97 protein-coding genes, 1 tRNA gene and 1 pseudogene (2 of these 99 cut by a window edge) are annotated in these 115,343 nt (G+C 43.1%); 46 read left to right on the plus strand and 53 right to left on the minus strand.

The window, feature by feature from the left end; all coding sequences use genetic code 11:
- Nucleotides 1-275 carry the 3' end of a hypothetical protein gene (locus tag CXF60_RS02390; protein WP_102090626.1) on the plus strand. 277 nt of this gene lie to the left of the window's left edge, so only the last 275 of its 552 coding nucleotides appear in the window; its start codon lies beyond the left edge, outside the window; its stop codon occupies nt 273-275.
- On the opposite strand, the gene CXF60_RS02395 is transcribed toward CXF60_RS02390, so the two are convergent.
- The 10 genes from CXF60_RS02395 to CXF60_RS02435 all read right to left on the minus strand — a co-directional run bounded on the left by CXF60_RS02395 (nt 272) and on the right by CXF60_RS02435 (nt 12,313).
- Nucleotides 272-928 (minus strand): IS1595 family transposase, encoded by a 657-nt coding sequence (locus CXF60_RS02395; protein ID WP_045455674.1) that lies wholly within the window; start codon nt 926-928, stop codon nt 272-274. The two genes, CXF60_RS02390 and CXF60_RS02395, sit on opposite strands and share 4 nt — an antisense overlap.
- Before the next feature lie 393 nt (nt 929-1,321).
- The gene (locus CXF60_RS02400) at nt 1,322-2,317 is read right to left on the minus strand and encodes a glycosyltransferase family 2 protein (RefSeq protein ID WP_102090627.1); all 996 of its coding nucleotides are present in this window, start codon (nt 2,315-2,317) and stop codon (nt 1,322-1,324) included.
- 61 nt (nt 2,318-2,378) lie between these two features.
- Nucleotides 2,379-3,695, minus strand: coding sequence for a hypothetical protein (locus tag CXF60_RS02405; RefSeq protein ID WP_145990194.1), 1,317 nt, complete (start codon nt 3,693-3,695; stop codon nt 2,379-2,381).
- Nucleotides 3,695-5,008: a glycosyltransferase gene (locus CXF60_RS02410; RefSeq protein WP_102090629.1), complete on the minus strand. Its 1,314-nt coding sequence runs from the start codon at nt 5,006-5,008 to the stop codon at nt 3,695-3,697. Before CXF60_RS02410 ends, CXF60_RS02405 begins: the two co-directional genes overlap by 1 nt.
- 190 nt (nt 5,009-5,198) lie before the next feature.
- On the minus strand, nt 5,199-6,575 hold the full coding sequence (locus tag CXF60_RS02415) for a glycosyltransferase family 2 protein (RefSeq protein ID WP_102090630.1): 1,377 nt from the start codon (nt 6,573-6,575) through the stop codon (nt 5,199-5,201).
- Complete coding sequence (locus tag CXF60_RS14385; RefSeq protein ID WP_180958070.1) at nt 6,562-6,717, minus strand: hypothetical protein; 156 nt, start codon at nt 6,715-6,717, stop codon at nt 6,562-6,564. The genes CXF60_RS02415 and CXF60_RS14385 overlap by 14 nt, the downstream gene beginning before the upstream one ends.
- 972 nt (nt 6,718-7,689) lie before the next feature.
- Complete coding sequence (locus CXF60_RS02420; RefSeq protein WP_102090631.1) at nt 7,690-9,024, minus strand: basic amino acid/polyamine antiporter; 1,335 nt, start codon at nt 9,022-9,024, stop codon at nt 7,690-7,692.
- 10 nt (nt 9,025-9,034) lie between these two features.
- Nucleotides 9,035-9,976 carry a homocysteine S-methyltransferase family protein gene (locus CXF60_RS02425; protein ID WP_228707027.1) on the minus strand — a complete coding sequence of 314 codons (942 nt, stop codon included), beginning with the start codon at nt 9,974-9,976 and terminating at the stop codon, nt 9,035-9,037.
- A gap of 247 nt (nt 9,977-10,223) precedes the next feature.
- Nucleotides 10,224-11,507, minus strand: a complete 1,284-nt coding sequence (locus CXF60_RS02430) for a zinc-binding dehydrogenase (protein WP_228707013.1) — start codon at nt 11,505-11,507, stop codon at nt 10,224-10,226.
- A 128-nt stretch (nt 11,508-11,635) separates the two neighbouring features.
- Nucleotides 11,636-12,313: a glutathione S-transferase family protein gene (locus tag CXF60_RS02435; RefSeq protein WP_102090632.1), complete on the minus strand. Its 678-nt coding sequence runs from the start codon at nt 12,311-12,313 to the stop codon at nt 11,636-11,638.
- Between the two features lie 367 nt (nt 12,314-12,680).
- Between CXF60_RS02435 and CXF60_RS02440 the strand changes: the two genes are divergently transcribed.
- Nucleotides 12,681-13,592 (plus strand): LysR family transcriptional regulator, encoded by a 912-nt coding sequence (locus tag CXF60_RS02440; protein ID WP_102090633.1) that lies wholly within the window; start codon nt 12,681-12,683, stop codon nt 13,590-13,592.
- A gap of 97 nt (nt 13,593-13,689) precedes the next feature.
- Here the strand turns inward: CXF60_RS02440 and CXF60_RS02445 are convergent, their stop codons facing one another.
- Complete coding sequence (locus CXF60_RS02445; RefSeq protein WP_102090634.1) at nt 13,690-14,463, minus strand: IclR family transcriptional regulator; 774 nt, start codon at nt 14,461-14,463, stop codon at nt 13,690-13,692.
- 223 nt (nt 14,464-14,686) lie between these two features.
- Between CXF60_RS02445 and CXF60_RS02450 the strand changes: the two genes are divergently transcribed.
- The 8 genes from CXF60_RS02450 to CXF60_RS02485 all read left to right on the plus strand — a co-directional run bounded on the left by CXF60_RS02450 (nt 14,687) and on the right by CXF60_RS02485 (nt 21,724).
- On the plus strand, nt 14,687-15,478 hold the full coding sequence (locus CXF60_RS02450) for a putative hydro-lyase (RefSeq protein WP_102090635.1): 792 nt from the start codon (nt 14,687-14,689) through the stop codon (nt 15,476-15,478).
- Between the two features lie 181 nt (nt 15,479-15,659).
- Nucleotides 15,660-16,172, plus strand: a complete 513-nt coding sequence (gene accB / locus CXF60_RS02455; RefSeq protein ID WP_102090636.1) for an acetyl-CoA carboxylase biotin carboxyl carrier protein — start codon at nt 15,660-15,662, stop codon at nt 16,170-16,172.
- Between the two features lie 79 nt (nt 16,173-16,251).
- Nucleotides 16,252-17,598, plus strand: a complete 1,347-nt coding sequence (gene accC, locus CXF60_RS02460; protein WP_102090637.1) for an acetyl-CoA carboxylase biotin carboxylase subunit — start codon at nt 16,252-16,254, stop codon at nt 17,596-17,598.
- 81 nt (nt 17,599-17,679) lie between these two features.
- On the plus strand, nt 17,680-18,333 hold the full coding sequence (gene pxpB / locus CXF60_RS02465) for a 5-oxoprolinase subunit PxpB (protein WP_102090638.1): 654 nt from the start codon (nt 17,680-17,682) through the stop codon (nt 18,331-18,333).
- A gap of 52 nt (nt 18,334-18,385) precedes the next feature.
- Nucleotides 18,386-19,309, plus strand: a complete 924-nt coding sequence (locus tag CXF60_RS02470; RefSeq protein ID WP_102090639.1) for a 5-oxoprolinase subunit C family protein — start codon at nt 18,386-18,388, stop codon at nt 19,307-19,309.
- Nucleotides 19,299-20,036 (plus strand): 5-oxoprolinase subunit PxpA, encoded by a 738-nt coding sequence (gene pxpA, locus CXF60_RS02475; protein ID WP_102090640.1) that lies wholly within the window; start codon nt 19,299-19,301, stop codon nt 20,034-20,036. Before CXF60_RS02470 ends, pxpA begins: the two co-directional genes overlap by 11 nt.
- 54 nt (nt 20,037-20,090) lie before the next feature.
- Nucleotides 20,091-21,278: an NRAMP family divalent metal transporter gene (locus CXF60_RS02480; RefSeq protein WP_102090641.1), complete on the plus strand. Its 1,188-nt coding sequence runs from the start codon at nt 20,091-20,093 to the stop codon at nt 21,276-21,278.
- Between the two features lie 23 nt (nt 21,279-21,301).
- Entirely contained in the window at nt 21,302-21,724 is a 423-nt protein-coding gene (locus CXF60_RS02485) for an acetyl-CoA carboxylase biotin carboxyl carrier protein (RefSeq protein ID WP_102090642.1), read from the plus strand.
- 128 nt (nt 21,725-21,852) lie between these two features.
- Here the strand turns inward: CXF60_RS02485 and cueR are convergent, their stop codons facing one another.
- On the minus strand, nt 21,853-22,245 hold the full coding sequence (cueR, locus tag CXF60_RS02490; protein WP_102090643.1) for a Cu(I)-responsive transcriptional regulator: 393 nt from the start codon (nt 22,243-22,245) through the stop codon (nt 21,853-21,855).
- Between the two features lie 127 nt (nt 22,246-22,372).
- Entirely contained in the window at nt 22,373-24,835 is a 2,463-nt protein-coding gene (locus tag CXF60_RS02495) for a heavy metal translocating P-type ATPase (protein WP_102090644.1), read from the minus strand.
- Nucleotides 24,836-25,257: 422 nt separating this feature from the next.
- Between CXF60_RS02495 and CXF60_RS02500 the strand changes: the two genes are divergently transcribed.
- Nucleotides 25,258-25,971, plus strand: coding sequence for a DarT1-associated NADAR antitoxin family protein (locus CXF60_RS02500; RefSeq protein WP_102090645.1), 714 nt, complete (start codon nt 25,258-25,260; stop codon nt 25,969-25,971).
- Nucleotides 25,972-26,060: 89 nt separating this feature from the next.
- Here CXF60_RS02500 and CXF60_RS14705 read toward each other — a convergent pair.
- A pseudogene (locus CXF60_RS14705) lies at nt 26,061-27,103 on the minus strand (LysR substrate-binding domain-containing protein).
- Nucleotides 27,104-27,123: 20 nt separating this feature from the next.
- Here CXF60_RS14705 and CXF60_RS02510 point away from each other — a divergent pair.
- On the plus strand, nt 27,124-27,570 hold the full coding sequence (locus CXF60_RS02510; protein ID WP_102090646.1) for a DoxX family protein: 447 nt from the start codon (nt 27,124-27,126) through the stop codon (nt 27,568-27,570).
- 89 nt (nt 27,571-27,659) lie between these two features.
- Nucleotides 27,660-28,487 carry a DODA-type extradiol aromatic ring-opening family dioxygenase gene (locus tag CXF60_RS02515; protein ID WP_102090647.1) on the plus strand — a complete coding sequence of 276 codons (828 nt, stop codon included), beginning with the start codon at nt 27,660-27,662 and terminating at the stop codon, nt 28,485-28,487.
- Between the two features lie 136 nt (nt 28,488-28,623).
- Here the strand turns inward: CXF60_RS02515 and nirD are convergent, their stop codons facing one another.
- Both nirD and nirB read right to left on the minus strand, forming a co-directional pair.
- Complete coding sequence (nirD, locus tag CXF60_RS02520; RefSeq protein WP_102090648.1) at nt 28,624-28,977, minus strand: nitrite reductase small subunit NirD; 354 nt, start codon at nt 28,975-28,977, stop codon at nt 28,624-28,626.
- 179 nt (nt 28,978-29,156) lie between these two features.
- Nucleotides 29,157-31,757 (minus strand): nitrite reductase large subunit NirB, encoded by a 2,601-nt coding sequence (gene nirB / locus CXF60_RS02525; protein ID WP_102090649.1) that lies wholly within the window; start codon nt 31,755-31,757, stop codon nt 29,157-29,159.
- Between the two features lie 641 nt (nt 31,758-32,398).
- Here nirB and CXF60_RS02530 point away from each other — a divergent pair.
- The 5 genes from CXF60_RS02530 to cobA all read left to right on the plus strand — a co-directional run bounded on the left by CXF60_RS02530 (nt 32,399) and on the right by cobA (nt 42,165).
- Nucleotides 32,399-33,907: a NarK family nitrate/nitrite MFS transporter gene (locus tag CXF60_RS02530; RefSeq protein ID WP_102090650.1), complete on the plus strand. Its 1,509-nt coding sequence runs from the start codon at nt 32,399-32,401 to the stop codon at nt 33,905-33,907.
- A 16-nt stretch (nt 33,908-33,923) separates the two neighbouring features.
- Nucleotides 33,924-36,110 (plus strand): bifunctional protein-serine/threonine kinase/phosphatase, encoded by a 2,187-nt coding sequence (locus CXF60_RS02535; RefSeq protein WP_323807173.1) that lies wholly within the window; start codon nt 33,924-33,926, stop codon nt 36,108-36,110.
- Between the two features lie 52 nt (nt 36,111-36,162).
- Entirely contained in the window at nt 36,163-37,641 is a 1,479-nt protein-coding gene (locus CXF60_RS02540) for an NAD(P)/FAD-dependent oxidoreductase (protein WP_102090651.1), read from the plus strand.
- On the plus strand, nt 37,638-41,096 hold the full coding sequence (locus CXF60_RS02545) for a nitrate reductase (RefSeq protein ID WP_102090652.1): 3,459 nt from the start codon (nt 37,638-37,640) through the stop codon (nt 41,094-41,096). Before CXF60_RS02540 ends, CXF60_RS02545 begins: the two co-directional genes overlap by 4 nt.
- Nucleotides 41,097-41,253: 157 nt before the next feature.
- Nucleotides 41,254-42,165 (plus strand): uroporphyrinogen-III C-methyltransferase, encoded by a 912-nt coding sequence (cobA, locus tag CXF60_RS02550; RefSeq protein WP_102090653.1) that lies wholly within the window; start codon nt 41,254-41,256, stop codon nt 42,163-42,165.
- A 148-nt stretch (nt 42,166-42,313) separates the two neighbouring features.
- Here cobA and CXF60_RS02555 read toward each other — a convergent pair whose 3' ends face one another.
- Nucleotides 42,314-43,198: a LysR family transcriptional regulator gene (locus CXF60_RS02555; RefSeq protein ID WP_102090654.1), complete on the minus strand. Its 885-nt coding sequence runs from the start codon at nt 43,196-43,198 to the stop codon at nt 42,314-42,316.
- A gap of 186 nt (nt 43,199-43,384) precedes the next feature.
- On the opposite strand from CXF60_RS02555, the gene CXF60_RS02560 reads away from it, so the two are divergent.
- Nucleotides 43,385-44,512, plus strand: a complete 1,128-nt coding sequence (locus CXF60_RS02560) for an alkene reductase (RefSeq protein WP_228707029.1) — start codon at nt 43,385-43,387, stop codon at nt 44,510-44,512.
- Between the two features lie 171 nt (nt 44,513-44,683).
- The gene (locus CXF60_RS02565; RefSeq protein WP_057760053.1) at nt 44,684-44,905 is read left to right on the plus strand and encodes a putative antibiotic biosynthesis monooxygenase; all 222 of its coding nucleotides are present in this window, start codon (nt 44,684-44,686) and stop codon (nt 44,903-44,905) included.
- A 35-nt stretch (nt 44,906-44,940) separates the two neighbouring features.
- Here CXF60_RS02565 and CXF60_RS02570 read toward each other — a convergent pair whose 3' ends face one another.
- The 6 genes from CXF60_RS02570 to CXF60_RS02595 form a co-directional block, all read right to left on the minus strand.
- Nucleotides 44,941-45,408, minus strand: coding sequence for a DUF305 domain-containing protein (locus tag CXF60_RS02570; RefSeq protein ID WP_102090656.1), 468 nt, complete (start codon nt 45,406-45,408; stop codon nt 44,941-44,943).
- Nucleotides 45,409-45,451: 43 nt separating this feature from the next.
- On the minus strand, nt 45,452-46,381 hold the full coding sequence (locus CXF60_RS02575) for a copper resistance protein B (RefSeq protein ID WP_102090657.1): 930 nt from the start codon (nt 46,379-46,381) through the stop codon (nt 45,452-45,454).
- Nucleotides 46,382-46,406: 25 nt separating this feature from the next.
- A complete protein-coding gene (locus tag CXF60_RS02580) occupies nt 46,407-48,107 on the minus strand; it encodes a copper resistance system multicopper oxidase (protein WP_102090658.1) in 1,701 nt (566 codons plus the stop codon).
- A gap of 119 nt (nt 48,108-48,226) precedes the next feature.
- Nucleotides 48,227-48,862, minus strand: a complete 636-nt coding sequence (locus CXF60_RS02585; RefSeq protein ID WP_102090659.1) for a DUF411 domain-containing protein — start codon at nt 48,860-48,862, stop codon at nt 48,227-48,229.
- A gap of 140 nt (nt 48,863-49,002) precedes the next feature.
- The gene (locus CXF60_RS02590; protein WP_102090660.1) at nt 49,003-49,620 is read right to left on the minus strand and encodes a c-type cytochrome; all 618 of its coding nucleotides are present in this window, start codon (nt 49,618-49,620) and stop codon (nt 49,003-49,005) included.
- A 194-nt stretch (nt 49,621-49,814) separates the two neighbouring features.
- Nucleotides 49,815-50,111 (minus strand): hypothetical protein, encoded by a 297-nt coding sequence (locus tag CXF60_RS02595; protein WP_228707015.1) that lies wholly within the window; start codon nt 50,109-50,111, stop codon nt 49,815-49,817.
- Nucleotides 50,112-50,306: 195 nt separating this feature from the next.
- On the opposite strand from CXF60_RS02595, the gene CXF60_RS02600 reads away from it, so the two are divergent.
- The 3 genes from CXF60_RS02600 (at nt 50,307) to CXF60_RS02610 (ending at nt 53,914) form a co-directional block, all read left to right on the plus strand.
- Nucleotides 50,307-51,029 (plus strand): heavy metal response regulator transcription factor, encoded by a 723-nt coding sequence (locus CXF60_RS02600; protein ID WP_102090661.1) that lies wholly within the window; start codon nt 50,307-50,309, stop codon nt 51,027-51,029.
- A 1-nt stretch (nt 51,030) separates the two neighbouring features.
- Entirely contained in the window at nt 51,031-52,578 is a 1,548-nt protein-coding gene (locus CXF60_RS02605) for an ATP-binding protein (protein WP_102090755.1), read from the plus strand.
- A gap of 208 nt (nt 52,579-52,786) precedes the next feature.
- Nucleotides 52,787-53,914 (plus strand): M14 family metallopeptidase, encoded by a 1,128-nt coding sequence (locus tag CXF60_RS02610; RefSeq protein WP_102090662.1) that lies wholly within the window; start codon nt 52,787-52,789, stop codon nt 53,912-53,914.
- A 66-nt stretch (nt 53,915-53,980) separates the two neighbouring features.
- Here the strand turns inward: CXF60_RS02610 and CXF60_RS02615 are convergent, their stop codons facing one another.
- Entirely contained in the window at nt 53,981-54,952 is a 972-nt protein-coding gene (locus tag CXF60_RS02615; protein WP_102090663.1) for an EamA family transporter, read from the minus strand.
- Nucleotides 54,953-55,206: 254 nt separating this feature from the next.
- Nucleotides 55,207-56,586 (minus strand): aminotransferase-like domain-containing protein, encoded by a 1,380-nt coding sequence (locus CXF60_RS02620; protein ID WP_102090664.1) that lies wholly within the window; start codon nt 56,584-56,586, stop codon nt 55,207-55,209.
- 265 nt (nt 56,587-56,851) lie between these two features.
- On the opposite strand from CXF60_RS02620, the gene CXF60_RS02625 reads away from it, so the two are divergent.
- Nucleotides 56,852-58,033 carry an MFS transporter gene (locus CXF60_RS02625; protein ID WP_102090665.1) on the plus strand — a complete coding sequence of 394 codons (1,182 nt, stop codon included), beginning with the start codon at nt 56,852-56,854 and terminating at the stop codon, nt 58,031-58,033.
- 132 nt (nt 58,034-58,165) lie between these two features.
- Here CXF60_RS02625 and CXF60_RS02630 read toward each other — a convergent pair whose 3' ends face one another.
- On the minus strand, nt 58,166-58,438 hold the full coding sequence (locus CXF60_RS02630; protein ID WP_102090666.1) for a type II toxin-antitoxin system HicB family antitoxin: 273 nt from the start codon (nt 58,436-58,438) through the stop codon (nt 58,166-58,168).
- A 226-nt stretch (nt 58,439-58,664) separates the two neighbouring features.
- Between CXF60_RS02630 and CXF60_RS02635 the strand changes: the two genes are divergently transcribed.
- The 3 genes from CXF60_RS02635 to CXF60_RS02645 all read left to right on the plus strand — a co-directional run bounded on the left by CXF60_RS02635 (nt 58,665) and on the right by CXF60_RS02645 (nt 61,109).
- Nucleotides 58,665-59,528 (plus strand): SDR family NAD(P)-dependent oxidoreductase, encoded by an 864-nt coding sequence (locus CXF60_RS02635; RefSeq protein ID WP_102090667.1) that lies wholly within the window; start codon nt 58,665-58,667, stop codon nt 59,526-59,528.
- 126 nt (nt 59,529-59,654) lie between these two features.
- A complete protein-coding gene (locus CXF60_RS02640; RefSeq protein WP_102090756.1) occupies nt 59,655-60,704 on the plus strand; it encodes a zinc-binding alcohol dehydrogenase family protein in 1,050 nt (349 codons plus the stop codon).
- Nucleotides 60,705-60,803: 99 nt separating this feature from the next.
- Nucleotides 60,804-61,109, plus strand: coding sequence for a putative quinol monooxygenase (locus CXF60_RS02645; protein ID WP_102090668.1), 306 nt, complete (start codon nt 60,804-60,806; stop codon nt 61,107-61,109).
- A 166-nt stretch (nt 61,110-61,275) separates the two neighbouring features.
- Here the strand turns inward: CXF60_RS02645 and CXF60_RS02650 are convergent, their stop codons facing one another.
- Both CXF60_RS02650 and CXF60_RS02655 read right to left on the minus strand, forming a co-directional pair.
- Nucleotides 61,276-61,443, minus strand: coding sequence for a zinc-binding dehydrogenase (locus CXF60_RS02650; protein WP_201572306.1), 168 nt, complete (start codon nt 61,441-61,443; stop codon nt 61,276-61,278).
- Between the two features lie 79 nt (nt 61,444-61,522).
- Nucleotides 61,523-61,996 (minus strand): winged helix-turn-helix transcriptional regulator, encoded by a 474-nt coding sequence (locus CXF60_RS02655; RefSeq protein ID WP_102090669.1) that lies wholly within the window; start codon nt 61,994-61,996, stop codon nt 61,523-61,525.
- A 102-nt stretch (nt 61,997-62,098) separates the two neighbouring features.
- Between CXF60_RS02655 and CXF60_RS02660 the strand changes: the two genes are divergently transcribed.
- Nucleotides 62,099-62,827 carry an SDR family oxidoreductase gene (locus tag CXF60_RS02660; RefSeq protein ID WP_102090670.1) on the plus strand — a complete coding sequence of 243 codons (729 nt, stop codon included), beginning with the start codon at nt 62,099-62,101 and terminating at the stop codon, nt 62,825-62,827.
- 65 nt (nt 62,828-62,892) lie between these two features.
- Nucleotides 62,893-63,480: a 2-hydroxychromene-2-carboxylate isomerase gene (locus CXF60_RS02665; protein ID WP_102090671.1), complete on the plus strand. Its 588-nt coding sequence runs from the start codon at nt 62,893-62,895 to the stop codon at nt 63,478-63,480.
- 171 nt (nt 63,481-63,651) lie between these two features.
- On the opposite strand, the gene CXF60_RS02675 is transcribed toward CXF60_RS02665, so the two are convergent.
- Complete coding sequence (locus tag CXF60_RS02675; RefSeq protein WP_102090672.1) at nt 63,652-64,398, minus strand: carbon-nitrogen hydrolase family protein; 747 nt, start codon at nt 64,396-64,398, stop codon at nt 63,652-63,654.
- Between the two features lie 122 nt (nt 64,399-64,520).
- The gene (locus tag CXF60_RS02680) at nt 64,521-65,411 is read right to left on the minus strand and encodes a LysR substrate-binding domain-containing protein (protein WP_102090673.1); all 891 of its coding nucleotides are present in this window, start codon (nt 65,409-65,411) and stop codon (nt 64,521-64,523) included.
- 131 nt (nt 65,412-65,542) lie between these two features.
- Between CXF60_RS02680 and CXF60_RS02685 the strand changes: the two genes are divergently transcribed.
- Nucleotides 65,543-66,412 carry a DMT family transporter gene (locus CXF60_RS02685; protein WP_228707019.1) on the plus strand — a complete coding sequence of 290 codons (870 nt, stop codon included), beginning with the start codon at nt 65,543-65,545 and terminating at the stop codon, nt 66,410-66,412.
- Between the two features lie 195 nt (nt 66,413-66,607).
- Nucleotides 66,608-67,960, plus strand: a complete 1,353-nt coding sequence (gene dddP / locus CXF60_RS02690) for a dimethylsulfonioproprionate lyase DddP (RefSeq protein ID WP_102090674.1) — start codon at nt 66,608-66,610, stop codon at nt 67,958-67,960.
- A gap of 88 nt (nt 67,961-68,048) precedes the next feature.
- On the opposite strand, the gene CXF60_RS02695 is transcribed toward dddP, so the two are convergent.
- The gene (locus tag CXF60_RS02695) at nt 68,049-68,663 is read right to left on the minus strand and encodes a GNAT family N-acetyltransferase (protein ID WP_102090675.1); all 615 of its coding nucleotides are present in this window, start codon (nt 68,661-68,663) and stop codon (nt 68,049-68,051) included.
- A 132-nt stretch (nt 68,664-68,795) separates the two neighbouring features.
- A complete protein-coding gene (locus tag CXF60_RS02700; RefSeq protein WP_102090676.1) occupies nt 68,796-69,671 on the minus strand; it encodes an MBL fold metallo-hydrolase in 876 nt (291 codons plus the stop codon).
- A 147-nt stretch (nt 69,672-69,818) separates the two neighbouring features.
- On the opposite strand from CXF60_RS02700, the gene CXF60_RS02705 reads away from it, so the two are divergent.
- Nucleotides 69,819-70,712 carry a LysR family transcriptional regulator gene (locus tag CXF60_RS02705; protein ID WP_102090677.1) on the plus strand — a complete coding sequence of 298 codons (894 nt, stop codon included), beginning with the start codon at nt 69,819-69,821 and terminating at the stop codon, nt 70,710-70,712.
- Between the two features lie 181 nt (nt 70,713-70,893).
- On the opposite strand, the gene CXF60_RS02710 is transcribed toward CXF60_RS02705, so the two are convergent.
- From CXF60_RS02710 to CXF60_RS02720, 3 genes are all read right to left on the minus strand, one after another.
- Complete coding sequence (locus CXF60_RS02710) at nt 70,894-71,283, minus strand: nuclear transport factor 2 family protein (RefSeq protein WP_102090678.1); 390 nt, start codon at nt 71,281-71,283, stop codon at nt 70,894-70,896.
- A gap of 171 nt (nt 71,284-71,454) precedes the next feature.
- Nucleotides 71,455-72,111: an oxygen-insensitive NAD(P)H nitroreductase gene (gene nfsB / locus CXF60_RS02715; RefSeq protein ID WP_102090679.1), complete on the minus strand. Its 657-nt coding sequence runs from the start codon at nt 72,109-72,111 to the stop codon at nt 71,455-71,457.
- 304 nt (nt 72,112-72,415) lie between these two features.
- A complete protein-coding gene (locus CXF60_RS02720; protein WP_219621816.1) occupies nt 72,416-73,390 on the minus strand; it encodes a 2OG-Fe(II) oxygenase family protein in 975 nt (324 codons plus the stop codon).
- Between the two features lie 175 nt (nt 73,391-73,565).
- On the opposite strand from CXF60_RS02720, the gene CXF60_RS02725 reads away from it, so the two are divergent.
- Entirely contained in the window at nt 73,566-74,480 is a 915-nt protein-coding gene (locus tag CXF60_RS02725; RefSeq protein ID WP_102090680.1) for a LysR family transcriptional regulator, read from the plus strand.
- 82 nt (nt 74,481-74,562) lie between these two features.
- Here CXF60_RS02725 and CXF60_RS02730 read toward each other — a convergent pair whose 3' ends face one another.
- The 6 genes from CXF60_RS02730 to pqqA all read right to left on the minus strand — a co-directional run bounded on the left by CXF60_RS02730 (nt 74,563) and on the right by pqqA (nt 78,935).
- Nucleotides 74,563-75,618, minus strand: a complete 1,056-nt coding sequence (locus CXF60_RS02730) for a dipeptidase (RefSeq protein WP_180958072.1) — start codon at nt 75,616-75,618, stop codon at nt 74,563-74,565.
- A gap of 2 nt (nt 75,619-75,620) precedes the next feature.
- Entirely contained in the window at nt 75,621-76,787 is a 1,167-nt protein-coding gene (gene pqqE / locus CXF60_RS02735; RefSeq protein ID WP_102090681.1) for a pyrroloquinoline quinone biosynthesis protein PqqE, read from the minus strand.
- Complete coding sequence (gene pqqD, locus CXF60_RS02740; protein ID WP_102090682.1) at nt 76,784-77,080, minus strand: pyrroloquinoline quinone biosynthesis peptide chaperone PqqD; 297 nt, start codon at nt 77,078-77,080, stop codon at nt 76,784-76,786. The genes pqqE and pqqD overlap by 4 nt, the downstream gene beginning before the upstream one ends.
- Entirely contained in the window at nt 77,077-77,835 is a 759-nt protein-coding gene (gene pqqC / locus CXF60_RS02745) for a pyrroloquinoline-quinone synthase PqqC (RefSeq protein ID WP_102090683.1), read from the minus strand. The genes pqqD and pqqC overlap by 4 nt, the downstream gene beginning before the upstream one ends.
- Nucleotides 77,836-77,877: 42 nt before the next feature.
- On the minus strand, nt 77,878-78,789 hold the full coding sequence (gene pqqB, locus CXF60_RS02750) for a pyrroloquinoline quinone biosynthesis protein PqqB (protein ID WP_102090684.1): 912 nt from the start codon (nt 78,787-78,789) through the stop codon (nt 77,878-77,880).
- Nucleotides 78,790-78,860: 71 nt separating this feature from the next.
- Nucleotides 78,861-78,935 (minus strand): pyrroloquinoline quinone precursor peptide PqqA, encoded by a 75-nt coding sequence (gene pqqA / locus CXF60_RS02755; RefSeq protein WP_082894360.1) that lies wholly within the window; start codon nt 78,933-78,935, stop codon nt 78,861-78,863.
- Between the two features lie 364 nt (nt 78,936-79,299).
- Between pqqA and CXF60_RS02760 the strand changes: the two genes are divergently transcribed.
- Nucleotides 79,300-79,551: a hypothetical protein gene (locus tag CXF60_RS02760; protein ID WP_102090685.1), complete on the plus strand. Its 252-nt coding sequence runs from the start codon at nt 79,300-79,302 to the stop codon at nt 79,549-79,551.
- A gap of 255 nt (nt 79,552-79,806) precedes the next feature.
- Nucleotides 79,807-80,052, plus strand: a complete 246-nt coding sequence (locus CXF60_RS02765) for a hypothetical protein (RefSeq protein WP_102090686.1) — start codon at nt 79,807-79,809, stop codon at nt 80,050-80,052.
- A 165-nt stretch (nt 80,053-80,217) separates the two neighbouring features.
- Here CXF60_RS02765 and CXF60_RS02770 read toward each other — a convergent pair whose 3' ends face one another.
- Together CXF60_RS02770 and CXF60_RS02775 are read right to left on the minus strand one after the other, a co-directional pair.
- Nucleotides 80,218-81,114, minus strand: coding sequence for a 3-hydroxyacyl-CoA dehydrogenase (locus CXF60_RS02770; protein ID WP_102090687.1), 897 nt, complete (start codon nt 81,112-81,114; stop codon nt 80,218-80,220).
- 544 nt (nt 81,115-81,658) lie between these two features.
- Nucleotides 81,659-82,564 carry a LysR family transcriptional regulator gene (locus CXF60_RS02775; RefSeq protein ID WP_102078243.1) on the minus strand — a complete coding sequence of 302 codons (906 nt, stop codon included), beginning with the start codon at nt 82,562-82,564 and terminating at the stop codon, nt 81,659-81,661.
- Between the two features lie 266 nt (nt 82,565-82,830).
- Between CXF60_RS02775 and CXF60_RS02780 the strand changes: the two genes are divergently transcribed.
- The 3 genes from CXF60_RS02780 (at nt 82,831) to CXF60_RS02790 (ending at nt 88,319) form a co-directional block, all read left to right on the plus strand.
- Nucleotides 82,831-84,537, plus strand: coding sequence for an L-lactate permease (locus tag CXF60_RS02780; RefSeq protein ID WP_102090760.1), 1,707 nt, complete (start codon nt 82,831-82,833; stop codon nt 84,535-84,537).
- 33 nt (nt 84,538-84,570) lie between these two features.
- Nucleotides 84,571-86,322: a D-lactate dehydrogenase gene (dld, locus tag CXF60_RS02785; RefSeq protein ID WP_102090688.1), complete on the plus strand. Its 1,752-nt coding sequence runs from the start codon at nt 84,571-84,573 to the stop codon at nt 86,320-86,322.
- Nucleotides 86,323-86,636: 314 nt separating this feature from the next.
- Nucleotides 86,637-88,319, plus strand: a complete 1,683-nt coding sequence (locus CXF60_RS02790) for an NAD-dependent malic enzyme (protein ID WP_101205849.1) — start codon at nt 86,637-86,639, stop codon at nt 88,317-88,319.
- A gap of 322 nt (nt 88,320-88,641) precedes the next feature.
- Here the strand turns inward: CXF60_RS02790 and CXF60_RS02795 are convergent.
- The 3 genes from CXF60_RS02795 to CXF60_RS02805 form a co-directional block, all read right to left on the minus strand.
- Nucleotides 88,642-88,717, minus strand: a tRNA-Arg gene (locus CXF60_RS02795).
- A gap of 73 nt (nt 88,718-88,790) precedes the next feature.
- Nucleotides 88,791-89,597 (minus strand): hypothetical protein, encoded by an 807-nt coding sequence (locus CXF60_RS02800; protein ID WP_102090689.1) that lies wholly within the window; start codon nt 89,595-89,597, stop codon nt 88,791-88,793.
- Between the two features lie 66 nt (nt 89,598-89,663).
- A complete protein-coding gene (locus tag CXF60_RS02805) occupies nt 89,664-90,191 on the minus strand; it encodes a hypothetical protein (protein WP_102090690.1) in 528 nt (175 codons plus the stop codon).
- Between the two features lie 493 nt (nt 90,192-90,684).
- Here CXF60_RS02805 and CXF60_RS02810 point away from each other — a divergent pair, with 493 nt between their 5' ends.
- The 3 genes from CXF60_RS02810 to recD all read left to right on the plus strand — a co-directional run bounded on the left by CXF60_RS02810 (nt 90,685) and on the right by recD (nt 102,090).
- Nucleotides 90,685-95,187, plus strand: coding sequence for an exodeoxyribonuclease V subunit gamma (locus CXF60_RS02810; RefSeq protein WP_102090691.1), 4,503 nt, complete (start codon nt 90,685-90,687; stop codon nt 95,185-95,187).
- A gap of 76 nt (nt 95,188-95,263) precedes the next feature.
- Complete coding sequence (locus CXF60_RS02815; protein WP_102090692.1) at nt 95,264-99,805, plus strand: UvrD-helicase domain-containing protein; 4,542 nt, start codon at nt 95,264-95,266, stop codon at nt 99,803-99,805.
- A 74-nt stretch (nt 99,806-99,879) separates the two neighbouring features.
- Complete coding sequence (recD, locus tag CXF60_RS02820; RefSeq protein ID WP_102090693.1) at nt 99,880-102,090, plus strand: exodeoxyribonuclease V subunit alpha; 2,211 nt, start codon at nt 99,880-99,882, stop codon at nt 102,088-102,090.
- A 105-nt stretch (nt 102,091-102,195) separates the two neighbouring features.
- Here the strand turns inward: recD and CXF60_RS02825 are convergent, their stop codons facing one another.
- The gene (locus tag CXF60_RS02825) at nt 102,196-102,759 is read right to left on the minus strand and encodes a hypoxanthine-guanine phosphoribosyltransferase (protein ID WP_057760160.1); all 564 of its coding nucleotides are present in this window, start codon (nt 102,757-102,759) and stop codon (nt 102,196-102,198) included.
- A gap of 102 nt (nt 102,760-102,861) precedes the next feature.
- Complete coding sequence (locus CXF60_RS02830; RefSeq protein WP_102090694.1) at nt 102,862-103,530, minus strand: hypothetical protein; 669 nt, start codon at nt 103,528-103,530, stop codon at nt 102,862-102,864.
- A gap of 302 nt (nt 103,531-103,832) precedes the next feature.
- Between CXF60_RS02830 and CXF60_RS02835 the strand changes: the two genes are divergently transcribed.
- From CXF60_RS02835 to CXF60_RS02850, 4 genes are all read left to right on the plus strand, one after another.
- Entirely contained in the window at nt 103,833-105,515 is a 1,683-nt protein-coding gene (locus tag CXF60_RS02835; RefSeq protein ID WP_102090695.1) for a carbon starvation CstA family protein, read from the plus strand.
- 115 nt (nt 105,516-105,630) lie between these two features.
- Nucleotides 105,631-105,942 carry a cory-CC-star protein gene (locus tag CXF60_RS02840; protein ID WP_102090696.1) on the plus strand — a complete coding sequence of 104 codons (312 nt, stop codon included), beginning with the start codon at nt 105,631-105,633 and terminating at the stop codon, nt 105,940-105,942.
- Between the two features lie 73 nt (nt 105,943-106,015).
- Complete coding sequence (locus CXF60_RS02845; RefSeq protein ID WP_102090697.1) at nt 106,016-107,029, plus strand: ArsA family ATPase; 1,014 nt, start codon at nt 106,016-106,018, stop codon at nt 107,027-107,029.
- 105 nt (nt 107,030-107,134) lie between these two features.
- Complete coding sequence (locus CXF60_RS02850) at nt 107,135-108,046, plus strand: DMT family transporter (RefSeq protein ID WP_102090698.1); 912 nt, start codon at nt 107,135-107,137, stop codon at nt 108,044-108,046.
- Between the two features lie 24 nt (nt 108,047-108,070).
- Here CXF60_RS02850 and CXF60_RS02855 read toward each other — a convergent pair whose 3' ends face one another.
- From CXF60_RS02855 to CXF60_RS02865, 3 genes are all read right to left on the minus strand, one after another.
- Nucleotides 108,071-109,564 carry a DUF3482 domain-containing protein gene (locus CXF60_RS02855; protein ID WP_228707030.1) on the minus strand — a complete coding sequence of 498 codons (1,494 nt, stop codon included), beginning with the start codon at nt 109,562-109,564 and terminating at the stop codon, nt 108,071-108,073.
- 419 nt (nt 109,565-109,983) lie between these two features.
- On the minus strand, nt 109,984-110,967 hold the full coding sequence (locus CXF60_RS02860; protein ID WP_102090700.1) for a sterol desaturase family protein: 984 nt from the start codon (nt 110,965-110,967) through the stop codon (nt 109,984-109,986).
- Between the two features lie 214 nt (nt 110,968-111,181).
- Complete coding sequence (locus CXF60_RS02865; RefSeq protein WP_102090701.1) at nt 111,182-112,582, minus strand: DUF2868 domain-containing protein; 1,401 nt, start codon at nt 112,580-112,582, stop codon at nt 111,182-111,184.
- A 219-nt stretch (nt 112,583-112,801) separates the two neighbouring features.
- On the opposite strand from CXF60_RS02865, the gene CXF60_RS02870 reads away from it, so the two are divergent.
- Nucleotides 112,802-113,593 carry an SDR family oxidoreductase gene (locus CXF60_RS02870; RefSeq protein ID WP_228707020.1) on the plus strand — a complete coding sequence of 264 codons (792 nt, stop codon included), beginning with the start codon at nt 112,802-112,804 and terminating at the stop codon, nt 113,591-113,593.
- Between the two features lie 38 nt (nt 113,594-113,631).
- Here CXF60_RS02870 and CXF60_RS02875 read toward each other — a convergent pair whose 3' ends face one another.
- Both CXF60_RS02875 and CXF60_RS02880 read right to left on the minus strand, forming a co-directional pair.
- On the minus strand, nt 113,632-115,185 hold the full coding sequence (locus tag CXF60_RS02875; RefSeq protein ID WP_102090702.1) for a bifunctional 2-methylcitrate dehydratase/aconitate hydratase: 1,554 nt from the start codon (nt 115,183-115,185) through the stop codon (nt 113,632-113,634).
- Nucleotides 115,186-115,328: 143 nt separating this feature from the next.
- A protein-coding gene (locus CXF60_RS02880) for a GNAT family N-acetyltransferase (protein ID WP_057760177.1) crosses the window boundary here: on the minus strand, nt 115,329-115,343 show its end. The gene runs 612 nt beyond the window's last position; only the last 15 of its 627 coding nucleotides appear in the window; its start codon lies beyond the right edge, outside the window; the stop codon is at nt 115,329-115,331.

Raw genomic sequence — 115,343 nt, forward strand, 5'->3', positions numbered from 1 at the left:
ATGAGTTAGCTAGTTCGCTACCTAAGTTGCTGTTTTTTCGGCAGATTGGTGACAGTAAGCTGCATTTTGGCCTACCGCCTAGAAGCAATCATATATCAGTGGTGGAGCAAATGGCAGAGACCGCCCCGCTAGGGATATTGACGAGTAACCAGCCTTATCAGTTTCCAACATTAGCTGATGACCCAAGTCCTAATGATGATCCTATCACTGCTCATCGCATCTTAGATATTCCTTCGAACATGAAAAAACTAGGGGCTGTAGTAGATAAGGATTAAATATCACACCATTTTCTCAAGGTTTTCAGCTGATTAGATGGTGAGCCATAGTTGAATCTAAACTCGCACTCTTTTAAAAACAAATGGAAGTTCTTCTTATTAATCCCATTATACTTTCTGAGTGTTCGTTTGGACTGATTCCAGAAGTTCTCAATGCCATTGATGTGATTGTTCTTACCGCAAATGAACTCTATAGAGTGATTGACTCTGAAATGTTTAAACTCACTCACATCTAATGCATTGTAACTTCGATAGCTATCCGTATAAACAAAGCTGTCAGGCTTGATTTTACGCTTAATAACAGGCATTAGGGTAGTCTGTTTGGTGTCTGCTACGACAATGGTATAAACCTTACCGTTTCGTTTTAGAATACCAAATACAGCGGTTTTACCAGCAGCCCCGCGACCTCTTTTGCCTTTGCGTACACCGCCAAAGTAACTTTCATCTAATTCGACCTCACCATCAAAAAGCTCATCAGCTTCTAATGAGAGATGGTAATCTATCACAAGTCTTATTTTATGATAAAAAAGTGCAGCAGTATTAGGCTGAATATCAAGCAAATCTGCGGCTGTTCTAGCAGTCACTTCAGCCGTAAAAAACTCTAACAGCCTTCGCTGTGCTTTTTTACTTAGTTTACAACGGGTTATCTTCATAAAAGTAGTCTAGCATAGTGCTTATCTACTACAGCCCCAAAAACTATTATCAAGCACCATTCATCACAGTGTACTGTCAGAGCATCACAAAGTCGTTACTGACTATCCATACTTTACCGATATTCATTCGTCAGCACCCTCATCAGGTTTTCTATTGTATCGGCTGATGCTGGCAGCTCGAGCATACTTACATAATACTGGAGAAACGAAACTACCGTTAGAAATAGTAATGATCGGTTTCAATGACAATGATAAAACTGCTCACTTTTGGCATGGTCATAACTGGGATTTTGAACGTCAGGAAATGAATCGACCACCTATAGGAGTGACTATTCATCGGTACTAGAATATTGATTAACTAAGTTTTCGTTAGCTAGAGATTGCTAGAAGTAGTTAAACATAAGGAGCATCGGGACAATGAGAAAGCTCCACCTCTTTGTCATTAGGCTCTCGTTGTATGGCTATCGGTAACGACTGTTCCTCTGTCCAATCAATCAGTTCCATATCGGAAAATTGGGACAACCATCCTGCCATGGGCCAACAGTGCCATTTTTTATAGAAGCGATTGGCATTGACAATGATACTGTCCAGATGATTGAGGGGTGGCCGGTAGACACTGTGCTGCTGATGATAAGCGATATCAGCAGTAAGGTAAAAATCGATATCTAATCGGCGTGCTGTAAAAGCAAAATCGGTATCCTCTGCACCATAACCTGTATATTGGGTGTCGAAACCGCCAATTTCATCAAAAGTCTGTCGCTTGATAGCGAAGCATAGGCTCCAAAATGCACCGTAATCATCAGTTTGTTTGATAGCGGTTTGCTCTGTTTCAGTAGGATATGAGTCAGATTCATCAAAATTATAACGATAAGGGTTATAGACAGACAGCCCGTCTAAAACAGAGAAAGGCAGCTGATTGATTTTTAATTGTGCATTTTCTTCTACTGATAAAGGTCGCGTTAGATAGCGTGGTTGACCCATCAAAAGCGCATTAGGATATTGCAGAAGCTTCTTATACATTTGCTCAATAAACGTAGGCGCTACGATACAATCAACATCCAAAAAAATCAGCATATCGTGAGTTGCCTGCAGTGCTCCAAAATTGCGATTGTGTCCGATATCAAACTCTGTAGTTTTAATATCATCACCGTCATTCACAGCTGATTTAACCGTAGTTGGTAATTTCATGATATTTAGTGAAAATTCAGCTAACCGATTGGGATCGGCATCGTCGTTGACGATAATGACTTCGGCTGGCTTTACACTACTATTTTCTAGACCACTAAGTAGGTTGTAGAGATGACGATTACGACCATAGCAAGTCGTAATGATGGTCATCGGTACAGTATTAGAAGTCGTGCTCGCGTTACTCGTTGGCTGAATGGTCATCGCTTGTCTTTACCTCGCTATCAGGTTGCCTGTAATTTTTAATAAGTCAGTATTTAATAAGTCAGTATTTAATTGTTGATTCAGGTGTTAAGTTGAGTCGAAGAAGTAACCAGTTTTCAAACCAAAGCTTAGTAGTAGGATAATCAGTGATGCTATGCATAAACACCTGACCAGCTGTTGGCGTAACTGCGTTGGTTTCCTCACCGCTATCTTCCTCAAAGTTATTTTCTTCACTGTTATTTTTTTCAATGCTATCAACCGAGGTAGTGGGGTGTTGTTTGCTTCGGTAATGAATTGTTTGGGCAATAGATTCAGATTGACCATCATTGACGCTCATTAAGGTTTTAAACTGCTGCCAATTTAGCGCTTTGTTTTGAGCGACTAACGCTTCAGCCATGACAGCTTGTTCATTATGTGGTCTATCATCAGGCACTACTATGAGCGGCGTATCGTAATTATATGCTTGCGCGACAGCGTTTAGACCGCAAGCCATCATCAGATAGTCGCTATGACAAATAAATGGTGTGACGTCATCTACCTCAGCTGAGATATCGACATAACATCGTTTGTCATCGTCTATAGGCCCGAGAGAGACAATTAATGCATTGGGTAGCAGTGAGCGCAACTCCGGTAGTTTTTCGTCAATCGCCTTGTGTCCACCGTAGCCTTTGATAACGGTAACAATAGGTATTGTAGCTTCGGATTTGTCTATTAATTGAGCTTCGATAGATGGTAGGCTTGTAGATTTAGGCGCAGAAATTTCGCCACCTACGCTTAATTTTTCCAAAATATCTATAAAACTCTCATAAGTGTATGACTCAGCTTGTTGAGAGTAGATAAAGTCAAGATAGAGCGTCTTATCACAGACCCACTCAGATGTCTGGGCAGACTCTAACGCTTTAGGATAAGGTGCTAGTAAGGCAAGCGCGCCAACGAAAGCACCAAAATGTGGCGCATCGTCGCGAATGCCCGGAAGCCTAACGTAAAGGTAAGGAATACTTGCCGCACGGCAGAGCATCGCCACCTCAACGCTGACATCGATAATCATCAGATCAATCTTACAGTGAAAAATAGTGTCTAGTATTTGGTGACTGCGTTCTTGAATGTCACCATTGCCTACGGGCGAGTAGTGTAAGCTGGCTGGTTGCCAATATTCTCCTGCACGACCTGCTAAGATATCATCGGGGCGTTCATCTTCCGCATTCAAACGTATGATTTGTTGTTCATCAATAGCGGTAAAACGATAGCTATCTATATCTAAACTCGTAAATACCGTTAATTGCGCTCTTGCATCATTAGGCAGCAATGCAGCCAGTTTATCTGCCTGTCGGCAATGTCCTGAGCCATGATGATGAGCATAATATCCGATACGCATCATTATGATCCCTCAGAAAAGCTAACAAGACTGCTATCAGTTTCAACTGGCGCTTGAATGGCTTGATTGAAAAATTGCAGGGAGTCTTTTGTTAAATCAGACAGCTCATAGCTGTTGATACTGTTAATACTGCTTATGTAGCTTTCTGAACTGTCTTCTATTAACGCAGTTCTATTTTTTAACGCTGCTCGGTACAGTTCCAGATAGCCGTCTACCATGGCTGACACTGAACAAAACTGTAAAGCACGGTCACGGCAAGCTTGGCGTGATATATTTTTAATCGTAGAAAAACCATTGATAAAGGCGGCTTTGTCTTTTTTAGGTACGATGACTCCTGTCTCTGGAGTAATAATTTCGGCACTGGCTCCTGCATCGAAACCAATGACTGGTGTGCCACATGCCAGACTCTCAGCCAAGGTCAATCCGTATGGCTCGTCCCAAGTGCTAGTAAATAGCATGGCAGTTGCTTGGCATAAGTAATTATTAATCTCGTCCTTGGTGACATGACCTACGTAACTGAATAGTTTGTCATCGCCACTCTTACTGTCTTTAAATAACAAAGGAGCTACTTTTTGATTAAAGTAGTCTTCATTGCTTTTAGGTCCTGCTATGATAAGTTTCTTCCCAGCTTCCATACAGTAACGCATGGCTAAATGAGTGCCTTTCTCAGGGCAGATACGCCCATACCAAAAATATACCTCGTCATCGCTACCATCAGTACTGCCAATCGACTCTGTATTGGCAGTAAAGGATTCAACATCGATGCCGTTATACACCACTTGTGAAGGGACAAACTCAGCGAATAACTGCTGTTGGTGCTTACTAATCGCTGTAAATTTAGTGGTTGTACCAGCGCGCAGTGTTAAAAGCGCCAAACGTAACTGTGGAAAAATAGGCGTATGAAAAGTGGTAAAAAACCTTTCGCCAAATGCTTGGCCTGTCATCATCGGAATGTGGTGCAAACTGTGGTTATGTACGATATCAATCTCACCGCGCTCATCACGTTCGATAATATCTCGTAGGGCTATCTGATAGGTGAGATATTGATACATCTCTTCACGGCCCATGGCGACTGTTTCATGCTCATTATCATAGACCATCTTGTTAAACTCATGACGAGTCAATAACGGCACCAACGTTGCTTTCGTCTCGCTATCTTTATGAGCGTAAAGCAATACCTCATGACCTTGCGCCACCAACTCATCACAAATCAATTGGGTAATCATTTCTAGACCACCCGCGTAAGGCTGGGCAATGGGATACAGTGAATGCGCAATAATGGCAATACGTAGCGGTGAATTCGAAGACCTAATCATGTTTTTAAGACCTTTATAGTTATAAGCGTTATGGCTATAAGCGTTTTGGTTAGTAGAGTGATGTATAGGGAACCTAGTATAGAAACGATAAAAGACAATAGAATGACCTTGGTTCAAAATTGGCTTATATAAATCGCAAGTTTTTGAGAATCACTATCTTTATAAGCACTAGTTTTATAAGTACTGATTTTTATGAATCGATGGTTTTTTTATCTTTAAATAAAGACGTCGCATAAGATGTCGTGATAGTCGTCTTCTTTTGATGGGCTACTTTTAAAGTCTGTCTCAGAACCTTACTCATACTTGGTATGTCTGCTCGAGCATCAGAGAAATTATCCATTGCTACCTTGGCTGCGCTTAGTTTAAGAATACAAACTGCCGCTGCACATATAAACATTACTGGTGAGTAGAGCGGTGAAAATGGCGCTACAACTAGGACTGTAATGATATTTAGCACCAATAGCAGTTTTGGTAACGCCGCTATATTCTTAATAAATAATGACTGACGATTTTGGATATAGTTTTGTTTTGGCGTACAGACAAAAGGTTTCTCTCGTCCCCACAGCACCGGAAGCCATGACAAGGCACCAATCTCCCAAAAGTTTAAGTGCATTAACCATGCACGTATTTTTCTACCAAAACGTGGTTGATGGTTGTCATCTACTTGTTTATTAAGAGGCGATTGATCACGGCAATAAGCCCACAACCGTCTAAGGATAAAAAATGAATAGCCTGCATAAACCAGATATAAAGGGGTAAGCATCGACACGTTAGCGTTATTTACCAAAAGCATATCAACCATCACCAATAATGAGCAGATATGCAAAAGGATAAAGAACCCTGTGAAATTTACCCAAGCACTCAGCTGAGACAGATGAGCGCGTATATAGGCTAGACGTTCTCTCATGCTTTTGGATTGCGAGATATGTTGAACTGGAGAGTTGTACAGGACTGACAGGTAATCCGTGAGCACTTGCATATTGCCGTAGATCCAACGTCGACGTTGACATATTAGGTCATCTAGCGTGTTAGGCAGTAAACCTGTGGCAATAACTTCTGGCACAAACTGACTGCGAAAACCTTGTCGATGCATAAGCACGCCCATTTGAGCATCTTCAGTGATAGAAGCACCTGACCAGCCTCCTATGCTCAAAAGATCTGAGCGTCGAATGGCTGCGTAAGTACCCGTTGATAAGGCGCGATTGCGATTAAAAGGACGATACAGATGATGATTAAAATAGTGATTCAACTCGTTATGAGCATCCAGCTGTCCTTCATTACGATAAAACTGCGGAAACTGCAGTAAGGTATGCTCAGGATATTGAGCGATAGCCTGCATCATAGAGGCTCTCGCATGTGGTAATGCTTGGTAATCACTATCGACCACCACAATGTGACTACAGTTTGGACTCATTAACCCAAGTGCCAAGTTCAAAGCACCCGCTTTGAATCCTTCGACACGATCGATGTGATAAAAATGGACATTCAAATCAACGTTTAAGCTCTGGCAAAATGCTGCCAACGGCTCATATAACGACGTCTCTTTATTATTATTATCGATAATCAATAATCAATATTTCATCGCGCGCTTCTTTTACTGCTAATAACGACTTTATCGTGGCAATAACCAACTCTGGAGGCTCAGCTCGCGTCATCAATTGAAAACTGAGTGCTGCGCTAGTTAAAGCTTCTTGTGTGTTAGCAGTCATGTTTGGTCCTTAACCATGTACAACAAATTAAATTTATATAAAAAGAATGGGCCTATAGACAATGTAAGTACTTGTATCCTCAGTCATTTAATGAATACCAATGCATACTAATACAAAATTAAGTAATGATTTAGCCGATAATTGTTTGTGATAAATTAACTGTGTAAGTTGTACGTAATGTGACATAAAAACTTAGTATTTTAATCACGTAAAAATAGGGCGTTTTTTGATTGAGAAGGGGGTAGGTAACTGTTTTTTATTTTTGAGTTAGGGTAGTTAGTAAAAGGATAAAACGAGGAAAGAAGACGAGGATAAAAAAGCAGGAAGGTCTGCATCATTATGCTGAAGCACGACTGTAGTAGGATAGAAAAACACGACTGAAATCGTAGTTAGTTTCAGAAGCTAACTACGTTAATAAGTTTGAGATTAGGTTATTTATGTTGATGCTTAGCTAGCCCTGACTAAATCAAGTCAGTGTTAAGCCAGTGCTAAATGAGTGACACACCAGCTCCAGACATCGTCGACAGTCGGTGTTGATAACGAATTCTTCTTGCGAACGAGATAATAGTCTGGAGCAAACGTTAGCGTTGATTCGCATAATAAATCAACTTTATCTATTCGGTCGCGGTCAAAGTCTGCAATAGATTAGATGGTTACCAGTACGCCAATGATTACCCTGAGATGATCGAATTAGAGTCTCGGCAATAAGATATATCTTTTTATAGGATTTTGAAGCGTTATTGACTAAGTTTTAGCTATGGCATAAAGACGACTATGTAGTGGCTTTCCCTACTCAATACTCAGTGCTTGAGATTTATGCAACTACCTGAATGATAACTCCTGATATGCCTTACAACTGAATAAACAAGTCCAAAAAGCCGTTGTTTTTTGGACTTGTTTTTATGTATCACAGTTATTTTAAAAATATACTAAAAACTATATCCGCTCCTTTGCTCAACGTAAAAACAATAATTAATATGTCTGTTTCGGCAGTGCTCTTGACTGATAGCGGCTGTAATAAAAAATCGCTAAGCCAGGTATATACAGCAGCAAGGACAACAGCAAGTTATCCACGCCAGCAGCATAAATTAGCCAGATACCATAGACACTCGCGCCCAGACCGATGGCTTTGATGCTCCAGCGTTCTGATTGTGCAAATGATACTTTGACCAGATACGCCCCGACTAAAAAGTAAGGAATCAAAATCATCGAGGTGGAGATAATCACCAAGGTGTTATAGCCTTTACCGGTCAAAAAGATCATCAGTAAGCACAACTGCACGGTCAAACTGGTTAGTAGTAATGATGCCGTTGGCGTGCCTTGTGCGTTTTGCTTGGTAAATATACGTGGAAACGCATTGTACTTCGCCGCGGTAAACGGCACTTCAGCCGAGTAGAGAATCCAGCTCAGGTAAGATGCTAATACCGAGATGATAAGACCAATACTGATAACCCATTTACCCACATCGCCCGTCATTTGCGCCATAATGCCAGCCATTGATGGGTTGCTAAGCGCTGCCACATCCACACGGCTCATGACCCCGAGAGAGAGCAGGGTAATGGCAACATATAGTACCAACGCAAACAATACACCGATGTAAGTGGCTCGGCCGATATCAGCGCGCCTCTTCGCACGTTGCGATAAGACAATCGCGCCCTCGATACCCGTAAATACCCATAGGGTGATCAGCATCGTTCCTTTGACCTGCTCCATAAATGGCACGTCTAACGTCGTACCTGCGCGGTCAGCATTAAAGGTCTGCATATCAAAGGCATAATAGGCAAACACGATAAAAGCAATGAGCGGTAAACTTTTTGCCAAGGTCGCCAGCAAGTTGATAAAGGCCGCTTGCTTAACGCCGCGCAGTACCAAATAATGCACCAGCCATAAAATGATAGACTCACCGACTAGCGCCCACAGCGTGTTGCCTTCACCAAAAACAATACTTGTTGGTGTATCAATAAAGCTACCCAGCGCGGCAAACGCCACGACCAAGTAGCCAACCACACCAATCGTCGCACATAGCCAGTAACCCCATGCTGAAAAGAAGCCTGCCAAATCGCCAAACCCTGTTTTGGCATAGGTATAAATGCCGCCATCCAGCTCAGGCTTTAAGCGTGACAAATGCAAAAAGCAGCCCGCGAGGAACAAAATACCCACGCCGGTGATGATCCATGCGGTAATGATGGCATTCACGCCTGCCACTTCGGCCATGTTTTGCGGTAGGCTAAAAATACCCGCACCGACCATCGAGCTAAACACGATGGCAGTGAGCATGGTTAGCCCAATTTTTTGTCCATTTTGCATCGTGCGATCTCTATTTTGTTGAGGTGCCTGTCGTCAAAGTATCTGTTGTTAAAGTACCTGTGAAATGCTGGCTCAATGCCTGAATGTGTTTAGGGCCAATACCGCAGCAACCGCCAATCAGTGATGCGCCTTGGATTTGCCATTTTTTTGCCCAGACCAGATAGGCAGGTGGCGTTAGGTCATCGCGCACTTCATCGAGGCCATCATTAGCGGTGGCGTCTTTTGGCTGTGGTGGAAAAGCGTTGGCATACGCGCCAAGTTTGATGTGCGTGGCATTCTTGTCTTGCAACACGCTTTGCGCTACATCAAGCGCTTGATCAATCACTTCTGGCTGACAGCAGTTAAATAAGATTGCTTCTACATTGATATCTGCCATTTTGGTAACGGCTTCTTTTACCGTCTCACCTGAGCGCAAACGCGGTACATCGAGATGCTCGCTGTCTTCTAGGGTGAATGAAACCCATAGCGGTTTATTGTCTGTATCTAGCGTATTAAGTAGCTCACGAACAGCGATAGACTCGGCGATTAGACTCTGAGTCTCAGCGAGCCAAAAATCGACATACGGATTTAGACCTTTGATCAGTGGGGTAGCGATATCCTCTACGTGGTCAGCATCAAACAAGTCTGCACGGTAGGAGCCAAACAGTGGCGGTATAGATCCAGCTACTTTGGTTGCTGCGCCTTCTAGTGTCACTGCTGCACGTGCCATTTCACCTGACGCTGCTGCCAAAACTTGTGCTTGCGCCGCAAAACGTTCCTCGCCGATATGAAAAGGTACTAGCGCATAGCTGTTAGTGGTAATGACCGCTGCGCCGCTTTGGATAAAGGCGCGATGCACGTCACGGACGATCTCAGGCGCTTCTATCATTGCCAACGCCGACCACTCAGGCTGACGAAATGGTGCGCCACGTTTGGCTAGCTCTCGACCCAAGCCGCCGTCAATAATTGTGATTGCGTCAATTGACATAATAAGTCCCTCTTTATAGTGAATAGGTACATCTATTAAGACTCTATAGTCAATTCTCTATAGAAGAGTGACAGCATTAACCTCACTTGAAGTATGACAGTTACATCTGCGCTCGGTTGCCTTGTCTCTCTTTCAAACTGAATCAGCTATATTTTGAGAAATAGAGTTATTTGAAGGGACGAAATACTAGGCGTAATAAGGAGTAGATGCAACCAAAAGTTTAGTAATAATGTTAATTGATTACTTTTGGCATCTGGTTGCCTTGTTCGAGTATAGGTATTGCATGGTTTTTCTGATGAAGTTTATGCAAATTGTGAGTAAATACGAAGTGACGATGACTTTTAGTCAGACATAAAAAAGCAGACATCATAGATATCTGCTTTTCTATTATTACAAGGCTGCTTCTAGATGATGCTTCAAAAGTCGCCTGTTTGCCATAAGCGGCGATTGATTTTAACTGTAGCGCTTCCTCTAGGGTCACTTCATGCGTATAGCTACTTGCAAACGTGGTAGTGATTTCTTCTGCCACACGTTGACGCATTTTCACGACGGTTTTAGTGCCCAGTTTGCCTAGCGCATTGAACAATAGGAAACCATTTACGCCCCAAGAAAAACCAAAGTTACGGTTTAAGGTGATCGGACCACGGTCTAAGGCGCCATAAATATAAGCTTGTTTAAAGGTATTTGAGCCATAGACGCTGTATTCTTCTACGTCACGAGTAATAGCTGCCTCCATACAGTTAAGAATATCGCTGCTCAATTGACCGCCACCGATAGGGTCAAACGAAATCGTGGCACCTGTTTCAGCAATCGCAGCGGTCAAATCAGCAAGGAATGTCTCACTGCTTGAGTTGACCACATATTTTGCGCCCATATCGCGCAATAGCTTTTCTTGCGAGTCTTTACGTACGATATTCACCAAATCAACACCGTCTGCCATACAGATACGGTTTAGCATTTGACCCAAGCTAGATGCTGCTGCGGCATGTACGATGGCTTTGTGGCCTTCAGCGCGCATGGTTTCGACCATTGCCAGTGAGGTGAGCGGGTTTACAAAAGACGATGCGGCCTCGGTAGCTGTCGTGCCGTCTTTCATTTCTATGCAGCTCCTTACATTGACACAGTGGTATTGACGATATGTACCGCCACCAATCACCGCAACCATTTTGCCCATGAGTGCTTGAGCGGCTTCTGATGAGCCTGCTGCGACGACTGTACCAGCGCCTTCGTTACCGACTGGCGTATCTTTATTTACCCGCGTTTTGAGTGATGGCATGAATTTCGCAGGCACATCAGCGGTAATGATCGGGCTGTCATCAGTGCCTGATTGTACAGCGGTTGACATATCAGCGGCGCTGAACATCACACCAAAATCAGAAGGGTTCAATGGCATGGCTTCCATGCGAACGACAACTTCGTCAGCACCGGGTTGCGGCATCTCGATGTCTTTTAAAGACAGGGTTAATTTGTTGTCATCACTGATGGTTGAAACCAGTTGTTTGTTTTTATCGGTCATAAGATTTGCTCCTGCAAATAGTTAGATTTTTTAGACCAATCCCTTTACGGTATTGGCCGTTCTTTAGGTTATTGAGCTTTAGTAATTTTCTTAATGTGGCTCATTTTTAGTAGCCACACTGTCATATGTTATTTAGCGTTTGCGGCTTGGATTAGAGCTTTAACGTGTTGCATAAACTCAGGCATGTTTGCTTGACTGTCTGCCTGAACACTTTTTGCAATCTCGGTTTCACTCATGGCTTTGTTCCATTCTTTCATGCCGTCCACTTCTGCCAGTACATCCCACTCAAGCTGAGTCGCGCCAAAAGCGTTGACAATAGTGTTGACGTGATGCACATAGATGTCAGCCATGGTGAATTGCTCGCCTGCAATCCAAGGCGAAAATTGACATAAGCGATTCATAGCAATAATACCGCGGCCCAATACTTGACGAACTTCCTCTTTGACTGCGTTAGGTGCTTGCACGCCAGAAAACACATATGGAATCAGACGACGACTTGGTAGCTCAAAATACAGCTCTGCTATTTTCATAATCTGACGTACAGTCGCGCGTTCTGCTGCATCGGCAGGATATAGTGGATTTTCAGGATAGGTTTCTTCAAGGAAGTCACAAATTACGTTAGATTCCGATAGATTAAAACCGTCAGGCATGGTGATCGCAGGTACTTTACCCACTGGACTGACGGTCAGTAGATCATCACTACCAGCGTACAAAAGGTCCTCTTGAAATGGAATGCCCTTATATAAAAGAGCGTGTTTTACGATGTTGTAATAGTTGCTTGCAGCAAAGCCGTGCAAAGTAATCATAAGTCATTCTTCCATTGTTGACGTAAAAGTTATTTTTAATCGTGTTTTCATTGCAACGTTTAGGGCGTGTTTGATATTCACAAATAGGCACTGCTGATTGCTAAAACGGTTCCGGACAAGGCGTAAAACGACGGTAATGCTCGTGCCTTAACTAGATTTACAACACAGTATGGGGCAGTTTTAGCATCAGCTCCAATATAAACAGAAGGAGACAGGACTATTTTTTGCCATTTCATTGTTAAAAATAGACGGTTAGAATGACTAAACTTACTATTTTTAACGTCGAACTGTCTAAAAAATAGTCTCTGTCAGTGCCATGGTCGAATATCAAGCACGCCCTAAACTATTTACTCAATGGAGAGGTCAGTTGGATCAATTACGCGCGATACGGTATTTCAGCAAAGTCGTAGAAACAGGCAGTTTCACTAAGGCGGCAAGTGCGTTTAATGTGCCGCCATCGTCACTATCTAGACGGGTATCTGATTTGGAGAAAAATCTGGGCGCGACATTATTAAAGCGCTCGACCCGAATCGTTAAACTGACCGAAGTGGGGCAGGTTTATTATGACGATATGCAGCAAGTACTAGATCAGCTCGAGCAAAGCAAAGAAACGGTGCGTAGTTACCAGACCACGCCCATGGGACGCTTACGAATCAGTTCGATGGTGGGTTTTGGTGAAAAAATACTGCTACCACTGCTGGATGAATTTGGTGAGTTGTATCCAGAGATTGTGCTAGATGTCAGTCTCAGTGATGAGCTATCAGCATTAGGACGTGACGATGTCGATATTGCGATTCGCGGTGGCTATGCGCCAAATGAGCGCGTGCTTGCCATTAGGCTCATGGATAATGGCTTTATACCGGTTGCGTCGCCCAGTTATTTAGAGATGCATGGCGCACCTAGTCATGTGATGGCATTAAAGGAACATAAAGGCCTGTATTTCAAAGCACCAAACGGGCCAACACCTTGGCTCTGCTATGTGGACGATCAGTGGCATGATGTCTCAGGGCCAGCAGTCGCAATTTCAAACAATGGACCATGGCTAGCAAAAAAGGCTTGTGATGGTGAAGGGATTTTGATGTCCACTCGCTGGGCACTATCCTCATATCTTGAGTCAGGCGCATTGCAAGAGATTAAATTTGAGCATCCATTAGCAATCACGCAGCACGCTGATATGGCCGTATATCTGCTGTATCAAAAGCAGCGCTATCTAGTACCAAAAGTAAAAGCCGCCGTCGATTTCTTGGTTGAGAGGATAAAAGTAGGAAGTGAGCGTTGATGTAAGGGAAGTGTGCTATCTACAACCTCAAAGCATTCATATTCGTATCAACACCTAAGAGACTTGAAGTACAGGCGTCATAGAATATTATGACAGGCTACTCATTATATTCCTGATTGAAAATAACAGATAGCTCATTGGCAGCTTCTTGCATGACAGGCACATAGCTCAGTAGCTCATCCAAAGATTTTCTGACGATAGGACTATGAGTAAATACCGTAGCAAATGCGGGCTGTTCACCATTCGGAATCGGGACAGCACAGGCGACCATACCAGGAATAAACTCTTCATTATCTGTCCCTATCTGTGTCTTACGTACTTCAGCAATGGACGTCATGAGTTGTTTTTTGTCAGTCTGAGTATGGGTCGTGAGCGCCTGTAACGATAGTTTTTCTACAATACGCTCGCACTTATTATCTGCCAACTGCGTCAATAGTAATTTACCACTGGCACAGGCCCAGATAGGTATATTGGTTCCGGTAGGTAACTGTATTTGGACAGGCCAGTCAGATATCACACGATCGATATACACCACTTCTAAGTCTTGCAACACCGCAATCCCTACCGACTCACCAATTTTGGCTGAAAGCTGTTGTAATATCGCCAACCTTTCCGCTTTAAAAGGACTGTTTTTCCACAGGTCTAAAGCTAGGTCATGCGTTCTTTTTCCGCAGGTTACTTTTCCATGCAAATCTAATTGGACAAATTGAAGCGGTTGTAGCTGATTTAACAATCGGTACATACTAGGTACAGGGATGTCCAATGTTTCTGCTAAATCAATAACGCCCATAGGCTTAGAAGATCTAGCCAATACTTCTACGATTTGCAAAACTCGCTCGACGCTTGAGCCCTTTTTTTTGACATTATGCATAGTTCACTTTGCATCCTTAACTGTGCGTTCAAGAAGATCACTCATCATGTTCATCACATATTTCTGTATTCATATCTTGTCATATCGAAAGTGTTCTGATAAGTTACATAACGATAATCATAGTTCTCGATATATGAAATAAAATTATAAATAGCCATACCAATATAAAACAAATCATAAACTTTTATCTGCTAAAAATAATAAAACGTAAGAGGTTGTAATAATGTTAGATTTAGCAAATATGACGCCGACAGAGGTCAGAGCGTTAATCAGTAAAAATGAACTTAACAAGCCGACTTCTGGCATGTGTAAAGGTCACATACAAGCAAACTTAGTCATAGTGCCCAAAAATTTAGCCTATGATTTTTTATTGTTTGCACAAAGAAACCCAAAGTCTTGTCCTATTTTAGATGTAACAGATGTCGGTAGCGCAGAGCCACGTCTCATGGCAAAAGGCGCAGACTTGAGATCTGATGTCCCAAAGTATCGGATATACAAATTTGGCGAATTAGTGGCTGAGGTGTCAGATCTAAAAGATTACTGGAGAGAGGATTTGGTCTGCTTTCTTTTAGGATGCAGTTTTTCCTTTGAGTCTGCCATGCTAAATGCGTCTATTCCTATCAGACATATCGAAGACAATCACAATGTGCCAATGTATATCACAAACGTAGAGACTGAGCCTGCAGGACAATTCCATGGGAAAATGGTGGTTAGCATGCGGCCAATACCTTATCCATTAATCACCAGAGCCGTCCAAGCCACCTCTCGATTTCCGCAAGTTCACGGCGCGCCTATTCATATCGGAGACCCTAGTGTCATCGGTATAACCGACATTCATGCGCCTGATTTTGGTGATGCATCCATCATAAAAGAAGGCGAAGTCCCTGTATTTTGGGCTTGCGGTGTGACGCCGCAAAGTATCGCTATGACTAGTAAGCCAGAGCTGATGATAACGCATTCACCAGGACATATGTTTATCTGCGACCCAAGAGATGAAGACTTGGCAGTTCTATAATTTCTGATGACAAAAGTGCTTTTAAACGCATAAAAATAATTAATTTCAAACTACTATTTTAATAAGCCAATCAATAAATTGTCACATAACATTCAACAATCACACTCTACATACATCACTAGGTACGAATTTTTTATAAAAAATAATTATTTACTTTCACTCTAACGGAATAGCCAATCATATGAATATCAATTTCACGGATCTTGAAAAACTGATCAAACTTGCAGAATGCGCCGATATAAAATCTTTAGAAGTCACTGACGGTGATGCACGTATTTCTATCGTTTGCCAATCTGACGACAACCAAAGTAGCGGCAATCATATCGCTCATACTCCCAACCCAAGGGCCTCTCATTCAGAGCCTCAAACCGAAACCACTCAAAACAGTACGGATAATAATACCAATGTAGGCAGTGATCGTAGTGATGAAACTGTGACTACAGAGATGGAGAAATCCCAAGTAATAGCGCCTATGCTAGGTACGTTTTATCTTCGCTCTGAGCCGACAGCAGAAGTGTTTTTTCAGGTAGGAGATAAGGTGCAAGTAGGGCAGACACTATGCATCATTGAAGCCATGAAAATGATGTACGAGGTCAAAGCAGAAACTGCGTGTACGCTTAAAGAGATTTTGGTCGATGAAGGTGATGTTGTAGAGTACGCCCAGCCCTTATTTGTTATAGAGCCAAACAGTTAAAGCCACTCAATAGCCGCTCAATATTGTATAGACGCTGCACAAACACTGTATTTGACACTATATTTTTAAGGGAATAAACATGTTCACAAAAATCTTAATTGCCAATCGCGGCGAGATTGCTCTACGTATTATCCGAGCTTGCAAACAGCTGGGTATTAAGTCCGTCATTGCGCATTCTGAATCAGACAAAGACTCGTTACCCGTGCGCCTAGCCGATGAAGCAGTATGCATCGGGCCTGCCAATGCTACGCACAGTTATCTTAACCAACGAGCGATTGTGTCTGCTGCAAAGCTTACCAACGCGCAAGCCATCCATCCAGGCTATGGCTTTTTGTCTGAAAACGCAGACTTTGCGGCCTTGATTGAAGATTCAGGTCTCACGTTTATTGGTCCAACGGCTGACAATATCAGAAATATGGGCGACAAAGTTGAAGCCAAAAAACAAATGACGATGGCTGGCGTGCCTTGTGTACCTGGATCGAATGGCGCATTGCCTGCTGATTCAGAGCAAGTTATCAAGATTGCCAATGAGGTCGGTTATCCAGTCATTATCAAGGCGGCAAGCGGCGGCGGTGGGCGCGGGATGCGTGTGGTCGAAAAAGAAGCCGACTTACTCTCCGCTATCTCTATGACACAAACAGAGGCCAAAGCCAATTTTGGTAGTTCCATTGTCTATCTTGAAAAATACCTACAAGCACCGCGTCATATCGAAGTGCAAGTCATGTCCGATACTCACGGCAATGCTATTTATTTAGGCGAGCGTGATTGCTCTATGCAGCGTCGTCATCAAAAAGTCATTGAAGAAGCGCCAGCACCCGGTATCACCGAAGAGCAGCGTCAGAAAATCGGCCAAGCCTGTGTCACGGCTTGTGAGCAAATGCAGTATAGAGGTGCAGGCACATTTGAGTTTTTATATGAAAATGGCGAGTTCTTCTTTATCGAGATGAATACTCGTGTGCAAGTTGAGCACACCATTACTGAGATGGTGACGGGTGTTGATATTGTGCAAGAACAGATCAGAGTGGCGGCAGGGCTCACGCTAGCACACAAGCAAAGTGATATCGCCATTATCGGACACGCTTTTGAGTGTCGTATCAATGCCGAAAACGCGCAGACATTTTTACCAAATGCTGGACGCATAGACTACTGCCACATGCCAGCAGGGTTTGGTATCAGAGTGGATAGTCATGCTGAATCGAACTACACCGTGCCGCCATCTTATGACAGTTTGATTGCCAAGATATGTGTACAAGATCGTTCAAGAGAAAAAGCGATAGAAAAAATGCGCGCGGCATTATCAGAAGCGCAAATCACCGGTATTGATACCAATATTGGTCTGCATCAGCGACTCTTTGAAGATGAAGTGTTTTGTGAAGGTCAAATGAGCATCCATTATCTAGAACAGTGGATACAAGACAATATATAAATCATGTCTTGCCCGCAAAAATGAAAACCAAATCTGACATTAGCGTCAGAATTAAGATAACAGATAATGGAGCCCATACTGATGGAACTACAATGGCAAATATGCAGTGAAACCAATCTAGCGTTGTTTTTTCCTAAACCAACCACCTTAGACAAACAACAAAAATGCTGGGCTTTATCAGACAGCATCCAGAAAATGCCAGAAGTCATCGAAGTGGTGATTGGTATGAATACGCTCAGTGTATTCATCGTGCCATTAACTTGGGCTGAGCTGAATACCTTCAAAGATAAGCTTTCAGATCTACTCAATGATATCCCTTCAAAAACCATCCAAGGTAAGCACGTCGAGATACCAGTGCATTACGGTGGAAAATATGGCCCCGATCTAGCGGCCATGGCGAATGACCTAAATCTCTCAGTTGAAGCCATTGTCGATCTACATACCAAAGCCACTTATACCGTTTACTTTATCGGTTTTCAGCCGGGATTTCCTTATCTTGGCGGTTTGTCTGAGTCCTTATACTTCCCAAGGCATGCCGTACCTAGAACCCAAGTGCCCGCAGGCTCAGTGGGTATCGGCGGCGAGCAGACAGGGGTGTACCCTTTTGAGTCTCCGGGCGGCTGGCAGTTACTCGGCCAGACGGATACTGCCTTATTTGATTTAACCAAGACTTCTCCGACGTTACTTAACGCAGGCGATACTTTGACATTTAAAGCGATTGATATTCATCAATAAGCGATAAATAGAAGATGCATAAATCAAAAAGACAAAAAAACAGGTGGTATCAATGAAAATTTTAACCGCAAGTGCCCTTGCCAGTATTCAAGATTCGGGACGACTGGGTTACCGCAGTATGGGTGTGGGTAGAAATGGCGTGATGGACAACTGGGCGCTACAAGCCGGCAACGCTTTGATAAAAAACGAGGCCAACGAACCCGCTATTGAAATAGCGCTCGGTGAGCTAACCATACAGTTTGAAGAAAACGTCAGCTTTTGCTTAACAGGTGCTTTATACGAGGCCTATCTAGATGACAAACGCATTCCTTGTTATTGGCGTATCAATGCAACAGCTGGGCAGACGCTCAAACTTTTGCGTCCGCTACAAGGTATGTATACCTATCTATGTGTGCATGGCGGCTTTGATATCGAGCCAGTGTTGCAGTCAGTCAGCACCAATCTCAAAGCAGGGTTTGGCGGATTTGAGGGTAGATATTTAGAAGCCGATGACAGCTTAACGGTAAAAACTGAATCCAGCCTACCTGTGATTGGGGTAGCTCGCCTTGCCCCAACCGAGGTTATTCGAGTGATAAAAAGCAGTGAGTATGATTGCTTCACTGAGTCGTCTAAACAAGCGTTTGAGACCCAGCCATGGAAACTACAAAGCAGTAGCAACCGTATGGGTTACCGTTTGGAGGGAGCTACAGCGCTTGAGTTTAGTAAGCCTGTAGAAATGAGCTCACATGGTGTTGATATTGGCATGATTCAGGTGCCACCACAAGGACAACCGATTGTGTTAATGGCAGATGGGCAGACGACGGGTGGCTACCCTAAAATCGCAACTGTGATTCAAGCAGACATAGGTCTGATGGCACAGATTAGATTTGGCAAAGCCTGTCAGTTCGTCGTTGTGTCGTTAGAGCAGGCGCTGCGTGAACAACAGAAAAGACAATATTACATCGATCAAATAAAGGAGTATGCCAATGAAAATTGATTTAAATGCTGATGTGGCTGAAGGCTGCGGGCAAGACGATAAGTTATTGACGATAGTCAGCTCAGCGAATGTCTGCTGCGGTCTTCATGCTGGTTCTTACAGCGAGATGCTAGCCACGTTGCAATTGGCAAAAGAAAACAACGTGAGCGTAGGCGCGCATCCTGGTCTAAACGATAGAGAAAACTTTGGTCGTATTCATGAGCCGTTAAGTGAAGCCGATTATCGTGCGTTATTGGTATATCAATTGGGCGCGACTAAAGCGCTCTGTGACTTGGTCGGCGTGACTTTGGACTATGTAAAACCGCATGGTGCGTTGTACAACCAAGCCGCCATTGATGAAGACTTATCAGATATCTTGGTGAGTGAAATCAAACGATTTGATCCAAATCTAAAAGTCATGGGTCTGTCTGGTGGTTATCTGGTTAAAGCAGCCAAAAAACAGGGTTTAGCCTCGATATCAGAAGTGTTTGCCGATAGGAACTATGAAAAAGACGGCTCATTAGTCTCCCGCACTAAAGACAATGCCTTAATCACCGACACAGACGAGGCCGTTAAACATGTATTACAAATGGTCACTGAAGGGACCGTCACCAGTGTCTGCGGTCAAACCGTACCCGTAGAGGCACAAAGCATCTGCTTACATGGGGATGGTGAGCACGCTATTTTATTTGCACAAGAAATAAAGAAACAACTGGAACTCAAAGGTATCACTATATCTGCCCACTAAATATCCGTTTCCTAATCATTTGATTAAATAATCCCATATAGAACAAGGATGTTTATGAGCACCATAAAAAAACATAATACCGCCATTTTAGGCGCGGCCTTCCTGATGGCTACATCGGCAGTAGGACCAGGATTTTTGACCCAAACGGCCACATTCACCGAAAGCCTAATGGCAAGTTTCGGCTTTGTTATCTTAATATCTATTGTTATGGATATTGGCGTCCAGCTTAACGTTTGGCGAGTAGTCGCGGTCTCCAAAAAACGTGCACAGGAAATCGCCAACTTGGTGTTCCCTGGTGTCGGTTACTTGCTCTCGTTCTTAATCATTGCGGGTGGTCTGGCTTTTAATATTGGTAATATTGGCGGTGCCGGACTTGGCATGCAGTCCATGTTCAACATGTCGCCCATCACAGGCGCCTTAATCAGTGGTGTGATTGCCGTCGCCATATTTTTAGGCCGAGAAACTGGGCCTATGATGGATAAATTCGCTCAGTTAATGGGCTTTATCCTGATTGTATTGGTCATTTATGTGGTCTTCAAATCTGATCCACCATTAGCAGAAGCCGTCAGCAAAACGATCATGCCTGACAAAATTGATGCGGTGGCTATCGTGACGCTAGTTGGCGGTACGGTTGGCGGTTATATTACTTTCTCAGGTGCGCATCGCTTATTGGAAGCAGGCGTCAGCGGCGAAGAGAATTTAAAATCAGTGACCAGAAGCTCGGTCTCTGGTATTTTGATTGCCTCTGTGATTCGCGTATTTTTATTCCTTGCCGTATTAGGCGTGGTATCTCAAGGCTTTGCATTGGATCCCGCCAACCCAGCCATGTCGCCGTTTCAGTACATTCTAGGAAATGCGGGTAAAGTTATTTTTGGTATGGTGATTTGGGCGGCGTCTGTGACCTCGGTGATTGGTGCTGCTTATACTTCTGTGTCTTTTATGACCAACTTTCATCCGTTCATTGAGACTTATAAACGCTACTTCATTATTGGTTTCATCGTTATCTCAACGTTGGTGTTTGCCACTATCGGTAAACCGGCTCAAGTATTGGTATTGGTTGGTACGTTAAATGGCTTAGTGCTACCTATCGCCATGGTCATCGTTCTGATTGCCGCCTACAGAAAAAATATCGTTGGCAATTATAAGCATCCGATTTGGATTGCGGCATTTGGTTGGTTAATCGCCATCGTGATGAGTATCCTAAGTGTCATGACCATTGCTAAATATCTGGGCATGAGTTAAAAAATTAAGTTAAGGAATGTATTATGGATATAGAGCAAATAGCACGTGTGGTCAAACTGGTTGAAAGCAGTCAGCTGCACGAAGTCACGATTGCAGACAACGGGCAGTCTATTAGAGTGGTTAATAATCTAGGTACGCAGAATAATGTGAGCGCTAACCCTATAGAGGCCACGACTACTCATGAGCCTGAACAGCAGGGTAGTGATGTCTTGCAAGTAGGTGCCACCTATGTAGGGCAGGTATACTTAAGTGAAGACGATGCAACAGACAACTTGGTCAAAGAAGGCGACCATATTCAAAAAGGTCAGACCATTTGCTTCATTGATGAGTTGACCCGTTTGCAGCCAGTGATTAGTAATAAAGAAGGTGTGGTCACGGCAGTTTCGGTTGAAAGTGGCCAGAACGTTGAATACGGACAGCCTATTTTTGAGTTAGCCCGTAGTTAAAGACAGTTAACGTAGTTTTGGTTAAATCAAAATATAAACCCTTTAAGCATCATCTGTCGCTTAAAGGGTTTTTTATGTGCTGAGTATTTGTATTAGACTCATCATGTATTTCGTGCATCTAATATAAGCTATTTACTCTGCCCAAGATCATCCAGAATAGCGCAGTCTGCATTATCATCGCCTGCACAATGATCAAAAGAATTCTGTAGCGAATTGACCATCTCCTGCAATTGGGCGATTTTTTGGTTTAACGTTTCGATATGCTCTTGTGTCAACTGCTTAACATCTGCACTCTGACGGTTGGCATTTTTGCGCAAATACAGTAACTCCTTCATTTGCTTGGATGAGAACCCCAAGTCACGAGAATGTCTTAAAAAGTATAAGTCGTCAATATCGTCTTTAGAATACAAGCGATAACCTGAGTTCGAGCGATTTACTGTTTCTAGCAAGCCAATCTGCTCATAGTAGCGAATCATTTTGGTAGAGATGCCTGATTGCTTTGATGCTTGACCAATATTCATATTTATCACCCTAACTTAAAAAGGGACTTAAATAACAAAAGGGTTTAAATAATCTGTGTATTTAAACCCTATAGGGATATCCTTTACGATTCTACATTCACTCTGTAGCGGTTTAGTAGTTCGCTGACTATACTTTAAAGTACTTGAGGCGTAACGCATTACCTAAGACAAAAACGGAAGATAGCGCCATTGCGCCTGCCGCAAAAATGGGTGAGAGCAGGATACCAAATGCTGGATACAAGACACCTGCGGCAATCGGAATCAAAGCAACATTATAAATAAATGCCCAAGCCAGATTTTGTCTGATATTACTGATGGTGGCTTTACTCAAGGCAATCGCAGTAGGCACACCTTGCAGGCTACCTGACATTAGCACCACTTCAGCCGCATCAATCGCCACGTCTGTGCCTGTACCAATGGCCAATCCAACATCGGATTGAGCCAATGCAGGGGCATCATTGATACCGTCACCAACAAATGCCACTTGGCCATATTGTTCTTGCAACTGGCGTACTGCATCCACTTTGCCTTCGGGTAATACTTCTGCTACTACCTGATCGATATTTAATGTTGCGGCAATCGCTTGGGCGGTATGGCGATTATCGCCTGTAATCATGGCCACTTTTAAGCCTAACTGATGTAGTGCGGCGATGGCGGCATGAGTCGTCTCTTTAATAGGATCTGCAACGGCGATGATAGCGGCCAACTGCTGGTCAATCGATACATAGAGTGGGGTTTTACCTTCTTGCCCCAAACGTAGCGCACCTTGTTCAAAAGGCGCAACATCAAGCCCCAATTGTTGCATATAACGATCTGCGCCAATGTGAGCCACTTGGCCTGCCACGTTTGCTTGAATACCCAAACCTGTCATCGCCTCAAAGTCAGTGATAGGGAGCAGTTGAATATTCTGTTGCTCCGCAGCTTGTACAATGGCTAAGGCAATGGGATGCTCAGACTTTGCTTCAACCGATGCCACCACACGTAAGACTTGTTCTTTCTCAAACCCTTGTTGGACTTGGAAATCCGTTAGGGTAGGTTTGCCTTCAGTCAATGTGCCTGTTTTATCAACGGCAACCACGCTCACATCCTGAAGCATTTGTAGCGCTTCACCTTTACGGAATAATACACCCAATTCTGCACCGCGACCCGTACCGACCATAATAGAGGTGGGAGTGGCCAATCCCATTGCACAGGGGCAAGCCACAATGAGCACGGCAACCGCATTGATTAAGCCAAAGGTCAAGGCAGGGTCAGGGCCAACAATCAACCAAACTATAAAGGTTAATGCTGATAAAAACATCACCGCTGGTACAAACCACATGGTGACTTTATCCACCAATGCTTGAATCGGTAATTTAGAGCCTTGGGCTTGTTCTACCATACGAATGATTTGCGCTAATACAGAATCTTCACCGATGGCCGTTGCTCGAATATTCACGGTACCGTTTTGATTGATAGTACCGCCGACCACTTGATCGCCTGCTTGTTTTTTCACAGGGACAGGTTCACCAGTAATCATAGATTCGTCAATATAACTATGGCCGTCAACGACTTCGCCATCGATAGGTACACGCTCGCCTGGACGAATCTCAACGATCATTTTTGCAGTGACGTTTTCTACAGGGACTTCAATGACCTTGCCATCTTGCTGTACACGGGCGGTTTTTGCCTGCATGCCCACTAAATGCTGAATGGCCCCAGAAGTACGTCCTTTGGCCTTTGCTTCAAAATAACGGCCTAATAATATCAAGCTCACAATCATGGCAGCGGCTTCGTAATAGACGTGCACCGTGCCTTCAGGTAGCGCTTGCGGGATAAAGGTCGCTATTAGAGAAAAGCCATACGCTGCGATAGTACCAATCGCCACTAGCGAATTCATATCTGGCGCAAAACGCAATAAGGCTGGCACGCCTTTTTGATAAAAGCGTCGGCCTGGAAAGAGTAGTACCAATGTGGTCAAAACAAACTGTATTAGCCAACTTTGCTGAGTGCCGAGGTTATTCACTACCCACATATGAAAGGCTGGAATCATATGCGAGCCCATTGCTAGAATGAATACGGGCAGTGACAACAGCGCAGAAAGTCCTAAATCTCGTTTAAGCTGATTTTGCTCTGAGGCTTTTTTATCTTGTCGATCACTTTGGTCTTGTTCTACCAGTTTGGCCTCGTAGCCCGCTTTTTTAACGGCCTCAATTAAGTCATTAGTCTGTATTTGCACAGCGCCTTTAATCCAAGCGCGTTCAGTCGCAAGGTTTACAGTAGCTTGTTGCACACCAGTGACTTTGGCCAAGGCTTTTTCTACTCGTCCAACGCAAGAAGCACAGCTCATGCCTTCTATAGATAGCTCGATAGGCTTGGTTTCAGTCACCTTATAGCCTGCACGCTCTACTGCTTTGTTTAACTGGGCAACATCTACAGGCTGAGAGGAATAAACAGTCGCCTGTTTAGTGGCAAGGTTTACCTCGGTGTTTTCAAAATGTTCAATATTTTTTAATGGTTTTTCGATACGCCCGACACACGAGGCGCAACTCATGCCTTCAATGCTCAGCACTTCTTGATAAGTATGGGCTTTAGTATTTTTTGTTTTCATAACAACCTCTGTCGTTTTTAACTATATTTTAATCTTATTTTCAAATCTATAGCGACAGCATATAGGTTGACATCATGGTAAGGTCAAGCAGATTTCTTTGAATACTTTTAAGCTCATTTATAATAGCGTCTTATATTTGGCGTTGAATACAAAATAGCTCAATTATGGTTTATTGTTGAAGGTGTGGCGGCATTAATTCTAAAATAGGGCAGGATAAATGACTAAGAATAAGATAAACTGCCCAGCGAGCGCTGATAGGGTTCGATAACTCTCGATCAATTCACTGTATTTGGCTGCTAGCGAATAAAACACCAATAATAAACACGGCTAGCAATGACAGAGTACACCGTCAACAGCAGGTGATCTCAGCACCGTTAACACAAAATATTTATACAAGACCATTGATATTAAGGCACATCACTATGGAAGAAGTACCAAATACGATAGAACAAAGACCCGTATTCATGCCCAAAGTCAACAGTGACAATTTGGTAAAAACGGATATGGTTATGTTTGAGCGACATGTGGGATTTGCGACCAGACAAAAGAAAAAATCCATCAATGACTTACAGCAAGTCATTCGTAAAAAGTATGGATTTAAGCAAGTATTAGAGCTGTCCAGCAAATCTGGTAATAAGCTGAGTTTTCCGCTAAGTCCGTTTAGCTTAAAGATTACTGATGAGCATGATGGCAATCCATATAGTGTCGAAAATGCTTTTCAAGCCAGTATGGTTTTTGAAGATGGTGGTCCTTATACAGATTTGTTAACAGTAGCGCCAAGACAAGCCAGAAAGGATGAGCGATTGATGACCTCGGGCGAGCTCATTGGTTACAACTACTTTGGTATGGAATGGGGCGTAGAGCCGTTAACAACATTTTATGATTGGTTGTATGTGAATGCGCTCAAGCAAAACCCTCAGCTGCATGAAGAAGTGATTCAATATCAGGGCTTCACTGATATTACCTTTAATCCTAAAAAATCTATCCATAGTGCAGCGTATGCGTTAGCGTTATTTGTGGCACTGCATAAAAGAGAATTGCTCGATAATGTTGAAGACCCAATGGCATTCTATGACTTATGCAATAATTTTAAAATCAGCAATACTGAGCACCTGTTAGAAGAAGGTTGGATCTGATTATTAAATCAGCGCTTGCTTAAGTTTGCTTGAACCGAAAGCTACGATACATGATGTATCGTAGTTTTTTTATGTCTCTATGTTTAGAGCTATATATTCTCATCCCAATACGGCGGCGTGCCATAGTAGTCGGTCATAAAATCGATAAAGCACCTAACTTTATGAGGTAGTAGTTTTCTATGAGCATAGACTGCATACAACCATAAAGGGTTAGGTTCATATTCTGGCAACACTACCACCAACTTGCCAGTACTTAATGCTTCGCTAGCAATAAAAGTCGGCTGTAATATCAATCCTCCGCCTGCAATAGCTGCTTCAACGAGTACGTCGCCATTATTACTATGGAAAACGCTACGTTCTTTGAATTGTTTGGTTTTTAGGTATTTGTAGATTTGACCTTTAGTTTCGACATTCATATAGCTATAGTGCAAATAGCGATGCGCTTCTAAATCTTCAAGTTTCTTAGGCACGCCGTGGATTTTTAAATACTCAGGCGATGCGCATAAAACCACACGAATAGGTGCGATTTGCTTAGCGATGAGCTTTGGAGCTGTCCGATACGCAGGGCAATATCAAAGCCTTCTTCGACGATATCTACTTTTCGATCACTCAACTGCAAATCAACGGTCACTGACGGATAGCGCGCCTGAAAATCAGTGATGAGTTTTGCCATATGCTTTAAGGCAAAGGACACGGGCGCACTGATTCGCAGGACGCCTTTGGGATGCTGCTGTAAGCCGCCTAACTGCGATGCCATCTCATCAATACTCAATAAAATCTGCTGCGCGTGCGTAAAGTATTGACTGCCAGCTTCTGTCAGGCTGACTTTGCGTGTAGTACGGTTGAGCAGGCGAGTATGTAGTTCCTCCTCTAGCTTTGCTACATACTTGCTTACTAGCTGCGGCGAGAGCTGCACCGTAATAGCCGCTTTACTAAAGCTGCCTTCTGTCACTACCGCGACAAAAGCACGCATGGCATCGATTCTATCCATATCTGTCCCTATAATTCTCTCGATATCAAATCTATTATAAACATTATGTTGATAATTATTCAATATAACTGATCTTACTCTTTTATAGCGTTGATAGTAAAGTGTGCCTATATCATTTTCGACACTATTTATTCTAATCATACGTTATGGAGTAAGCATCAATGAAATCATCACTATTAGATACTATTTTGACATCAAAAGCTGGAGTGGCGGCCTTAGTGCTTCGGGTACCCGTTGGCTTAATTTTAGCTGCTCATGGCGCCCAAAAATTATTTGGCTGGTTCGGTGGTAATGGGCTAGCAGGTACGGCTCAATGGTTAAGCAGTATGGGTATGGAGCCTGGCTACTTAATGGCGATACTCGCAGGCGGTGCTGAGTTCTTTGGTGGTCTAGCTTTGGTGTTAGGTTTGCTAACCAGACCAGCGGCTTTGGCCGCCGCCTTTACCATGTTGGTGGCTATTTTTTCTGTCCATATCAGCAACGGATTGTTTGCTGATAATGGTGGTTACGAATACGCGTTGATATTGATGGTGGCTTCGCTTGCTTTAGCCATCCAAGGTGGCGGTTCCTTCAGTATGGATAAAGTATTATCAGAAAAATTAGACTAGGTTTTATAATTGTAAATGGGATTATTCAATTATTAGTGAATAAAGCCATTTGAAAATAGCCATTTAAGACAAGCAACAAGGGGAAAGCCATGACAACACTTTTATCTAATGAGCCAGTCAGCCAGCCTGTACTGTTTATACCGCATGGTGCAGGGCCTTGTTTTTTTATGGATTGGCAACCAGCGGATACGTGGTATGAGATGGCAACGTTTTTAAAGGGCATTTCTACTCGTTTACCTGAGCGACCAAAGGCTATCTTAATCATTAGTGCGCATTGGCAGACGGCTGAATTTAGTATCACCGCTGGCAAGCAACCTGATCTCATTTATGATTATTATGGCTTTCCTGAACATACTTATAGTTTGACTTATCCAGCCTCAGGCGCGCCAGCATTGGCAGAGCAAGTCAGTAGTCTACTGACAAAGGCAAGGGTAGGTAATAAACAAGATGCGGAGCGCGGTTTTGATCATGGCGTATTTATACCGCTTAAGCTAATGTTCCCTGAGGCAGATATTCCAGTGGTGCAGCTATCTTTGCGTCATGATTTAGACCCGAAGGCGCATTTAGCTGCTGGTCAAGCACTGGCATCACTGCGTACAGAGGGTGTGCTAATCGTCGGTAGCGGCATGAGCTTTCATAATATGCGTGGTTATGGTGATACTAGTTTTACTGAACCATCAGAGCGTTTTGATGAATGGCTAACGAATACTGTGGAATTAGCAGATTCGGATAAACGACTTGCGGCATTGGCCAATTGGAAAAATGCGCCTCACGCGCTTGACTCACATCCGTTAGGGGCAGAGGAGCATTTGTTACCGCTTATGATAGCGGTGGGTGCAGCAGGACGTGATAAAGGCCAAAAGACTTACTCCCAGCAAGTGCTAAAAACGCAATTGTCTGCTTTTCAGTTTGGGTAAGTATTCTAAAAAGCATAGATCACAGTGTTTCAGCGTAATTGTCAAAAATAAAACAACCTTTGAATCTCAGAATCAAAGGTTGTTTTAGGTTGATAGAGCAGTTATTAACAATATATCAAATAAGAGATGTTATCTCTTATTTGATATATTTTGCCACTACATTATTTCCGTCAAGTTCAAATTTATAGGTATTGAGCACAATACTGTCGTCATCTAGACATTGGCCAGTAGCAAGATTAAAGCGCTGTTTATAGATGGGTGAAGCCACATAAAGTACTTCTTTTGCTGTTCCTGTATCATCTGTAATCGTGGTGCCACCAATCAGACCCCGAGACAATACATTGGCTTGACTGAATGGATCGTAGTTATCAAGAGCAAATAAATCGTTTTGCTTGGTGCGAAAAATAGCAATTTGTTTGCCATCTATCAGTGCACACACACCAGTTTCAGGAATGATATCGTCAAGTGTACAAATAGTCTGTTGGTTCATGAGGCGGTATCCTTAGTGATGATAATATTGCTCTGTATGAGTGATAAATTGTGAGTGACAAGCTGCAAGTTGCAAAACATGATTTGAGAAAAATGAGTCGTAAAACTTGAGTCTAAAAACATGAGTGGAAAAAACAGCACCTTGCTTTTTGTGATAACAAACAAGGTACTCATCATTGGCTAAGCCAGTTCAACCAGGTTGATGGTTGCTTTTTCCGCATCAGTCGCTGGGCGAATCTGCTCACGATCAGTCACGAAAACGACATTATCATCGCCTTTCTCACTGTTTACAAAATGACGGAAACGTTTGAGTTTTTCGGTGTCGTTAATCGTTGCTGCCCACTCACACACGTAATTGTCGACCAATAATTGCATTTGTGCTTCGAGCTCATCTGCTATGCCCAAACTGTCTTCGATAATGACGGCTTTTAGATAATCAAGCCCGCCATCTAAGCTTTCACGCCACTTTGAGGTGCGCTGTAGCTTGTCCGCTGTTTTGATATAGAACATAATGATGCGGTCGATGTATTTGACCATGGTTTCGGTATCGAGATCGGTGGCGAACAGCTCGCCATGACGTGGGGTGATACCACCATTACCGCAGACAAATAGATTCCAGCCATTTTCAGTCGCAATCATGCCAAAGTCTTTACTTTGTGCTTCCGCACATTCGCGCATACAGCCTGACACACCCATCTTGATTTTATGCGGTGAGCGCACGCCTTTATAACGATCTTCTAATCTCAAGGCGAGGCCAATACTGTCATCGACGCCGTAGCGGCACCAGTTGTTACCGATACAAGATTTCACGGTACGTAAAGATTTACCATAGGCATGACCAGTCTCAAAGCCTGCTTGCACCAGTTGCGTCCAAATATCAGGCAATTGCTCCATGCGTGCGCCAAACAGATCGACCCGCATCCCACCAGTGATTTTGGTGTACAAATTAAACTGCTTCGCCACTTGACCCAGTACGATGAGCTTGTCTGCAGTAATTTCACCGCCCGGCACACGCGGTACGACGGAATAAGTGCCGTCTTTTTGGATATTACCTAAGTAGTAATCGTTACTGTCCTGTAGTGGTGTCAGCTCGGTTTTGAGTACGTAGTCATTCCAGCACGATGCCAAAATAGAGGCGACTGTCGGTTTACATATCTCACAACCATGGCCGCTACCATGTTCAGTCAGTAATTCATCAAAGGTTTTGATACCGTGCACGCGAATCAGGCTATATAAATCCTGACGAGAGTAAGCAAAGTGCTCACACAAGTCATTGTTTACTTCAAAACCCATGGCGGTGAGTTGATAGCTGACCGTATCTTTGACCATAGGTGCGCAGCCACCACAGCCACTACCGGCACTGGTCACGGTTTTTACATCGCTAACGGAGTATGCGCCGTTTTCGACGGCCAAGCAGATAGCACCTTTGGTCACGTTATAACAAGAGCAGATCGTGGCGGTATCTGGCAGATTGTCGATGCCCATCACGGGTTTTTCGACATTGGGTAATATCAGGCTTTCTGGGTGTGCGGGTAGGTCAATGTCATTTAAATACAATTGCAATAGGTTGTTATAGTCTTCGGTGTCGCCTACCAATACAGCACCAAGCAAGCGTTTGTTATCCGGTGTGGTGACCAGTTTTTTATAAATCCCCTCAGCAGGGTTTTGATACAGGTAGCTCAAGCTGCCGTCACTCGTACCATGTGCGTCGCCAATACTACCCACATCAACACCCATCAGTTTTAACTTGGTGCTCATGTCAGCACCCGTAAATATCTGCTTGCTATCACCAGCAATTTGCGCAGCACAGATACTAGCCATGTTGTAGCCGGGAGCCACCAGACCAAATACTTTGTTGTCCCATACTGCGCACTCTCCAACGGCATAAACATGATCAGCATTGGTGCGACATTGCTCATTGATCAAGATGCCACCACGCCCGCCCATTTCGATACCGCATTCGGGGTTGTTTTTAATGAGGCCATCCTGCGGTCTAATACCAGCGCTAAATACAATCATATCAGTCGTTAGAGAGGTGCCATCTGTAAACTGCATGGTTAAATGTTGATCATCACCGCTGGTGTCATCAGAGTTGGGTGCAGTATTAGACAGAATCTCTTTGGTGTTTTTCCCCGTCAGCACTTTGACACCAAGTGCTTCTATTTTTCGCTTTAAAATCTCACCGCCAGCTGCATCGAGCTGAACGCCCATCAATTGCGGCGCAAACTCGACCACATAGGTATCCAGCCCTAGCGTAACGAGCGCTTTTGCGGCCTCAAGTCCCAGTAGACCACCACCAACCACCACGCCTTTTTTGACAGTGGGCAGCTCAGCAATCGCTAGAATCTCATCTAAATCCGCAATGGTACGGTATACGTGGCAATGCGGATGCTCACGGCCTGGGATGGGTGGCACAAAAGGGTATGAGCCCGTCGCTAGTACCAACTCAGAGTACTCAATAATCTCGCCTGCCTCAGTAGTAATACGCTGACTGGCCGAATCGATATCTACAATGCATTGATTCAAATGCAAATTAACTTTTGATAATTCATAGGCTGTTAAATCTACTAGGTTCAGCTTACTGGCATCTTTATGTTCAAAATAGCTCGACAAATAAACACGGTCATAAGCAGGGCGGTCTTCTTCAGCAAATACATGAATGTCAAATTGCTGGTGTAACCCTTGCTCAATTGCTCGTTCAATAAAGTGATGACCGACCATACCGTTGCCAATCACCACCAAATTGCCTTTACTTTCTGTGCTCAATGCAGTGCTACTCATGCGTCTGTCCTTAGTAATGGGGCTGGTTGGGTACGGTCATCGTTTATTTTTTTATCACGCTATAAACGGCTCCGTCCCTCAACAACAGCTGATAAACAGCATTTAATACCTACTATTACAGAGCATTCAATAATCATGCCATGGCACTTTGATTAGCTGGGTTTTTGCGCGTTGCTATTAGATATAAAGGTATGTCGTATCGGGAGCAGTCGCTTATGTACAAAGGTTTTTGCGTGAGCATGATTATTACCATTACTTGCCAAAAATCAGGGTGAACACGATTGTTAACGACAGCGATATCAAAAATTAATGCACCAAAATAGACACTGCGGTGCCCCAAGTTGGATGTTATTGCTGTTTATAAGGGAGGCTGATGAAATGTTTTAAACCTGCTGTGTTAATGCTTTATTAGCATAAGCGTCAGGTGTGATGATGGTTATAGACCCGCCAGTAAAGGCGCCTAGAGACTCAATAAGCGTTGGTCTTTATATAGATTTGGCAGCGTACACAAATAACTGGCATAACCATTGCACCGCCTGAAACATCGCTACTTATCATTTTTGAATACTGCATTTTTTGAACACTTAGTACATTTAGTACGTTGTCAGAACCCTGAAGTTAATCATTTGAGGAAGTTGCCTATGTCATCATCAGCCCCCGTTGCGCCTAGTAAAGACAAGCTTAATGTTTTGTCATTTACGGGTAAAAATAAAATTCTTCATTTAGGTTGGATGGCATTTTTCCTTACCTTTTTTGTATGGTTCAACCATGCACCATTTCTATCAGCGATTGGAGAAACACTCAATCTGAATAAAGATCAAATCAAAACGTTACTCATTTTAAACGTGGCATTGACCATTCCTGCTCGCGTGATTATCGGGATGCTGACAGACCGTTTTGGCCCTCGTATTGTTTATACCGCTATTTTAGCCATTGGTGCTATTCCTTGTTTTACCTTTGCGTTCGCGCAGGATTACAACACCTTGGCGCTGTCTCGGTTTTTACTGGGTTTTGTGGGTGCAGGTTTTGTGGTGGGTATTCGTTTGATGAGTGATTGGTTTCCAACCAATGAATTGGGTACAGCTGAGGGTATTTATGGGGGTTGGGGTAATTTTGGTTCGGCAGCAGCTGCATTGTTATTACCAACTATAGCGATTGGTGCCGCAGCAGTATTCGGCGGTGATGAAGGGTGGCGTTATGCAACAGCTACATCAGGGGTCGTGATGGCGCTTTATAGCATCATTTTTTATAAGATGGCGCGTAACACACCTAAAGGCGCGACTTATTTTAAACCCAAAAAATCAGGTGCCATGATGGTGACATCATCAGGTGATTTTTGGTTAATGATGGTTTTTAAACTGCCTATGTATTTGGCATTGGCATTATTGGCATGGAAACTATCACCTGATGGTGTGAGCTTATTGAGCCAGTCTAGTGTCACCATGGTCTATATTGGCCTTGCGATATTGTATGTTTACGAATTCATCAGTAGCTACCGTTTTAACAAAGAGGTCTTCACCACGCCTGTACCAGTGGCGCATCGTTATGATTTTAAGCAAGTAGGTATCTTAAATATTTTGTATTTTGCCACGTTCGGCTCAGAGCTTGCCGTCGTGTCGATGCTACCTTTGTTTTATCAAGAAACTTTTAGTTTATCGATTGTGATGGCAGGGGTATTGGCATCGAGCTATGCCTTTATGAACCTCATGTCACGCCCAGGCGGCGGTTGGCTCAGTGATAAGTTTGGTCGCAAAATAACTTTGTTGATTTTGACAGCTGGTTTGGCCATCGGGTATCTGTTGATGGGATTCCTTGACTCAACGTGGCCACTTGCATTGGCGCTATTAATTACGATGTTTTGCTCATTCTTTGTACAGGCAGGTGAGGGGGCTGTTTTTGCGGTGATTCCTCTGATCAAACGCAGCATGACAGGGCAGTTTGCAGGGATGACAGGTGCGTATGGCAATGTTGGATCAGTCGTGTATTTAACGGTGCTGAGTCTGGTGTCTTATCAGGTGTTTTTCTTTGTAATTGCCGCGACAGCAGTGGCTGGATTCTTTGCATTGTTTTTCTTAAAAGAGCCAGAAGGCATCATTATTGAAGAAATGCCAGATGGTACATTTGCCGAAATACAAGTGAGTCATAGATAGTACGGGGTGAAGACAGATGACGATAGCACACGCCAATAGAAACAATAGTCAAAATGCGGATGGTGATATGTACCAAAACGCTGATGAGATGGCGGTTCATTTTAATACAGGCAATCCGTCATCTCTAATAGGCTCAGGTCAGTTTGTTGCCAATAATGTCAGCCAGAGCATTGATAGCCACGCTATTGATGAAACTGGTGACAGTAAGGATATTGATGATAGCACTGCATTATGGTGGCTTGATTTTTTCACCATGGCAGGTCGCAAGACGGAAAACCAAGACAGCTTACTTATCACCACCTGCTTGCCCCATCAATATTCAGATGCAGAATCATCTAGTGCTAATCGCCCAATGCCTCATGCAGTATCTCACCTGCCATTATCAGCACCGTTACTGGTGCTCATGGCAGATGGGGTCAGTGCTTGTCAGTTTCCAAAACAGGCAAGTCGACTGGTAGTGAATACCATTGCCCACAAAATCACATTAGGGTTGACTGCACTGGCACAATCACAAGATGAGACGTCATCCATCAGTTTTGATGATGATCAAGTCGCTACTATCATCAAAACAGCAGTCAACAAAGCCAACGATATTCTATATTTTCCTCAATCGTATCAACGGGTGCCGCCGTTGTTGTCTACGTTATCAGGCTTGCTCTGTATCGGTGACCGTATTCACCTGTTTCATACAGGCGACTCTCGAATATACCGCGTTGGGGTAGATTGTCTGACAGTATTGAGCAAAGATCATCGCGTGCACCGCGGCCAAGACAAGGGAGCGCTTGCTGCAGCTATCGGCGCAGATAGCCAGTTAGAGCTACAACAATCGGTATTTACCCTCCATCAAAACGAGTGTTTGGCCATTATGACAGATGGGGTTTATGAGCATATAGAGCCCACAGAGTTACAATTTGAGCTGTGCAGCAGTGCGACTGATATATTTCAGTTGATGGCCACCACGCACAAATTACCGCTAGGACTTAACACCAGTCAAGCCGTATGCGAGCAAGCCTTTAGTGCAGGTAGTCATGACAATCTAAGCATGGTTATGCTGAGTATGAACACACGCTCAGCCCATTTTACTTCTATCAATGGCTCAAAGGGTATTGGTCATTTAAATGGCATTGACTTTGATAATCTGGATACGGTCATACATGATGTGAATCGCTACCAGCTGCCAACCGATTTACAGATAGGCGATCATATTGATGGTTTTACTGTGATTGGTATCATTGCTCGTACTGCTCGCAGTCACGTATACTGGGTACAAGATGAATACAACCATGACTTTGTTTTAAAATCACCCAGTTTAGACTCTGTTGCCGATGGTCACTATCTGCGTGATTTTTTAAAAGAACGTAAAATTGGTTTGAGCCTATCAAAACATCGCCGCGCGGGCGAGTCGGCTTACAATCAAGCTGATCCCAATCGATTGCCTGTCAATCCTGCATCCAACAATAGTGGTCATAACGTGGGTTCTGGGCTCAGTGAGTCGGGGCTGCTGCGTTACTATCCAGTACCAGCAAGTACCACCTACTTATATCATTTGACTGAATATATCGCTGGCGAGAGTTTACGGGATTTTATGGATCGTCATGCGCCTTGTGATGTGTGGCAAACCTTTGATTTACTCACCAAAATTGGCATGGCAGTTCGAGTCATGCATCGCAACTATCTGTTGCATCAAGACATCAAACCTGAAAATATTCTTTTGACCAAATCAGGCGCGGTCAAACTGATTGATTTTGGTTCCGCCAGCTCCTCTATCTTAAAAGACAGCACTCGACCACCAAATGGTGATTTGCACTATGCTGCACCAGAATATTACACCGATGCACCAAAAGGTGTGCATTCTGACTTGTTCTCAATTGCAGTGATTGGCTATGAATTGCTGACGGGACAATTGCCATTTAATACCCAAACACTAATGATGCCAAACCAAACACTAATGATGCCCGCGCAGCCGCTACGGCAGCAGAATGTACCTGACGCCAGCCAACAGGCACTCATGCGTGCGCTGCATGTCAATACTAACGCGCGCTATCAAGCCATTGGCGAGTTTTTACAGGATTTTAACCCCGATAATAAGGCGCACAGCCGCGACCCAGAACCACTCATTAAGCGTAACCCTATACTGGTATGGCATGGCATTTGCTTCATAGAGTTTGTCATCATTTTATTGTTGTTGGCATACTTTTCATGACACGCTGTTTTGCATTCAATGCTGCTCCGCGCGGCTAAGGGACTTACTGTTTATGTCGTTATCTATATCGCAAGCCGCCACTAGGGTAGATACTCATACCAACACTCACGCCTTAGCATCAGACCATCAAAAAAACGCTGGCATCGTTATTATCGGAGCGGGCATGGCAGGCAGTCGTTTTGCCATTGAGCTTGCTCGCACGCAATCAAATGATGACACCGCCCGTTTGCCAATTACGTTAATCAGTAAAGAGCCGCAAGTGGGCTATAACCGCATTATGCTGTCACCAGTATTGGCTGGCGACACAGCGTTTGAAGATACTTATTTATATGACAACTCAGAGTATGAGCAGCTGGGTATTACCGTGCTGGCTGGGGTTGCAGTAGAGACAATAGATACTAAGTGCCAGTGTATTGAATTGGATGATGGGCAAACACTCAACTATGTTAAGTTAGTAATGGCTACAGGGTCAACTGCCCGAGTCATTCCGTTCCCCAATCACACGGCTAAAGGCGTGCATGTGTTTCGAGACCTTGCCGATGTGACCGCTCTGATGGACTATGCCCGCCAAGGAAAAACGGGGTTGGTGATTGGCGGTGGCGTACTGGGATTAGAGGCTGCCTGCGCGTTAGCGGCACAGGGCGCGAGCATGACGGTCATTCATATGGACGGTTATGTACTCAATCGTCAATTAGATCTGCCAGCTGCCGAGCTTTTGCAAGCCGAGCTCATGCGCCGAGGGGTTGGTCTCGCGGTTTCTGCCCATACTGAGGCCATCGAGATGAATGATGCAGGAGAAGTATGCGGATTGTCTTTAAAGGACGGGCGTACGCTAGCAGCTGATTTTATCGTGATGGCAGTGGGTGTGATACCCAATACATCGCTTGCTAAGCAAAGCAGGATTGAGGTTAATCGCGGTATTGTGGTCGATGATTTTATGCACACCAGTTGTCCCAATGTTTATGCCATTGGAGAGTGTATAGAGCGAGAGGGCGAGCTATTTGGAATGGTGGCGCCGGTCAATCAGCAGGTAGATACATTGGTCACGGTTTTAAAAGATGACTTGATAGAAAACGATATAAATATGATAGGCAATAAAGCTGCCGTACCAGATCACTGGGTTCCTTTTGTGAGTAAACCGCTGTCATTAAAATTAAAAGTATCTGGTATGTCGGCATTTTCTGCAGGACAAATCGCTTTTGATGACGAAGCCGCTGATACTGTTGAGACCCTGGTATACCGTCAGCCTGACTTAAACCATTATCATTGTCTGTACCTCAAAGAAAACAAACTCATTGGCGCTGTACTTTATGGGGACACCAGCGATGGCAGCTTTTACAGTCAGTTAATTATAGATAACGTTGATATTACGTCCATCAAAGACACACTCATATTTGGCGAGGCATATTGTCATTTGGATGAAATAATGCCCAGCAATTCGCCAACTAGGGAAGTAGGCATAGAATTTAATGATACAGACAAGAACGTCGATCATCATAAAGCGGCCGAACTGTTAGAGGATGCATTATGAATGACGCTACCGCCAATGAATCTGCTGCTAGCAAAGTAGTGCCAGCTAATAAATCGAACAACCTGCCTAATAGCGTGCAGAAAGCAACAGGCCGAGTCATTGAGACACATGATATAAGTGCTGCCAAAAATATCAAAAAACCACCGTTGTCATCTGATGGCGATTTGATTAATAGCTCGATTGATAGCTCTATCACTACTATCCGCACGACGTGCCCTTATTGCGGAGTGGGATGCGGTGTTTTAGCGAGCGTAAATGAGACAGAGGTGCTGAGCGTCAAAGGAGATCCTGATCATCCTGCTAACTTTGGCAAATTGTGCTCCAAAGGGAGTGCATTGGCGCAAACACTGGGCACTGCGCGCCGCTTGACCGAGCCATATTATCAAAATAAGCACGTAGTCATGCAACAGCATCAGCCTATGCAATTGGGTAAGAATTTGAAGGCTAAAGACGTATCTGACAAGCAACTTATAAATCAGACAGACTGGGACACCGTTTTAGATGACGTGGCCAGTCGTTTAAATGACACTATCGCCAAACACGGGCGAGACAGCATTATGTTTTATGTCTCAGGTCAATTGCTGACTGAAGACTATTACGTCGCCAACAAATTTATAAAAGGGTTTATTGGTAATAATAACATCGACTCCAACTCTCGGCTGTGTATGTCATCCGCAGTAACTGGGCACAAACGTGCGTTTGGTGCAGACCTTGTGCCGGGTAATTACGAGGATTTGGAAGCTTGTGATTTATTGGTACTGGTAGGCTCCAATATGGCATGGTGCCATCCTATTTTGTTTGGTCGATTTTTAGCAGCCAAAAAAGCCAATCCTAATAAAAAACTGATTGTAATAGACCCGCGCCGTACGGAATCTTGTGAATTTGCCGATTTGCATTTACCAATTACTGCGGGTACGGATACACATTTATATAATGGGTTGCTGCATTACCTAGATCAGCAGGGTTGCCAAGATGATGAATATGTTAACCAAAGCTTGGGAGTTGATGATGCGATTAATGCGGCCAAAGCATGGAGTATCAATGAAGTCGCCAGCGCCTGCCAAGTGTCTGCGGACAGTATCCGCCAGTTCTATGAATGCGTTGCCGCCACTGATAAAACAGTCACTGCCTTTAGTATGGGCGTTAATCAATCACAAAGCGGAACCGATAAGGTCAATGCCATCATCAATACCCATTTGTACACAGGGCGTGTGGGCAAAGTAGGGGCTAGTCCGTTTTCACTCACTGGACAGCCTAATGCAATGGGCGGACGAGAAGTAGGCGCCCTTGCTAATCTGTTGGCGGCGCATTTAGAACTAGACAATGATGATCACCGGCAGCTCGTGGCAGACTTTTGGCAGTCGCATCAGGCTATCTCTCCAAACGTGGGTGTCAAAGCCTGCGATGCTGCCGCTGCCATATTGGATGGTCGTATCAAGGCCGTTTGGATTATGGCCACCAACCCTGTGGTCAGTTTGCCAGATGCAGATAATTTTCGCCAAGCGCTTGCTGAATGTGATTTGGTGATTGTCTCTGACTGCTCGGTAGACAGTGACACGGTGAAGTGTGCTGACATTGTATTACCTGCTCAGGGGTGGGGCGAAAAATCTGGAACGGTCACCAATTCTGAACGGCGCATCTCTCGGCAGCGGACATTAATGCCTGCAGCAGGGATTGCCAAACCAGATTGGTGGATACTGTCTCAAGTTGCCACACGCATGGGGTTAAAGGGATTTGATTACCAACATCCTAGCGAGATATTTAATGAGCATGTGGCATTGACGGCTTATGGTAATACGCATAGCCACAGAACATCTCACTCTAATAAGAATTACCCTCGTTATCTGAACCTTAGCAAAGACTTGTCTGCTTTAATGACAGATGAGATGCCAGCCGATAAACCTGTTCACCAACATATTAGCCAGCATATTAATCAGAATGGCAATCAAACATATCAGCCAATCGCACTCAGTCAGCAAGCATACGAAGAGATGTTACCGTTTCAATGGGGTGGCACGCGTATCTCTATGACTGATAAGATAAAACCTTTAGCAATCGCTATTACACCCTCTGATGAAGCGAGTACGGCCAATGTGCATCGACGTCAAAGAAGGCAAAAACCCCAACTGATTGGTGAGAATCGACCACCCTCTAAACACGAGTTTGAGCATGATACTCAACCTGAAAATCAAGTGGTTCATTTACGCCTGATTACGGGCAGGCTTCGCGATCAATGGCATACCATGACTCGCACTGGCCTTGCACCGCAGTTGAACCAACATCAGCCAATACCCACACTGACCATACATCCTAATGAGGCACGGCAACTGGGTGTCCAAGACAATGACTTTGTGCAACTGCATCGTAGGTTTGAAAACTACGGAAAGTATGAAAGTTATGAGAACGGCGTGACCAGTAACGGCATAATAAGTGATACCGCGATGAGTACGGCTAGGGATGGCAACGAGCCCGCAAGTACTGTACTGGCGCAAGTTGCCATTAGCGATACGTTGCGCGTTGGTGATGCGTTTATGCCTATGCATTGGAGCAATGCTTTTGCTAGCTTCGCTCGTGTAGGTCCCCTTATTCCAACAGTAGTCGATCCGCATTCAGGGCAGCCAGAGCTCAAAAATTCGGCGATCAGTGTCACGTCCGTTCCTATGCAATCATTTGGCAAGATTTTGGTGCATCCTGAGTGGCAAGACGCCGTTATAGTGCAATTACGTACTATTTTGGCCAATTTTTCTGCCCAAGCGTCAGAGAAAGAATTGTCTGAAACAAAATGCGAAGCACGCTCAAATAATATTTTGCCAGAGGCATTACCTGCACTCACTTGGAGCTTGAGTCATCAAAATAACAGCGTCTTGATCAATCTCGCTAGCCCGATGGTGGAGGCTAGTAGTACCTTAGCGTGCCCCGAGTTTTGGCAGCAGTTTATAGCGTCTATGCAATCATTATCACAGCCAAACTCTCAAGAGGGTGTCGTGCATACGGCGTTTACGGTCGATAATGTACAGAATCAATTGCGTTTTATTGTGACGCAATCTGCGCCTGAGACAGACTCAAATAACGCTGCCATAAATAGTGGGTCATCTGATGATGAGAGGCCCAGTACACAACTGATTATGGCTATTTATGTTGCCCCAACGCAAAAGCAATTACCGAGTGTCCGCTGGCTCGATAGCTGCTTTACGGATACTAGCCAAATACCTGTCAATCAACGATATAAATGGTTGCTCGCGGGGCGGCCTGCCAGTGGTTATGTTGATCCAGGACCTTTGGTGTGCTCATGTATGTCAGTTGGAAAAAATATCATTCTCAACGCTATCATACAGCATGGTTGTACTAGTGCGACGGCAGTGGGTAAGCAGTGCCGAGCAGGTACCAATTGTGGCTCTTGCGTGGGGCAAATCAATGCATTAATCGCAGAATGCGCCCCGTTGGCGCAAGCTTAGATAGTCGTGTGGCACGTCGCTTGCAACCTTTTATATGCAATTACTGGTTGAGTATTGTGTTATGAACAATCAGCCATTTTAGAGTAGGGGTTTATTGACAACTTTGCTTGTGGTTGCCCATTTTGCTGTATTCACGCTGTTATCAGGAGTCACCACCATGACCAATATATCTGCCGCTACCTCAACGCATGAGACCTATCAGCTAATGGATCAACACTGCGCAGAAAACGTGCAAACTTGCACCAAAAGAGGCACTGTGCATCTGATTGGCGCAGGATCTGGTGACCCTGAGCTATTAACCTTAAAAGCGTGGCGAGTAATGCAGCGCGCAGAGGTAGTATTATACGACAGTCTGGTGTCTGAGGATATTTTGGATATGTGCGCGAGCACGGCTGAAAAAATATTCGTTGGTAAGCGCCGCGCCAATCATGCATTACCACAAGAGAGTATTAACGAGCTACTGGTCAAACACGCGCTAGCAGGTAAAATGGTGGTTCGCTTAAAAGGTGGCGACCCTTTTATTTTTGGGCGCGGCGGCGAAGAGCTGCAGGAAGTGGTGCGTCATGGCATTCATTTTGAGTCTATTCCAGGTATTACTGCCGCCAGTGCCGCTGCTAGCCGTGCAGGAATCCCACTAACGCACCGTGACCATGCTCAATCGGTCAAGTTTGTCACTGCTTGCAAAAAAAATGGCGCGCCTAATAATGATTATAGTGAGCTAATGGACAGCAGCCAGACAGTTGTGTTTTACATGGGTTTGCACCGTTTGCATGAGATGACACAAGGGTTGATAGCAGCGGGGCGCGACAGCGAAACGCCTTTTGCTATCATTAGTCATGCCAGTATGCCAACGCAGCAAGTACTTATCGGCACATTAAGTGATATCGCTGATCAGCAAGCTGAAGCAAAACTGCCAACCCCTGCACTATTGATTATGGGTGATGTGGTCACTTTATATCATGAGTTTGCAGACTATAATCTTGGCGCCATGGGTAAAGGTGAGTTTGTTGATGTTGATAAAGTGATAAGCAGTAATGAGTTAATACCCGATTTGGAGAGTATTGCGTAGGATAACTACTTTTAAGAAACTGTTACTAAGGTGATTATGTGCACCCGTCTAGAATCTTGTGTAGAACCATGTTTAGTCTAGATAATACTTACATCAAGTTTAAGAGTGTTCGATGTCGTTTCAAAGTTGGCTATAGCTAAGTTAATTACTATAGATTTCTCAACTGCTCAATCAACCAACGATGTATGCCGCTGTCGTTGGTACGTGGATGCCATGCCGCGATGACTTTAAAAGTGGGGGGCAACGCTTCAACCTTAAGCTCTTTGACCTTACTGCTCGGCAATAATCGCGAAGGATAAAACGCAATCATGTCAGTCGTGTGCAAAATATCTGGTACAGCCGAAAAGCTAGGAACCGACATCACAATATTTCGTTTTAGACCTTTTTCTGCAAACCATTGATCATGAGAGCCGCGTAAATTAGCACGCGAGGGTGACACTACTAGCTGCGCGTGTGCAGCCACTTGCGCCAGCGTTAATGGCTCTGTGGCAAAGGTGTTTTCACAACCCGTCACGCATAAATGTTGCTCTTCAAACAGAGTGACATACGATAAGTTATCAGGGATAAATTCAGGGAAGGTAATCAACAAATCAAGCTCGCCTGCTGCAATCAGCTGATTGATATTGTCTGAGGCAAAATCACGTACGATTAACTTCAAATCTGGTGCGTTGCGTCGCGTAATATTAAACAATTGCGGTAATAATGCCTGCGTCGCATAGTCAGTCGCACTAATCGTAAATATGCCTTTGTATGTGTGCGGCATAAAAATCTCTGGCTCTAACAAATCTTCCAACTGCTTTAATATATGGTCAATAGGTTGCTGCATCGATAGCGCTTTTGGTGTTGCCACCATGCTATTGCCTTGACGAATAAACAAACGATCATCAAACACCTCACGTAACTTGCGTAACTGCTCACTGATGGCTTGTTGGGTCAGCCCCATTTTGCGTGCGACTTGCGACAAGTTTTTTAGACCAAGTAGCGCCTGCAATACTCTAAGTTGCTTGATATCGAGCCGATTCATACCATTCATAATTTCATACCATTAATAATTGTATCTTAAACAAGAAACCGTTGTTTCTAATTGTACCTGCAAAACGCTATGCTGACCAACATTGCTTAAGTAGCCACTAAATGAGCTATTAAGCATTAAAACAGGCTCAATACATTCAATAATAAGCCATCAGCTGCTTTAAAAGAGATACTTATGACACAAACTATTCCAGATACAAAGACATTATTTTCCTCTGTAGCACTTGGGCCTTATACGCTCAACAACCGTATCGTCATGCCACCATTGACACGCTCTCGTAGCACGCAACCTGACAATATCCCTAATGACTTAATGGCCAGCTATTATGCACAGCGTGCGTCAGCAGGCTTTATAGTGACGGAAGGTACGCAGATTGAGCCAAGAGGTCAAGGTTATGCTTGGACGCCAGGTATCCATTCATCAGCCCAAGTTGAAGGTTGGAAAAAAGTCACGCAAGCAGTACATGACAAAGGCGGTATTATTTTTGCTCAGCTTTGGCATGTAGGCCGTGTGTCGCACACCAGCTTGCAGCCTAATGGTGCTCAGCCGGTAGGGCCATCTGATATTATCGCTGATAACGTCAAAGTATTTATTGAAACAGGTCCAGGTGCAGGTGCATTGGCTGATCCAAGTGAGCCACGCGCTCTCAGTACCGATGAAGTTGGTGAGTTGGTAAGTATGTATGCGGCAGCTGCGCGCAATGCATTGGAAGCGGGTTTTGATGGGGTAGAGCTGCATTGTGCCAATGGGTATCTGGTCAATCAGTTTATCTCTGAGCACACCAATCACCGTGATGACCAATACGGCGGATCGTTGACCAATCGTCTGCGTTTCTTAAAAGAAATCGTGGCTGCTGTCAGTGAAGTGGTGGGTGCTGATCGTTTAGGCGTACGCTTTGCGCCTTTGTTTGCGAGTACGGATGAGACACGCGTGTATTTAGGCTTGGTAGAGTCAGATCCCCATCATACCTATGTCGAAGCAGTCAAATTGCTTGAGCAAGCGGGTATTGCTTATTTGTCCATTGCAGAAGCTGATTGGGATAATGCGCCTGATTTACCAGACACTTTTTATCAAGCAGTCAGAGAAGAGTTTTCAGGCCGTATTATTTATGCTGGCAAGTACACGGTACAAAAAGCTGTGAACATTTTAGAAAAAGGCTACGGTGATTTATTCGCGTTTGGTCGTCCTTTTATCGCCAATCCTGATCTGCCAGAGCGTATTGCCAATAACTGGCCATTGAATGAAGTAGATCCTACCACGATGTATGGTGGTACTGATGTGGGCTACAGTGATTATCCTTACTATCAAGAATAGCAAAGTACATAAACAGTGACTGAGATAAGGCCATTAATACTAATGGCCTTATTTTCATTTATAAATTTGTGACTTGTTGGATATTCACAGACAGTCAATCTTTAAGCGACAATTATTGTTTTTGTCGCTTAAAGGTTTTTCTTTTATCGTTTTATCAATAGGTAGTAGGCAATGAATCAGAATTCCAAAGACAGACTTATACGCATATTGATAGGATATGTCGGACTTTATCCAACGCTCCTAATCGTATTGACGTTATTGAAGCCTGTGACCCAAGGATTAAGCCTGCCAGTGGTGGTATTAATTGAAACGATAATACTTGTTCCACTGACACAGTTGGTGTCTTTCCCACTAGCAGGCTGGGTCATTGAGCGTCTGAGCAGAAAAAAGTAATCGCTTTTCGCAGCGTTCACTGGTACACCATTCTCTTATTCAAGCTCATCAATCAACTGCTTCATCTCAGCGATTTCACGCTTTTGTGCTTTTATAATATCATCAGCAAGCTTTTGTACACGCGGATCTTCAATATCAGCGCGACTACTGGTGAGAATGGCAATCGAGTGATGCGGTATCATCGCCTGCATCCAATCGACTTGATCGACAGTCGCTTGAGATCTAACGCCCCAGATACCAACTGCAAACATCAATACACTTAGACCATAGATCATCAAATTGACCTTGGTCTTTTTATACATATTGGTCATAAATGCCAACATGACGACTGCCATACCGGCACCCATATATAGCGCCATATAAGCTCGGGTTTCACTAAAGTAAATGTGATCCCACTGGTAGGTATTGAAGTACATCATGATATACATGATGACAGTCGATGTCAGAATCATTAAGGTGAATTTTACATAAGGGTTCATATTTTTTTGCTTAGCAGTTTCCATGATATGACCTCCATTGTTTTGTTAAATTAAAATGGGTAGACAGTTAAAACCAGAATTTAACCCCCGCAGTCAAACTACTGCTATCAACTGATTCATTTTCTTGACGTCTTTGGCCACGAGCCTTGCCAAGCGCTGTCTCATAACTAACCCCCACATAAGGGGCTAGCTGGCGATTGAACGTTTCGTAAGTCAGCCTGACATCAGTTTCCATCTCATTAAAGCCCTTGGTAATACCATTATCATGGTCATCTTTACTAAAGGCTGTCAGTCCAACCTCCGGTATGACAACCCAATGTTGATCCAAACGCCATTCGTACTCTGCGCCCAAATCAAGACGAAGTTGACCATCGGTATATAAGTAGGCTCTCGCATCCGTTTCGATAAAATAAGGCGCGGTACCGACAATACCTGCCATTATGGCAGCGTTATCGTTTTCAGTATCGTAAGCGACACCAGCTTCACCATTCCAGAAAATGCTCAGTGGTTTCCAATAAGCAAGGGAGCTTAAGCTATCGATTTCTCTATCATCTTTAGTATGAGCACTACCTTCCGTGCGTAGTCTTATACGATTGCTATCAGTACCGTACCAACCCGTCGCCTCGAAGTTGATTTGATCTTCGTCAAACTGATAGCCCAAGTCGTCTACTGAGACTCCCCATAATGGCATGCTGCCCATCATCATGGGCTTACCATACTGCCCGTATGGAACCCCATTTGAATAGTCTGGACTGCGAGCATCAGCTGGTGGCTGCCCACCTTGCATGCCTGACATATCCATACTGCCATGATCCATGCCACTGTGATCCATACCTGACATATCCATGCCGCTTTGGTCCATATCAGACATATCACCTGACATATCCATGCCGCTATGATCCATACTCGACATCTCAGCAGCTGTTGCAAAAGAGGATGTGAGCAAGACTAGCGATGACAAACCAATGAATGGCAGATTTTTCTTAGATATTTTCATAATAAGCCTCATATTCGAAGGTTTGTTAAACGACGACAACTTCTCGGAACATACCGGCTTCCATGTGATACAGCAGATGACAGTGCCATGCCCATCGTCCAACTTCTCCCGTCACATCAAAGCTAATCTTTTGCGCTGGCTGCACCACAATCGTGTGTTTACGTACCTGAAAGTCTCCAGATGGCGTGCGCAAGTCGCTCCACATACCATGCAGGTGCATAGGGTGATTCATCATGGTGTCATTGACTAAGGTAATACGTACGCGCTCGTTAGGTTTAATATTGACAGGCGTTGCATCCTTGAACATGACACCATCCAACGCCCAAATATAGCGCTCCATGTTACCCGTTAAATGTAGCTCGATCTCTCGGGTAGGCTTACGCTGCTCTGCAAATATGGCCTCATCGACAGAGCGCAGCTGACTATAATTCAGCACGTCACGATTGATATTACGCAGGTTAATACCGGGATCATCTAGGTTCATACGTGGACTGTCGACACGCATATCAGATTTAAAGTCATACTCGGTCTTGGCATGCTTTGCTTTGTAGCCTTTATCACCCATCGCACCCATCATATCTGCCATGGTTAGCCATTCGATCTTGTCCATAGCAGGTATGGCAGCTCGCGCACCTTTTTTGGTTGCAAGCGTGGTCGCGACATAGCCTGAACGATCGATGTTTTGGGCAAATATCGTATGTGCGTCTTGAGTAGGCGTGACGATGACATCATAGGTCTCAGCCACGCCAATGCGGAAATCATCAATCGCAACGGGTGCGACATCAATACCATCTGTTGCTACCACAGTCATCTTGAGACCCGGTATGCGCACATCAAAAATGGTTTGCGCTGAAGCATTGATAAAGCGTAATTTAACGGGCTGTCCTGCTTTTACTAGTTGTGTCCAATTGGCTGCTGTGGTCTTACCATTCATCAGATAGGTAAAGGTCTTTTCGCCAGACAGATCGGTGAAATCCGTTGGCATCATGCGCATCTGATTCCACATTTTGCGCTTGTCATAAGCGGCTTCTAAATCTGTTGCGGCGATATCAGACAATAGTTTTTTGAAGTCTGGCAGATGATAATTATCAAAGTCAGCGCGCTGTTTGAGCAGCTTCAAGAGATTGTGCGGATCGCGGTGCGTCCAATCACTCAGCACGATCACATGGTCTTCTGCGACTGGATGACGCTCACGGCCTTTTGGCTCAATCACGATAGCACCGAGCATACCGGTTTGCTCTTGGAACCCACTATGAGAGTGATACCAATAGGTGCCTGATTGTTTAAGTTTGAATTTATAAGTAAAGGTGCTATTTGCAGGAATGCCATCGAAACTGATACCTGGTACGCCATCCATCTCAAAAGGTACGAGCAAGCCATGCCAATGGATAGAGGTTGACTCATCCATCTGGTTATGAACACGGATAGTTACTGTATCGCCTTCTTGCATCTTTAGCGTTGGTGCTGGTAGCGAGTCATTAATCAGTGTTGCCATACTCGACTTGTCATTGACAGTGACGGGCTTCTTGCTGACATACAGATCAAACTCATTACCGGTTAAGATAGGTACGATATGGTCAGATTTATCACTGTTGACGGCTACATTCTGCTGGCCTTTACCGAGCGCACTATTGGCAATAGACGGTAGGGTGGACAGCATGGATGCCCCTAACAAGGTAGAAGATCCTGTCAAAAAACGCCTGCGATTAAGCATATTTTTGTTCATAATAATTCACCTGATTTATATCCATAAAGCGAGAGTTGAGTCTATGTGTTTATCAGCTAAGCCTATGTCTTTGGCCGCTTATTAATAGAGCTGGATAAGCTATCTAAACGACAACCAAGCTAGATTTGCTGCTGCGGTGTGTCAATAGTTGCATAAATGGCTGTTGAGCCATCTTTGTTAAGCTGCATCACTTTATATGGCATAAATTTATCTTGGTATTCCATACCTGGGCTACCGACTGGCATGCTCGGTACGGCAAGACCGATCGCATCACTTGGCGGGTTTTTTAGGAACTGAGCCATATACTTAGCAGGGACATGACCTTCAAATACGTAGCCATCAGTAGTAACGGTGGTATGGCAAGAGCGCATTTGCTGCGGTACGCTGTATCGCTCTTTAAATAAGGATACGTCTTCGACATTCTGTGCAGTTGCGTTTAGACCATGACCTTCAGCATAACCGACCCATTCTTTGCAACAGCCACAATTGGCATCTTTGTAGACGGTGGCTGAGATTTTTTTTAGGATAGTTGATGGTGTATCTGAAGGAGCGCTGATAGGTGTCATTTCAGCTGTTGGTTGCTCCGTGTGCGTAGCAATAGTTGGCTCAGTAGCTGGTGCTGAGTCAGTAGCAGCGGAGTTAGGTTGACTACAAGCGGCAATCGTTAACGATAATGGCAATACCACGATCGCCGAGAGTACACGGCCAGATATCAGATTATGTTCATTAATAGATCTATTAGTATAGCGTCTCATAAAACCACTCCTGAGCGTCTGTCTGACGATTAAATATTATAAAAATTAGAGCCACATCACTGGACAAAATAGTGCTAGCAAAGCTTAAAACTCAAATCGCAAAAAGCAGCACTATTGAGCACTGCATTTTGTACAAAAAATCAATGTTGCATTTCGGATCCATCACCTGGCATATCCATCTCACCATCAAATGACATATCCATCTCACCATCAAATGACATATCCAACATACTATCGTCTAACCGAGTCGTTAGCATGGTGTACTGGTTTTCATTTAAGTCAGGTAACGATCTAATAAAAGCAACCATCGCCCATATCCTGTCATCATCGTGAGTAGCGCCCCAAGCGGGCATGCCAGACGCCATAATGCCATGTTTAATCGCCCAAAAGCTTTGTCTGGCACCAGCCTCGTTTTGATAGCGCTTAACGATATCCGCCTGAGTAAAGTTAGGAGGCTTTGGGTACATACCGCTATTTAAATCTGTGCTGTTGACGCCGGGAGACAAATGACAGCCAGCACACATATCTTTGTAATCTGCACCGCCCGAGCTGATCATCTCCGCCTTTTTTAAATTGGGAACCAAAATATTCTTGCTGGCACGTTCAATTGAGCGTGTGCGAGCAGTTTCTAAAAAATCGTAAACCAGCGGACTATGAGCTCGATCAGCACCGATATTTATCATGCCGCTAGTCACCGTAATAAAAATACCCACAATAGCGACAAAGACAGTAAAAAGTATTCCTAACAAGAACTTCATAGGTTTGTCCTAAAAATCCATTTTCTTTAATATCCCATTACTGCTTGATCAGCTTCTCTGACAATATAGTCAAGTCTATATAAATCCGCTACAGCGTCATCCTCGTTAAGCATACTAATGTATAACTTGCACTCGGTTTCCTTGTATCGAAATTATATTGAACTGACTATAGTATTGAACTTATAAATTGATATTTAAGAGTCGCTATCGCTGCTCACACAGTGCTTTTGGTACATCGCTTTCATTTTGCTCATGTTAGCCATCATGGCTTTCATAGCAGGATCATTCATATCCATTTTGCTATGATCCATTTTTTGCATCATCTGCATATGCTTTTCCATTTTCTCACAGTTCATTTGGTCTTTTTCAGCATGCATCTTTGGGTCATGTGCCAACGCAGAGGTTGAAACAACTAAGGCTATAGCAGTTGCTACGATTGATTTAGACAGTGGCATTGATTTGAGCAGTGGCATTGATTTGAATAGTGACATGGTAAATCCTTATTTGATTTAGTATGTAGTCGAAAAGACTTTAAGATATTAAGTTACTTTAAAGCATACTTTAGTGATTCTGACAGAGAGATGACGGTAAGATTACAATTCTGTCATCTTGAGATTTTTTGATGTTCAAAGTGGGGTTATGCTTTACTATGCTAGGTAAGCGTGAAAGGTATATGGGAAGCTATTATGAAAGTACTGCTGGTAGAAGATGAATTGAAGCTTGGCGAGTATATAAAAAAAGGCTTAACCGAAGCTGGGTTTATCGTGGATCATCAACTAACAGGACTAGATGGCTACCATGCATTGATGACGGAAGAATTTAGCGTGATATTGATGGATGTGATGCTGCCTGATGTTAGTGGCTTTGAGCTGGTGCGTAATTACCGAGCGGCAGGCAAGCATACGCCTGTGCTATTTCTAACCGCAAAAGATGACTTGAGTGACAAGATAAAGGGGATTGAGATTGGTGGTGATGATTATCTGACCAAACCTTTTGCCTTTGCAGAATTGATCGTCAGGATGAAAAGCTTATTACGACGTGCCAATCAAGCCGACTATCAAAGTACGATTATGCAAATAGCGGATCTCAAGATGGACATTGCCAAGCGCACGGTGCATAGAGGAGATAAGCCTATTAAGCTCACGGCAAAAGAGTTTTCCTTACTACAGTTTTTATTAGAGCGCCGCGGTGAAGTGCTTCCACGCTCAATCATCGCTTCCCAAGTATGGGATATGAACTTTGAAAATGATACCAATGTGATTGATGTGGCGATAAGGCGTCTTCGTATAAAAATAGACGATGATCATGACGCAAAGCTGATTCATACGGTGCGCGGGATGGGCTATCGGTTAGAAGCTGTCGATACAGCGCTTGATAGCAAACCATCTCACGAAGCTGGCAATGTCTAATATGAAATATAGGTTTGATAATCGGCGTTTGCCACTATTATGGCGTACTGTGCTATTGCTCACGATATTTGTTGTTATATCGCAGGTTATTATTTATATATGGATACAGCGTTCTGTTAAAGGCCATTTCGAGCAAATGGACGCTGAGATTATGACCCATGCGGCTTTTAATCTACGTAAACGAGTGATAGAACCTAGTAGCCCTATAACTTCTCAAACCCTACCTAGCTCTCAAAATATATTGGATAGTCAACAGCCGCTAAGAGCGGCACCTGACGTAATGCCTGATAGAGATACTTCTACCGCAGCGATATCAGATGAAGCTGATCATCAGCATTCTTCTTGGCTAGATTACGATCTAAAAACCATTATCGCTAATAAAGAAGGGCAGATACTGTCTAGTACCCCCAATAACTTTGCTCAAGAGCTAGGTGCAGGGTTTAACCTATCATCACTGAAACAAGATAATGATAAGCAACAGTTTGTGATGAATATCAACAGCCGATACTATCGAGCAATGGTCATTGAAGACGACAAAATGCTCGCGCTTATCGCACTGCCTATAGATGTGCATCATCAGTATTTATTACAGTTCAATCGTCAGCTTAGTATGATTTTGTTCGCGATTACCTTGTTGCTCATATCAGTAGCGGCATTGGGTGTGTACTGGGGTTTTGCCCCTTTGGCGACCATCGTCCAAAAAATGAAAACAATGAACCCTGACAGATTGGATGATAGAGTCACGGTCAGTGATATGCCGTTAGAGCTGCGACCATTAGCAGAATCTTACAACTCAATGATGGCCAAGCTTGAAAGTAATTTTGAATCATTGTCACGGTTTTCAGACAATATCGCCCATGAGCTGCGCACTCCAATAGCGACACTCAGCACGCAAACGCAAGTCATGTTAAACAAACCGAGAGCGGGTGATGAATACATTGAGCAGCTACACCATCAACATGACACGTTAGAGCAGCTGTCGGCCATGATAAATAATATGCTGCTACTGGCAAAAACCCAAAAAGGATTGAGTGACTCGCAAATCAGTCACGTGGATACGGAAAATTTAATCACCAAGCTCGTTGATTACTACGAAATGATTGCAGAGGACCGAGGTATCGCTATTGAAACCAAAGGTGAGTTCAGCGCTGTCTTAGGAGATAAAAGTTTATTACAAAGGCTCTTTGCTAATCTGATATCGAACGCGATTTATTATGCTGCTCAAGATAGCGTTATAACCATTAGGGCAGATAGAGTAAACTCAGATGAGATAGTGGGCACAACGATAACCAGTTTTCAGCAATCAAAACAAGATATTCTACGAATGACCATCACCAACCAATTAGATGAGCCGTTGACACAAAGTGAAGCAGATAAGTTGTTTGAGCGCTTCTATCGACATCACAAAACAATAGATCGCCATACAGGAACAGGTTTGGGGCTATCTATCGTACAGTCTATCGTTGGGGCGCATAACGGTAACGTCAGTATTACTATAAAAGATGATGATTACTTTCAAGTGAGTGTCGAGTTATTGGCGGACGTTTAATCTTTTAGTAGTCAACGATAGATATTCAATCTGAATAGATAAATTTGATAGATGGTTGCCTTGAAAACGAGCTGGTAATGACCAAGTAAATGTATGTCTAGTACCCAATATAAAACTAGAAATTACTAAAGAGCAGTAGTTAGAATAGTAAATCGATAACGAACATAATACTTAAAACACAATCATAAAAATCAATTAGGGAATAACTATGCATATCACGGCCAATTTTGACGCAGGTAACATTGACATTATTAATATGGATGACAAAAACGATATTCAGTTAGCGATTCGTCCAGATGTTGGCGGCGAGTTTTTTCAGTGGTTTAACTTTCGTCTGTCAGGTCAAATAGGGGAGCAGTATGTTCTCAATATTCTGAATGCAGGAGAGGCCTCTTATCTAGAAGGGTGGGAGAACTACCAGGCAGTGGCTTCTTATGATCGTCAGCATTGGTTCCGTCTGCCAACGTCTTACAAAGATGGCAAATTGACCATCGTGGCAGAGTTAGAATGCGAAACCATTCAGATTGCGTATTTTGCGCCTTATAGCTATGAGCGTCATCAAGATTTATTGGCCGCAGTGCAAGTGCATCCGCTAGTGACGTTAGAGCATCTGGGTGAAACGCTTGATAAACGTGACCTTACTTTGGTCAAAATTGGTGACGGTGCTGCTCACAAGCGTAATATATGGATTACTGCTCGTCAGCATCCAGGTGAAACGATGGCTGAATGGCTGATCGAGGGCTTATTGTATAGCTTGTTAGATAGCGATAATGCGACTGGCAAACAGTTGTTAGATAAGGCAAACTTTTATATTGTCCCTAACATGAACCCTGATGGTAGTGTACGTGGACACTTGCGTACTAACGCTGCCGGAACCAATCTAAACCGTGAATGGCAAAGTCCAAGCTTAGACAAAAGCCCTGAAGTATTTCATGTGATTAATAAAATGGAAGCGACAGGCGTGGATCTATTTTATGATGTGCATGGCGATGAAGCATTGCCGTATGTATTCTTAGCTGGCTCACAAGGGACGCCAAGCTACAGTGACCGTCTCGCTGTACTACGTGATAAATTTTCAGAGGTATTGAAGTTAGCCAGTGCTGATTTTCAGTCTGAGATTGGTTATGAGATTGATGCACCAGGTGCTGCCAATATGACCGTTGCCACCAATTGGGTAGCAGAGCGTTTTGATTGCCTTGCTAATACGTTAGAGATGCCATTTAAAGACAATGATAATCTGCCCGATGAAGAGATGGGTTGGTCGCCAGAGCGTTCTATCAAATTAGGCGAAGCATCACTGGTAGCAATGCTAGCTGTCGTGGATGATTTACGATAACTATAGAAAAAAAGCTGCAGAAAATAAAAAGCTGCTAATGATGGCCAAGTGTTTTAGTGGTCGTCGCTAGCAGCTTTTTTTAATTTTTATCTTCACATTTGCCAATAACAGTCCTGATAAGATCAACATCATGGCCAGCATCTTCCACCACGTCACTACTTCTCCTGTGAGTAGTACTGAGGTCACCATACCGAATACGGGTACCAATAGTGCAAACGGCATAACCTTGGAGGCGGTATTTTGACTGAGTAAGTGTGCCCATAGACCAAAGCCAATTAAGGTTGAGATATAGACGATAAATCCAAGTGAGAGCCAAGACTTGAGTGATGCTTCAGTAAACGTCGCTAGCTGCCATGCATCAGTCTCAAATGTAAGAGAAGATATTGTCAATATCACGCAAGCAATGAGACCGCCCCAGACTACCAGCGCTAGCGCAGACAGAGCAGAGGCTTTATTTTTTCCAGTGCTAGATGTAGCAACAGATACCCTTGTTGCTTGCTGCATCGCTTTTAGAGCCGTTTGCTCTGACGCTTTTTCTGAGGCCTGTTTTGACGCTTGCTTGGAGGCAATATTACCAAAGCTCCAACCGATGGCCGCAATCAAAATACAGATGAACCCTGCCAAAGGCATATCACCGCCAAGGTTTAACGCAATCACGCTGAGTCCTAGTACACCGACCAACATACCGACGATTTGCATACGGCTGACTGCTTCACCCAATATAAAGTACGCTAGCAATACCGTAATAAAAATCTGAATTTGTAGCAGTAGTGCCGTCAGCCCCGGGGATGAACCCAGATGCATCGCTGTAAATACAAAGGCGTACTGCATGACAAATGTACCGATGGCATAAATAAACAAGGTACGGTTGAATTTAGGCGGCTTTAGAAACAAAACCAGAGGCACAGCAGTAAAGAAAAAACGCAGGGCGGTAAGCATCAATGGCGGAAAGCTCTCAAGACCCCACGCAATAAAAGTAAAATTTACGCCCCAGATAAAGGTAACCAGTATAGCCAATGCAGTATATATAGGGGACATATGAGCTATCCTAGAGAAATAGTATCCGTTGTCGGGAGTGGTTATATTTAATTGTGTTCAGCTTATGTTTGGCTGATATTTAGGCTTAGAATTATAGTCGAAAGGTCAATATATAATAAGAAGGTACTAGCACTATAGTCGATTCAATTTAAAAGTAGTACAAGGCAACCGAGTATAGATGTACATGTGATACTTCAAGCGAGGTTAACGCTGTAATACTTTATAGTGGAATGACTATATAAGTCTCTGATTGATCAGTCTAACGATTGAGCCAATACCTCGAAAATTTTTGAATGGCTCATCTGCGCCACATTGAACCGCATAAAATTTTCAGCATTGTCCGATTGGCTAAAAACATTGCCCGGTGCCAATACCACACCTTTGGATAAACAGCGATTGGCCAATTCGGTCGCATTATTATTCTTAGGTAATCGGCACCATAGGAACATACCTGCTTGTGGGAGCAGCCACGATACGATGCCTAATTTAGCCAATCGTGGTAGCGTCTGAGTACGAGCGCTTGCCAGCCGAGTATGGATATCATTCATATGCTTACGGTAGCCGCTATCAGTCAACGCTGAGAACACAACCGCCGCTGCTAACTGACTGCCACCAAAGCCAGTCGCTATCTTTAAATCTACCAAACTCTCAACCCACTCTGTAGGCGCTGCAATATAACCACAGCGTAGGGATGCTGATAATGTTTTAGAAAAACTGCCGATATAGAATACGCGTGATAACCCATCCAAAGCCGCCAATCTCGCTGCAGGCTTGACTTCAAAATCTGCAAAAATATCGTCTTCGATAATGTACAAACTAGCTGCTTGAGCCAATTGTAATACACGGTATGCCGTGGCAGGTGACAATGTTGCGCCCGTAGGATTGTGAATGGCAGCATTGGTGATGTACAGGCGCGGATTATGCTCATCTAAAATCGCTGCAAAGGCCTCTACATCTGGCCCGTTTAGCGTATAAGGCACGCCTACTACTTTGACCCGATGGGCAAGCAGCTGTGCTCGAAAGTTAAAATAACAAGGATCATCGACGACAACCGTATCACCCGGCGTCAGTAAGAATCGAAAAATCAAATCTATCGCCTGAGTGCCTGAATCTGTCAATATTACCTGTGACGGTTCTGCATTGATACTTAATCCTGACATACGCCGTGTGAGTAATTGACGCAATGCTAACAGTCCTAGCGGCGTTGCATACTCACTGATAATGGACGCGTCAGCTTTTGCCACATTTCGTAGACCACGGCGCATACCTGCCTCAAACAGCCAATCCGCTGGCAACCAACCGCAGCCTGGCTTTAGCGCACCATTGGGTGGCTCCAGCGACTGCCGTGATACCCACAATGGATCTACCACTCGGTCAATTTTTGGTGCTATATCTGTTAACGATAGCGGCGCTGTCGTCTCTGCCACATAGAACCCTGCACCAGGTCGAGAGTAGATAATTCCCTCAGTTTGCAGGCGCTCATAGGCTTCAACCACGGTAGATGGCGAGAACCCATAATCTTTGGCCGCGGCACGGACGGAGGGTAGTCGCGACTCAGGCATGTAGATAACGGTCGCTATTTTCTCTTTTACGTCAGCCATGACAACTTCGATGCGTGTTAGCTTCTGATTCATATTTTTTACAATTTTTGGTAAGGCGGCTTTTATGAAGGTCTTATCTCAAGGTTACAGCCATGACGATATATGGGTAGGATATCCCAACTGTATGGGTTTTATAGACCAAACAGTTCTGTCTAATTGTACTGTATTGTATATAGATAACCTACTGTGCTTTTGTTTTAATCATTGAACGTAAACGATGTAGAGGTAGGTGTCATTCTACTGTGAATCACACTAACCTCAGTCAATTCAACGATTATTATTCAAAAAGCAGTGATATATGACCATGAAAAAATATAACAAATATCTAGCCTTTGCCTTATGCGTGATAACGACAAGCGTCAATATTCAAGGCCCACTTTATGCCGTTTATGCACACAATGATGGCTATGGTGTACTAGCAACCACGATAGCGTTTTCCTTTTATGTGTTGGGTGTCATACCTGTATTGTTGGCTTTTGGTGGATTGTCTGATCGAATTGGACGGCGCAAGGTGATTTTAATCTCTCTAACCCTATCGATAGCAGCGACGGCTCTTATGTTGTTTTATCCATATACGCGCGCGTTAGCAGTAGCGCGATTCGTACTTGGTGTGGGAACCGCTCTAATGGCTGCTACGGCGACTGCCTATATGATTGAGCTGCTTGGTTCATCAGATACGATGCGTGCGACAGCGTGGGTGACGGCCAGTACAACGATAGGTTTTGGTCTTGGCCCTGTATTTACGACGGTTTCTTTGATGCTTTATGAAACTGAACAACCAGCCAGTTTTTTCTTACTACTAGCGAGCGGGCTGTTCGCTATGTTTCTGTTATATCAATTACCAGAGACGGCACCTAAACGCACTAATTTGCCCACCTCTATGCTACGGCTACCTTATTTTAATCGTGAAGTCATCTGGTATGGCAGCGGTATTTTGATTTGTTGGGCGACGACAGGATTGGTATTGTCAGTTATTCCCTCAGTGCTGGCCACGCATGGACTCGCTAAGTATGCAGGGGTATCCTCTATGTTAGCCATCAGTTGTGGATTGATCGTTCAGCCAATCGCCCGAAAACTTGACCCTCAAGTTTCAAGCAAGCTTGGTCTTCTGATCTTACTACCGGCTTATGCTTTATTGGCTTGGGGGACGTTGAATGCCAATCTACCAGTGATTCTTTTGGCGGCATTTTTGGCCAGTACTAGTTGCTATGGCTTTGTCTATTTAGGCGGTATGTTAGGAGTCGCAAAATCTGCTGGAAATGAGCAGGCACGTGCAAGTGCAGGCTATTTTCTGATGGCATATATAGGGCTTAGTGTACCCGTCATCTTTACTGGTTTGATTGTGGATCGGTATGGGGCTGCTACTGCATTCTACGCCTTTGGTGTGTTTTCATTAGTTGGTGTGATTGTCTTATTTGCTAGCCAGCCTATATTGAGAATTGGACGTCGTTCGAACGCCAATTTGCATAGCGTGTCTTAAAATAAGATTGATAATGCAATTTTCTATCCATTATCTTTTCAATTTTTCATGATTAGATTACTTGTCCTTTTTGTTATGTGAATTGTTTTAGTTCATTTATTATATCTAGCAGGCATGAGTGGTTCTTTGATGTCATTCATAAAGCTCATGTATCTGAATATCTACTACTGCCCAATCCATTCCTTCAAAATCTAGATTATCTTTATGTCTAGTACTATCGGTAGGTAGAGGAATGGCTTCGCCATCTTCTATCAATCCTTTTAGATGGAGCATAATCGCTTCTTTAGCATTATTAGAGATATCTGCACGTTCATCGCTGGCTGAATAGCAACCCACTATGTCTGGGATAAATATGCCATAAGCTGTTGTTTTATTACTTGGTGTAATTGCTATGGGATACTGCATTTAACATTCCTCATGAAGTTTGAACCTAAGTATAACTGCAACCGCTTAGATAATGCTCTACATAACCTCTTAAATATAACTCACTTTCAAAATTATATTGAAAGTGTTTTAGATGATGGCTACTGTTTGACCCACAACACTTTCATTACAATGGACGCTATCACGACGGATAAAATAGAACAGGTATCCAAAACTGAAACAATAATTCAAACAATAAGGGCGGTTTATGACTCTGAATACCACTAAAACAATTTTAATTACTGGCAGCACAGATGGCATTGGCAAATTGGCAGCGCTAAAACTGGCAGAAGCTGGGCACCAAGTGTACTTGCATGGCCGCGATGCTGACAAGCTTGCTAGCGTCATTGCAGAAGTTCAAGCAGTCGCGACAGGCGCAGCAGTAGATAATATTGATGGGTTTGTGGGTGATTTTTCTGATCTAACGGATGTGCTAAAGATGGCAGCAGACGTCAATGAAAAACTGCCAAAGCTCGATGTGCTCATAAATAATGCAGGGATTTATACCACTGCATCAGCAATGACTAAAGACGGTTTGGATGTACGTTTCGTGGTCAATTACCTAGCGCCTTATGAGCTGACCAATGCTTTATTACCTTTGCTCAAGCAGTCTGATAAAGCGCGTATCGTGAACTTAAGCTCAGCTGCGCAAGCGTCAATATCTTATCAAGCATTTTCAGGCCAGACCCGCCTCGATGATAAGGATGCTTATGCCCAAAGTAAGCTGGCACTCACGATGTGGAGTATGGCATTAGCTGACACCGTCGCTAGCAACGATATCAATGTCATCGCCGTCAATCCAGGCTCGCTACTGAACACAAAAATGGTCGATGAGGCGTATGGTCAGTATTGGTCATCAGCAGACAAGGGCGCAAATATCCTAACTGCATTGGCCATCTCGGATGAGTTCGCTGATGATACTGGTAAATACTTTGATAACGATATAAAAGATGGAGCAGATGGCGATGCAAGAGGGGCGTTTGGTCGACCACATGCTGATGCTCTAAACAAAGCAGCCATTGCAGAGCTTGAGCAGCAGACTCAAACAGTATTGCAGTCAATTTTTGCATAAGATGCATAAGACTTATATTTATCAGAATCAATAAATTTCAAACAATTAAACCATTACTAACTATATTTTCAAATTTTATTATTAAAAACTTTCCCATTAAAAACAGGATACAATATTATGCAAACTATTAAAGCTATTGGTTATCAAAACAATCTACCTATCGATAACGAACAATCGCTACAAGACATCACCCTTGATAAACCAGTTGCTTCAGGTCGCGATATTCTCGTAGAAGTGAAAGCCATATCAGTCAATCCAGTAGATTACAAAATCCGTGAAGGGCGTCCTGCTGCAGAGGGTGAGTATGCTGTTATTGGTTGGGATGCTGCTGGTACTGTGACGGCTGTCGGTGAAGACGTCAGTTTATTCTCAGTAGGCGATAACGTCTATTATGCTGGAGATTTGACCCGTTCAGGCAGCAATGCTGAATATCAGTTGGTCGACGAGCGTATTGTTGGACACATGCCAGCCTCTTTGTCTTTCGCTGAGGCAGCGGCATTACCACTGACGACGATTACAGCTTGGGAGATGTTGTTCGACCGTTTACAAGTGCCTGTCTCTGATAGCGCAGCGAATGACAGTGGTAGTAGTGAGAATGCTAATAACGTCTCAGTATTGGTCATTGGCGCAGCGGGCGGCGTTGGATCTATCTTAACTCAGTTATTAAAAACAAGAACATCTGCCACGATTATCGGTACGGCTTCGAGAGATAAGAGCGTGCAGTGGCTCAAAGATTTGGGTGCTGATCATGTCATCAATCATCGCAACCCATTGTCTGATGAACTACAAAAAACAGGTATTGCTGAAGTAGACTACGTGGTGAGTCTCAATAATACTGAAGATCATTATGAAGAAATCATTAAATGCTTAAAGCCGCAGGGTAAGCTTGGACTGATTGATGATCCAAAATCATTAGATGCCAACCCGCTTAAAACCAAAAGCTTAAGCCTGCATTGGGAGTTTATGTTTGCACGCTCAATGTTCAGTACGCCAGACATGATTGAACAGCATCATTTATTAAATGCGGTGGCAAAATTGATTGATGCAGGCGAGATCAAAACCACGGTCGCTCACAACCTTGGGGCTATCACCGCTGAACACCTACGCAGTGCGCATCAAATGCTAGAAAAACAGCAAGCGCATGGCAAAATTGTATTAGAAGGCTGGTCTGCATAACGCATAACGCCATTTAGATTAATAGGTCCAATGTGACGCTTTTAGCAGACACGTTGGACCTATTTAAATCAATGATAATAATAAACATAGGATAAATAGATGAGCACGCAAGCAAACAAACCACTTACCATCGTCGCCACTATCAAAGCCAAACCTGAGCACGTTGAACAAGTGAAAACTGAGCTACTTAAACTGACAGCAGCATCACAAGATGATCAAGGTTGTATTCAATATGACTTGCATCAAGAAAATGCAAATAGTAACGGTTTCGTGGTTTATGAAATTTGGGAAAACAACGAGTGTCTTCAGCAACATGTACAAAGCCCGCATTTCCAAAACTATGTACAAATAACAGATGGAATGGTCGATGAATTTATCGTTACTGAAATGACAGTTATCTCATAGGTTTGATCTATATTCTGCTGCTAACAATAAAATGAATGGTTGAAAGTCATGACTGAGACGACTGACTTTCATGCTTCAAAACAGCGTTTATTGATTTAGATATAAGTGGCTTTGAATAAAATATTCAAAGCCATTTATACGCTATTTGTTTGCTATCGAACGATGATTATTCTTGAGCAACGTTCAAAACGATTTTACCCACGTGTTTCTTTTCTAAGAAAATCGCTTGAGCAGTATGTATCTCTTTTAATGGAAAGGTACACGCCACGATTGGATTTATTTTACGTTGTTCGATACAGTTAACGAGGTTTTGGAACACTTCAGGCTGAAGCACAGTACAGCCGTAAAAGGTTAAGTCTTTTAAATAAAGTGTTCTGATATCTAGCTCTAATGGTTTATAAACCGCTACTATATTAAATAATCACTTCATCATTACCGATCCATTTGGGTCCTATCTCAACCTCAATATCACGTGCAGTAATGGGCTCAGCGCACTCGGAGCATACTGTCACCGGATGCATAATGTGACCACATGCCTTGTGTCTATGTAACAGCGGCGCCCCGCGTTCATCAGCCATGTATTTGTCACCCCAACTGACCAATGCCAGTACGACAGAGTGCAAATCTAATCCGCACTCTGTCAGTCTATACTCCTCACGTAGCGGCCGTTGCTGATAGGCGACTTTTTTTAAAATATCGTATTCAACCAGTTTGCGAAGACGGTTAGATAGGACATGGCGTGTAATGCCTAAGCGTTGCTCAAATACGTCGAATCGCCTGACTCCCAAAAAACAATCACGTAAAATCATGAGCGTCCAACGATCACCAATGACTGCTAAAGTGCGAGCCACCGAGCAAGACTGTTGGTCCAGTTCATCCCAGCGCATAGGTTATCTCCTTTATCTTTAAGCTATAGGTTAGCTTGACAGGGTCCAAAAATAAAGCTATGTTTTTGTTAGTTCTAAAAAGGAACCTATAAGGAAATAGATATGAACAGAGCACCCGTAGCAGTTGTAATCGGCGCAGGCGATGCCACTGGCAGCGCTGTTGCCAGACGTTTTGCGCGAGAAGGTTTTACTTTGTGCGTGACCAGAAGGACTGTTGAGAAGCTAGAAACATTAGTCAGTGATATCGAAGCGGCTGGAGGAGTAGTCAAGCCATTTGGTTGTGATGCGCGTATCGAGCAAGAGATGGTTGAGCTGTTTGCTCATATTGAAAAAGACATTGGCCCGATTGAAGTCGTGGTGTTTAACATCGGGGCAAATGTTCATTTCTCCATCTTAGATACGACAGAAAGGGTCTATCGAAAAGTGTGGGAGATGGGTGCCTTGGCGGGGTTTTTGACAGGTAGAGAAGCGGCAAAAGTCATGATTCCACGTGCGAGGGGGACAATTATTTTTACGGGTGCAACAGCGTCTTTACGCGGTAGTAAAGGGTTTTCGGCTTTTGCTAGCGCTAAGTTTGCTCTGCGGGCATTGGCACAAAGCATGGCGCGAGAGTTAGGACCTAAAGGCATACATGTCGCACACCCTATCATTGACGGTGCCATTGATACTGATTTTATTCGTGACAACTTTCCCGAGCGCTATGAGCTAAAAGACCAAGACGGTATCTTAAATCCAGAACATATCGCTGAGCAGTATTGGCAGTTGCACTGTCAGCCAAGGGATAGCTGGACGCATGAGCTGGATTTACGCCCATGGATGGAAACTTTTTAATCCTATCTGGTTAATAACCATCAAAACTTTTAATGGATTTTTAACATATTGCAAGGAATGCAAAAATGAGTAAACAAGTAGAATTTTTCTTTGATGTGGGCAGCCCAGCCAGTTATTTGGCATGGACACAGTTAGCGAGTATCGTGCAGCGTCACAATGCCGAGATTGTTTGGCGACCTATGTTACTTGGCGCAGTGTTTCAAGCCGTTGGTAACACCTCACCAGCTGCCGTACCTGCTAAAGGCGCTTATATGCTCAAAGACCTGAAGCGTTTTTCAGCCATCTATGACGTGCCTTTTTGCTTCAATCCATTTTTCCCAGTCAATACGATGCAGCTTATGCGCGGTGTTACCGCTTATTTGGGGACATCCAAATTTGAGAGTTATTTATCCGCTATCTTTAATGCGCTATGGGCTGAAAAGTTAAATATGGAATCACCAGAAGTTGTGGCTGAAGTTCTGTCGAAAGTAGGCATTGAGGCGACTGATTTTAAGGTACGTATTAGTGAGCCTGAGGTTAAAGCGCGTTTAAAATCTAGTACCGAAGAAGCAGTAGCACGAGGCGTATTTGGGGCACCAAGTTTCTTCGTAAATGGTGAGATGTTTTTTGGTCAAGACCGGTTGAGCTTTGTTGAAGATGCTTTGAGAGACTGAGAATAGTAAGTCATAGGATATATAGATTGCACTGTACTAGCTCAACGATAGTCCATTGGCTTTCAATCCACCAGACATCAGCCGCGATACGTAACCGTGATTTTTCTTCACTGTGGTTTCTCCAGAAAATAACCTTACCACTCAGTTTAATGATTAAGCTCTATGGTTACATTAAGACAAGTCTATATAGTGATAGTTTTGCTTAGACTGCTCTAGTTCCTCTAAATCTATATCTACTGTTACTATATCTGGCGACGAACCAAGTTTTTTGATGATTCGTCCCGTAGGAGAAACGATTAGACTCTCTCCTACAAACTGACCGCCATGACCGACGCCGACACCATTGCAGGTAATCACAAAACATTGGTTCTCTATAGCCCGAGCTTGAGTCAATACATAGTGGGTATTTGCATAGGGAGACATATTACCGTTTGGCATAAATATGATCTGTGCGCCTTTTTTTGCCAGTGCTCTTGAGCCTTCTGGAAACTCTAGCTCAAAACAAATCTGAGCACCGCAAACCACATCATTAATGCTAACCACTGATAAGTCTTCTCCACTGGTAAATACCCCAACATCATCAAGCCAAAGTTTTGACTTTCGGTGTTTATGAATGATTTTGCCGTTTTTTATAAAAGAACATGCGTTATAGAAAAGTTGATCCTGTTTGTCAATATGTCCAATAATGATGGTTGAATCTGTATTTTTGCTTGCTTTCAATATGCTGTGAAAGTGCTCTGTTGATTGATGATACAACGCTTCAATATTGTCTAGCGTCGGAAAGCCAGTCAAAGCAAGTTCTGGAAAAATCATAAAGCCATCGCAAACTTGATGATCATGGATTGATTTTAATATCGCAGCAGCATTTACCGATACTTGATAATCGGTAATATCCATTTGATTGAGGGTTACTTGCATAGGTCTTGCTCTTTATCGTAGGGGGTTGATACTTTCACAGCACTTATTAGTCGCAATTATAGGTAATACTCGTTAATGATGAACTTTAGAAACACTTATTTAAAATGCTACTTAAAACACTCTTAAAGACATTGTGACTCTAACCAACGACTCAATTTAATGATGTCTGGTTGATTTGACTTTAAGTCATTATAAAAGAAATAGAAACTGTCGCCAGTGAGTAATTCATGCATTGGGATTCTAACAAGATTTTGCTGATGTGTTTGTTCTAGCATCATATAGTTGTCGATAAGCGTAATACCTAAGTTATAACGCGCGGCCTGTGCGGCAAGCAGTACGTGGCTAAACTGATTGATTTTTACATTACTTGGAAACTCGAACCCGCCTGCTTTACACCATTTTAGCCAATCATTAGCCGTACCTTCACTTTTGTCAGAATATTTTACGGACAGTATAGGGTGTTGCCATAACCCCTCAGGCAATGGCTGATCCTTTATTTCTGCCCAAAGCTTTTGGCCACAGACAGGAAATAGCTTCTCAGCGAATAAAAGCTTGCTGACTACATTGCGTTTCGGTGGATTGACGGTAATAAAGCAATCCGAACATTGCTCATTATAGTCGTCTTGGTCTGTCACCATATTTAAGGTCAGCTCAATCTCTGGGTGCTGTTCGCGGAAGTTTTCTAACCGAGGAATCAACCAATTGACAGCCACTGAACTATACAGCGCTAGGCGAATATGGCCAGGCTTATCATGGCGAATGGCCTGACTGGTATTGGATAGAGTAGTCAGCGATTGATTTACTTCTGTGAAATAGCGAGCACCTATATCTGTTAAAGAAAGGGTTCGGCCCTGCCTATAAAATAGCGCTTCACCAAGATACTCTTCAAGCATTCGAACCTGATGACTCACGGCACTTTGCGTCACGTTGAGGCTTTCTGCTGCCTTAGAAAAACTATTAAGCCTTGCTACAGATTCAAAGCATTGTATGGCACGTAATGGAGGAAGTTTCATTATGAGTTCAACTAATACTAAACGTTTTTATATCATTATACGTCATGAGTATACGCGAATATACTATTTATCTGACCATTAGATTAAATGGCTTAATTTAAAATTTTATGTATTTTGAGATAGGTATAAGCATGATAATGCCGAAGATGAGTGTTGGATTTGCAATGATACTGTTGGTTGCAGGAAACATGATTGCAGTCCTTTCAGATGCGCTGATAAAAGAGTTGCCAGATGGCGCAGCGGTCTATCAGTTTGTGCTATTGCGTCAGCTAACAGCTATCTTGATGCTGCTACCGTTTTGTTTATTCAACCCAAAAGCCAAGCTACTTAGTAACGTAAAATGGCATTTTGTACGTGGGCATATTTGGTTGTTTGGCGCGGTATTTATGGTGTTGTCTATTCAAGCGCTACCGCTAGCCACGGTCAATGCGATTTTTTATACTGCGCCTTTACTGATGTTGCCTTTAGGGTTTCTGTTTTATAAAGACAGACTCACCGCGCCAAGCATCGTTGTGGCAATACTAGGCTTCATAGGTATTCTTGTCGTGGTAAAACCAACACAAATTAATATGGGTGCTATATTTGCGCTGATCGTGGCCTTAACCATGGCGACGAACAACCTACTAGTGCGTAAATTGCCTTCGAATCACACCGTTACTCAGACCTTGTTTTTGACCAATTTAGTCGGAATACCATTGGGGCTTGGTTTGGCTATTTGGGAAAATGCTCCTTTGAGTTGGTACGCGCTATGGATAGCAGCAGGCTCAAATTTGTTTATTTTGATCTATGCGGGTATCTGCGTACTGGTCTACCGAGCGGTTGAAGCACATAAAATATCTAGTGCAGAATATACCGGTCTGTTAGGAGCAGTGGTTATCGGCATCGTATGGTTTGATGAAATACCAGATATCAGTCTTTTGATAGGTTCTGCTCTGATTGTCTTACCTTTGATTTGGCTCGCCACGCTTGAGTCTATTAAATATAAAAGAACAGCCTTATAGCGTTTTGAAACATAGAGAGCGGATAAAGAAAGCGTCATAATATTCGCATGAATTTATGTCATGAATTCGTGTGTTTAAATCGTTTTTTTCATACTCATTTTTTGTGGCAAATTACTATAGATACAACCATTCAGGCAAGGCTCTAGTCTTCAATGGAGCCTGTGTTTGTTGGAGTTATTACTATAGGGAGGCCAAATGATGAGCAACATAACCACATTTTCAGTCACATCTTCAAATCGAAAAATCGACCCTTCACGGCGTCGAGGTGGCACGTTTAAAGCTGATGGCTCTTTGAACGATAATGACCGTGTCGAGATAGGTCCAACAGATCTTGCATTCAATGAGTGGGCTGAGCTAGGGCTGACACCTCCTAACCTTACACGAATGCGTGAATACCGCCTCCAAAGAATCGTAAAAGAACTACAGAAAAGAGATCTTAGCGGTATCTTATTGTTTGATCCTCTTAATATTCGATATGCGACTGACTCCACAAATATGCAGGTATGGGTAACCCACAATCACTCTAGAGCCTGTTTTGTATCGGCATCAGGCCATCTTATTTTATGGGATTTTCACAATTGTGAGCACTTATCAGCACACCTTCCTTTGATCAAAGAAGTCAGAGGAGGCGCTTCTTTCTTCTACTTTGAAACCGGTGATAGAACTGACGAACATGCCTCTAGGTTTGCTTCAGAAATTCAATCTATTTTACGGGAGCATGCTGGAGCCAATAAAAGATTGGCTATCGATAAAATTGAAATTGCTGGTTTCAATAAGATAAAACAGTTAGGAATCGATGTTTTTGATGGTCAGGAAGTGATGGAGTTTGCTCGATCTATTAAGAACGAAGATGAAATTAATGCCATGCGATGTTCAATTGCCTCAACAGAGGTTGCGATTAAGTGCATGCAAGAAGCAATAGTACCCGGCATCACTGAGAATGACATATGGTCTATTCTTCATGCGGAAAATATTCGTCGAGGTGGTGAGTGGATAGAATGTCGAATTCTTTCTTCAGGGCCTAGAACCAATCCTTGGTTTCAAGAAAGCGGCCCTCGAATTGTGAAGGAGGGTGAGTTACTTGCATTCGATACAGATCTGATTGGCCCTTATGGAATGTGTGCAGACTTGTCTCGAACTTGGATGATTGGAGAGAGCTTGCCAAGTGCAGAGCAAAAGCATCTCTATCAGGTAGCTTATGAACACATCCAACACAACATGAATATATTGAAACCAGGAATGACATTTGAAGAGGTGACAAAATCTGGTTTATTGCTTCCTGAAGAATATAGAGCGCAAAGATATGGTGTGATGATGCATGGCGTTGGTCTTTGTGATGAATACCCGTCTATTCGTTACCCCGAAGACCTTGAATGCCATGGCTATAGTGGTGTGTTGGAGCCGGGCATGGCCCTCTGCGTTGAAGCGTATGTAGGTCGAGTTGGTAGTAAAAGTGGTGTCAAACTTGAAGATCAAATCATTATTACAGACACTGGGTTTGAAAACCTTACTAATTATCCATTCGAAGCCGCTTTATTGGCTAATTAAAGATAGTTTATTGGTTGTATGAATATTGTCTCAGAGCTTTTGGATTATGCTTATTTGAATATCATTGATGGTCATCTATAAAAGCTTGTTAAGATAAAGATTTGACATAGGTATAGTGTATTATCTGCGGATTTAGGTGGTTAGGATACTGATCAACACGTTGATAGCCATTCTTATCGTAGTACTGATAAGTACATAAAGTGTCTGTATGTGATGCATACGTGGTTACGCCCTGTGCCACGAGATAAGTCTCAAATGCCTGAATTAGCGTCGCTCCAATACGGTGGCGACGATAGTCAGGATCTACACAGAAGAACTGTAATTCGTTATCAAAATCGACTGTCTTTCGTTTCGCACCAGCCGTTTCTTTTTTCTGTAAATCACTTAATACCTGTCGACCTTGTTCAGATAGACCCAGCTTGTTTTCTATCTGATCAATAATGGGCTTATCATCGAATGACAAAGCTTTATGTGGATCTTGTCTAGTGTTCCCTATCACCACACCACAAATAATGTCATCATATTCTGCAACTTGTATAAAAGTAGCATAATGACAGTCTTTAGCTAGAAATAGGGTAGCCAGTTGCTTTAGAACCTGCTTATCTGTAGCAGTAGTAAATACACTCAAATTCATATTGACGACAAAGAGGTCGACAATGGCTGCAAAATCTTTAGGCGTAGCACGACGATACTGTATTGTCATTAGTCACTCTCATTTATCATTAAAAGTGCTAGCGTATGCTGATTGACCGAGCATTCATACGCCAGCATTTTGACACTCGTATTTCGCTAACAGACTTATCAAATAATGATATTTATATCTAATAGTCCGTATTTACCACTTCATTTCACCTGTATTGACTTGACTGCTCAACTCTAAATCACTTCCTCCGGGCAACGCTGGATAAGCTGATTTCATGGTAGAAATCACTTTTTCTGACTGCTTGGAGTCTTGCTTTTTTGCCTCATCCAGTGCTTGCTCAAAGGTTTTTAGATAACTGAGAGTGAAATCAACAGCATAGTCTTTTTTGAGTAGGTTGCCTGAATAGTGACCTGGTAGCACAAGGTTTGGCTTTAATTGCTTCATGTGTTCCAATGATTGCATCCAATCGCTACGAGCTTCTTTAGTTTGGGTATCAGCAGTCCACACATGCATACCTGATGTTACTGACACACCGCCGAACACAGTTTTTGACTCTGGTACCCACATGTATGCTTGATGGGTTCCCATCTCCTTGATTTCAATTTTGTGACCTTCTAGGGTCAGTGTAGACTGATCAAGTGTTTGCGGTACTGTGATCTTGGTAGGCGCATGCTTGCCAAGGATTGGACCCCAATGCTTTAATTTTGCATCTTTAGTCGCCTCAATGTGTTCAATAATAGAAGGGCTAGACATAACCTTCACATTAGGGAAGGCTTTGACTAAAGGCTGAAGACCGAAATAGTAATCTGGATCGCCTGCCGTGATATAAATCATTTTTAGGTCTTTATTACTTTTTTTGATCATATCAACCAAAGCTTCACCATCTTTGACACTAAACTGTGCATCGAACAAGATAGCATCTTTCTCGCCACTTGCCAGCACAGAGGTCACTGGGAAAATAGCATTTTGATCAGGTTTATATGCTTGCAGTTGTAGATCGGCTGCGTTTACTTGGGTTGCGAGCAGTAGCACACTGGCCGCCATAGAAGCTGTCATTAATTTTTTCATAGTTCACCTATATTTTCGTTTGAGTAAATAGACCGCGTTAATAGCGGTATTCGTTGTTAGTGGCTATTCTATTCGATTGTATTTCGTTTAAATACGCTATAATTCGGCATTTACTGTTTCAGTTTTCGCGCAAATAAGGATGTAGAGATGGATAGGCTGACCGCGTTGCAGGTGTTTATTACGATCGTCGAGCAAGGTAGCTTGAGCCGTGCCGCGGACAATTTAGACATGTCTAGAGCTAAGGTAACGCGCTATCTGACAGAGCTTGAGAGCTGGATGGATATGCGCTTATTACATCGCACCACTAGAAGTCTGAGCCTCACTGCACCTGGTGAGCAGACCCTTGAGGTGGCGTACCAGTTGCTTGGATTGACTGACTCGTTGGATCAGATACGCAATCAAAATACTTTGGAGCTAAAAGGTCAGCTGCGAATCACTGCCAGCTTTTCGCTGATTGATAGCCTGTTGATGGATGTGGTTGGTCGTTTTGTCTCTCACTGGCCGCAAACAGCGATTGATATTCTTACCACTGATGATTCGGTCAATTTAGTTGATGCCCGTATTGACTTAGCTATTCGTATCACCAATGACTTGGAGCCAAATGTGGTTGCCAGACGTATCGGTGAGTGCCACTCTATCGTATGCGCTGCACCTGAGTATTTACAAAGGCGTGGCAGACCTACAGATGTACAGTCGCTTATACATCACAACTGTCTATCGTTTGCGTATTTTGGACGGTCTGCATGGGTGTTCGATGGGCCAAATGGTCCAGAGTCTGTTCCTATTTCTGGCAATATCAGCGCCAATATCTCTGAAGTCTTGCTCTCTGCCACGTTGCGTGGACATGGGATCAGCTTACAGCCATCTGGCGCAGTCAAATCTTTGATTGCATCTGGACAACTTATTGAGTTATTGCCTGAATGGAAACCTAAAACTTTGGGTGTTTATGTGGTTTATGCCAATCGAAAGCAGGTGACACCACTACAAAGAAAGTTTATTGATTTTCTCGCCGAAGAAATAAAGCGTTCGCCTTATTGGTAGCAAAAAACTCATAAACTAGGATATTAATAGATAGGAAAAATAGACAGGAAATATCTTACGACGGCTCTAATGTTAACATTAGCCAATAGGTATTTATTGCTACTATGATTGAGGATTAAAGGCGTAGATTATGCATAGTCTGATTACGCATAAAAGGGGTTATCGCTTCTATATATATGAACTAATACATGGTTTGATCATTAGCAGAACCCTTAGGTATTTGCTGGATAGAATCCCAATGCTCAACAATTTTCCCACTATTATCAAATCGAAAGAAATCCATCGTCACGAATTCATCGATGGTTTTATCTTCGTTATGCCAGACTTGATGGGTATGCAATGAGACTAAGTCATCTTCAGTGATACAACGTACAAACTCAATTGACTTATTTGGATACTGTGCTTGCATCCGTTCAAAGTATTCAATAAATCCTGATTTACCATTGGCTACAGCGGGATTGTGTTGAATATAATCATCACCTACATAATCAGCGACAGCTTTTTGTGGATTACCCTCGTAAGCGGTCTTATAGAACGCGATAGCATTTTTTTTATTGTTTGCCAAATTCATCGTCGGCTCCAGTTATTATTTATGTTTACTTTGAAAACAACATAGTAGATTAATAAGAAATATTATTAAAAAACGTCAGAAAATCTATAGCAGAAACTCAAACGGCCAATAGCAACGCTAAAATTATGCTTATTGACCATTTGATAATGTTCAACAGACCCTAATGATTGCTTAAGCCCTAATAAAAATAGTCTCTTCACTCAAGCGTGATTTAGGTATTTTGGCATTAAAGTCATCATCGCTGCGGTAGCCAAACGATACCACTGCCACAGCAGAATATCCTTTGCTACGTAAGTCGAACTCCGTATCAAGCGCCTGTAAATCAACGCCTTCCATAGGGACGGTATCAATACCCAAAAGCGCGCTGCCCAATAGTACTCCGCCCATGTTGAGATATACCTGTTTGGCAAGCCAATGTGGCTCATCTTTGGCATCGAAGCGATGCATATCTAAGAACAATTGGCGACCTTGATGCATCTGTGCTTTGAATTCTGGCTGCGCATAGCGACCATCTTGATCTTCTTTTTCTAAAACCGCCTGCATGTATTCATCGTCGGCATGGATACGAGTACAGAAAACCACCACATGTGAGGCATCTAGGACTTTAGGTGTATTAAAATGAAAGGCACCTTGCGTGCTTTTGGCAATGCGTGCTTTGCCTGCGTCATCATCTGCAATGACAAAGCTCCATGGTTGAATATTGGTGCTTGATGGACTCATTTGTAGCATGTCTTTGATCTGCTCAAAATCTTCAGCAGATATCTTTTTATTGGCATCAAATACTTTGGTGCTGTAACGCCAGTTTAGTGCTTCATTAATGGTTTTCATGATTGTCCTTAAGTAAAGTAAGTTTCAGTTTTTTAGTCAGCTGGTAATACAAACGGATTTAACAAACGGTGCTACTCAATCCTTATTCGTGCATAGATAAGTTGAATGATTAGCCCGTCCTAGCGATGACTCATAATAGTAAAGTTCATACATTAGAACCACTAACTACAAGAGAAAACACTTTCAATATTATTTTGAGAATATGGCGTTTCTAATCTGTTTAAAGGTTATTTATTAGCTATATTAGGACGTATAATGAATGTACTTTATCAATTGATAAATTTATTAAACGCATAAACTGATCTTAAAACGGTGCGAAATTATCAGGCTGACTGTGCGTAGCAGTCCAACGTTGATTGGCATCAATATGACTATTAAGCCCAACTCCTCGTGGTATTTGCATATTATCGCCATACAGCCAAAGCACCATATTGGTACGTTTGCCACTAGTAATTGGATGTGCGGCGTGCGGCACCGAGCCTCTATGAATAATCGCCATGCCAGGTTTAAAGATGGCACGTTTGGTTTGCCCCAAATGGCGATCAACAAAGTCAACTTCTGATCCAGTAAAGTCTTCGCCTGGCAGATTTAGGTTAATATTCATAGTCACCGCTGAAGCATCAGTATGCAGTTGTAGCGATGTGTCGCCTGTCGGCTGGTATTGAATCGAGAACCCAAAGGTCTGAGTGTCATAGCCATAAACATTGGCAAATAATAGCCGAGCGATAGGACGCATATATTGATTCATGACTTTATGATAAAACGCCTGAAAATTAGGGGTGGCCAAATAGCCTAGTGAGCGCGCATCTAGCATGGCCCCATTACTGTTCAATGCGATACCATAAGGAGGACGTATTGGGATATTAGCGTCTGCGATTGCTTGCAGATAACGGCGCAGCGTTGATAGTTGTGCTGGATCAAAGAGTTGTCCTTGGTATACGTCAGGTAGTATCTCTTGCCATAAATTTTTAACAGCCGTCTCCGTAGAAGGAGTGTGCCATGCTTGCGTCACTGCATCACGTAGAGTTGGATCAAATAATGAGTCATCGAGTACAGGCAAGTCATGCTCAGTGGTTTCCCACTCTGCCCATGCTTGCTCTAGTAACTGGCTGTTTTGATGCCAGAAATGCTCTACCGATGGTGCACGTCTAAGCATGTCTGATTTTGAAGGTAGTGGTAAGTTGCGTGCTTGCTGTAGTGCGCTTTGTTTATTATCTCTATCATGGTGGCTATGGTGTTGAGTAACCTGTGTGCTTGTAGGCCGTATTATAGTATCCATCGTGTATCTCCAAATGTGTGAGTAAATCTTATAGGTGCATGCTACTATAATTAATGATTTTGATAATCAGCAGGTTTAGAGAAACAGTTTCAATAATTTTTATATAATGATGAGGCTAGCAGCAGCAAGCGATGGTGGTTGCTAAGTTAGACGTTAATTGAACGAAGGCATGACGATGAAAAATTTGCAGGATTTACGTATTTTTATTGAGACCGCTCGCTTAGGTAGCCTATCTGCCTGTGCTCGGCACTTAGATCTGTCGCCTGCCGTTGTGAGTGCAGCGGTCAAGCGATTAGAAGCCGAAATCGAGACGGTATTATTTGTTCGCTCTACTCGTAGGCTGCGTCTAACTAGCAAGGGTGAGCAATATTTGAAGCATTGCCGAGATGCGGTGGCTATCTTAGACAATGCTTACGCAGGACTACATGACAATGATGCTGAGCTGACCGGTACCATCCGACTGTCGGCATCATCAGATTTGGGACGAAACTTAATTTTGCCTTGGCTGGACGATTTTATAGACATTCACCCAAAAGTGACGGTGCAGCTACATATGTCAGACAGCTATGTGGACTTGTACGGTCAGCAGATTGATTTGGCACTACGTTATGGCGCACCCAAAGATTCATCACTGGTCGCATTACCCATAGTGTTGAATAATCGCCCTATACTGTGTGCGTCAAAGGATTATTTGAGCAAAATTTATAAGGATATCGGTATCCCAAAAATGCCGGAAGATTTGTCGCAGCATAACTGCTTACGTTTGGGTCATGATGAAAAGTATTTGAGCGAGTGGACCTTTGAAAAAGAGGGCAAGACTAAACGTGTGGCAGTGGATGGGAATCGTAGAAGTAAAGACGGTGACGTTGTGCACCGCTGGGCAGTGGCGGGTAAAGGCATCGCATTAAAGTCTCAGTTAGATATAGCCGGCGATTTAAAGGCAGGGAGACTTGTCGAGGTGGAGTTGGACGGCTGGCAAGTGGCCAACTATCCACTATATTTGATTTGCCCAGAACGGCGATTAATCGATCCACTGTTTAATGCGGTCAAAGAATACTTGATTGAACGAGTAGAGCAAGTATTAAGGTAAAACGAAAACTAATTATTATCCTATTTAATCAGATGAGCAAAACAGCAGTCCCTATACGGTGATTGCTTTATGACTCTTTTAACTATTGCCATATCTTATCAAGCACCGTAAACCAGTTTTTTGACGTCACCTTTTCAATCAGTTGATTTGAGAAGTTACGTTGTTGCATCCGCTCAATCAACATGGAGATTTGACTGATATCAGATAGCTTATCAGGTAGTAGGCAACCATCAAAATCAGAGCCAAAACCAACATGATCTTCGCCTAGATGGTCAATTAAATAATCAAGATGATCGACAATCACATCAAGCGAAGTTTGCGTATTACGTTGCCCATCTGCACGAAGAAATGCCACATCGAAATTCACCCCAACCATACCGTCGCTTTGTTTAATAGCAGCCAGCTGCTGATCGGTTAAGTTCCGTGCTTGCTGACAGAGAGCATGTGCGTTTGAATGTGTCGCAACAATAGGCTGGCAGGCAATCTCTAGCGTATCCCAAAAAGCGCGTTCATTCATATGCGACACGTCGATCAGCATCTGCTTGTCATGACAGGCCAAAACAAGCGCTTTACCTTGAGTTGTGAGCCCAGTTCCCGTATCTGGAGAGTGTGGAAAAGACGCATTTAAGCCATCACCGAAGAGGCTCTTTCTATTCCATAGTGGGCCAATGCTTCTGAGTCCGGCATCATAAAACACATCTAGCAGTTCAGGCTGTATGGCTAAAAACTCAGCACCTTCCAAATGCAAAACGATGGCCAGTTGCTGATTTTGCTGACAGGCTTTGATTTGTTCTAGCGAGGTGCAAATCTGGATCTGACCGTTTGATCGTGCCTCTAGTTGCTGTGCAAGTGCTAACTGCGCACAGCAGATATCGACGATTTCTTGCGGTGTAAAATCTGAATGTGATGGGTTGGCTAATTTGTCAGGATGATTATTTTTCACATAAGCGTAGGGCGGTAAAAAAATAGAAAATAATCCGCCCATCCAATTCGCTTCTTTGCAGCGTTGTAAGTCCAAATGTCCCGGTAACGTGCCATGAATAAAATCATGCACAGGATCGACAGCTGAACTTAGCCAAAGTCGAGTCAACAGATCATTATGTCCATCAAATATCACAGGCTTAGTATCAGTATCCATATTCAATCCGTTACCATACGAGTAGGAATCAATTTGTCTTTATTCAGCTGCTTGTTACTCAGTGTTTTAGAATTCTTTGGATTACGAAAGCGCAACTCTTTAAAAGGTACAGGCGTCTCGCTGTTGATACGCGCCTCCTCGATCAGGTAGTGATAAGGCGATTTGCCACAGACAGGATCAGCATTTTTGGCGTCCCCAGTCAGCATAAACGCTTGGCAACGGCAGCCGCCATAATCGCGCTCTTTGTCTGGGCAGCTTTGGCACATATCGGGCATCCAGTCATCACCGCGAAACTGATTGAAACTGGCAGATTTATACCAAATATCTGACAGTGGTGTATGTCGTACATTGGGGAACTGTATTGGCATTTGTCTGGCAGCATGGCAAGGTAGGGCTGTACCGTCTGGTGCGACTGTTAAGAAAATCTTGCCCCAACCATCCATACAAGGTTTCGGATGTTCTTCGTAATAGTCAGGCACCACGAAAATAAGTTTGCATTTGATACCACGTTCTTCAATCTGCTTGCGGTATTCATTGGTAATGCGTTCGGCTCGGACCACTTGCGCTTTGGTTGGTAGCAAACCCTCTATATTCTCAAATGCCCAACCGTAAAACTGACAAATAGCCAGCTCGACCGTGTCGGCTTCCAGCTCTAAGCAGAGGTCAATAATCTGGTCAATCTGATCGATGTTTTGCCGATGAATCACAAAGTTAAGTACCATCGGATAGTCGTATTGCTTAACCAGACGTGACATCTCGTACTTTTGCTCAAAGGCATGTTTTGAACCTGCCAAGGCATTGTTGACCGTAGGATCACTGGCTTGAAAGCTAATCTGAATATGCTGAAGACCTGCTTCTTTTAAACGTGCAATCCGAGCCTCAGTAAGCCCCATACCTGACGTGATTAAGTTGGTATAAAAACCTTGGTTATGCGCATAAGCGACCAACTCTTCTAGGTCTTGACGAACCAATGGCTCACCGCCAGAAAAACCAAGCTGCACTGCGCCCATTTGCCGCGCCTGATCAAACACATCAAACCATTCTTGGGTCGTTAGCTCCTGCTTATACTGAGCATAATCGATAGGGTTTGAGCAATAAGGGCATTGTAAAGGGCAGCGATAGGTCAGCTCAGCAAGTAGCCATAACGGTAGCCCGACTGGCGCAGTCATATTAAATCAATCCAATGTTCACGCTGGGCGACCAGCATATATTCAATGATGTCTTGCTCGATTTCGGGAATATCGCCAAACATAGCTTGTACCTTTTGGATAATATCGGCGATGGTTGCTTGACCATCAATGTGTTGCCCGATGATGCTGGCACTCTCATTTAGTTTGATCATGCCTTCAGGGTAGAGTAAGACATAGGCATCTTGCGCTGGTTCAAACTGAAAACGATAACCGTGACGCCATACCGGTACGATGGATTGATCCAGCTCAGGTAAACTAGCAGGTATACTCATTTGAACAATCCTTTATGCCAGACATTGTCAGTGGTAACGCTTTGATAAGGGGCTTGATTATGCACATAGGCCAAGCTCAAGGCATCCAAAATCGTCCATAAGATATCGAGCTTAAACTGTAGGATCTCAAGCATACGCTCTTGTTGCTCAGCCGTTTTGAACGAGTCAAGCGTGATGGTCAAACCATGCTCAACATCGCGGCGCGCTTGGCTCAAGCGTGAGCGGAAATAGGTATAGCCTTGCTCTTTTATCCAAGGGTAATGCTTGGGCCACGACTCTAAACGTGACTGGTGAATTTGCGGGGCAAACAGCTCGGTCAGTGAGCTACTGGCGGCTTCTCGCCATGAGGTACGACGCGCAAAGTTCACATAAGCATCGACGGCAAAACGCACACCCGGTAGCACTAGATCTTCAGAAATCACCTGCTCACGCGTCAAACCAACTGCCTCTGCCAGACCTAACCATGCTTCACGACCGCCGCCGTCAGGATAGACGCCATCTTGATCAATCATGCGCTGAATCCATTCTTGACGCACGCGCTGATCAGGACAGTTTGCCATAATGGCCGCGTCTTTCAATGGAATGTTGATCTGATAATAAAATCGATTGGCAACCCACGCTTGGATTTGCTGCTGGCTGGCTTTGCCTTCATGCATCATGATATGAAAAGGATGGTGGATATGATAATACTGACCTTTTGCCATAATCGCTTGTTCAAACGCTTCTGGACTGAGTGCTGTGTTTTCTTCTTGCATTGTTCTCACCTTACGATTGCTATCATTGCCTTACCGTTTGTCTTACAGCTCAATCTGCATACCATCAAATGCTACTTCAACACCATGTTGTTTTAATGTCGCGGCTTGTTCAGACTGTTCATTTAATATCGGATTGGTGTTATTGATATGGATCAGCACCTTACGAGCGTTATCTAACTGATCTAGATAATGCAGCGAGCCATCTTCACCACTAATATGTAAATGCCCCATGTCTTGGCCGGTCTTCGTACCGACACCGCACTCTTGCATTTCATTGTCCGTCCATAACGTACCGTCAATCATCACGCAATCAGAGCTTTTCATAATCTGCATCACTTGATCATCAATCTTACCGAGACCTGGCGCATAAAAGAGTTGTTTTTGTGTTTTTAAGTCTTTTACAATCAGCGCAATATTATCGCCATCATGCGGATCATTACGATGCGGGGAGTAGGGCGGTGCTGAGCTTCTAATCACTAAAGGCGTCAATTCTAAATTGTCAAATCCTTCAATCTTAAACGTCTTTTCTGGATCAATTTGATTATATTGCAAGCCGCCATTCCAGTGCTTTAACATATTAAAGAGAGGAAATCCTGTCGTTAGATCTTGATAGACCATGTCAGTACACCAAACAGGAATTGGACAACCTTCACGCAGGGTCAACAGCCCCGTCGTATGGTCAAGTTGACTGTCCATCAAGACCACATTGGTGATGCCGGTATCTCTCAATTGACGTGCTGGCTGTGCTGCCTTGAACTCAAATAATTGTTGGCGGATATCAGGGGATGCGTTGAATAAGATCCAATCCACACCATTTTCTGATATGGCTATCGAAGATTGGGTACGGGTTTTTGCCTGAATCGTGCCTTGACGGACACCGTGGCAATTATCGCAGTTACAGTTCCACTGCGGGAAACCGCCACCAGCAGCTGAGCCTAAAACGTGAATATACATAAATCAATATTTCCAAAAAAATAAAAGCCCTAATCATCTAGGGCTTTTAATGGATTGAGTGCTAATGAGTTTTAGCGTGCTTCGAAGTACATAGTCACTTCGAAACCGATACGAATGTCTTGAAAAGCTGGTTTGGTCCATTGCATGGGATTACTCCGGAACGATCTTACTATTTAAGAAGTAAGATTAATAAAGTGAATGAGTGATAAAGGGTAGTATAAGCTGCCCCCCGCTGTCAATTTCTTAGATGTTAGTAAAGCGTTAACGAGCATCGATTAAGCAGTCTTTTATAGCATAAATGAAAGCCTATTTATCATACCGAAAAGACAGTATATCGAGCATAAGATTAAAAATATCTTTGAATAGTTTGAGTATAAATTCTAACTATAAAAAATCTGCTCGAGGGAAGTCAGGTGTATTTCGAGAACTTATGAGTTATACAGATATATTGCAAAAACCGAATTTATCTATAAAGTAATAGATTAACTTGATAGATATTGGAGCCTGAAGATGATTGCTGAATTACAAGGCAGTGAGTTAACCAAAGCAATCTTGGAAAATGTCAGCGACTATGTATGGTGTGCTGTCAGCAACGTTAGCGATGATTATGCTGTAGTAACCATAGATAATGGTTACTACGAATTATTGGTTCCTATTGTAGCCTTTAATAACGATCAGTTCGTTTGTGATAAAGGTGAGCTATGGGAATATGCTGTCTCAGTAAAGAGAGTGGCGCTTACTCATGATGATGTAGGGCTATAACTCATTATCAATATAATGACTGTTACGTTCTACATACAGATTAGTTTTACAGCCTATGTACTAAAATCTACCATCTATCTACAACTTCTTGTTCTAGCTGACAATACATCTGTACTATCTATTTATAAGCTCATCTGTCTAACCATCAATATTTTGCAACGATAGATAAAACAGGTTCGAAGATGCTCAAGTGATTGCTGTTACAAAACCGCTTGTTTAGCTTACTAATCATTGTCATTGAATAGGAGTAACAACATGGATACGGTAATTGTTGGAAGCGAACTAACTCGTTCAATGCTTGAGGACGGTCATAAAAATATATGGTGTGCTGTAAGTGATGAGAGTGATGAGAATGCTCTAGAAGATCAGGTAGGTAATGACTTCACATCTCGCATTGTGGCTTTTGAAGATGGCCAGTTCTATTGTACGGGCGGTATGCCTTGGAAATATGCAGTGCCAATTGAGATCATTGCATTGACGCGATATGACTTTTCTTTTTAGTGAACAAACATAACGTAGATAGGTTTGGATAGTTATCGCCGAAAGTAAACCCTAATATTAAGATATTTAGTTAGATAAAATGCGCGACTGACAAGGCCATTCAAGCGATGCAATATATAGCTTGAATGGCCTTTTGTGTTTTAGAGCCAGTTTGAAAGCTATTTATTATTTTAAAAAATCAGGTTGCATAAAGGCAGGGTTTGGATAAGTATAAAATCCTTCACCAGTCGCAAATCCTAGTTTGTTTTGATCGATTAATTGCTCTTTTAAATATTGAGCAGCCTTGAACCTCGCAGGGTTTTGAGTTTTTTCAGCAGATAGTTTTGTGATGTTGTATGCAGTGTTGATACCGATAGTGTCCAATATGGCAAAGGGACCCGACGGCGCGCCAGTTACTATCATCCACGTTTTATCTATCGTATGTGGATCGGCGACCTCTTTTGCAACCAATTGCAAAGCTGCATCTATAAAAGGCGCCAACAAACTGTTCATGATATAGCCCGGTTGCTCCTTATCCAGCGGCATTGCCACCATACCGATGGCAGTAGCAAAAGCAACAACCTTATCAAATACTTTAGGATCTGTGCCAGGATGCCCCATGATTTCGGCGACATTATGCATCCAAATCTTATTGGCAAAGTGTAGCGCTAAAAACTGCGCAGGTCGTCCCGTTGATTCTGCAAACTGGCTAGGAAGTAAGGTAGAGGTATTGGTCGCAAAGATGGTTTTCTCTGGCGCTAGTTTGGCAAGTTTTTCATAAAATTCGATTTTAATCTCAGGAATCTCGGGAATGGCTTCAATCATTAGGTCAGCATCTTTGACCGCTTCTGCTAAGTCTGAGGTGTAGCTAAGGTTATCAAAAGCCTTATCCAACTGCTCTTGAGTTGCCCTCAAATCCTTTCGAAAAGCCTTGCACATCAATTGAAATTTTGATTTTGCTTTTTCTAAAACCTCATCATTGATGTCATAGACACTGACATTAAAACCATGAAATGCGGCCTGAAAAGCAATTTGATAGCCTAGGATGCCGCTTCCCGCGACAGTTACATTTTTATACGTCATTGTATTTATTTCCTAATAGTAGTGGATATAAGTTGCTAGATAAATGTCTAGAACTTATAGACCTATTATTAGATGGTTTTATCTTATTATTCAACCTTCATTTTTATAAAAACATTGAAGAGAACCTAAAAATCTCGCTATGCAGGTATCAGATAAGTTTATACTACTTGACTTATTATATTATTAAATAATTCAACATCTTAATAATAATATTACTAATTTTACACCTAATGATTTTATGATAATTGAAGGCTAATTTCATATCAGAACGACATTTTTAATGACTGTTGATGTCAAAATATTGTCGACGAGGTTGTAAAGCAGGACGTAAGCAGTGGTGTAGGATGAAAATCGCATTTAACGCATTTAATATGTAAGGCAGGCTATTATCCCTACCATTATTCTTACGTATAAATCCGTTGCCACATTCGAAGGTTTACACCTGTATCACGCACCATCTTCCAACTGTGCTTATGTGCGTAAGGATTGCATTATCGAAGAATGCAGCTAGAGTGGACAAGCCTATTGACCTGTCTAAAGGTTATTAGCAGTAGTAAGCCTGTTTTTGATGTAATGATTCTCGCAGATGCGCTACAAGCAGTTTCAATTTTTGGTCCGGTTGCCGTGCTTTGGGGTAAACCGCATACATACCCATTTTCTTTCTTGTAAAGCGTTGCAAAATCTGGGTGAGCATATTTTGCTGCATTTCTTCATAAACAAGTGCTTGTGGTAAAAAGGCGATACCTAGGTCGCTGAGAGTCGCTTGTTTAATCGCATTAAGATGATTGCTATGAAACCGCCCCTGTACAGGAAGTAATTGCTCTGTACCATCTATATATAGCGGCCATATACCATTCGCCGTATGATCAAACTTATAGACCAAACACTCATGACTCCGTAATTGTTCAGGGGTTTGAGGTGTACCGTGTCGCTCTAAATAGTCTGGTGTCGCACATATGACCCACTGGCTATCTATAAGACGTCTTGCAATGAGTGATGAGTCTTCAAGCTCTGCTGTCCTTATCGCCAGATCAAACCCTTCTTCTATCAAATCAACCAATCGATTGGTAATCTGTAAATCTACTGATATTTCTGGGTGTTGTTTACAGAATTCGGCAATGGATTCGCTCAATATTAGATTTGCAGAGACCGCTGGCATGGTTATACGTATGTTGCCTTTCATGTCCTCACCATAGCCTGTTACGGCATTTTCAGCTTCCTGAAAGGCAAATTTAGCGATTTTAGCTTTGTCATAAAGCGTCCTTCCTGCATCGGTTAAGCTTAACTTTCTGGTTGTCCTATACAGTAGCTGTGCATTTAAGCTCTCTTCTAATCTTACAATACGTTTGCTTACCACTGAATTCGTTAATGACAGCTTTTCAGCGACCCGAGAAAATGACCCTTCATCAACCACTTGGACGAATAAAACCATATCGTCAGCTTTGCCCATACTTGTTCCCCAATTGGTGTAATACGTTTTGGATTATAGCAAAAAAAGAAAATAACATTATCCTTTGATGCAATATATCAATGTATCGACAAGGCGTAGAATATTTTAGGGAATTTTGAGCATTTGTTTATTTAACCATTCTATTAATCATGTCACTGACAGAGATTGTCTTCGGCTTCGTCTGACCGACAGCGTGAAGTTATAAAAACAAATGCTTAAATGAAGTTGTTCAAGGAAGATTACACGATAAAAAAAGGATTATGATTTTGAGTCAAACAATATATGGACTGTTGGCATTACTGCCAATCGTTCTCTGTGGTATTTTTTTGATAGGGTTGCAATGGTCAGCCAAAAGAACCATGCCAATCGTTCTGGCTGTTACTGCCGCGCTTGCCCTCTTTGTATGGGATATGACGCTTAATCGCGTGTCTTCATCTATTATTCAGGGAATGGTCATTACGGTTTCAGTATTGTGGATCGTATTTGGGGCTATTTTTTTACTGAATACGTTGAAGCATACTGGTGCCATTGCTGTTATCCGTGCTGGGTTTACCAATGTATCGCCAGATAGGCGGGTGCAAGCCATTATTATTGCTTGGTGCTTTGGTTGCTTTCTTGAAGGAGCTGCTGGCTTTGGTACAGCGGCTGCTATTGCCGCGCCTTTACTGGTCGCGATAGGGTTTCCAGCGCTGGGTGCTGTGTTGATGGGAATGATGATACAAAGTACGCCTGTATCGTTTGGGGCAGTCGGTACGCCTATCGTTATTGGAGTAAACAAGGGGTTAGATACAGTAGCCATTAGCGCCCAACTGGCACAACAAGGACTAGAGTGGGGCGATTTTTTACAACTGATCACCAGCCAAGTAGCCATTATGCACGGTGTTATTGGTACATTTATGCCACTTTTTATGGTGATGATGCTCACACGTTTCTTTGGGAAAAATAAAAGCTGGAGAGAAGGCTTCGCTATTTGGCCATTTGCTATTTTTGCGGGTTTGGCATTCACAGTCCCTTATACCCTAACAGGTATTTTTTTAGGGCCTGAGTTTCCGTCACTGGTCGGTGGTTTGGTCAGTATTGCTATCGTTGTTAATGCTGCAAAACGTGGCTTTTTAGTACCAAAAACCACATGGGATTTTGAACCGAAAAAAAGCTGGCCAAATGAGTGGCTTGGTAAGTTAGTGGTCAGTAAGGAAGACTTGACACCGAGTTCAAATGGTAAAAAGATGTCCGTGGTTATGGCATGGTTTCCTTATTTATTGGTTGCCCTTTTATTGGTGTGTTCTAGAGTATTAACAGGCTTTCAGTCTTTGCTGAACAGCGCGACAGTAGACCTAACCTCGATTTTAAGTGAGGCAGATATCAGTGCCAGTTTTAGTCCTTTATACTTACCAGGCGGCTTGTTATTAATCAGCGCCTTGGTTGCTGCGGCCTTTCAAACGAACAAACCTGTCAATGCACTAAACAATGCCTTTAAAGAATCAGGTAAAACTGTACTAGGGGCCGGATTTGTCCTTATTTTTACGATTCCAATGGTTAGAATTTTTATTAATTCAGGCGTAAACTTATCAGATGTGGCGAGTATGCCTGTCGCCAGTGCAGAGTTGTTTGCGGGTACTTTTGGTAGTGTTTTCCCCTTAATCAGTGCAACCATTGGTGCGTTAGGTGCCTTTATCGCGGGCTCTAATACCGTATCCAACATGATGTTCAGTCAATTCCAATACGAAGCCGCCATGAGCTTACATATTTCACCTTCTCTAATCATCGCGGCTCAAGCAGTTGGTGCGGCTGCTGGTAATATGATTGCAGTACATAATGTGGTGGCTGCATCAGCAACGGTGGGCCTACTCGGTATGGAGGGCGCCACACTTAGGCGTACTATTTTACCTACCATCTATTATGTGTTGTTCTGCGGAATAATCGTTATGGCTACCATTTACATTTTCGGTTTTCAAGGTCCTTTAGCACCATAAAGCACATGTAACCTCCAAGATAAAGAGATTGATATGCATTCATCAAACCTTTTCTCATCAAATATGCCTTCTCAAGACATCATTAGCCCTGATCAAGTGTTAGACAAGCTGACGAACGTATTAGGAGCTAGCAATGTACAAGCAGATCCAGAAAAAAACGAACACTATAGAATGGGGTGGCGCTCTGGTGGTGGCAGCGCTTTGGCTGTTTTGTTTCCGCAAACACTGCTCGAGATTTGGCGTAGCTTAGAGATATGTGTGGCAGGCGACTGCATTATTATCATGCAAGCAGCAAAAACAGGGCTGACTGAAGGCTCAACCCCGAGCGGTAATGACTACGATAGACCAGTGGTTGTGATTAACACCCTTGCAATGAATCAGTTGTATTTGGTGAATGATAACGAGCAAGTGATTAGCTTACCTGGCGCCACGTTGCATCAGTTGCAAAGTCAGCTTAAAGCCGTAAATAGAGCACCTCACTCGGTCATCGGTTCATCGACGTTAGGTGCGTCAATTATTGGCGGTGTCTCTAATAATTCAGGTGGGGCACTGGTGAAAAGAGGTCCTGCTTATACCGAGCTGGCATTGTTTGCCCAAATAGACAAGCACGGTCAGCTAGTGCTGGTTAATCACCTAGATGTAGAGTTAGGCGACACTCCAGAAGAAATACTCACTAATCTGCAAACAGGTAATTTTGATAAAAGAGCATTACCTGATACTGGTAAGATGGCATCTGATAAAGAATATATCGCCAGAGTAAAAGATGTTGATGCAAGTACGCCAAGTCGTTTTAATGCGGATAAGCGAAGACTGTATGAAGCCAGTGGCTGCGCTGGTAAACTTGCCGTGTTTGCAGTGCGTCTTGATACCTATCCAACGGCTGCAAAAGAGAAAACATTTTATATAGGCACCAACAGTGTGAGTGAGCTTGCACAGCTCAGAAGGCAGATATTATCAAGCTTTGATAATATCCCTGAAGTGGGTGAGTACATGCATCGTGATATATTTGATGTATCCGCTAAATACGGAAAAGACACGTTCCTGAGTATTAAGCATCTCGGTACCAACGCCTTACCTAGATTGTTTTCTATCAAAGGCGCTATGGACGCAAAGTTCCATAAATGGTCATGGATGCCAAAGCACTTTACTGACAAAGTTATGCAGTTCGTCGCCAATATATTTCCAAAGCATTTACCGAAGCGAATGCTAGAGTATCGCGACCAATATGAGCATCATCTCATCTTAAAAATGAGTGATGACGGCATAGCAGAAGCACAGGATTTTCTGAAGGTGTTTTTCGACGCTTCAAATACGGGTAACTATTTTGAATGTAGTCAAGAAGAATCAGAAAGCGCCTTTTTACATCGCTTTGCCGCTGCAGGTGCTGCATTACGTTATGAAGTCATACATGAAAAAGAAGTCGGCGATATATTGGCATTGGATATTGCCATACCACGTAACGAATTAGAATGGCTCGAAACGCTACCTGAAGACATTGAACAACACTTAGAGAAGAAACTCTATTATGGACACTTCTTTTGTTATGTATTTCATCAAGACTATATTCTGAAGAAGGGTAGTGATGCACATCTTGTTAAAAAAATGATGCTAGAGCTACTGAGCGCACGCGGAGCCAAATATCCTGCTGAGCATAATGTCGGACACCTATACGAAGCGGAACCTGATTTGCAGAACTTTTATAAAAGTCTAGACCCAACCAATACCTTTAATCCGGGTATTGGTAAAATGTCGAAAACCAAACGCAATTGCTCGTGCTGTTTATAACTGAATTCTATAACTGATATTTAAAACTGGCATTGGGCTGATTGTTTATCAGTAGCTAAGCTAAGTAGCAAAGTAGTTCAGTGTTTGTCTATTATAAATGTTCAATACACCCTCAGAAGCACTGCCGATTGGTAGTGCTTTTTGATTATTTCTAGGTAAATGTATCAGCAGCCTCGAGTTCAGAAGCACATTTATTCAAAATGATTTTGTTATCTATTGTTAAATACCAGTCGATGCTATGTATAATGCAGCACTAGCATAGCTTTCACTCAGTATGGCTTTCACTCATATGCCTTTAATAAGAAGATTACATTATGTCAAACAAGCGTCCTTTATATATTCCTGTTGCTGGACCCGCTCTTTTAGAGACACCTTTATTGAATAAAGGTAGTGCTTTTTCATCAGAAGAACGTAGTAGCTTTAATTTAACGGGGCTATTACCTCATAATATTGAAACGATTGAGGAGCAATCATTACGTGCTTATCATCAACTAAGCTCATTCACTGATGCGATGGATAAGCATATTTACTTGCGTAACATCCAAGATACCAATGAAACCTTATTTCATCATCTAATTGAGCAGCATATCGAAGAAGTCATGCCGCTCATTTATACCCCAACCGTTGGTCAGGCGTGTGAAAAGTTCTCGCAAATCTATCGTCGTAAACGGGGTTTGTTTATCTCATATCCTGAGCGTCACAAAATCGACGATATGCTACAAAATGCCACCAAACAAAACGTCAAAGTGATCGTTGTTACTGACGGTGAACGTATCTTGGGCCTAGGGGATCAGGGTATTGGTGGTATGGGTATTCCAATCGGTAAGTTGTCTTTATACACGGCTTGTGGTGGTATTAGCCCAGCCTACTGTCTACCTATTTTGCTGGATGTCGGCACCAATAACCAACAGTTGCTTGATGATCCTATGTATATGGGCTGGAGAAATCCGCGCATCTCTGGCGATGAATATAATGAATTTGTGGACTTATTTATTCAGGCCGTTAAGCGCCGTTGGCCAGAAGTGTTATTACAGTTTGAAGATTTTGCTCAGGAAAACGCTACCCCGTTATTGAATAAATATCGTGATCAGCTATGCTGCTTTAATGATGATATTCAAGGGACTGCTGCGGTATCGGTTGGTACTCTGATTGCAGCGTGTCTAAATAAAGGTCAAAAACTTAGCCAACAGAATATCGCATTTTTAGGCGCAGGATCTGCAGGTTGCGGTATTGCTGAGCATATTATTCGCCAAATGCAACGTGAAGGATTGACTGAAGAGCAAGCTCGTAGTCAAGTATTCATGGTTGATCGTTATGGCCTGCTAACAGATGGCATGACAGAACTGCAAAAATTCCAAGAACCATTAGTACAAAAGGAATCAGCTATTGCCAGCTGGGATAAAAGTAAGAAACTCGGCTTAGCGCAAGTGGTTAAACAAGCAAAAATCACCGTATTATTTGGTGTTAGCGGACAAAAAGGTCTGTTCACCCAAGAAGTGATCGAGTCGCTATGTGCTAATACTGAGCACCCAATTGTACTACCACTTTCAAATCCAACGTCTCGTGTGGAGGCAACACCGCAAGAAGTCATGAATTGGAGTAAAGGTAAGGCCATTGTTGCGACGGGTAGTCCGTTTCCTCATACCACTTATAACGGTCAGTCTTTTGAGGTTTCTCAGTGTAATAACAGCTATATTTTCCCTGGTATTGGCCTGGGTGTTTTAGCAGCACGTGCGACAGGTATCAGCGATAATATGCTAACGGCAGCAAGCCAAGCCCTTGCAGATATATCAATGGAATACGAAAAAGCACCTGGTGCCATACTACCGCCAATTAAAGTTATCAGAGAGATCAGTGAAAAGATAGCGTATGCAGTGGCATTACAAGCGGCTCAAGATAAGCTAGCACTACCTATCACATCGGAGAATTTACAACGCCGATTAAAAGCGAACTTTTGGTTACCTGAATATCGTAACTATCGCCGTACTTCTTTCTAAGTTAGAGATTAGATAGTTAGCTATTATCGATATTGCAAACACCATAAAAAATCACCTTAACTTGAAAAGTTAGGGTGATTTTTTTATCTATGCATTAATATAAAACTATAGGGTCTGTATGGTCGCGTAGCTTGTTTCAGTAATGTGTAAGTTAATGATTTTGACGGTATCTTATTTGTCGATATTGGTCGATACCGTCAAAAGTAGCCAAGATATAATTTTATTATTCCTTACTAACCTTGCCTATTAACCCTTAAATATAAAAAACCCCTTGTAGCACAAGGCTTACAAGGGGTTTTTTATTACTTCTAATATTATTGGATGGTGCGCCCACCAAGACTCGAACTCGGATCGATCGCTTAGGAGGCAACTGCTCTATCCTGTTGAGCTATAGGCGCATTATGGAGTGACATTGTAGAAAAAAGCAGTCATAAAAGCAATCAACAAAAGACAAATAGAGACAATTTATCTTTACTCACCATTGCTAAGCGCGTCAGTGACATCTACAGCATGATCACCTGATGCATTTTTTGCCTGTGAGGTTGGTTTAAATAAGTCATTTACACTGTTCTTATAACCACTAATGTTCTCATAATCATATTTTTTTAGTATATCTTGACCTGTGCTCGATAGTAAAAAATTACGGAAGTTAATAGCAGTTGTATCGTCTGTCAGGATGACACCTTCAAGCGCCTGTTCATCTTTTAGCGCATAGTTAAAGGGGTTTAGAGTGTGTATCTTTTTATCTTTATCATGCGTACTATTATCACTATTTTTATCAGATGCATCATTTATACCAACATCCTCAGTACTTTTCTGACTTTGACCATTTCTATCTTGTGCCTGTTGCAATTCTGACTGTAGGAGTGATACCCGTTCTGTAGATAGGCTATCGTCATTAGTAATAATCATATCTGTATCAAAAACGAAGTCAGAGAGTTTGTCTTTGGTAGAACCATTACTTGGTACTGTAAGAAGGTCGTGAGAGGGGACATAGCTCGCTAGCACTTGCACGTGCGGATAACGAGATTCAAAGCTCACAATGATATCGTCCAAAGGTATCTGTAACTTCTCCTCTGCTCGAATGTATAACACAATGTCAGCAATCTCTCTTGATTCATCACCTTTCGTACTAGGGTCTGCTTCACTTTCACTTGCCATGATTGGCAATGGGTCTGTGTTTTTTTGATTACTGGTCCACAACCAAATGAAGACCGCGATAAAGATTGTGAGCAGTAGCAAGATTAGCCCAGCCAGCAGTAGTTTGTAGTCTTTCATATATTACTGCTCTTTTATTATTAGTTGATTCATAGCAACGTTTATATACAGGGTGGTATCTAGTTTTCAAAGCTTTTGTTCTAGTACTTCATCGGTTAATTCAGCCAACATGTCTGCAAAGATATCCGTGTCTGCAGAAGGGGTAGATACTTGTTCTTCATTAACCTCACCATTTTCATCAGTATGGCCATTGGTTTGGCAATCTGTTAGAGGATCAGATTGGTCGTTTAATACCTTGGCAGCAGGTGTAGTAGTTTGATGCGCTGCTAACGGCGATTCACCGGTTAATAGTCTGTCTTTTAACCATCTAAACCCATGTGCCTCCCACCATGCTTCAAAACGTGGCAACGTGCTACTACGTACCGCTACAGGTAGATCTAGCGTTCTCAATTTCTGCGCAAGGATAGGGTCGCTGATAGCTTGATGGATGCTCAAATAAAGTGAGCTACTATCATCGGTATAGGGTCGTCTGTTTTTCCATGATCTCTCATCGATTTTCATACGTGGCAGTTGCCACAACTCACCGCGATAATACACGACGTATAAGCGTTGTTTTGGATGGACAAAAATAGCATCAATGGGACGCAATGGCATAATATTAAGTAATCCCGTCAATAGAAAGTGTTATTTAGATACAGGTTGTAAAGGCCAATTTAAAAACCGCAATGAGATTATTTCATTGTAAATATGAATGATAGTATAAAACGACACTAAATGTCGCAAGCTTATTATAATATCGGCATTTACACTAGTAAACGATAACCATCAATGGCACACTGATAGCAAATTTGGCAAGTCAACGTTATCAATGGATATGTAGAATTTGCTACTATGATTGTTTTTGTTTCTGGCCCTCATGCTAGCAGAAATGCATCATAGTAACGACCATCAAACATGGATTGATGAGTATCGATTTTTGTTTTGTCTAGACGTTTTATGGCGTTTTTGACATTGGATACAGACATCTCATCTTATCTTTATTATGCGTAGTACTATTATCACTATTTTTATCAGCTGCATCATTTATAAGTGAAGCCTTTTTTATTAATCCTAATATCTAACCCTTATTTCAATCAGATTATTGTCTATGTTCACTATTATTCAGTCGCACCGTACCGAAAACCTCGTTGATCAATTGCTTGTACAGTACCAGTCCAAGGGTCAGCCTGTTTTTGAGCCTTTTATTGTCATTGTACCGTCAATGGTATTGGGTGATTGGTTGGATAAAACTATTGCTAGCCGTGCTGGTATTAGTACCTTGGTGCGTACTAAATTTTGGGGCCAGTATCAATGGACGCTGATGCAAGATGTATTGACCCGCCATAATGCATACTTACTGGCGCAAAACCCTGAAGCGACAACTCTAAACGTGCCGGAAGTGGCGGTGTTGTCACCGACAGTAATGCAGTGGCGATTGTTTGGTTATTTGACTTATTATCAGGAGTCGATTGTTGCAGATGAAAAGCATCCAGTTCATCCATTGTTAGCGTCTTTGATTGATGACCCACAGGCAAGCGCTCAACAAGACAGCTTACAACAGGATAAGGCGCAACAAGATGCTCGCATTTGGCAGCTGGCAAGCGATTTGGCTAGGGTGTTTAACCGCTATTTGACTCACCGTGAGGATTGGTTGGCATTATGGTCGCAAAACAAGCCGTTGAACGTAAGTGAGTTGATAGCGGATAAAGACGCCTTATCCCTGCGCTTTGATAAGTATGCGCGCGGCACGCCTGAGTGGTTGGTCGACCATTATGTTGAGTTAGAAATTTCCCAACGTTTCTTGTGGTCGCATTTATTTGCTGATGTTCATCTACACCGTGTGGCACTGGAGCGTGCGTTCTGGTCAGCTTTAAAAGGTAACAAGGCGAATGAGCGCGATCAGTTGCCCAAAGTACTGCGTATATTTACCATTCAGCAATTGCCACAGACCGAGCTCGACTTTCTACAGCGCTTGTCGCAATACATGAATATCACGCTATTGCATTACAATCCATCAAAGCTGTTTTGGGCGGATATCGTTGATAAATCATGGTTACAGCGTCAGCAGATTATTAATCCTGAAAGTGTGTTCTTGCGTGATTATGGTCACAGTTTGCTATCGCGTTTGGGCAAGCAGTCGCGCGATGCGTTTGCGATGCTTGCCAATTTATCAGGTAATGAGCAATACGACGATGCGCTGGTAGAGTGGCAAGATAACTTTGATAATGGTGTAGATGATGCGCTCGTTCATGACATGTATGAAAGTGTCGTCCCTGCTGAAGACGCTGTCAGTACTCAAGATGCGCAAGGTAACCTGAGCTTATTAAAACGTTTGCAAAATGATGTGTTGATGCTTGATGAGCAATCGACCCAGCAAGCAACGGCCGCTACAGTCTCACAAGCGGTAAGCAAGCAACTAGAGTCAAGCTTTGATGGAGATAAGCCAGCAACGGCTTGGTATGAAGATGAAGCGTTAGAGAATAAGCGCTTTGAGAAAGACCGTTTTTGGGCAATATCTTCCCAAGATAATAGCCTAAGCATTCATTCGTGTCATAGTTTGCAGCGTCAGCTTGAAGTGTTGCGTATTATGATCGGCCGTTGGTTGAATGAACCTATCAAACTTGGTGAAAAGAAACGCCATATCTCGGACATTGTTGTACTGCTACCTGATGTTGAACGTCATCACGCATTGATTGGGTCTATCTTCGTCAATGGTAAGGGTCAAGACGGTTTGACTTTGCCTGCTAAAGTGACTGGTGTTGTTGATGCCGATATTCGCCAGTTATGGGAAGCCATTATCGGTTTTTACAAACTATTGGGTAGCCATAGTGCCCGTTTTGAAGCAGCTGAAGTCTTAGACTGGCTCATGTTACCGCCTTTATTTGAAAGCTTTGGACTGACTCATGAGCAGATGAGCCGTGGCTGTGACTTGTTGGTAGAGGCGGGCTTTATTCGCGGTTTTGACGAGCTTCATCTTAAGCAAACTTTAGACAGTAATGATTACGACTATCGCTTTAGCTTTGCACAAGCACTAGACAGATTAACTTTAGGTCTGGTCATGCCAGAAGCTGAGTTGAGCGACTGCTTATATGCTCTAAATGACGATGAATGGCCAAGCACTGCGTTACCAGAAATGACCTTGCCGTTACCACAAGTGAGCCTAAATGATGCGCTGATTGTTGAAGCGCTTTGCCGTATTTATACTGGCTTGGTTGCACGACGTGATGATCATACACAAAAAATGAAAGCGGAAGATTGGCTCGATCAGATTGAGACACAAGTTATCCATCGCTACTTTGGCGATGTGGATCAAACACGTACCATGCGCGCCATTTACAACGCGATGAATGGCTTTAAATCAAGTCTGCGAGCCAATCGTCACTATAGGCAGTACGCTAGTGGTGATGTCGACAACAGAGAAGTGGAGCAAAGGCTGGCAGGTGTGGAGCAATTGCCGCTCAAGCTGAGCTTTATGCTAGACAGTATCGAAAACGAGCTTGAGAGTCAGCAGGTCAGTGCGGAGCCGACGGGTGTGATTACCTTTGGTCGATTCGGTGCACTAAGAAACGTGCCTTTTGAGCTGGTGGTGATGCTCAATATGGATCTCTCTGAGTTTCCTGGGCGTGATCGTGACAACCGCTATGATTTGATGAAAGCGACCAATGCACGCCGCGGTGACAGAGTTAGTGAAGATGATGACAACGGTGCATTTTTAGATGCACTACTGTGCGCGCGTAGTGCATGCTGGATGTTCTACAATGGCCAAAGCTTGACGGACACTCATGAGCATCTGCCAGCCAACCCAGTGAGCGAGCTATTGCAGTTTTTGCAAGGCGAGGTGCAATGGCAGGTGAACTCGCTTGAGACATTACCCGAGAATATTGATCCGACTACCGAGAGTCTCAAGCGCTATTTGCCTAAATTGATTAAGCAGTGGTTGGTGACTGAGCATCCTGCACTCCCTTTCCATGAGAGTCTGTTTGAGACAGAAATCGAAGGCACTGATGTTTTTGAGCAAGTGTCTCCTGATATTGATGACAATGCTAATGCCAATGCCAACGTTAATATCAATGCTCAGGTTACCAGCCCTTTCGATATGATTGATGAGCTGGATACTTTATTAAATACAGCCATGCGCAAAACCAAACTGGCTCAGAAAAAACAGTTTCCGCCTGCGCCGCTTTGGCAAGCGGTGTTTGACACATTAAAAGGTCGAGTATCTAGTGAGCATAAAGAGTTGGTGGGCTTACCTACGAAGGCGCAGTATGAGTCAATCGCTCAGGTGTTGGGTCAAGGCTTAGGCCAGCTAGGGCAAGTAGACAATCAAACCTTGTCTGCATTGGTCGAACTATTGGCGCTAGATATAGCTGTTGATGCTAGCGACGTCAGTGGTATGACAGAGGCATTATCTGATAGCATATTTAATGTTAGTGAGATAGATATTGAAGGGGCATTGGCTTACCAAGTACGCCATCCTGCCAAAGCGTTCTTACGGTCTCAAAAGGTGCATGTGGTACAAGGTGAAGAAGCACTGTCGCATCAAGAGCCGCTATTTCTAAACAGTTTAACTACCTATCAAATCAAAGATCATTTGATTAAGCAATTGGTCGCCGATGAGACTAAGGCCAATGGCGGTGATACAACTGCTGAAACCACTACGCCAATCCTGATGTATCAAAAAATCATGCCCGCTGGAGTCGCTCGCCAAACTACATTACCCAAACAACAAAAGAAGCTACAACAGCAATGTTTAGAGTTTAAAGAGCAGTTAATGGCTAATGGCTTTGACGAAAGCAGTATTCTCAACGAGAGTACGGCAGATATCAGCAGTGTATTACAGCTACTGACCCCAACCGCCGAATATCCTGTTCAGATAGAGCTAAAAAATATACTGAATAACACTGATAATAATTCAAAAGACCAGACAGATATAGAGGGTATAGAAACACTGCTTAAGCTGTTGCCGAAAATCATTAAGATCAAAGGCTCAGTACCAATATTAGCCCCCATATCAATTATTCAGGCGGGCGTGCCTTATGCTAAGCAATCACCCAAGCAGTGGTTAAACATATTGCCCAATTCTGCCAGCCCTAGGCATTTACTCAAGTTTTGGTTGTCACATTTGTATTGGCAAGTGGCTAGACGTACCACTGCCGAGCAAGTAGTATTAAATGATGGCGTGAGTATTTGGCGCTTTAATAAGCCCAGCTCACAAGTCAAAAAGTATGACAAGGTCATCACATTTAAACTGAGCCCGATTGTGTATGAAGATGCTGTGATTGAGCTGATAAAATGGGCTGTTTTTGGTAAGTTAACGGGTCAAGTGCCCATTACGTTATTACCAGAATATGCACTTAACTACCTTGATAAGTATCTAGAGCATGAAGAAGGTGACAGCAACCGCTACTGGCCAAAACGAGCCGACTTCTCAGACTGGTTAAGACCTAACTACAACTCAGACACGGTATACGATACTTGCTCGCAGCATACTATTTGGCAGTACGTACTACGAGACCAAGATGCATTCAAAGCGCTATCGGCAGCGTTGACTACATTAGCCCAACCATTATACGCGCCGATGTTTGATGCGTTAACTAACTTAGATAGTTAGCCAGTTATTTAGAACAGCCTCTAATTAGTTTTTGCTATTTTGTTTTGATAAATAATAATTAAAAGTATGCGCCCATATGACAGACCTTAGCGATCCAACCAGTACCATTGACTTGTCTACACAACCGAATTTATTTGATAAATATTCAGATGAACTGACTTTATCTGCTGTGCCTGAGCGTAAAAATGATGTCATACCGGCAGTTGAGGTTGATCTAACGGGCAAACACCTAATTGAAGCCTCAGCGGGCACGGGCAAAACTTGGACGTTGACCGGTATCGTGCTGCGCCTACTAATCGAAGCGCGACGTGCACCAGAGCAAATCATTGCCACGACTTTTACACGAGCCGCCGCTGCTGAAATGCGTCAACGTATTCATGATCGTTTGGTAGATTTTTATCAATTATTACAATGGGTTAATAGCCTAAGTGCTGATACTGGCAATAAAGAGAGTCTCTATCCCAACATGTTGCAAGTCATGCCTGAGGGTAATAAAGACGCACAAGCAGGCAGTAATTCAGACGTAGACGCAAACGTTGAAACAGATATTGACGATTTAAATCAAGACCTTGCTGCTGATAAGCAAGCGGCGGCAGAGAAACGTAAACAAGCAAAAAAAGACCGCGAAGATTGGTTGGTTAATCAGGCCAAATATGTGCGCTTAGATAGCATCATGCAAGATCCTATTAACTTGCATCTCGTCGGCTATTTGCTAGATCACGTGTACAGTTACCCCATGGCGGAAGCTATTAGGCGTACGGCACTGGTACTAACCACATTGGATAAGCTGTTTGTAGGCACGCTCGATAGCTTGGCGCAAAAATGGCTGACGGAGTACAGTAGCGAAACTGGTCACCAGCAGGGTATGGGGATTATTGAAGACAGCAGTATTGAACAGGTGACTGACAGTATTATCCATGATGAGCTGCGTCAGTTTCAGAGCCGCTTATACTATGAGCAGCCTAAACTTTACGCGCTGATGGATCAGCAGGGTAAGCTGACTGCAGTTGGCGATCATAAGAAATATGTGACTCGCTCGCTTAATTTTATCTCTGCGCCGATTGATGAGATAAGGATTGAGAAAGGCTTTGATTTTGATGCATACGAAAAACTAATTAATGAGTTTTCTCAGTTAGATTTAGTAGATATCCAGCCTTATTTAAATCCTGATTATAGAAAGTCTCAAGGATTCCGTGGTGGTTCTAATTTAACCAAACAGTTTGATGCCATTATCGAGGTGCATCAAAAGATATCGCAGTATCAGCTGACATTTAATAGCTATTTAAATGAAAGCGAGAATAAGATTCTGACATCATTGCAGGATTCTAGATATCCCGATGAAGATGGCAAAATTAAGAACTTTAATAAGAATAAAGAAAAAGAGCATCAGACACTTTTTGAGTTAGAGACCATTAGTAAGTTAATGGCGATCTTAGACATGCTTGATAGTTTAAATCAGCATATTTTGTTGGTATTGGCCAATCTTAACCGTCATATTGTGCTGGCTGTGCGTAATAGACTGCCAGTTATTTTAGAAGAGCGCGGCGAGACGACCTTTAGTTTGCAGATGGTACGCTTAAACCAAGCATTAACTGGTCGTCAAGGAGATAAGCTGGCGCGTTATATTCGTCATCACTATCCTGTGGCGCTGATTGACGAGTCGCAAGATATCAATGGCGAGCAAGCCATTATGATTGAAAGCATTTACTTGCCAAAGAATAAGCGTAAACAGTCGGACAATGACAAGCAGTCAACCACTAAAAAAGCCAATCATGAGTTTCTGCTATTGGTTGGCGATCCCAAACAGGCTATTTATGGGTTTCGTGGTGGCGATGTGGCCAACTATAATTATATGAAAGCCCAGTTTGACAAGAGTACGCTTTGGACACTTGATATCAATCGCCGTTCTAATGCGGGTGTGATTAACGCATTGAACTGCTGGTTTGGTATGGCTGATGCCACAACTGCTGAGAATAAGCTGTCGCAGCTAGGTACTGGCATTCATTACCAACATATCAAAGCGGCAAAACCGGAATATGAGCTGTCTTGGTTTAATGCGTTAGATAGGCTGGATGATGTGCTAGTGACAGAAGTGCTTTCTGCTCAGCCAGTGAGCCTATTGCACCTGCCTTATGACAAGGACAAAGAATTTGATTATGATGAGCATGAAATAACAGCTCGCCATATAGCCACTTTGCTCAGTAGTGGTCAGACGCTAAAAGGTAAGCCGATACAGCCCAGTGATATTGGGGTGCTGGCACGTGCCAAAAAAGATCTGAAAAGGGTCGAAGACGAGCTGGTAAAACTGAATGTGCCGACTTTGACCACCAGTGACGTCAGCATCTTTGAGACTATTATGGCAGAAGATGTGGCAGCATTGCTGAGTGCCATGCTATACCCGTATCGTCATGACATGATTAATCGGGTATTGACCAGTCATCTATATGGACTGAGTATCAAAAACATCAAAGCCATGATGACGGATCATGAGTCAGGCATTACCGAAGGTAGCAGTGCACCAAGCGCCCATTCACAAAATTCTAATTCGAAAGTCTTCTCAGCGAATGAAGCTACTAATACTAAAAAAAGCTATCAAGACTTTATTACTTATCTAAAAGAAGGGGCACAGCGTTGGCAGCACTTTGGCATATTATCAGCGCTACATTATTTATTAGATAAAAGCCCTGTGCAGCCGCAAGGTGTTTGGCAAGCCTTAGCTGCGCATCCAGAAGGTGACCGTCATATCATGGACTTGCGTCATGTAATGGACATTTTGGCGCAGTATGGCTTAGGCATGGGTGAGTATGAGTTGCTGGCGTGGTTCAGACAGCAGATAGATACAGCACCCAACAGTGATTGGGCTAAGCAATATCCGCTACCGACAGAGTCTGGTGTGCAATTGATGACCATTCATAAGTCAAAAGGGCTTGAGTTCCCTATTGTCTATGTATTGGGAATGGGTGATGCCAGTAGGAAGTCTGGGAATAAGGAAGACTATGGGCTGTATCTATATAACGTGCAACAAGCGCCTTCAGCGCTAGTGTGGCAGTCGATAGAAGTACAGCAGCCGATAGACAGTCAATCGACGGGAAATCAGCGCCGCTTCTCACCATTGCAAGGCTCTGCTACTGTCGAGGATTATTATACTGATATCGAAACACAAGAAGGTTTTGATGAGATAAGACGGCTTGGCTATGTGGCATTTACTCGAGCCAGTGAGCAGCTTTATGTTGTGCTGCGAGATCCGAGTAACAAGACAGGGTTTGAGCTAAAGCCAGTGTTTTATTGGTTTGAATCGCCAGAAGCAAAGTTTGAGCTACCAGATAGACTCAAAGGCATTGTAGGCATGCTCAGAGGTCATAAAGTTAATGAGTTTTATGACAATAATTACGCAAACAACAATGCTAACTCAGCAGGCGTAAATGACAGTGCTCAGCTAGCCGCAACCAAACCAAGTGCTCATAAGCCTACAACAGAGGCTATTAAGTACGCGCCATTTTCTGAGGTGATGAAAACCAATTATTTTTATGGTTGGGCTAAGACTAGCTTTACCGCCTTAGCGCGTCAGCTAGATGAATCTACACAAGCAATGGCGATAGTGGATGAGCGTATTGATGATGCGATAGACATTGATATGACGGAGTCTTCAGTTTCAGACCTCTCTTTACTTAATAACGGTGAGTCTCTCGAACAAGACGGTGAACTAAGCCTCAAGGTAGAAGATGATATCCGCTTTACCTTTGTAAAAGGTGCCAATGCCGGTACGTTTTTGCATGAGATATTTGAACAAATAGATTTCACTAATAAAGCCCAGTGGCCTCAGGTTATTGATAGAGCGATTAGTAGCTATCAGTTGCCGCTGATATATAGCAGTGCGGAACAGCAGAGCCGCAGATCCCAAGGCAAAAAACAAAGAGATAGTGATGGGTTTGATCTTGAGTCAATAGATACAACGAAGCATGAGGCATTAGTTAATTGGATTGAAGAAGTGCTGCATGCGCCACTATTGGCCTCCAATCAACCCTTGATTGCTCTTGATAAAGGTAAGCGATTTGCCGAGTTAGAGTTCAATATGGGGTTGTCAGAGAATTTTAAAGCACAGGATATTAGTAAGCTTTTTCAACGGTATTTACCTGACGAGGCAGATAAACACGTTACTCTAGTGCCACAAAATAAAGCACATCTGTATCGTTATCTGCGTGGTGAGATTGACTTGGTGTATGAGCATGCTGGCAAGTATTATGTGGTCGATTATAAGAGTAACTTTCTAGGAAATAGCCTAAGTGACTACAATGAAGATACCCTCAAGAAAGCAATGTCTAAAGCAGGGTACTGGCTACAAGCAGCAATCTATCAAGTAGCATTACATCGATTTCTTGCCATGAGAATCAGTGATTATACGGGTAACGAAGATAAATATTTAGGCGCTGTAGAGTACGTATTTTTACGCGGTGTGTATGACCCGAATGCTCAGGCAGCTACTATGCCTACATCGCAAGATGTGGTTCAGTCTAATCACGATAACTTGAGCGATAAAAGTTGTTATGGACTGGTTACTTGGGATATTCCCATTGCATTCATTAAAGGTCTAGATGCCTTGTTTGGCCTGCCTGATTAATAAACCTTATATAGCAATTAGATAGATAAAAATTTTTATGGCAGTTAATCAGATTAAAAAGAGATAAATATACGATGAGTAATAATAACAATAAGAGCAAGTCAGCCATTAGCTTACAAGAGAGCTGGGCCAGTAACATCAGCGATTATATTTTGCTGCGCCGTCAGCAAACACATGTAGCATATGACGCAACAGATGCAAAGACAAACGATGAAAATAGAAGAATCGGTAAGTCAAAAGATAGCGATTTATTTACGGCTCTATTCGTTATTTTAGCAGCTCATTTGGAAGAAGGGCATACTGTATTAACCATTGATGCATCTGATCATGAAGCCCCTATGCAAGGTCAGATTAATGGGGAAGTAGTCACGTTATATACATGGCAGCAGCAATTATTGGGGATACTGGCAACCCCAATTTTTGCGCTGATTGATACTCAGATAAAAACGCAAATAGACACGCAACTAGACGATGACACTACAACGGAGACATCGCTATTTGTATTACTAGATACTTTGTTTGGTCAGCGAGATTACCTGTGGGCGCAGCTAGCACTGAGTAACCATGAAAAAGAGACGTTGATCAAACGTTTTGATGCGATAACTACGTTATACCAGCGCTTGAAAAATAGAGACTTAAATACTTTCGTTCATTCAATCCATGAGCATGCTTTATTCGCTAATGTTAAGGCGAACAGTAATTGTAACAACAATCAAAATAGCCTAAGCAAAGATAATCAACCAATTATTTATAACATAACTAAGAATAAAGAGACCCAAAGTTCAAAAATCACATTTTGGCTACACCGCACATGGCAAGCAGAATTTAACTTAGCACAGCATATCAATCATATTTTGAATCAGCAGATAGTGCCTTTAGACATAGCCATGCCTGAGAACTTAAATGACCAACAGATAGCCGCTATCAATGTGGCGAACAATAATGCATTTAGTATCATTACTGGTGGCCCAGGGACAGGTAAAACCTACACTGTGGCTCAATTGGTTATCGCGTTACAACAGGCGACAGAGAGTAGGGGAGATGAGTCTGAACATATTAGGTTTAGCACAGACAGTGCTAGCCTAGCATTAGCAGCGCCAACAGGTAAGGCAGCCCAACGTATGCAAGAGTCTCTGCAGGCGGCTTTAGACGACGCAAATGTAGAGCTGCAGTTGCAAGAGGCAAAAACTATCCATCGTCTACTAGGCATCGGTCGAACGGGTAGACCGCGCTACGATGCCAACAACCCACTGGGTGAGGATATTATCATCGTTGATGAAGCATCTATGCTCGGAGTTGAGTTGGCCAATTATCTTGTGAGCGCGGTAAAGCCAGGTGCTAGGCTGATACTATTAGGCGATGCTAATCAGTTAGCAGCCGTTGATGCAGGAGCAGTATTGGCTGATCTCTGTCGCATTCCGCTACTGCAACCCATACATGCAGAGCTAACAGAGAGCCGCCGATTTAGCGCCGAGTCAGGTATCGGTAAACTGGCCACGCAAATCAATAAAGCAGAGACAAATCTTCAAGCTATTTGGCAATTACTAAGGCAAGACGCTGCTTTGAGTTTTCAATATGTTAATACGTTACAAGCAGAGGCCATATCAAATAACAAGATAGAAAATAGCCTAAGCGGGGAAAAGATTGTTTCAAGAATCTCCAATAATTACCAATCATACGTGAATGAAATTAGAAGTTTACTAGAAAATCCAATAGAAAAATCCGTGCCAGAATCAGTTAAAAATACTACATCTTCGTTAATGAAAGTATTTAATCAATTTAGAATCTTAACCGCTGGCCACAATGGTGAATGGGGCGACCACTATATCAATAACTACCTCACTCAATGGCATCTTGCTGAGTTAAAGTTGCCCTTGGGTCAAAACACATGGTTCCATGGTAGACCTGTTATGATTCTACAAAATAACTATGAGCTTGGATTATTTAATGGGGATATTGGTTTCTGCTTACAAACATCAGATGAAAGAAGCCAATTAGAAGTATTCTTTGAAAATAAAACACAAGGGATTGCGGTCAACTTGCTAAATGAAGAGGTGATAGCCACGGCATATGCAATGACCATTCATAAGTCACAAGGATCTGAATTTAATCATGTTGCTATTACTTTTGATAATAGTCATGCAAGATTGCTGAGCAAAGAGCTTATCTATACGGCAGTGACTCGTGCTAAGAAGCAGGTAACGATATATAGTACCAAGCACGCCTTAGAAAAAGCAGTTCAAACACCAACTGAGCGGCATACTGGTTTGGCATTACAGTTTTAACGATTCATTCAAGTTGTTGTCGACGCAATAAGTCAGCGCAATAAAAAAGCATCCAAATTGGATGCTTTTTTAGGACTTAACTATTTTAATCAATTAAGTCTAGAATTAAACTTTGTCTTCTTTGATTGCATAGATACCTGGCAGGTGACGCAAGTAACCATGGAAATCCATACCACAACCGTAAACATAGCGATCTGCAACATCAATACCCACAAAATCTACATCGAAATCTGCAACTTTGCGATCATGTTGCTTGTTAAGCAAGACACAAGACTCAAGTGATAGAGGCTTTTCTTTGCTTAATTCTTCAACAACTGCTTTTAGGGTAATACCTTCGTCAAAGATGTCGTCAATTAACAATACGTGCTCACCTTCGATACTAACATCAGGCTTGAATTTCCAATCAAGCTCGTTAGTACCTTCGTTATCGCGATAACGAGTCGCATGAATATAGTGCATGCGATGGTAGAACGTAAGATGTGTCAGTAGTTGACCAGCTGGAATCAATCCGCCGTTCATCACGACCATAACAATTGGGTTTAGACCAGCATAATGTAGATTGAGCTGAGCGGCCAAACGCTCATAAGCAGCAGCTACTTCGATACTGCTAATAAGGCACTCTGAGTTGCGTAAGGTTTTTTCAATTTCTTGGTTACTGATTTGGGTCATCGGGTGCGCCTTTGGTAAAAAGTGCCGCTTATTTTAGCAAATTTTAGTGAATTTGCCCAACGTCATATGACTTTTGGGACAAAATTAATCCAACTTTTAGGGTTATTCTGGCTTTTCTATAATAAATGGACGGTAATAATTGGCCAATCTATTCAATGAGTCATTTGGTAGGTCAGGTAATAGCTTATTAAGTGCCATACTCATGCCTTTATCAATTGCCGATTTGGCAACTGGAACTGACTTACGTTTGATCATGCCTAGCTTTAATGTCTCGGCATAACGACTGATAAAATGGGTCAATGTTTCTTCGTTCATGGTTTCGAGTGCTGTTTTAAATTTGGCTCTATCTACCTGTTCAGGCGTGATAGCAGCAAACCCTTCAGTGATGGTATTGGCATCTTTTTCTGACAGTTTAAAGCCAACACGTTTAACACCTTCATTATCAATAAAGGTTGCATGATCTCTTAGAAAATGAAAACTTGGTAACACGTCTTTATTGTTTTCTTTACCCAGTAAGATATTGAGCAAAGTATCTGTCGCGCGTTCAATCGTTCCAACAATTTTGCGCATAGAGGCTTGGCGCTCAGGGTTAGGAATAATATCTACCAAACCAACCAATAAATTATCAGTAAGATCGCGCGCTGTCTGATGCGTAAGAGCATCGCGATAAGGGTAGTACTCTACATTCTCATTTGAAGCAACGACTTGTTCGGCCTCACTGATTAAAGCTTTTAGTTTATCTGAGGGTACGAATCCAAAATAATGTGCCATTGCACTTCCTTTATTTGTTGTTTTTTATGTCTTACTTGCGTTACATTTATCACCAAATCGGTTATTATTCAAACAAAGTTTTAGTCTCAGGCTCATCACACCAAATGCTGATTAGTGACATGCCCTAGTTATAAGATAAATGACTTTGTTGATTGGTAATAATTTTGCAAATTGCTAAAATTTACCTAAACGATAGATGAGCTGAGTCACTCATTGCACACTAATTTAGCATATTTTTCATATTTTAATTCAAAAAGCTTGAACTTATAAGGCTATTGACTACTTGTCTAGGGAGAGATGAGATGAATAGTGCTATCGTACTACTATTCGCCGTTGCCGCTATGCTCTGCGGCTACGTGTTTTATTCAAAATTTATCGCCACCAAAATTTTAGCGTTGGACAACAGCCGTCCTACACCCGCACATACGATGAAAGATGGGATCGATTATGTTCCCACCAATAAGTATGTATTGTGGGGACATCACTTTACGTCAGTGGCAGGGGCTGCACCAATTATCGGTCCTGCCATTGCAGTCATTTGGGGCTGGGTGCCTGCCATTATTTGGGTAGTAGTAGGTACTATCTTTATGGCTGGCGTACATGATATGTCTGCTATTTGGGCAAGTATGCGTAATAGAGGGCAGTCGATTGGCTCTATTGCTGGTACTGTCATGGGCACACGTGTCCGCAGCTTGATGATGGTTGTCATCTTCTTATTACTACTGATGGTTAATGCTGTATTTGGTGTAGCTATTGCCAATATGATGATTAAGACGCCATCTGCGGTATTGCCAGTTTGGGGTGCCTTAGTAGTTGCCTTTATCATCGGGCAGTGTATCTATCGCTACAATATGAATTTGGTCTGGGTGTCCATTATCGGGGTAACTGCCTTGTACGGACTTATCTATCTCGGCCCTATGTTCCCGATTGTGTTACCTGAAACCGTCATGGGTTTGCCTGATAACGCGGTATGGATCTTGATCTTGTTTGCCTATGCGGCGATTGCGTCGTTGTTGCCTGTATGGATGCTACTTCAACCTCGTGATTATATTAATGGCTTACAATTATTTGTCGGTTTGATTTTATTATATGCTGCTATTTTCATTGGCACGCCTAATATTGTCGCGCCAGCCGTTAACACTGCATTGCCAGCCGATACACCGTCACTGCTGCCATTGTTGTTTGTGACAATTGCTTGTGGTGCCATATCAGGATTCCATGGTTTGGTCGCAACAGGGACTACTTCTAAGCAGATTGATAAAGAAGAAGACGTTCGTTTCGTTGGTTACTTCGGTGCATTGGGTGAAGGTATGCTAGCACTTGGGGCAATTCTTGCAGCAACCGCAGGTTTTGCGACTCTTGGTGATTGGCAAGCGGTCTATCAAAAGTTTGGTGATGGCTCTATCGGTGCGTTCATCGACGGCGGTGCGACCATCTTGAATGCCGGCGTTGGCATCGACATGGTGCTATCACAGACGATGCTTACGGTAATGGCCGCATTGTTTGCTGGTACGACGATGGATACTGGCGTACGTTTACAACGTTATATCTTCCAAGAATTTGGTGAATTTTATAATTTACCCATACTGAATAAGAGTGTCGTTGCAACGTTACTTGCTGTCGGAAGCTGTTTGTTATTAGCGTTCGGTGCTGGTGGTATCGATGGCGCGGGTGGTATGATTATTTGGCCGCTATTTGGTACAACCAACCAGTTAATGGCTGCTTTAACCTTGATGATCGTTACTATTATCTTATTACGTAAAGGTAAGCCAGTTTGGTACACCTTAGCACCATTGTCGTTCTTGTTGGTTATGACTGTCTTTGCACTATTGATTCAGCTCAAAACCTTCTTTACTGATGGTAATTGGCTACTTATTATTATGGATATTATTATCTTAATCGCGACCATTTTGGTGACGTTTGAGAGTTTGTCTGTACTACGCAAAGAGTGGTCACTACATAAAGGTAAAAGCGGTGAGGTTTAAACGTTAAACCATATTGAGTGTCTGTTTAATAAAAAACGCTAGCAGCAATTGCTGGCGTTTTTTGTATCATATAGGCATGATAGATCATAAGAATTAAGTAAAATACGAGTACATTATGGAAAATGAAAACACATCAGATAATATAGAAAACGTTCAACCACTAGAGAACACTCAACCATGGTGGCAACGGTTTAAGAGTGGATTAAATGAGTTTTATCATGCGCCTTATCGTCAGACGATGGCACGAGCGGCACGTGATGAAGAAGATTTTTTTATGTTGCTTATGTTTGCTGAGAGTTTGGGGATTGATAATCCCGCCAACTTTTATACATTAGAGCTACAACCATTATTTTTAGAGAACTTTCATGAGTGGCATACACGTATGGGGATGGATAGATGTCCATTTGACCACGTTGGGTGCTGCTAACAGTAGTGGATTGACTATATAAAAAAGTGGCTAAGGATTTATTAGATAATGAGACAAAATACGAGATAACAATATGGCATTACACCCTTTACATGGACTGGTAGAGCAGTTAGAGACACAACCGATTATATTTATCGGCGGCAAAGGTGGTGTAGGGAAGACAACCACGGCAGCAGCTCTAGCCAGCTACTATGCAAGCCAACAGCAAAAAACCTTAATTGTCTCAACCGATCCGGCACATAGTTTGGGCGATGTATTGAATGTACGACTCAATAATGAGAAAACGAGGATATCACCTTATCTAGATGCCATTGAGTTAAATCCTGACGTGATTGTCGATAAACACTTCGCTCAAGTCGAACGTACAATTAAAGCTTATGCCAACCCAGATATGATGCCAAAAATTCGTGAGCATCTGAGGTTATCTAAGTCGGCACCTGGCGCTCAAGAAGCCGCGATGCTCGAATCCATGTGTCACCATTTAGTCGAAGCGGCAGGTGCTGGGTATGAACACATCATCTTTGATACCGCACCGACAGGTCATACTTTGCGATTATTGGTATTACCAGAAATGATGGGCGCGTGGACGGATGGGTTGCTTGCACAGCAGCGACGACAGTCTAAGTTGCGCTCCGTGGTAAACCATTTAGACAGTCACAATCAAAAAAATGATAAAAACGATGTGGCAAATCCGTTTGCCGCAAAAAAATCAGATCGCTGGGAGCAAGCTGTCTCAGTATTAGAAAAGCGCAAGCAATTGTTCCGCCAAGCAGGGTTGCTATTACATGACCGTACCCAAACAGCGATTGTGTTGGTGATGACCGCTGATGTCTTGCCATTGGCTGAAACCAAGCGCGCTATCGAGCAATTGGAAGATAGTAAGCTCATGCCAGCAGCAATCGTCATCAATCAGTTGATATCAACAACGCAGTCGGATGAGTTTTGGCGCCGCCGCGCTGAGCGTCAGCAGCATCTACTGCAGGATATCGAACAAAGCTTTACCAAGTACCCGCTGTATCCAATCTATCTGCAGCAGACAGATGTACGTGGTACTGATGCATTAAGTGCTTTACTGAAACTAGTTTAATGTAATAAGTGAAAAATTGGATAGAAACTACTTTTTAATCTTGCAAAGTAAATATTGTAATAATCAACTATAGTATGGAATTAATTGTTGGAATGAGGGTTTGTTTTGCAAAAATTATTATTAATTGGGGCATGGTTTTTTGGAGTGACTTTCATATTTGGTTCATTAGGGGCGCTTCTTGAAGGAAGTTTAGTCGCTAGCTTATTGATGCTAGTCGGAGGAATTTTGCTACTACCTCCTATTAAACGCCTAATTTTAGATAAAAAACCTAATTTAAGTAGAGGCAAAATAATAGCACTAGGGTCTATACTAATATTTATGTCAATGTTCTTTTTTACATCAAATGGTGCAGCAAATCCTGATAGCAATGAAGATCAAAGCGAGCCAGCAGTAACAAAGAAAGAGAAAGACATAACGAAGCCCAAACCTATTACAGAACCTCAACCCTCTACGGAAGTTATTGCAAAAGACCAAGTTATTACAGTTGATGATGAACAAGCTAAGATAAATAAAATAATGGAAGTAGGTATCACGCTTGGAATAACACCAGCAGAGTACGGAAATAAATTCAACAAACTAGCCAAACGTGCAAGTTTAAAGGAAACGGTTTGGAATGATGTTGGCTTGAATTTAAATAAGAAAGAGTATCTAGATATTTTTATTATAGATTACACTTCGGAAATAGTACTAGTCGGAGCTGTAGATAAAAACGGAGAGCTTAGAAGCCTAGAACATCAAATCAATACCAGCGATTTAAATACGACTAATGCTAAAAACATAGGCTTAGTTTTTTCTTTCCTGTCTGGAGCGTCAACTAGTATTTTAAGTCCAGAGTTATCAGACGATGAAGCCTTAAAGTTTGCTGCTGGATTTATAGGAGACGCAGCTACTAAATTTGCTAAGACAGAAGAGCCTCAAAGAAGAGTAGAAATCAAAAAGGCTTATATGGTAGAAGCCAATCAATTCATGTTAACTTTTAGAATAGAGCCTGAAGCGAGCGACAATCATAAAGATTAAAAGCGTAATGTATCATAGGCATGGCTAGTCACGCTTATACGACTGTAGTTTACCTGACAGTGACCATGCCATGTCCGTGCGTAATAACTGAGCTTGTTCTGACTTGCCGCTGCTAAGCGACGACCATTGTGGTTTACCACGTGCTTTTTTGAGCTCACTTGGTAGTTTGTGTGCTGGCCATACAGTAATTGGATTATTGTCTTCATCTGCATGGTCACTGTCGTTAGTTAGCGACGTTCCAAGACTGCTGTTTTCGCCTTTATATAATAACTGAGTGGCATCTGTAGCAGCATGACCACGATGGCGTAGGGCAGTTAGCAAGTCTAATGCTCGCGTGGCTAGCAATGTTAATGTTGCAGGATCAATATACAAGCGTTTTACCCCAGTAATCCTATCGGCAATACTGCTGGTATTCGATAGTAGCCCGCCTGCAATACCACCTATTGCGGCACCCAATCCCAGTGTAGTACCTAGGGCTGCTGCATCGATACCTAATCCTAGAAGCGCACCAGCTGCTGCACCAGAAGTGGTGCGAATGCCGTAGCTTTTGAGAAGTTCAGGGTCGAATGGGTCTTGTTGATAGGCTTGTAGTTCAAGCGGCGTTGCTGCGACCGCGTTGTCATAAAACTTATATAGGTTCAGGAGATTATGCTGCATCGCACGCTCACTTTGCCTGACCGCTTCTTGCATTTGTTCTAAGGCAGGAAGTGGGTCGTCATCTTCATTGATCTCGCGTACAAAGGCAGCAACATTCAATAAAAAATCAGCGATGATGATATTGGCTTCATCATACAGCTGCGCCCAGTCTTCCGTTCGACGTTGCATCAGCTGCTCAAGCATCTCAGAGTGGGTGAGCATGGTGGCTAGGTTTTTCCATAGACGCATCTCATCTTCAAACTCAAACGCGACCGAATCAAAACGCGTTGAGATATGCAGATTGCGTCTTGCCAGCATCGTTTGCCAGTCGTCGATATTGGCATTCTGGCTGTCGGTAAAATTAAAAACAGGCATCACAGGAATCGCAGCCCAAGACAAAATCGATAGCTCGTCTTTATATTTACCCAATACAGGCTCACGAGCATCTACCACGTAAATGGCCATATCACTTGTCAGTAGCTGACGAATGACTTTGGCTTCTTGACTATAATCATAGGGCAAGTCATAGCTGTCTGAACCTTGAGCGACATCCGCCGCCAAAAACTGCTGCAATCGTTCAATACCATCACGGCGACTGGCAGTATTATCCTCTAGCCAGTCCATAAGCCCTGAGGCGTCTTCCAGACCAGGTGTGTCGTATAATGCCACTAGCACTTCACCAGTGCGACTGTCTGTCAGCTGTGCTTGCTCAACGTGACGCGTGGTCGCAGCTTGGTTTTTGACTTCACCAAAATATACGTCTCGCAATAACGTGCGCAGTATAGAGGTTTTGCCTGTATTGGTATGACCGACGACCGCCAATTTAAGCGGTTCACCACTGGCGATGGTTTTCTTTGCCATCCTTGACACTGGTGCTGTCATTGCTGATGTATCGGTTGATACAGGTTGATTATCCTGAGTAGCTATTGACTGAGCTACTGTGGATTTTGAGGTGTTATCTGAAGGAATACTTGAGACATCAGAAGTTGGCTCATAAGCTTTGTCCGCAAAGAAACCTGCAGGCTTATTATTTTCATGATTATTTTTATTGTCATTATTCATAGTAACGTCTTATATTTATTGATGATCGAAATACATAGTAGCCATTTATTGTAAAACAAATCTGATTGGGTATCGGTTATGAATGCGTATTGTCATATCATAAATCGTAGTCCACGCATTTATAATCAGGCTCTAGTCGGTTCAATATAATTTGGATACAAGGAAGGCGAGTGAAAGTACTACAAATAGTAGGCTAAGCGAGACTAACACCGTATCCAATTTATAGAGAATTGACTATATTAGACAGCACTTGGTGGACGCAGCAGTACTTTTAGCTTTTTCTTTAACCCTTTGGCTCGAAAAAACCGCTGCCACATACGGTAAAAGACCCCAAATATCAGGCTGATGATATTGTCATGGCTGGCTTCACCAACCGCACCGTACTGGACGGGGTTATTGATGGTATCTTCTTCTACGTAAGTCCCAAACCAACGATCAAAAATAATGAGAACGCCGCCGTAATTTTGGTCAATATATTCGTCGTTGGTACCATGATGGGCACGGTGATTGGATGGGGTATCAAAAACATACTCAACCCATTTTGGAAATTTTCCGACTGTTTCGGTATGGATAAAGAATTGATAAATCAAATCTAAGGCGTAAAAGAAGAATACCCAGACAGGATGAACCCCTAGCATCATCAGCGGAACAAAGAATAACCACCAACCCGTCACTGAGTACAGCAGGCTTTGACGCATGGCAGTAGACAGATTCATATGGTCATCTGAATGATGCACGACATGCGCTGACCAAAACCAATTCATACGGTGTGACGCACGATGGAACCAGTAATAGCTAAACTCAACCGCGACGAATATAGGGATGGCGGTAAGCCATGTTACCTCAATAGTAAATAAGCGATATTGATATAACCATAAGCAGATAGGTATAACGATAAGCGCTTGGACAATCAATTCAAACCCTAGATAAGAGCCGCCCAAACTAAAATTGGTCATCGCACGGCGCCAACTAAAGCTTTTACTATTGCCGCGCTTGGACTGATAGAGCCATTCTGCCAAAAATAACAAGAAAAATGGACCGCCAGCCAGCGGAAGCAGCCACTCTTGCCAATACGCGGGCAGAATGCTCGCCAGCATTGGCTGCCACGACTCTGGCGCAGCCGTTAAGATACTTTGGTTTAACGCCTCTCGGTAACCATCCAATAGTTGACCATACTGACCTAGGGTCATAAGGGGGCTGTCTGAAGAGATATCTGCTGCCATCTTGGGCTCCTAGCCACTATAAAACATCCTTGTCATCTTGATATGATGTCACAGCTATCAAAATATATCTTAACAACTGTTATATCAATAAGTCTTTAAGACTGCCTGAGGCGATAGACCTATAATATTTACTTATTGTATATCATGTTAGTCATAATGATAAGTTAAGATATGAATAACAGATTGAAAGTAATAGATTAAAAATTAGAATGTATTAAATATCTATATCAACCAAGCCAATCTTTCGTGCAGAGAGCGCCGTTTGCCACTGTTGATAACGAACGGCTCGTTTGTCTAATGGCTCATCATCGGTACGAGCGTCAGTCAATCCTGTAGAAACGCTGTTATCTGCCAGTAGCTGTACAATGAGTCCATCTTTGGCGTGAGCAGCGATTTGATCAAGTTTGCGTAGCGTACCGCGGTCGGGCAGTGCGTTACTATGAATGCCAAGCAAGACTTGCACCGGATGCACATCTAAGTAATTTTTTAGCCGTGCCATATCATCACGGTCATCAACGATGCCAAAATCCTCAACCTCACTTAATTTTTCAAGACTATGGCTGCTGTCATCAAGCCCTGACTGCCACCATTTGTCCTGATCTGCAGGGTATTCAAGTAAAGCAATTAACTTCTTGCCCGCACTGACCGTCGCTTTTGGAGCGATAGGGGCTGGCGCTTCTGTAAAGTCATCAGCATCTACCACGTGCCGCTGCCAAAAGTTTAGGATTTTTTGATAATAGGGCTGTTTGATATCCAAACGCATTTTTTTGCGGCGGAACATCAATGCACAGAACGCCCATGCTATCGCTCGCGGTACAATACCGTACATCAGCAAGCTACCAACCAACAATCCTGCCCACTGCCGTGCAACAGACAGCGGCATCGCTTCGGTGACAAGCCTGCTCTGTGCGATCGCTGTATTGTCTGGCACACCAAATCCCACCATGCTCGGTAGCCAGCCTAATACTTGAGTCAAGCTCACAAGCGCTTGATCAGAGAGTAAGGTTGACTCCCAGCTAAAGCTATACTGACGTACAACCAGCAAAAATATAATCGCAAGCAGCATACCGGTCAAGGTAGCCAGCCACAACTGATGGCTAAATCTACCCAAATACCAACGCATACCGCTGTGCTGCAACTGGCGTTCATACAGATCGACGGCCGCTTTGGTCACATCGTCCTTACCACGTATGAGATAACTTGGACTGACAAAACTGGCAAACCAACTGGGTGATTGCTGATCTCGATTGATAAGGGTCATGACAAGCCAGCCGCCAAGCATAATGGTATGAAAACCAAGTAGACAGACCAACACATAAAAGAAGTTCACAACATTAGACTGCAATAGAGTGAACAATCCCAAAAAACCTGAGATACACCACACCACGCTCATAACAATCATGATGCCCTTTATACGACCATCAATCTTGCCTAGAACACGCGCAAGCGCCCCGTTGCTATCTATACGTGATGCACGTCGATGCAGCTTTTGGATAGGCGTGCCATCCTCGCCCTGTAGTTTTTCCGTGATTAATAACGGGTCAGTGGCAAAAACGTGCTGATCGGTCTCTAAAGCACGTACCAGCTCGGTCAGTTGATCTTGGGGTGATAGCATAATGCGATAATATCCGTATGAAGGCGTCAATATAAGAAATAGCAATCCGAAAACAGGCGTTTTAATCGTTATAGATTATTGTAGCGTATATAGAATGAGGATGACTTGTATTATTTCTATCATAGTAAACGCTTATAAAATCAGCCAAAATAAATATATAAAACCAAATCGTGTCAAAAAACGTATCAAAGAGACATATCAAAAAAAGGAAGGTGCCATATGAATAACGAAATGAATAATAAAACCTATCTTATCATCGGTGGAACAGGCGGTATTGGTCAAGCCATGGTACGGCAGCTAATACAAAAAACGACTTCTAATCAAACGGACAGTCAATCTAATCAAAGCCATCGCACACAAGTATTTGCTACTTATCATCGCAATGAGCCAAACATTGAAGCAGAAAACCTACATTGGCAGCCAATGAATGTCAGTGATGAGGACAGCATCAAAAAAGCTGCCGATACCATTAAGCAGACAGTCGGTCATGTAGATTGGGTAATCAACTGCGCAGGGTTATTGCATACAGAGACAGCACAGCCAGAAAAGGCCTTGCGCCAAGTTGAAACTGAGTTTTTTTTACAAAACATGCAAATCAATGCGCTAGCCAGTTTGCTGATAGCCAAGCACATCAAACCGTTGCTTGCCAAGGCTAATCGAAGCGCCAATCATCCTGCTATTTTTGCGACCGTATCAGCCCGCGTCGGTAGTATCACTGACAATCAACTAGGCGGTTGGTATAGCTATAGAATGAGTAAGGCGGCGCTCAATATGGGCATGAAAAACCTGAGTATCGAATGGGGCAGATCACTTAAAGATGTGTGTGTGGTGGTCATGCAACCAGGCACCGTCAACACTCAGCTGTCCGCGCCGTTTCAAGGCAATGTCGCTGAGGGACATCTATTCTCGCCAGCGTATAGCGCAGAGTGCTTATTGGAGGTGCTCTCAGGTATGACTGCTAGCCAGTCAGGCAGTTTTGTCGATTGGGCAGGAGAGTCAATACCTTGGTAGCCGTTAAACTGACGCTAGCGTACTAGTAAGCCATCAATCTAATACGCTTCAAACAGCGACATAAACTCATTCACAGGCGTCTGCTCCAGCCTTTCTTGATCGTCGCATAACCCAACGATCTGCTGACAGCGACTTTCGATAAAACGAGTGGCTAGACTGGCGCGGAACTTGGCTTCCAGTACAGGGATACCTTCGGCTCGGCGACGCTTATGGCCAATAGGATACTCTACAGCCACTTTTTCTGTACTGCTGCCATCGTTAAAGAATACTTGAATGGCATTGGCAATAGAGCGCTTGCTTGGGTCATGATAGTCTTTTGAATACTGCGCGTTTTCTTCTACAACCATCTTGCTGCGTAGCTCATCGATTGACAAATGCTGTTCGTGATAGTCATCTTCGTAGTTCTCTGCCATCAGATCGCCTGTCAATAACGGCACAGCCACCATATACTGCAAGCAGTGGTCACGATCGGCCGGATTGTCAAGCGTGCCTTCTTTTGAGATGATGCGAATCGCTGAGTCATGTGTGATTAGAACGATTTTGTCGATATCGTCAATTCTGTCTTCGATGTGTGGGTGCAAAATAACTGCCGCTTCACAAGCAGTTTGCGCATGAAACTCAGCAGGAAAACTTATTTTAAATAAGATATTTTCCATCACGTAACTACCAAAATCTCGCTGGAATTTAAAGCGACGATCGTCTTCAGGCTTTGTCGCTAGATCCTTATTGGTATGGCTAAATAGCACATCATAGAATCCCCACTGCGGTGCGGTTAATGCGCCAGGAATACCCATTTCACCACGTGCCGTTATATCTACCAGACGTACCGCACGACTGGTTGCATCACCTGCTGCCCATGATTTTCGGCTGCCAGCATTGGGTGCATGCCGATAGGTGCGCAGTGCCTGACCATCGACGATGGCTTGTGAAATCGCTGCCATGATGCGCTCACGTGGCAGCTGATAAAGTTTTGCGACGACGGCTGTTGATGCTAACTTGACCAAAAATACATGATCGAGCCCCACACGGTTGAATGAGTTTTCTAGTGCCAGTACGCCTTGAATTTCATGCGCCATGATCATGGCTTCAAGCACTGCTCTCATGGTCAGTGGTGCTTGTCCTTGGCTGATATTTTTTTGACTAATATAGTCGGCGACCGCCAAGATACCACCCAGATTATCAGAAGGATGGCCCCATTCGGCGGCAAGCCACGTATCATTATAGTCAAGCCAGCGCACCATACAGCCGATGTCAAAAGCGGCTTTGATGGGGTCTAGTCTATAGGAGGTGCCAGGGACGCGAGCGCCATGCGGCGTTATTTGATCGGGACAATCAGGCCCCAAGTGCTTGGTACACTCAGGGAAGCGCAGCGCCAATAGACCGCAGCCAAGCGTGTCCATTAGACAGTGGCGCGCGGTATTCCATGCATCAGTAGGGTTTGGGGATTGCTCGTCTATTGAATAATTAAGAACGTAATCGGCGATTTTTTGAATTTCATCGTCATATTCTGGACGAACGTTGCTCTCTACAGTTGCATCGTTAATATTTGAATTGGCTGTATTTGAATCGTTATCTAAGTGATTATTTGACATGGTTGGTTCCTCATCCTGAGTGTGCTACTTCCTTGACTGATTATCTCAGCCATCCTTTTAAAGGAATCGTTATTTAAAAGTAGCATACTCAATATGGAACAACCAATTTGAATTATGTTAAGAATTAAGACGTTAGCAACGGTCTAAATCATTAAGTA

The sequence above is a fragment of the Psychrobacter sp. 4Bb genome (genome assembly GCF_002836735.1).
Taxonomy (GTDB): Bacteria; Pseudomonadota; Gammaproteobacteria; order Pseudomonadales; family Moraxellaceae; genus Psychrobacter.

What these genes read in the sequence shown, in the direction of transcription:
- CXF60_RS02730 (WP_180958072.1), bottom strand. Translation starts at nt 75,618, where the DNA reads ATGGATACTGATACTAAGCCTGTGATATTTGATGGACATAATGATCTG.
- CXF60_RS02705 (WP_102090677.1), top strand. Translation starts at nt 69,819, where the DNA reads ATGGATAGGCTGACCGCGTTGCAGGTGTTTATTACGATCGTCGAGCAA.
- CXF60_RS02700 (WP_102090676.1), bottom strand. Translation starts at nt 69,671, where the DNA reads ATGAAAAAATTAATGACAGCTTCTATGGCGGCCAGTGTGCTACTGCTC.
- CXF60_RS02615 (WP_102090663.1), bottom strand. Translation starts at nt 54,952, where the DNA reads ATGTCCCCTATATATACTGCATTGGCTATACTGGTTACCTTTATCTGG.
- CXF60_RS02775 (WP_102078243.1), bottom strand. Translation starts at nt 82,564, where the DNA reads ATGGGCAAAGCTGACGATATGGTTTTATTCGTCCAAGTGGTTGATGAA.
- CXF60_RS02515 (WP_102090647.1), top strand. Translation starts at nt 27,660, where the DNA reads ATGACAACACTTTTATCTAATGAGCCAGTCAGCCAGCCTGTACTGTTT.
- CXF60_RS02680 (WP_102090673.1), bottom strand. Translation starts at nt 65,411, where the DNA reads ATGAAACTTCCTCCATTACGTGCCATACAATGCTTTGAATCTGTAGCA.
- nirD (WP_102090648.1), bottom strand. Translation starts at nt 28,977, where the DNA reads ATGAACCAACAGACTATTTGTACACTTGACGATATCATTCCTGAAACT.
- CXF60_RS02565 (WP_057760053.1), top strand. Translation starts at nt 44,684, where the DNA reads ATGAATCAGAATTCCAAAGACAGACTTATACGCATATTGATAGGATAT.
- CXF60_RS02400 (WP_102090627.1), bottom strand. Translation starts at nt 2,317, where the DNA reads ATGACCATTCAGCCAACGAGTAACGCGAGCACGACTTCTAATACTGTA.
- CXF60_RS02685 (WP_228707019.1), top strand. Translation starts at nt 65,543, where the DNA reads ATGATAATGCCGAAGATGAGTGTTGGATTTGCAATGATACTGTTGGTT.
- CXF60_RS02665 (WP_102090671.1), top strand. Translation starts at nt 62,893, where the DNA reads ATGAGTAAACAAGTAGAATTTTTCTTTGATGTGGGCAGCCCAGCCAGT.
- pxpA (WP_102090640.1), top strand. Translation starts at nt 19,299, where the DNA reads ATGAAAATTGATTTAAATGCTGATGTGGCTGAAGGCTGCGGGCAAGAC.
- pqqB (WP_102090684.1), bottom strand. Translation starts at nt 78,789, where the DNA reads ATGTATATTCACGTTTTAGGCTCAGCTGCTGGTGGCGGTTTCCCGCAG.
- CXF60_RS02480 (WP_102090641.1), top strand. Translation starts at nt 20,091, where the DNA reads ATGAGCACCATAAAAAAACATAATACCGCCATTTTAGGCGCGGCCTTC.
- dddP (WP_102090674.1), top strand. Translation starts at nt 66,608, where the DNA reads ATGATGAGCAACATAACCACATTTTCAGTCACATCTTCAAATCGAAAA.
- CXF60_RS02595 (WP_228707015.1), bottom strand. Translation starts at nt 50,111, where the DNA reads ATGTCACTATTCAAATCAATGCCACTGCTCAAATCAATGCCACTGTCT.
- CXF60_RS02645 (WP_102090668.1), top strand. Translation starts at nt 60,804, where the DNA reads ATGAGCACGCAAGCAAACAAACCACTTACCATCGTCGCCACTATCAAA.
- CXF60_RS02860 (WP_102090700.1), bottom strand. Translation starts at nt 110,967, where the DNA reads ATGGCAGCAGATATCTCTTCAGACAGCCCCCTTATGACCCTAGGTCAG.
- CXF60_RS02410 (WP_102090629.1), bottom strand. Translation starts at nt 5,008, where the DNA reads ATGATTAGGTCTTCGAATTCACCGCTACGTATTGCCATTATTGCGCAT.
- CXF60_RS02555 (WP_102090654.1), bottom strand. Translation starts at nt 43,198, where the DNA reads ATGAATGGTATGAATCGGCTCGATATCAAGCAACTTAGAGTATTGCAG.
- CXF60_RS02590 (WP_102090660.1), bottom strand. Translation starts at nt 49,620, where the DNA reads ATGAAGTTCTTGTTAGGAATACTTTTTACTGTCTTTGTCGCTATTGTG.
- CXF60_RS02535 (WP_323807173.1), top strand. Translation starts at nt 33,924, where the DNA reads ATGACGATAGCACACGCCAATAGAAACAATAGTCAAAATGCGGATGGT.
- CXF60_RS02540 (WP_102090651.1), top strand. Translation starts at nt 36,163, where the DNA reads ATGTCGTTATCTATATCGCAAGCCGCCACTAGGGTAGATACTCATACC.
- CXF60_RS02810 (WP_102090691.1), top strand. Translation starts at nt 90,685, where the DNA reads ATGTTCACTATTATTCAGTCGCACCGTACCGAAAACCTCGTTGATCAA.
- CXF60_RS02865 (WP_102090701.1), bottom strand. Translation starts at nt 112,582, where the DNA reads ATGCTATCACCCCAAGATCAACTGACCGAGCTGGTACGTGCTTTAGAG.
- dld (WP_102090688.1), top strand. Translation starts at nt 84,571, where the DNA reads ATGCATTCATCAAACCTTTTCTCATCAAATATGCCTTCTCAAGACATC.
- pqqE (WP_102090681.1), bottom strand. Translation starts at nt 76,787, where the DNA reads ATGACTGCGCCAGTCGGGCTACCGTTATGGCTACTTGCTGAGCTGACC.
- CXF60_RS02435 (WP_102090632.1), bottom strand. Translation starts at nt 12,313, where the DNA reads ATGATTACTTTGCACGGCTTTGCTGCAAGCAACTATTACAACATCGTA.
- pqqD (WP_102090682.1), bottom strand. Translation starts at nt 77,080, where the DNA reads ATGAGTATACCTGCTAGTTTACCTGAGCTGGATCAATCCATCGTACCG.
- CXF60_RS02870 (WP_228707020.1), top strand. Translation starts at nt 112,802, where the DNA reads ATGAATAACGAAATGAATAATAAAACCTATCTTATCATCGGTGGAACA.
- CXF60_RS02585 (WP_102090659.1), bottom strand. Translation starts at nt 48,862, where the DNA reads ATGAGACGCTATACTAATAGATCTATTAATGAACATAATCTGATATCT.
- CXF60_RS02675 (WP_102090672.1), bottom strand. Translation starts at nt 64,398, where the DNA reads ATGCAAGTAACCCTCAATCAAATGGATATTACCGATTATCAAGTATCG.
- nfsB (WP_102090679.1), bottom strand. Translation starts at nt 72,111, where the DNA reads ATGAAAACCATTAATGAAGCACTAAACTGGCGTTACAGCACCAAAGTA.
- CXF60_RS14385 (WP_180958070.1), bottom strand. Translation starts at nt 6,717, where the DNA reads ATGACTGCTAACACACAAGAAGCTTTAACTAGCGCAGCACTCAGTTTT.
- CXF60_RS02845 (WP_102090697.1), top strand. Translation starts at nt 106,016, where the DNA reads ATGGCATTACACCCTTTACATGGACTGGTAGAGCAGTTAGAGACACAA.
- CXF60_RS02765 (WP_102090686.1), top strand. Translation starts at nt 79,807, where the DNA reads ATGGATACGGTAATTGTTGGAAGCGAACTAACTCGTTCAATGCTTGAG.
- recD (WP_102090693.1), top strand. Translation starts at nt 99,880, where the DNA reads ATGAGTAATAATAACAATAAGAGCAAGTCAGCCATTAGCTTACAAGAG.
- CXF60_RS02635 (WP_102090667.1), top strand. Translation starts at nt 58,665, where the DNA reads ATGACTCTGAATACCACTAAAACAATTTTAATTACTGGCAGCACAGAT.
- CXF60_RS02510 (WP_102090646.1), top strand. Translation starts at nt 27,124, where the DNA reads ATGAAATCATCACTATTAGATACTATTTTGACATCAAAAGCTGGAGTG.
- CXF60_RS02835 (WP_102090695.1), top strand. Translation starts at nt 103,833, where the DNA reads ATGAATAGTGCTATCGTACTACTATTCGCCGTTGCCGCTATGCTCTGC.
- cueR (WP_102090643.1), bottom strand. Translation starts at nt 22,245, where the DNA reads ATGAATATTGGTCAAGCATCAAAGCAATCAGGCATCTCTACCAAAATG.
- CXF60_RS02710 (WP_102090678.1), bottom strand. Translation starts at nt 71,283, where the DNA reads ATGAATTTGGCAAACAATAAAAAAAATGCTATCGCGTTCTATAAGACC.
- CXF60_RS02530 (WP_102090650.1), top strand. Translation starts at nt 32,399, where the DNA reads ATGTCATCATCAGCCCCCGTTGCGCCTAGTAAAGACAAGCTTAATGTT.
- CXF60_RS02445 (WP_102090634.1), bottom strand. Translation starts at nt 14,463, where the DNA reads ATGCATAATGTCAAAAAAAAGGGCTCAAGCGTCGAGCGAGTTTTGCAA.
- CXF60_RS02570 (WP_102090656.1), bottom strand. Translation starts at nt 45,408, where the DNA reads ATGGAAACTGCTAAGCAAAAAAATATGAACCCTTATGTAAAATTCACC.
- CXF60_RS02655 (WP_102090669.1), bottom strand. Translation starts at nt 61,996, where the DNA reads ATGCGCTGGGATGAACTGGACCAACAGTCTTGCTCGGTGGCTCGCACT.
- CXF60_RS02395 (WP_045455674.1), bottom strand. Translation starts at nt 928, where the DNA reads ATGAAGATAACCCGTTGTAAACTAAGTAAAAAAGCACAGCGAAGGCTG.
- CXF60_RS02760 (WP_102090685.1), top strand. Translation starts at nt 79,300, where the DNA reads ATGATTGCTGAATTACAAGGCAGTGAGTTAACCAAAGCAATCTTGGAA.
- accB (WP_102090636.1), top strand. Translation starts at nt 15,660, where the DNA reads ATGAATATCAATTTCACGGATCTTGAAAAACTGATCAAACTTGCAGAA.
- CXF60_RS02420 (WP_102090631.1), bottom strand. Translation starts at nt 9,024, where the DNA reads ATGCAAAATGGACAAAAAATTGGGCTAACCATGCTCACTGCCATCGTG.
- nirB (WP_102090649.1), bottom strand. Translation starts at nt 31,757, where the DNA reads ATGAGTAGCACTGCATTGAGCACAGAAAGTAAAGGCAATTTGGTGGTG.
- CXF60_RS02600 (WP_102090661.1), top strand. Translation starts at nt 50,307, where the DNA reads ATGAAAGTACTGCTGGTAGAAGATGAATTGAAGCTTGGCGAGTATATA.
- CXF60_RS02805 (WP_102090690.1), bottom strand. Translation starts at nt 90,191, where the DNA reads ATGCCATTGCGTCCCATTGATGCTATTTTTGTCCATCCAAAACAACGC.
- CXF60_RS02825 (WP_057760160.1), bottom strand. Translation starts at nt 102,759, where the DNA reads ATGACCCAAATCAGTAACCAAGAAATTGAAAAAACCTTACGCAACTCA.
- CXF60_RS02610 (WP_102090662.1), top strand. Translation starts at nt 52,787, where the DNA reads ATGCATATCACGGCCAATTTTGACGCAGGTAACATTGACATTATTAAT.
- CXF60_RS02695 (WP_102090675.1), bottom strand. Translation starts at nt 68,663, where the DNA reads ATGACAATACAGTATCGTCGTGCTACGCCTAAAGATTTTGCAGCCATT.
- CXF60_RS02620 (WP_102090664.1), bottom strand. Translation starts at nt 56,586, where the DNA reads ATGAATCAGAAGCTAACACGCATCGAAGTTGTCATGGCTGACGTAAAA.
- CXF60_RS02500 (WP_102090645.1), top strand. Translation starts at nt 25,258, where the DNA reads ATGGAAGAAGTACCAAATACGATAGAACAAAGACCCGTATTCATGCCC.
- CXF60_RS02840 (WP_102090696.1), top strand. Translation starts at nt 105,631, where the DNA reads ATGGAAAATGAAAACACATCAGATAATATAGAAAACGTTCAACCACTA.
- CXF60_RS02575 (WP_102090657.1), bottom strand. Translation starts at nt 46,381, where the DNA reads ATGAAAATATCTAAGAAAAATCTGCCATTCATTGGTTTGTCATCGCTA.
- pqqC (WP_102090683.1), bottom strand. Translation starts at nt 77,835, where the DNA reads ATGCAAGAAGAAAACACAGCACTCAGTCCAGAAGCGTTTGAACAAGCG.
- CXF60_RS02405 (WP_145990194.1), bottom strand. Translation starts at nt 3,695, where the DNA reads ATGATGCGTATCGGATATTATGCTCATCATCATGGCTCAGGACATTGC.
- CXF60_RS02625 (WP_102090665.1), top strand. Translation starts at nt 56,852, where the DNA reads ATGACCATGAAAAAATATAACAAATATCTAGCCTTTGCCTTATGCGTG.
- CXF60_RS02630 (WP_102090666.1), bottom strand. Translation starts at nt 58,438, where the DNA reads ATGCAGTATCCCATAGCAATTACACCAAGTAATAAAACAACAGCTTAT.
- CXF60_RS02830 (WP_102090694.1), bottom strand. Translation starts at nt 103,530, where the DNA reads ATGGCACATTATTTTGGATTCGTACCCTCAGATAAACTAAAAGCTTTA.
- pxpB (WP_102090638.1), top strand. Translation starts at nt 17,680, where the DNA reads ATGGAACTACAATGGCAAATATGCAGTGAAACCAATCTAGCGTTGTTT.
- CXF60_RS02470 (WP_102090639.1), top strand. Translation starts at nt 18,386, where the DNA reads ATGAAAATTTTAACCGCAAGTGCCCTTGCCAGTATTCAAGATTCGGGA.
- cobA (WP_102090653.1), top strand. Translation starts at nt 41,254, where the DNA reads ATGACCAATATATCTGCCGCTACCTCAACGCATGAGACCTATCAGCTA.
- CXF60_RS02855 (WP_228707030.1), bottom strand. Translation starts at nt 109,564, where the DNA reads ATGACAGCACCAGTGTCAAGGATGGCAAAGAAAACCATCGCCAGTGGT.
- CXF60_RS02660 (WP_102090670.1), top strand. Translation starts at nt 62,099, where the DNA reads ATGAACAGAGCACCCGTAGCAGTTGTAATCGGCGCAGGCGATGCCACT.
- CXF60_RS02770 (WP_102090687.1), bottom strand. Translation starts at nt 81,114, where the DNA reads ATGACGTATAAAAATGTAACTGTCGCGGGAAGCGGCATCCTAGGCTAT.
- CXF60_RS02800 (WP_102090689.1), bottom strand. Translation starts at nt 89,597, where the DNA reads ATGAAAGACTACAAACTACTGCTGGCTGGGCTAATCTTGCTACTGCTC.
- CXF60_RS02580 (WP_102090658.1), bottom strand. Translation starts at nt 48,107, where the DNA reads ATGAACAAAAATATGCTTAATCGCAGGCGTTTTTTGACAGGATCTTCT.
- CXF60_RS02495 (WP_102090644.1), bottom strand. Translation starts at nt 24,835, where the DNA reads ATGAAAACAAAAAATACTAAAGCCCATACTTATCAAGAAGTGCTGAGC.
- CXF60_RS02790 (WP_101205849.1), top strand. Translation starts at nt 86,637, where the DNA reads ATGTCAAACAAGCGTCCTTTATATATTCCTGTTGCTGGACCCGCTCTT.
- CXF60_RS02545 (WP_102090652.1), top strand. Translation starts at nt 37,638, where the DNA reads ATGAATGACGCTACCGCCAATGAATCTGCTGCTAGCAAAGTAGTGCCA.
- accC (WP_102090637.1), top strand. Translation starts at nt 16,252, where the DNA reads ATGTTCACAAAAATCTTAATTGCCAATCGCGGCGAGATTGCTCTACGT.
- CXF60_RS02605 (WP_102090755.1), top strand. Translation starts at nt 51,031, where the DNA reads ATGAAATATAGGTTTGATAATCGGCGTTTGCCACTATTATGGCGTACT.
- CXF60_RS02720 (WP_219621816.1), bottom strand. Translation starts at nt 73,390, where the DNA reads ATGGATACTATAATACGGCCTACAAGCACACAGGTTACTCAACACCAT.
- CXF60_RS02725 (WP_102090680.1), top strand. Translation starts at nt 73,566, where the DNA reads ATGAAAAATTTGCAGGATTTACGTATTTTTATTGAGACCGCTCGCTTA.
- CXF60_RS02485 (WP_102090642.1), top strand. Translation starts at nt 21,302, where the DNA reads ATGGATATAGAGCAAATAGCACGTGTGGTCAAACTGGTTGAAAGCAGT.
- CXF60_RS02450 (WP_102090635.1), top strand. Translation starts at nt 14,687, where the DNA reads ATGTTAGATTTAGCAAATATGACGCCGACAGAGGTCAGAGCGTTAATC.
- CXF60_RS02430 (WP_228707013.1), bottom strand. Translation starts at nt 11,507, where the DNA reads ATGACCGATAAAAACAAACAACTGGTTTCAACCATCAGTGATGACAAC.
- CXF60_RS02815 (WP_102090692.1), top strand. Translation starts at nt 95,264, where the DNA reads ATGACAGACCTTAGCGATCCAACCAGTACCATTGACTTGTCTACACAA.
- CXF60_RS02875 (WP_102090702.1), bottom strand. Translation starts at nt 115,185, where the DNA reads ATGTCAAATAATCACTTAGATAACGATTCAAATACAGCCAATTCAAAT.